This is a genomic window from Larkinella insperata, assembly GCF_026248825.1.
GTDB classification, from domain to species: Bacteria; Bacteroidota; Bacteroidia; order Cytophagales; family Spirosomataceae; genus Larkinella; species Larkinella insperata.
Window position 1 is genome coordinate 3158939 of record NZ_CP110973.1, and the last position, 115343, is coordinate 3274281.

General features: G+C 54.5%; 79 protein-coding genes (2 of these 79 running past the window's edge). 50 read left to right on the forward strand and 29 right to left on the reverse strand.

The features are described 5' to 3' along the window. Positions 1-1397, forward strand: the 3' portion of a protein-coding gene (gene priA, locus OQ371_RS12860) for a replication restart helicase PriA (protein WP_265994174.1). Its footprint begins 1108 nt before the window's first position; 1397 of the gene's 2505 nt are visible here — the last part of the coding sequence; its start codon lies beyond the left edge, outside the window; its stop codon occupies positions 1395-1397. Between the two features lie 185 nt (positions 1398-1582). On the opposite strand, the gene OQ371_RS12865 is transcribed toward priA, so the two are convergent. The 4 genes from OQ371_RS12865 to OQ371_RS12880 form a co-directional block, all read right to left on the reverse strand. Beyond that, positions 1583-2044, reverse strand: coding sequence for a pPIWI_RE_Z domain-containing protein (locus tag OQ371_RS12865; RefSeq protein ID WP_265994175.1), 462 nt, complete (start codon positions 2042-2044; stop codon positions 1583-1585). Between the two features lie 83 nt (positions 2045-2127). Continuing rightward, positions 2128-2415 (reverse strand): hypothetical protein, encoded by a 288-nt coding sequence (locus tag OQ371_RS12870; protein ID WP_265994176.1) that lies wholly within the window; start codon positions 2413-2415, stop codon positions 2128-2130. 2 nt (positions 2416-2417) lie between these two features. Continuing rightward, positions 2418-3770 carry an ADP-ribose polymerase gene (locus OQ371_RS12875; protein ID WP_265994177.1) on the reverse strand — a complete coding sequence of 451 codons (1353 nt, stop codon included), beginning with the start codon at positions 3768-3770 and terminating at the stop codon, positions 2418-2420. A gap of 50 nt (positions 3771-3820) precedes the next feature. Next, complete coding sequence (locus tag OQ371_RS12880; protein ID WP_265994178.1) at positions 3821-4210, reverse strand: pPIWI_RE_Z domain-containing protein; 390 nt, start codon at positions 4208-4210, stop codon at positions 3821-3823. Positions 4211-4347: 137 nt separating this feature from the next. Here OQ371_RS12880 and OQ371_RS12885 point away from each other — a divergent pair, with 137 nt between their 5' ends. Beyond that, positions 4348-5379: a helix-turn-helix transcriptional regulator gene (locus tag OQ371_RS12885; protein WP_265994179.1), complete on the forward strand. Its 1032-nt coding sequence runs from the start codon at positions 4348-4350 to the stop codon at positions 5377-5379. Positions 5380-5406: 27 nt separating this feature from the next. Here the strand turns inward: OQ371_RS12885 and OQ371_RS12890 are convergent, their stop codons facing one another. Beyond that, on the reverse strand, positions 5407-6696 hold the full coding sequence (locus tag OQ371_RS12890; RefSeq protein ID WP_265994180.1) for an aminotransferase class V-fold PLP-dependent enzyme: 1290 nt from the start codon (positions 6694-6696) through the stop codon (positions 5407-5409). Positions 6697-6919: 223 nt separating this feature from the next. Continuing rightward, the gene (locus tag OQ371_RS12895; RefSeq protein WP_265994181.1) at positions 6920-7942 is read right to left on the reverse strand and encodes a GntR family transcriptional regulator; all 1023 of its coding nucleotides are present in this window, start codon (positions 7940-7942) and stop codon (positions 6920-6922) included. 135 nt (positions 7943-8077) lie between these two features. On the opposite strand from OQ371_RS12895, the gene OQ371_RS12900 reads away from it, so the two are divergent. The 5 genes from OQ371_RS12900 (at position 8078) to arsN2 (ending at position 12016) form a co-directional block, all read left to right on the forward strand. Next, positions 8078-9118, forward strand: a complete 1041-nt coding sequence (locus OQ371_RS12900; RefSeq protein WP_265994182.1) for a Gfo/Idh/MocA family protein — start codon at positions 8078-8080, stop codon at positions 9116-9118. 16 nt (positions 9119-9134) lie between these two features. Further along, on the forward strand, positions 9135-10598 hold the full coding sequence (locus OQ371_RS12905; RefSeq protein WP_265994183.1) for a BNR-4 repeat-containing protein: 1464 nt from the start codon (positions 9135-9137) through the stop codon (positions 10596-10598). Between the two features lie 81 nt (positions 10599-10679). Beyond that, a complete protein-coding gene (locus OQ371_RS12910; protein ID WP_265994184.1) occupies positions 10680-11012 on the forward strand; it encodes an ArsR/SmtB family transcription factor in 333 nt (110 codons plus the stop codon). 139 nt (positions 11013-11151) lie between these two features. Next, positions 11152-11544: an arsenate reductase ArsC gene (locus tag OQ371_RS12915; RefSeq protein WP_265994185.1), complete on the forward strand. Its 393-nt coding sequence runs from the start codon at positions 11152-11154 to the stop codon at positions 11542-11544. A 4-nt stretch (positions 11545-11548) separates the two neighbouring features. Continuing rightward, entirely contained in the window at positions 11549-12016 is a 468-nt protein-coding gene (arsN2, locus tag OQ371_RS12920; protein WP_265994186.1) for an arsenic resistance N-acetyltransferase ArsN2, read from the forward strand. On the opposite strand, the gene OQ371_RS12925 is transcribed toward arsN2, so the two are convergent. Both OQ371_RS12925 and OQ371_RS12930 read right to left on the reverse strand, forming a co-directional pair. Then, complete coding sequence (locus OQ371_RS12925; protein ID WP_265994187.1) at positions 12011-13174, reverse strand: acyltransferase family protein; 1164 nt, start codon at positions 13172-13174, stop codon at positions 12011-12013. The two genes, arsN2 and OQ371_RS12925, sit on opposite strands and share 6 nt — an antisense overlap. A 218-nt stretch (positions 13175-13392) precedes the next feature. Continuing rightward, positions 13393-14133, reverse strand: a complete 741-nt coding sequence (locus OQ371_RS12930) for a class I SAM-dependent methyltransferase (RefSeq protein WP_265994188.1) — start codon at positions 14131-14133, stop codon at positions 13393-13395. 330 nt (positions 14134-14463) lie between these two features. On the opposite strand from OQ371_RS12930, the gene nhaA reads away from it, so the two are divergent. Next, positions 14464-15654: a Na+/H+ antiporter NhaA gene (nhaA, locus tag OQ371_RS12935; protein WP_265994189.1), complete on the forward strand. Its 1191-nt coding sequence runs from the start codon at positions 14464-14466 to the stop codon at positions 15652-15654. A gap of 15 nt (positions 15655-15669) precedes the next feature. Here nhaA and OQ371_RS12940 read toward each other — a convergent pair whose 3' ends face one another. Beyond that, positions 15670-17442 (reverse strand): ABC transporter ATP-binding protein, encoded by a 1773-nt coding sequence (locus OQ371_RS12940; RefSeq protein WP_265994190.1) that lies wholly within the window; start codon positions 17440-17442, stop codon positions 15670-15672. 65 nt (positions 17443-17507) lie between these two features. Then, positions 17508-19754: a monovalent cation:proton antiporter family protein gene (locus OQ371_RS12945; RefSeq protein ID WP_265994191.1), complete on the reverse strand. Its 2247-nt coding sequence runs from the start codon at positions 19752-19754 to the stop codon at positions 17508-17510. Between the two features lie 663 nt (positions 19755-20417). On the opposite strand from OQ371_RS12945, the gene OQ371_RS12950 reads away from it, so the two are divergent. Together OQ371_RS12950 and OQ371_RS12955 are read left to right on the forward strand one after the other, a co-directional pair. Continuing rightward, positions 20418-22781, forward strand: a complete 2364-nt coding sequence (locus OQ371_RS12950; RefSeq protein ID WP_265994192.1) for a TonB-dependent receptor — start codon at positions 20418-20420, stop codon at positions 22779-22781. 763 nt (positions 22782-23544) lie between these two features. Then, positions 23545-24480 (forward strand): DUF4249 domain-containing protein, encoded by a 936-nt coding sequence (locus OQ371_RS12955; RefSeq protein WP_265994193.1) that lies wholly within the window; start codon positions 23545-23547, stop codon positions 24478-24480. Positions 24481-24622: 142 nt separating this feature from the next. Here OQ371_RS12955 and OQ371_RS12960 read toward each other — a convergent pair whose 3' ends face one another. The 5 genes from OQ371_RS12960 to OQ371_RS12980 form a co-directional block, all read right to left on the reverse strand. Then, positions 24623-25654, reverse strand: coding sequence for a spore photoproduct lyase family protein (locus OQ371_RS12960; protein WP_265994194.1), 1032 nt, complete (start codon positions 25652-25654; stop codon positions 24623-24625). 150 nt (positions 25655-25804) lie between these two features. Further along, positions 25805-26500, reverse strand: coding sequence for a thioredoxin (trxA, locus tag OQ371_RS12965; protein ID WP_265994195.1), 696 nt, complete (start codon positions 26498-26500; stop codon positions 25805-25807). 93 nt (positions 26501-26593) lie between these two features. Further along, the gene (locus tag OQ371_RS12970) at positions 26594-27049 is read right to left on the reverse strand and encodes a CoA-binding protein (RefSeq protein WP_265994196.1); all 456 of its coding nucleotides are present in this window, start codon (positions 27047-27049) and stop codon (positions 26594-26596) included. Positions 27050-27158: 109 nt separating this feature from the next. Continuing rightward, entirely contained in the window at positions 27159-30692 is a 3534-nt protein-coding gene (locus OQ371_RS12975; protein ID WP_265994197.1) for a PAS domain S-box protein, read from the reverse strand. Between the two features lie 204 nt (positions 30693-30896). Further along, positions 30897-32258 (reverse strand): amidohydrolase family protein, encoded by a 1362-nt coding sequence (locus OQ371_RS12980; RefSeq protein WP_265994198.1) that lies wholly within the window; start codon positions 32256-32258, stop codon positions 30897-30899. A gap of 530 nt (positions 32259-32788) precedes the next feature. On the opposite strand from OQ371_RS12980, the gene OQ371_RS12985 reads away from it, so the two are divergent. Then, complete coding sequence (locus tag OQ371_RS12985; protein ID WP_265994199.1) at positions 32789-34045, forward strand: sialidase family protein; 1257 nt, start codon at positions 32789-32791, stop codon at positions 34043-34045. 79 nt (positions 34046-34124) lie between these two features. Here the strand turns inward: OQ371_RS12985 and OQ371_RS12990 are convergent, their stop codons facing one another. The 4 genes from OQ371_RS12990 to OQ371_RS13005 all read right to left on the reverse strand — a co-directional run bounded on the left by OQ371_RS12990 (position 34125) and on the right by OQ371_RS13005 (position 37799). Beyond that, complete coding sequence (locus OQ371_RS12990) at positions 34125-34976, reverse strand: oxidoreductase (RefSeq protein ID WP_265994200.1); 852 nt, start codon at positions 34974-34976, stop codon at positions 34125-34127. Positions 34977-35043: 67 nt separating this feature from the next. Beyond that, a complete protein-coding gene (locus OQ371_RS12995; protein ID WP_310586635.1) occupies positions 35044-35889 on the reverse strand; it encodes an SDR family NAD(P)-dependent oxidoreductase in 846 nt (281 codons plus the stop codon). A gap of 80 nt (positions 35890-35969) precedes the next feature. Further along, positions 35970-36872, reverse strand: a complete 903-nt coding sequence (locus OQ371_RS13000) for a helix-turn-helix domain-containing protein (RefSeq protein ID WP_265994201.1) — start codon at positions 36870-36872, stop codon at positions 35970-35972. A 450-nt stretch (positions 36873-37322) separates the two neighbouring features. Further along, positions 37323-37799: a hypothetical protein gene (locus OQ371_RS13005; RefSeq protein WP_265994202.1), complete on the reverse strand. Its 477-nt coding sequence runs from the start codon at positions 37797-37799 to the stop codon at positions 37323-37325. A gap of 61 nt (positions 37800-37860) precedes the next feature. Here OQ371_RS13005 and OQ371_RS13010 point away from each other — a divergent pair, with 61 nt between their 5' ends. The 7 genes from OQ371_RS13010 to OQ371_RS13040 all read left to right on the forward strand — a co-directional run bounded on the left by OQ371_RS13010 (position 37861) and on the right by OQ371_RS13040 (position 49502). Further along, positions 37861-41175, forward strand: coding sequence for a SusC/RagA family TonB-linked outer membrane protein (locus OQ371_RS13010; RefSeq protein WP_265994203.1), 3315 nt, complete (start codon positions 37861-37863; stop codon positions 41173-41175). A 12-nt stretch (positions 41176-41187) separates the two neighbouring features. Beyond that, entirely contained in the window at positions 41188-42864 is a 1677-nt protein-coding gene (locus OQ371_RS13015) for a SusD/RagB family nutrient-binding outer membrane lipoprotein (RefSeq protein ID WP_265994204.1), read from the forward strand. Positions 42865-43017: 153 nt separating this feature from the next. Beyond that, complete coding sequence (locus tag OQ371_RS13020; protein ID WP_265994205.1) at positions 43018-45165, forward strand: glycoside hydrolase family 31 protein; 2148 nt, start codon at positions 43018-43020, stop codon at positions 45163-45165. A gap of 205 nt (positions 45166-45370) precedes the next feature. Next, positions 45371-46363, forward strand: a complete 993-nt coding sequence (locus OQ371_RS13025; RefSeq protein ID WP_265994206.1) for a carbohydrate-binding family 9-like protein — start codon at positions 45371-45373, stop codon at positions 46361-46363. A 204-nt stretch (positions 46364-46567) separates the two neighbouring features. Further along, positions 46568-47050, forward strand: coding sequence for a VOC family protein (locus OQ371_RS13030; RefSeq protein WP_265994207.1), 483 nt, complete (start codon positions 46568-46570; stop codon positions 47048-47050). Positions 47051-47082: 32 nt separating this feature from the next. Continuing rightward, complete coding sequence (locus OQ371_RS13035) at positions 47083-47649, forward strand: dihydrofolate reductase family protein (protein ID WP_265994208.1); 567 nt, start codon at positions 47083-47085, stop codon at positions 47647-47649. 50 nt (positions 47650-47699) lie between these two features. After that, positions 47700-49502, forward strand: a complete 1803-nt coding sequence (locus OQ371_RS13040; protein WP_265994209.1) for a PQQ-dependent sugar dehydrogenase — start codon at positions 47700-47702, stop codon at positions 49500-49502. A gap of 108 nt (positions 49503-49610) precedes the next feature. On the opposite strand, the gene OQ371_RS13045 is transcribed toward OQ371_RS13040, so the two are convergent. Beyond that, positions 49611-51308, reverse strand: coding sequence for an ATP-binding protein (locus OQ371_RS13045; RefSeq protein WP_265994210.1), 1698 nt, complete (start codon positions 51306-51308; stop codon positions 49611-49613). Positions 51309-52186: 878 nt separating this feature from the next. On the opposite strand from OQ371_RS13045, the gene OQ371_RS13050 reads away from it, so the two are divergent. The 3 genes from OQ371_RS13050 (at position 52187) to OQ371_RS13060 (ending at position 56823) form a co-directional block, all read left to right on the forward strand. Beyond that, positions 52187-52966, forward strand: coding sequence for a response regulator (locus OQ371_RS13050; RefSeq protein ID WP_265994212.1), 780 nt, complete (start codon positions 52187-52189; stop codon positions 52964-52966). A gap of 38 nt (positions 52967-53004) precedes the next feature. Further along, positions 53005-54873, forward strand: coding sequence for a sensor histidine kinase (locus OQ371_RS13055; RefSeq protein WP_265994213.1), 1869 nt, complete (start codon positions 53005-53007; stop codon positions 54871-54873). Positions 54874-55131: 258 nt separating this feature from the next. After that, entirely contained in the window at positions 55132-56823 is a 1692-nt protein-coding gene (locus OQ371_RS13060; RefSeq protein ID WP_265994214.1) for a family 43 glycosylhydrolase, read from the forward strand. A 55-nt stretch (positions 56824-56878) separates the two neighbouring features. Here OQ371_RS13060 and OQ371_RS13065 read toward each other — a convergent pair whose 3' ends face one another. After that, positions 56879-57142 carry a hypothetical protein gene (locus OQ371_RS13065; RefSeq protein WP_265994215.1) on the reverse strand — a complete coding sequence of 88 codons (264 nt, stop codon included), beginning with the start codon at positions 57140-57142 and terminating at the stop codon, positions 56879-56881. 153 nt (positions 57143-57295) lie between these two features. Here OQ371_RS13065 and OQ371_RS13070 point away from each other — a divergent pair, with 153 nt between their 5' ends. After that, on the forward strand, positions 57296-57979 hold the full coding sequence (locus tag OQ371_RS13070) for a 3-keto-disaccharide hydrolase (RefSeq protein ID WP_265994216.1): 684 nt from the start codon (positions 57296-57298) through the stop codon (positions 57977-57979). A gap of 57 nt (positions 57980-58036) precedes the next feature. Further along, positions 58037-58804 carry an MIP family channel protein gene (locus OQ371_RS13075; RefSeq protein WP_310586637.1) on the forward strand — a complete coding sequence of 256 codons (768 nt, stop codon included), beginning with the start codon at positions 58037-58039 and terminating at the stop codon, positions 58802-58804. A gap of 110 nt (positions 58805-58914) precedes the next feature. Here the strand turns inward: OQ371_RS13075 and OQ371_RS13080 are convergent, their stop codons facing one another. Together OQ371_RS13080 and treS are read right to left on the reverse strand one after the other, a co-directional pair. Beyond that, complete coding sequence (locus OQ371_RS13080) at positions 58915-61137, reverse strand: bifunctional alpha,alpha-trehalose-phosphate synthase (UDP-forming)/trehalose-phosphatase (protein WP_265994217.1); 2223 nt, start codon at positions 61135-61137, stop codon at positions 58915-58917. Between the two features lie 283 nt (positions 61138-61420). Next, complete coding sequence (gene treS / locus OQ371_RS13085) at positions 61421-64729, reverse strand: maltose alpha-D-glucosyltransferase (RefSeq protein WP_265994218.1); 3309 nt, start codon at positions 64727-64729, stop codon at positions 61421-61423. A gap of 264 nt (positions 64730-64993) precedes the next feature. Between treS and treF the strand changes: the two genes are divergently transcribed. After that, complete coding sequence (gene treF / locus OQ371_RS13090; RefSeq protein WP_265994219.1) at positions 64994-66562, forward strand: alpha,alpha-trehalase TreF; 1569 nt, start codon at positions 64994-64996, stop codon at positions 66560-66562. 141 nt (positions 66563-66703) lie between these two features. After that, positions 66704-68140 carry a pyruvate kinase gene (pyk, locus tag OQ371_RS13095; RefSeq protein WP_265994220.1) on the forward strand — a complete coding sequence of 479 codons (1437 nt, stop codon included), beginning with the start codon at positions 66704-66706 and terminating at the stop codon, positions 68138-68140. A gap of 81 nt (positions 68141-68221) precedes the next feature. Here the strand turns inward: pyk and OQ371_RS13100 are convergent, their stop codons facing one another. Next, complete coding sequence (locus tag OQ371_RS13100; protein WP_265994221.1) at positions 68222-69511, reverse strand: DUF5690 family protein; 1290 nt, start codon at positions 69509-69511, stop codon at positions 68222-68224. Positions 69512-69720: 209 nt separating this feature from the next. Here OQ371_RS13100 and OQ371_RS13105 point away from each other — a divergent pair, with 209 nt between their 5' ends. Together OQ371_RS13105 and OQ371_RS13110 are read left to right on the forward strand one after the other, a co-directional pair. Then, complete coding sequence (locus tag OQ371_RS13105; RefSeq protein ID WP_265994222.1) at positions 69721-70278, forward strand: YqgE/AlgH family protein; 558 nt, start codon at positions 69721-69723, stop codon at positions 70276-70278. Positions 70279-70525: 247 nt separating this feature from the next. Beyond that, the gene (locus tag OQ371_RS13110; protein WP_265994223.1) at positions 70526-71104 is read left to right on the forward strand and encodes a porin family protein; all 579 of its coding nucleotides are present in this window, start codon (positions 70526-70528) and stop codon (positions 71102-71104) included. 12 nt (positions 71105-71116) lie between these two features. On the opposite strand, the gene OQ371_RS13115 is transcribed toward OQ371_RS13110, so the two are convergent. Then, the gene (locus tag OQ371_RS13115; protein ID WP_265994224.1) at positions 71117-72028 is read right to left on the reverse strand and encodes a metallophosphoesterase family protein; all 912 of its coding nucleotides are present in this window, start codon (positions 72026-72028) and stop codon (positions 71117-71119) included. A 118-nt stretch (positions 72029-72146) separates the two neighbouring features. Between OQ371_RS13115 and OQ371_RS13120 the strand changes: the two genes are divergently transcribed. Beyond that, a complete protein-coding gene (locus OQ371_RS13120) occupies positions 72147-72677 on the forward strand; it encodes a 3'-5' exonuclease (protein WP_265994225.1) in 531 nt (176 codons plus the stop codon). Between the two features lie 10 nt (positions 72678-72687). On the opposite strand, the gene OQ371_RS13125 is transcribed toward OQ371_RS13120, so the two are convergent. Further along, on the reverse strand, positions 72688-73353 hold the full coding sequence (locus OQ371_RS13125) for a M15 family metallopeptidase (RefSeq protein ID WP_265994226.1): 666 nt from the start codon (positions 73351-73353) through the stop codon (positions 72688-72690). 174 nt (positions 73354-73527) lie between these two features. Between OQ371_RS13125 and OQ371_RS13130 the strand changes: the two genes are divergently transcribed. From OQ371_RS13130 to OQ371_RS13155, 6 genes are all read left to right on the forward strand, one after another. After that, positions 73528-74763 carry a spore maturation protein gene (locus OQ371_RS13130; protein WP_265994227.1) on the forward strand — a complete coding sequence of 412 codons (1236 nt, stop codon included), beginning with the start codon at positions 73528-73530 and terminating at the stop codon, positions 74761-74763. A gap of 76 nt (positions 74764-74839) precedes the next feature. Further along, positions 74840-75010 carry a hypothetical protein gene (locus tag OQ371_RS13135; protein WP_265994228.1) on the forward strand — a complete coding sequence of 57 codons (171 nt, stop codon included), beginning with the start codon at positions 74840-74842 and terminating at the stop codon, positions 75008-75010. A gap of 11 nt (positions 75011-75021) precedes the next feature. After that, positions 75022-76335, forward strand: a complete 1314-nt coding sequence (locus OQ371_RS13140) for an APC family permease (RefSeq protein WP_265994229.1) — start codon at positions 75022-75024, stop codon at positions 76333-76335. A gap of 93 nt (positions 76336-76428) precedes the next feature. After that, positions 76429-77589: a trans-sulfuration enzyme family protein gene (locus tag OQ371_RS13145; RefSeq protein WP_265994230.1), complete on the forward strand. Its 1161-nt coding sequence runs from the start codon at positions 76429-76431 to the stop codon at positions 77587-77589. Between the two features lie 45 nt (positions 77590-77634). Next, on the forward strand, positions 77635-80631 hold the full coding sequence (locus tag OQ371_RS13150; RefSeq protein ID WP_265994231.1) for a serine hydrolase domain-containing protein: 2997 nt from the start codon (positions 77635-77637) through the stop codon (positions 80629-80631). Between the two features lie 63 nt (positions 80632-80694). Continuing rightward, positions 80695-81147, forward strand: a complete 453-nt coding sequence (locus tag OQ371_RS13155; RefSeq protein WP_265994232.1) for a DinB family protein — start codon at positions 80695-80697, stop codon at positions 81145-81147. A gap of 8 nt (positions 81148-81155) precedes the next feature. Here OQ371_RS13155 and OQ371_RS13160 read toward each other — a convergent pair whose 3' ends face one another. Continuing rightward, the gene (locus tag OQ371_RS13160) at positions 81156-82484 is read right to left on the reverse strand and encodes a sensor histidine kinase (protein ID WP_265994233.1); all 1329 of its coding nucleotides are present in this window, start codon (positions 82482-82484) and stop codon (positions 81156-81158) included. A 3-nt stretch (positions 82485-82487) separates the two neighbouring features. Then, positions 82488-83876 carry a sigma-54-dependent transcriptional regulator gene (locus OQ371_RS13165; protein ID WP_265994234.1) on the reverse strand — a complete coding sequence of 463 codons (1389 nt, stop codon included), beginning with the start codon at positions 83874-83876 and terminating at the stop codon, positions 82488-82490. 330 nt (positions 83877-84206) lie between these two features. On the opposite strand from OQ371_RS13165, the gene OQ371_RS13170 reads away from it, so the two are divergent. The 12 genes from OQ371_RS13170 to OQ371_RS13225 all read left to right on the forward strand — a co-directional run bounded on the left by OQ371_RS13170 (position 84207) and on the right by OQ371_RS13225 (position 108878). Further along, positions 84207-85454 carry an efflux RND transporter periplasmic adaptor subunit gene (locus OQ371_RS13170; protein WP_265994235.1) on the forward strand — a complete coding sequence of 416 codons (1248 nt, stop codon included), beginning with the start codon at positions 84207-84209 and terminating at the stop codon, positions 85452-85454. Between the two features lie 93 nt (positions 85455-85547). Beyond that, complete coding sequence (locus OQ371_RS13175) at positions 85548-86225, forward strand: ABC transporter ATP-binding protein (RefSeq protein WP_111626950.1); 678 nt, start codon at positions 85548-85550, stop codon at positions 86223-86225. 108 nt (positions 86226-86333) lie between these two features. Then, on the forward strand, positions 86334-86531 hold the full coding sequence (locus OQ371_RS13180; RefSeq protein ID WP_265994236.1) for a hypothetical protein: 198 nt from the start codon (positions 86334-86336) through the stop codon (positions 86529-86531). Between the two features lie 24 nt (positions 86532-86555). Next, positions 86556-88973, forward strand: a complete 2418-nt coding sequence (locus tag OQ371_RS13185; RefSeq protein ID WP_265994237.1) for an ABC transporter permease — start codon at positions 86556-86558, stop codon at positions 88971-88973. A gap of 120 nt (positions 88974-89093) precedes the next feature. Beyond that, positions 89094-91484 carry an ABC transporter permease gene (locus OQ371_RS13190; protein WP_265994238.1) on the forward strand — a complete coding sequence of 797 codons (2391 nt, stop codon included), beginning with the start codon at positions 89094-89096 and terminating at the stop codon, positions 91482-91484. A 52-nt stretch (positions 91485-91536) separates the two neighbouring features. After that, entirely contained in the window at positions 91537-93909 is a 2373-nt protein-coding gene (locus OQ371_RS13195) for an ABC transporter permease (RefSeq protein ID WP_265994239.1), read from the forward strand. Positions 93910-94009: 100 nt separating this feature from the next. Continuing rightward, a complete protein-coding gene (locus tag OQ371_RS13200; protein WP_265994240.1) occupies positions 94010-96478 on the forward strand; it encodes an ABC transporter permease in 2469 nt (822 codons plus the stop codon). After that, positions 96475-98958 (forward strand): ABC transporter permease, encoded by a 2484-nt coding sequence (locus OQ371_RS13205; protein WP_265994241.1) that lies wholly within the window; start codon positions 96475-96477, stop codon positions 98956-98958. Before OQ371_RS13200 ends, OQ371_RS13205 begins: the two co-directional genes overlap by 4 nt. Before the next feature lie 118 nt (positions 98959-99076). Then, positions 99077-101485 carry an ABC transporter permease gene (locus tag OQ371_RS13210; protein WP_265994242.1) on the forward strand — a complete coding sequence of 803 codons (2409 nt, stop codon included), beginning with the start codon at positions 99077-99079 and terminating at the stop codon, positions 101483-101485. Between the two features lie 90 nt (positions 101486-101575). Next, positions 101576-103948: an ABC transporter permease gene (locus OQ371_RS13215; protein WP_265994243.1), complete on the forward strand. Its 2373-nt coding sequence runs from the start codon at positions 101576-101578 to the stop codon at positions 103946-103948. Between the two features lie 69 nt (positions 103949-104017). Next, positions 104018-106426 carry an ABC transporter permease gene (locus OQ371_RS13220; protein WP_265994244.1) on the forward strand — a complete coding sequence of 803 codons (2409 nt, stop codon included), beginning with the start codon at positions 104018-104020 and terminating at the stop codon, positions 106424-106426. A 76-nt stretch (positions 106427-106502) separates the two neighbouring features. Then, positions 106503-108878: an FtsX-like permease family protein gene (locus OQ371_RS13225; RefSeq protein ID WP_265994245.1), complete on the forward strand. Its 2376-nt coding sequence runs from the start codon at positions 106503-106505 to the stop codon at positions 108876-108878. Between the two features lie 42 nt (positions 108879-108920). On the opposite strand, the gene OQ371_RS13230 is transcribed toward OQ371_RS13225, so the two are convergent. Then, positions 108921-109850, reverse strand: coding sequence for an AraC family transcriptional regulator (locus tag OQ371_RS13230; protein ID WP_265994246.1), 930 nt, complete (start codon positions 109848-109850; stop codon positions 108921-108923). A gap of 168 nt (positions 109851-110018) precedes the next feature. On the opposite strand from OQ371_RS13230, the gene OQ371_RS13235 reads away from it, so the two are divergent. The 4 genes from OQ371_RS13235 to OQ371_RS13250 all read left to right on the forward strand — a co-directional run. Then, complete coding sequence (locus tag OQ371_RS13235) at positions 110019-110423, forward strand: GlcG/HbpS family heme-binding protein (protein ID WP_265994247.1); 405 nt, start codon at positions 110019-110021, stop codon at positions 110421-110423. Between the two features lie 20 nt (positions 110424-110443). Continuing rightward, entirely contained in the window at positions 110444-111634 is a 1191-nt protein-coding gene (fdhA, locus tag OQ371_RS13240) for a formaldehyde dehydrogenase, glutathione-independent (protein WP_265994248.1), read from the forward strand. A gap of 187 nt (positions 111635-111821) precedes the next feature. Further along, positions 111822-114248: an ABC transporter permease gene (locus OQ371_RS13245; protein WP_265994249.1), complete on the forward strand. Its 2427-nt coding sequence runs from the start codon at positions 111822-111824 to the stop codon at positions 114246-114248. 22 nt (positions 114249-114270) lie between these two features. After that, positions 114271-115343, forward strand: partial view of an ABC transporter permease gene (locus tag OQ371_RS13250; protein WP_265994250.1) — the 5' end (the start) only. 1378 nt of this gene lie beyond the right edge of the window; only the first 1073 of its 2451 coding nucleotides appear in the window; its start codon is at positions 114271-114273; its stop codon lies beyond the right edge, outside the window.

A 115343-nucleotide genomic window follows, 5' to 3' on the forward strand; every position in this document is an offset into this window, starting at 1 on the left:
AACTGGGTATTTATCATTCCAAATTTTCGGATAACGAGCGGGTGGAGGTCTGGAAGGGCATTGTCGACGGACAATACCAGTTTGTGGTGGGCGTGCGCTCGGCGGTTTTTCTGCCGTTCGACAACCTGGGGCTGATTATTGTGGATGAGGAACACGAAACGTCCTACAAACAGCACGATCCGGCTCCGCGCTACCACGCCCGTGATGTGGCGATGATGATTGCCCACTGGCAGAAAGCCAAAGTCCTGCTCGGCTCGGCCACACCGTCCATCGAAAGTTACTACCACGCGCAGCAGGGGCGTTATGGTCTGGTAGAACTGCTGGAACGTTACGGCGACGCCATGCTGCCCGATATCGTACTGGTAAACACCCGCGTTGAACGGCAGCAGAAGAAGATGAAAAACGAGTTTTCGTCCGTCTTGCTGGATCATTTGCAACACAATCTGGAGCGGAAGGAGCAGAGCATTCTGTTCCAGAACCGGCGCGGCTATTCGCCGTACCTGCAATGCGAAGATTGCGAATGGACAAGCCGCTGCCCCAACTGCGACGTGAGCCTGACCTACCACATGCGGGCCGCCGAACTGCGGTGCCACTACTGCGGTCACCACGATCCCGTGCCGAAAAGCTGCCCAGCCTGCGGTTCGTTCAAAGTGCGGACGATCGGTTTTGGAACCGAAAAGCTAGAAGACCAGTTGCAGATTGTGTTTCCGGAAGCCCAGATTCAGCGCATGGACCTGGACACCACGCGGGCCAAAAATGCCTATCAGCAGATCATTTCGGAATTTGAGGGCGGCAACGTCGATATTCTGGTCGGCACGCAGATGATCAGCAAGGGGCTCGATTTCGGGAACGTCAGCCTGGTCGGTATTTTCGACGCCGACCGGATGATTCACTACCCGGAATTTCGGGCCGTGGAGCGGGCGTTTCAGATGATTACCCAGGTGAGCGGCCGGGCCGGACGTCGCGCGGATCGGCGGGGTAAAGTCCTGATTCAGACGACGAATCCGCAGCAGGCCGTGTTGCTCAAAGTGATGGAAAACGATTACAGGGGCTTGTTCGAAGAGGAAATCATCGAGCGGCAAAATTTTAATTACCCGCCTTTCTCGCGGCTTATCAAACTGACGGTTCGGCACGCTGAGCAAAACATCAGTCAGCAGGCGGCCCAACGGCTGGTGGATCAACTGACCGAGAAGCTGGGCGAAGCGCGGGTGCTGGGGCCGGAAGTGCCGCTGGTGGAGCGCATCCGCAACCAGTTTCTGTACACGATTCTGATCAAACTCGAACGCAGCATCAGCCCCAAAGCCGCTAAGGCATTTATTCTGGAGAAAATCAACGAGCTACTGAGTGACAAGGGCCTGAAAGCCGTAACGATCGTAGCGGACGTAGATTGTCTCTGAGGCTCCCCCGCTGCAAGCCCTGGTGAAACAGAAAGAGGCAAACGACCACCTGCAACCGGGTCAAAACCGAATAACAGCTCAGTTTGAAAAGGATCAACGGTTTGTTCTGGAAAACAAGCAGCAACAGGATCTTCAAGGCCATGATCGTCGTGGCGAATGCAGATTGTGGGTTGATTTTCATAAGTCTAGGCGAGCGCTTGTCGAAACAGTTCTTCCCGGTTCCGTAAATTACTCCGATTGACTTCTGAGCCGCAACTTCCGGTGCTGTGCGAACCAAAAGCCCGCAGACTCGTCGGCAGTGAATCGTATTTGGCCAGCGCCATCAGCCAGACCGTACGATCCATGTAGGGAGCCAGCAGCGCCCGGGCGCGGTTCAGGTAGCGGTGTTGGCGCGGCTTCCAGACGGGGCGGAATTGATACACCACTCCCTCGCCATTCAGCAGGTCCGGAAGCGCCTGGGGCGGAGCCAGCGGCAACAATTCTGCCAGCAGATACAAGCCCAGCTCAACGTTCAGCAACCGGTTGGCCAGTTGGCCCGGCAGTTCGTGTTGAAACCGGAGTTGTGTCGCCAGCGGTTCCTGCCAGTGCAAGGAGAAAGGACTCAGCTGGCGGGCACGAAGAGAGTCGGACAAAGGCAGTGCATTCATGGTCTATGTTGTTTACCGTCGGTCAGTTCGACGCGTTGATCATAACAAAAATGCACCCTGAAGAACGTAACCTTTTTACGTTGTCAACTTTTTTTTAAATTATTTTTTGTCCGATTCGTCAAGAGGGGCGGCAGGACCGTCAGGGGCGGGAAATAATAAACCCGGTACGTTCCGTTGTCGTTGATGGCCCAGTTTTCCTGTTGGGCCACCGCAAACAGCCAGGTTGAAATTTCGGCCTGATAAGCCCGGTAACCCCGGTTGCGGAGGTGGTTTTTTACGTCCAGCGTCGTGGTGCTTCCTTCGGCCAGAATCAGGGTCGTAGCGGCCAGGCGGACGGCCTGCCGGGTGGTTTTCTTTGCTCCGGTTTTCATGCTTATAGTTTGATTCTGACCATATACCGAACGGTACACTGGGCCTGGTTGTACACAATGAACTCGTTTTTGAGCAGGCTCTCGCCCCGTTGCGCAAATACCGAATCGTACCGGGGATTGATCCGCTTCAGGACTGCCTGGTCCAGCTTCATGTGCTGAGGCTCGTGGCGGGTTACTTTCATCTGCTTGCCAACGTGAACTTCGTAGATGCCCAGGTAGCCTTCTTTCTGTTTCCCGTTCGTCCAGACCGAACCGTGTAGTGATGTATAATTGAGGGATTTGCTGAATTGATCAGCGAAATAAATGCCGTAGCCAAACATTTTTCCGGTGATGACGGCATTCGTCGGGCGCAGCACCAACCCGGTTTTAAGAATTGACAACCAGTTTTCGCTGCGGCTGCCGTGCCAGAGCAACTGCGTTTTGGGAGTGGAACTACTGCCGACGTAGGCTTCAAAAGCCGCCTGGGCGTGGGCCTGGCTGACGCTGAAAGCCGCGTCGAACTTGTCGGCGTCTGAGCCCATCATCCGTTTGATGAGCGTTAGTACCCGCTTGTCGGTAACGGGTTCCACCGTCAGGTTCATCATCTCGAGCAGCGAAGCGGGCGTTTGGTCGGGACTTTCCTGCGACTGACGCAGCTCGACCTGCCCGCGCATGACGTCCAGCGTGTCCTGTTCAGAAGCCAGTTGATCGTGCAGCTTTTGCAGGTCGTCGGCGGTTTGGGGCGTTTGGGCTAGCAAATGCTGGCCAACTTTGCCCATTTTTCGGGGAATCACTTTAAACAGTTCGAGCAGCGTGCGGTTGTAAGCGGTTACATCGGCGTTCGGTGCCACCAGCGTCGTCAGATCGTTGAGCAGTTGCTGGGCCGTTTCGACCTGTTTGCGCGTAACCTGCTGGGCCGTCACAACGTAATTCTGAAAAATCGACTGGTTGGCGAGTTCCATCAACCGGTTCATCAGACCGCGCACCTCCGGATCGGCAATGGTGCTGGCGTCGGTAACGGCGGGCCCCTCAACGTACATGTGCGTCTGATCAACGTAGCCTTTCGTTACTTTTTCCCGGATTTTCCGGTCCCATTGCGCCATTGGGTAGGTGGCCACACTTTTGGAGCCGCCTACCCGTCCGTAATGGACCGTAAACGTACCATCCGGCTGTTCGTGCATTTCGTAGTATTTGTTGTTGTTTTCAGCAGTGACCATAATCAGTTTTACGGTCCGCAGCTTTGGAGTCGGAACATCAGCCGGTTTGGCCGATGAATCGACGGTGGGCGTGGGTGGACTAGTCGGAAAGGGGGCGGTTTTGAGCGCAGTTGCTGGCGCAACAAGTTGGGTAACCTGCTGAATCAGATTCGAAAGCATATCAATCTGGAAAGTTAGAAAAGGAGGGATAGAAACAAACAGGAGGGCAATCAGCTCAGGACTTTCCGCAGAACGGTCAACCGGTTGCGGGAAAAACCGACGGTTTTAGGACCGAACCGGCTGCGGTCGCGGCTGATGTCATACGCCTGAAGATCGGCGGGGGCCGCCATGTATATTTCCAGCAGGTCGTGCCAGCGGCTGTAGGGCGTCAGGTGGGTCAGCAGCGCCAGCCCGCGGTTGCGGAGCTTGTGCTGGCGGGTGGTCCAGCCGGGATTGACGTGGCTGAGCAGATCGGGCAGGGCGCCGGGCGATGCGTTTGGCCGGAGCTGAGAGATTAGGAACAGGCCCAGTTCAACGTCCAGAAGTTGACGGGCCGACAGCCGGGTTACCCGGCGACCGCCCGTAACGGCGGTTTGCGGAGAGGAGAGTAGTGTATTCATCGTGTTGTTGTTGTTTACGGCTCGGTTGAGGAATCGAACAGGACAAAGTTGGCCCGTTCACAACGTAATCTTTTTACGGTCTTCTGTTTTTCTGTAAAAAAAATTTCGCTTCTTTACCGCAACAAATTCGGTGTCCCATGCCCATAACCCGTTCTGCCTTCCAACGATACCGCCTGATCGACGAAGTGATCAGTCGCCATCCCCGCAAGTTTTCCAAACAACGGCTTTTTGAATTGCTCCGGGAACACTGCGGCATCCGGTCCATCTCGTCGCTGGAAAAAGACATTCAGCGGTTGCGCGAAGACCACGACGCCCCCATTGCCTACGATAAACGCAGCAACGGTTATTACTACACCGATCCGCAGTTCCGGTTGCTCCGGCTCATGCTCACGCCCGACGACATGGAAGCGCTTGACTACGCCCGCGAGGTGCTGGCGGCTACGCAGGGCGCTCCGGTGGTGGCCGAACTGACCAACGCCCTACAGAAAGTGCGGCAGAGCCTGGACATTGTGCGGGAAGTGCGGCCGGAAGACGGCAATGCGCTGGGGCCGGGCCGTAAGGTGGTGTACGTCGAAGAAAAAATCCTGGGCGGTAATCGCCAGTACGTGCCGGTGCTGATCCGGGCCGTGAACCAAAACCGGCAGGTTTCTTTCCATTACCACAAACACGATGGTTCGGTGACCGAAACCGTCACAGCCGCCGAACGCACCCGGCGGCTTCACCCGATTCTGCTGCGGGAAGTGGCCGATAGCTGGTATGTCATTGGTTACGACGAAGCCAGCGGCCGGGAGAAAACCTACGCCCTCGACCGCATGAGTGACCTGGAGATTCTGGACGAACCCTGTGCCGTGCCGGATGCGGTGCTGGCTTATGTGTCGGAGTTTTTTGAGCACATTTACGGCATTACGGACACCACCGATCCGGTTGAGAATATTGTTCTGTCCTTTACGCCCCTGTTCGGTCGCTACGTTAAAGCCAAACCCATCCATCAGACGCAGGTGGTCCTGCGCGACGATGAGACCGAATGCGTGGTGAAACTTCGGCTGGCTCCCAACCGCGACCTGATGATGCACCTGCGTAGTTACGGCGAACACCTGAAAGTTGTGCAACCGGAAAGTCTGGTCAAGGCCATGAAAGAATCGCTGCGGGCCATGCTGGAACGGTATTAAGGTTGCCGGTGGGCTGGGCGGGCGGTTTTACCGGATGGCGGACGCGCTCAGCAGCTCTTCCCGGATTCGGCGGGCCACAATCTTTTCTTCGCCGGGTTGCAGCATCCAGGCCGTTACGCGAACGGTATTGCCGCCTTTCAGCGTTTCGGCCACTACCGGGTCAACCGAGTCGGAACCGGCCTGGTAATGGTAGAGGGGCAGCCCCGAGAAACTGGCTTCGATGGACGGATGGCCGTTCCGGAGCCGGTCGCGCAGTTCCCGGCCGGTCAACTTCACCACTGCATCGTCCCAGTTGATGCTCAGCGTGGGGGTAACATTGCCGAGTTCCGGGATGATTACGTGGGTGGTTATTCCGGGTAAATCATTCACTGCGCTCCGGATGTGAGCGATCTTGGTTTCCCATTCTTGCCACTCCCTGTCGTGATCGGTGGCGATGTACTTTTCCAGCGCGATGTACATGCCGAGAATTTCCTCTTTGTTTACCTTGTGGCCGCGTGCAACGGTGTAACCGCGGGGTGGCGCGTTCAGCCGGGCCGCAGCAAGGATGTTTTTGCGGCCCATCAGAATACCGGCGCTTTGCGGACCCCGGATGGCTTTACCGCCCGAAATAAACACCAGATCGAAGCCCATATCGTTGAATTTCCAGAGATTGGAAACGGGCGGTACGTCGGCGGCAATGTCGATAGATGTCGGGATGTTGTGTTTTTTGCCCAGAGCCACCCAGGCTTCGTGTTTGATGGTTCCGTGGTTGGCGGCAATGTTCAGGAAATGCAGCAGGGCGGTTTTTTCGTTCACTGCCTTCTCCGCATCGTCCAGCGTTTCGACCTCGATGATTTTACAGCCCGTATTCAGAAAGGCGTGGTTGTAGCGTTCGTTGTGACTTTTCTGGCAGATCACTTCTGACTTCATGCCGGTGCCTTCCAGGTGAGGCAGCTGCTCCACTTTCCGAACGTCTTCGCCGGTCAGGATGCCCGCCAGCCCCAGGGTCATGGCCGAGAAAGCCCCGCAAGTCACCATGGCGGCTTCCGAATGAACCAGTTGCGCAATCCGTTCGCCGACTTTGTCCTGCACCTCGTCGATCATGCAAAACTGCTTCGAAGTGCTGTTGATGATATCGACCACTTCGTCCCGCATGAGGCAGCCCGACATGTAGGTCAGCGTACCGGCGGCATTAATGAACGTGCGCACGCCCAGTTCTTTGAAAATATCCCGCGTGCGGCCGGACGATTTTGGGGTAGCGGCAGACGAAGCGGCTGTGGGTACGGCCCCGGCCAGCGGGAAAGCCGTCAGACCTTTTAGAATTTCCCTGCGTTTCATAGCAATTCGGTTCGGCTCAGATGAGTTTCTAAAATAGGCAGATAATCGCAAAACAACGGTTTTTCTTCCAGTATTTCCTGAAAATGCCGGTTTTAAGCGAACGTTCCGGCCGGCGCGGATTGATGGGCAAAAGTGGCCTGAAGCCCGGCTTCGAATCAAATCAGCGTAGCAACTGGAACCGAACTGGCCGCAGACTCCGCCGATCGCTGGTTAGCGCGGGTTGCTACAGCGACTGGCGCGAAATCAACCCGCCCGGGTTGGCCACCTGAACCCGGCTACGCTCGGTCAGCAGTTGCCCGGCGGTCTGTCCCATGCGCGCAAAATCGGTGGAAATAACCGTAATGCCCCCGGCCAGAATTTCCTTGACCGGCGTGTCATCGTACGAAATCAACCCCACATCCCGGCCTAGCCGCCAGTTCATTTGGTTGGCGTGTTTGATGAATTGAATCAGGTCCCGGTCGGCAAACAGCAGATAAGCTTCCCCCGGCTGAACTAGGTCATCGGAATAATCATCGACCAGTTTGCACGCCATTCCCGCCGTCTCGCCAAAGCGTTTAAAACCGGTCAGGGTACCCGGCGGTATGTATTGAAACCGGGCTTTGGACTGCACCAGCGTTAGTTTCCGGTACTTTCGCAGATCGGGCAGGGCACTCGTCAGCGCCTGGTAAATATCCTGTTCAAAATCCTGGTAAACAGCCGCGTAGGAACCTTCCAGCCGAGGCAGGGCCTGATCGATCAGCAACAGCTTGTCTTTGGGCAGTAAGTCCACGATGGCCGAAACATCCTCGTCAAAATGCGGCATGATCACGTAAGCGTTGTAATGCCCGACGCCGTTCCGGATCAGGTTTTCAAAAATTTGCGGGTTGTAGTGGTGAAAGAAAATGCTTAGTGCGGTATCGGGCGGCAGGGCGGCTTTCAGGGCGTCGTAGAGCGTTTCCTTATAAGCGTTCAGCGTATCGAAAATCACCAGCACGTTCAGGGGCGCCCGCACATCGGTACTGGCCACATAAAAACCCTTGCCGTGCTGCGAGCGAATAATGCCGCGCTGCCTGAGTTCTTCGTAAGCCTTAGCGACCGTTACCTTGGCGACCTTCTGGCTACCGGCAAGTTCACTGATGGACGGAAGCTGCTTACCGTGAGCCAGGGTACCGTGTTCGATGGCTGCCAGAACGGATTCAATCAACTGCTGATATTTGGGTTGCCCACTGACCGGATGGGCCTGTAAATCGGGCGTAAGCTTATCCATGTTCACCTAAATTTGCCAGACCAACCGTTGTAAATCGATAGAAAACTTTCTACTTTTGCTTCGATTAGTGATACAGTAGAGTACAGTAGAGTAACGGGCAAATGTACATTCTTTTTATTTTTCTTCAACCGTTTCATGCAAAAATTGAAGTTTGCCATCCTGGGCACCGGCTTTTGGGCGAATTACCAGATTCCGGCCTGGTTTGCCCTCGACGGGGTTGAACTGATCGCTCTTTATAACCGCACCGGCACCAAAGCCGAAGCATTTGCCCGCCAGTACAACGTTCCGAACGTCTACGACAACGTTGATTTACTCCTCGACCGTCATGCCGGTGAACTTGATTTTGTGGATATCATTACCGACGTGGATACCCACGCGCTGTTTGTGGAAAAAGCCGCCCGCCGGGGGCTGCATGTGATTTGCCAGAAGCCGATGGGTCCCAGCCTGGAAACGGCCCGGCGGATGGTGGAAACGTGTCAGAGCGCGGGCGTAGAATTTTACATTCACGAAAATTTCCGCTGGCAAACTCCGCTTCGGCACCTGAAAACCGTTCTGGATTCGGGTGTCATCGGGCAGCCGTTCAAAGCGCGGGTGAGTTTCTGCTCGGGATTCCCTGTGTTTGAAAACCAGCCCTTTCTGGCCGAACTGGAGCAGTTTATCCTGACTGACATTGGGTCGCACATCCTGGATGTCAGCCGTTTTTTGTTTGGCGAAGCGGCCTCGCTCTACTGTCAGACCCAGCGGGTCAATCCGACCATTAAAGGGGAGGATGTAGCCAATGTGCTGATGAAAATGCGTAGCGGGCTTACGTGTTACGCGGAAATGTCCTACGCGTCGATTCTGGAGCGGGAGGTATTTCCGCAAACACTCGTCAGCGTAGAAGGTTCCAAGGGCAGCGTGGTCCTGGCGCCGGATTACACGATTCAGGTCACCACCCGGAGGGCCGACGGGCAGCGCGAAACCCGCTACCTGACGGCCACCCCGCCCGATTATCCGTGGGCCGATCCGGCGTACGCGCTGGTGCATTCGTCCATTGTCGACTGCAACCGCAACCTGTTGGAGGCCTTGCAGGGCCAGCAGCCGGCCGAAACCACCGGCACCGATAATTTTGAAACCATTCGGCTGGTGTATGCCGCCTACGACTCGGCCGCCCGCAACGAGGTTATTCACTTGTAGCAACCAAAACCACCGCATGAATCACTTACGCAATGCTTTATGGTTTAGCTGGTTCCTGATCACCGTGGTGGCGCCGGAAAGCCGCAGCCAGAATTCAGCAAAAGCCGACGGCTACCGGGGTATCTGGTATTTCATTGGTCCAACCAAAAACGAATACGCTTATAAATACAGTGGCGGGTTGGGAACGTATCCCGCCAACCACTACCCGTTCTCGGTCTATGCGCCCGCCGTTAACAAAACGTTTTTCTGCTACGGGGGCGTAACTGACTCCACTTCGCGGGAACTGTGCCATATGGTGGGTGTTTTCGATCACCAGACCGGGATGGTTTCCCGGCCGACGCTGCTGCTGAACAAACAAACCAACGACGCCCACGACAACCCGGTCATTCAACTGGATGCGCAGGGGTACGTCTGGGTTTTTTCAACCTCCCACGGCACCGAACGGCCGTCGTTTATCCACCGGAGCCGCCAGCCCTACCGCATCGACGCGTTTGAAAAAATAGAAGCCACGCGGCTGGATGAGAAAGGCCAAAAGATACCGTTTGACAATTTCTCGTACTTACAGGTTTACTACCAGACCGGGCGGGGCTTCCTGGGGCTTATGACTCATTACGACCGGGGCGTTCTGGTGTACGGCAACAACAAGCCCCGGCGAACGACGGCAGTCATCATGAGCCCGGACGGTATTTCCTGGTCGGCCTGGCAAGACATCGGCGCGATTGAAGAAGGCCATTATCAGAGCAGCGGGCAATGGCAAAACAAGGTAGGCAGTGCTTTTAATTACCACCCCAACACCCAGGTGGGCGCCGGGCTGGATTACCGCACCAACCTTTACTACGTGGAAACCCGCGATTTTGGTCAAACCTGGCAAACCGCCGACGGTAAACCCGTTCAGGTGCCGCTGAGGGAAATCGCAAATCCGGCGCTGGTGAAAGACTACAAGAGCCAGGGGCGAAACGTGTACATCAGCGATGTAAATTACGACGAAGCGGGACGGCCCATCATCCTGTACATCACCAGCAAAGGCCCGGACCCCGGCCCGGCCAACGGTCCGTATGAGTGGAACGTTGCGTACTGGTCCGGTACGGCGTGGCAAATCTCCTCCGTTGCCCAATCCGATCATAACTATGACATGGGTTCGCTGTATGTCGAGGGAAACCGCTGGCGGATCATCGGCTCGGTGGAAGCGGGGCCGCAGTCCTACGGTACCGGGGGCGATCTGGTGTTGCTCGAAAGCCGTAACCGGGGCAAAAGCTGGAAAGCCGTGAAAAGGCTGACCCGCAATCCGGCCCGCAACCAGTCGTATCCACGTCGTCCGGTGGCGGCTCAGTCCGGCTTTTATGCTTTCTGGGCCGATGGTAACGCCCGGCAGGCGTCGGCTTCGTACCTGTATTTCTGCAACCAGAACGGGCAGATTTTTCAATTACCGGCGCAGATGCAGAGCGATTTCGAAAAGCCGATTCCGGTGAAAAATCCGTAAGCCACTTGAAAAGCAGTTATTGTTCAAGCATTTTGTTAATCGTATTATTGCGATAAACTGAATCATTGCTACATTTGCTGAATGGGTGTAACTAAAACCGAAGTATTTTCTGGACCGCAAAATCGGATCGCAGAGCTGGCCAAAGCCTTTGCCCATCCCGCCCGGGTGGCCATTCTGCAGCTGCTGATTGCCAAAAAAACCTGCGTTTGCGGTGATCTGGTGGATGAGTTGCCGCTGGCGCAACCCACGGTTTCGCAGCACCTGAAAGAACTCAAGCGCATCGGAATCATTAAAGGCGAGGTTGATCCGCCCCGCGTTTGCTACTGCATCAACGAAACCGTCTGGGAGGAAGCCCGGCAGATTTTTGGTTCGTTGCTGAATGCGCTGGGTACGGAAAAAACGACCTGCTGCTGAACGGACACTTTTTTAAGCGGATTGATCGTAATAATGCAATAATTGAACAAAACTAAACCGCGCACCTCTTAGCTGACAGGTATTTCAAAGTAAGCTAAAGCCCGAAAGGGGCGTGTTGCTAAACGGAAAATTTGCACGAATGAAAACGATACTGGTACTCTGTACGGGAAATTCCGCGCGTTCGCAGATGGCACAGGGGTATTTGCAGCAGTTTGCCCGGGGTCGGGCCGATGTGTACAGCGCCGGAACGAACCCAAAGGGCGTCAATCCGCTGGCCGTTCAGGTTATGGCCGAAGATGGGGTCGATCTTTCAAGCCATACCTCTGATCACGTGGATAAGTACGTCGGTAAGCAATTCGATTACGTCATTACGGTTTGCGATAACGCCCGCGAACAATGCCCGGTCTTTCCGGCGACGGCCCAACGCATTCACGAAAGTTTTCCGGACCCGGATTCGCTGGAATCGTTCCGGCTGGTGCGGGACCAGATCAGGGAATTTAGCCGACAATTCATCAATCAGAAGCTGCTCTAAACAGATGCCGGTGATTATCCAGAATGCCCGCCCGGAAGACCGGGAAGCCGTTGGTACCCTGCTGGAACAGGCACACCTACTGACCGACGACCTGCCCGCGGATTTGACGGATTTTGTACTGGCTAAAACGACGGATGGCTGCGTTGGGGTGGCCGGTCTGGAACGGTTTGGGCCGGTAGCGTTGCTCCGCTCCGTGGCGGTGGCCCCAACCCATCAGGGGCGGCACATAGCCGCGCGGCTGGTCGGGCACTTGCTGGAAACGGCGGCAGAGGCCGGTTTGAGCGACCTGTTTCTGATTACGACCACGGCCGATGGCTTTTTTGCCCGGCACGGTTTTCAGCCGGTGGATCGGCAGACCGTACCGGTGGCTATCCGGCAGACAAGGCAGTTTAGCGAACTCTGCCCGGCTTCGGCGGTCGTTATGAAACGGGCCGTCGACCCCGGCGGATTCTTGCGACATCCCGCTTCATGAAAACGACACCTTCAGCGAGTTGAGGGGCTTTTCGAGTACATACCACGAGACCGTTGCCAGGCCAACGGTCAGGCCCGTAAAATACAGGAGTTGAAAACTGTAATGCGCGTTCAGCAGGGGAACATAGTTGGTCAGGTGGTTCCAGAGCCGTAACGTAAAGTGCGTGGGGGGCGTGTGGTAGTAGTTGTAAATGAAATTGTGGAACAGGTAAATTCCGTAGCTGACCAGGCCAATGTGCTGGCTGACCCGGTTTTCCAGCAGCCATTTCATCCAGCCGTCGAAACCCAGAATGCCCCGGCCGATCAGGAAAAAGCCCAACAAGGAAGCCGCCAACCGTTCCAGGACGTAGTTCATGACGTTAACGTGATTAACCTGCGGTAAAAATTCATACAGGAACACGACCGCCAGAAAAGACAGCAGACTGAGCGGCAACCACCAGCGTCCCCGGAAAAAAACTTCAAACCAGCTCCGGCGGTAGAGATACCCGTAGGCCAGCACCCCTCCGAAGCCGAATGGGTCCAGGCAGGTCAGCGTGAAAATGTACTGAACGGCCCAGGGAAGTTTCATCAGGTAGAAAACAATCCGCAGGGCCACACTGCCAACAATCATAATTCCGACGGAAAGCGGAACGTACCGGCGGGGAACAAAGAAAATCAGCAACGGCAGGAACAGGTATACCTGCTGCTCGACCGCCAGCGACCAGAGGTGATCGGCCGTTCCAATCCAGGTGTTGTTAAAAATAATGTAAAAATTGGTGGCATGTAACAGCAGCCAGGTCAGCGTTTCGCGGATGCCGGGCTCACCGATCAGGGCCAATACCAGCACGGTAACGTAGTAGACGGGCAGGATGCGGAGGGCCCGGCGGATGTAGAAATTTTTAAAGTAGCTGCCCGTCGTTTTTTCCGGCGACTGCTCCAGTTGCTCCTTGCCCGATAACAGAATCCGGATGATCAGAAAACCACTGAGCACGAAGAAAATGGTGACCCCCAGTTCGCCCAGTGAACCAATCGGCAGCGTTGTATGCCCGGCCATCCAGTGGCTGATCAGGACCAGTGTAACGGCAATGCAGCGAATCCCGTCCAGTTGTTTCAGGTGACTAAACGGTTTCTTAGCAGTCGGGTTGGTTGAAGCCGCGTGTCCGGATGGCGTACTGGTCATTTAAATGGTGTTTAGATAACTTTACTGATAACGAGGCTGTTCGGGTTTTATTCTTGGGCGGGTTTGTGTGAAAAACGATTTTTGTTGTGGACAAATCCGCTTGAATCGTAAACCTGAACCGCCTTACCGGCTGCTAAAGTAAGGTGAATTACGGATTGTTCCGCCCCCGCGGGGGCGGAACAATCCAGCGGGTTTGTTTGAAACCGGAGCGGGCTATTCTACCGACCGGCCTTTTTCCTGGAACAGGCAATAATGAACTGGGCGGAGAAAACGTGCTTCAGAACCGGTATTTTCTCCAGCAGGGGCTGAAAAAAGTAGATGACTTTGGCCGGTAGGGTGGGAAAAAAGAACGGGACATACCCGACGTAGCTCCAGCTTTTCACTTCACCGCCTGCGTTCTTTATCCAGCGCTTCAGTTGCCACTCATAGAACGATTGTTCTTCGTGCTCAATATGGTATTTGGATGTCTTCTCGATCAGCTTCAGGACGGGATTGTTGCCGTTGGGCTCCATGATGATCAGGTGATCTGCCAGCCGGAACGCGTTGGTGATGGCTTTTTGCTGGTCAGCCAGGTGATGCAGTACGCCCCGGATGACGGCAACATCGTATTTTTGTTCCGGCACGGGCAGGTTGTCGTCCAGCAAATTGATGGTGTCGAAGGTAACCCGGGGGTAATTCTGGCGGGCCATTTCGATGGCCGAGTGAGCGGGATCAAAACCGTACACGTCCAGATTCGGAAAGTTTTCCTTGATGTTGTTGGTGTACATACCATCCCCACAACCGATATCGACCAGCGTTTTGTAATGCGGTTTAATGAACTTGAAAATTTCGTCGGAAATACGTTTGTTGGCAACGTAGGAAGAGAATTGGGCGTTGGTAGTGTACAGGAATCCGCCATTTTCACGAACGTTTCGATTGAATTCCTGTACGTTCTTTTTCAGCACTGTGCTCATGGACATTGTGTTTAGAAGAGTAAAAAAACAAGTAGCCGCTTCCTGCGCGAGCCGGAAGGGAATGATGAGCCCGGTAATGGATAGCCATTACGGGTTGAGAATCAGGAAATAATAGGAAATCTCCCCGGCGCTCAGAGTGCGCCGAAATGACTGGCTGACAGAGGGGGCGTCAGCGGAGAATCGTCATCAGGGGGGAGTAAGTTGCAGCATCATTTTGGTATAACTGGCTGCAAAGATTAAAAAGGAATTAAAAAAAGCAAGGGGATAAATTAAAATCAGATTAAGAGGACCTAACAAATAGAGTCTATTTTTGCGTATTCTCTCAATGATCTTGCTATGAAAGAAAAGCTATATAAACTTTTTCAGACGTTTTTTCGGTCCGGTTCAGTTGGGGGTATCGTCCTGATCCTGTGCGTTTTGGCTTCTCTGGTGATTGCTAATTCACCTTCCGGGGCACCTTTTGAAAACCTTTTGTCTACCGAGATTGGATATGCAAATTCAGGTCTGCATCTAAAATATTCCGTTTTGATCTGGATCAATGACGGCTTGATGGCGATATTCTTCCTGATGGTGGGGCTGGAAATCAAACGGGAATTGATCGAAGGCGAGTTGTCGTCGCTTAAAAAAGCTGCGCTGCCCATTTTTGCGGCTTTGGGCGGGGTTTTGGTCCCGGCATTGATTTATTTCGCTTTTAATCAGGGCACCAGGGTCGCGGGGGGCTGGGGTATTCCAATGGCAACCGACATTGCGTTTGCGCTGGCCGTTGTGACCTTGCTGGGAAACCGCGTTCCGGCATCCCTCAAAATCTTTCTGGCGGCTTTGGCAATCGTGGACGATTTGGCCGCTATTGTGGTTATCGCCCTTTTTTACTCCACCGATCTGCACTTCGCTTACCTGGCCTACGCGGCTGCGGTTTTTCTCGGTTTGCTGATCATGAACTGGCGGGGCGTCACCAGACCGGTATTTTACCTCGTTCCGGGCTTGTTGATCTGGTATTTTATCCACCACTCCGGAATCCATGCCACCATTGCCGGGGTCTTGACTGCCTTTACGCTCCCGACCACGGAGGACGACACCCCATCGACGCTGGAACGGGTGGAACACGCGCTGATTAAACCTGTTAATTTCATCATCATGCCGTTGTTTGCCCTAGTCAATACCAACATCCGGTTTGAACCGGGCATGGTGGATGGGCTAACAACCACCCTGGGAATGGGTATTGTGTTGGGATTGCTGGTTGGTAAGCCCCTGGGCATCTCGCTGTTTTCCTGGCTTTCGGTCAAAGGGGGCTTGTGCGTTTTACCGGCGGGCGGGCGCTGGCCTCACCTGATTGGATTGGGCATTTTGGGTGGCATTGGCTTTACCATGTCGATTTTTATTGCCCTGCTGTCTTTTCCCGACCAGCCGGCGGTGGCAGCAAAGGCAAAATTTGCCATCCTGACCGGGTCCGTCCTGGCCGGGACCCTGGGCTACGCGTTCCTGAATGCCATCAGCAAAAAACAGGGCGTTACAGACGAAATTGGGTAACGCCCTAAAATCGGCTTAAACCGCAGCCACTTCCTTGCGTTCCCCGATCTGTTGCCGCCACATGGCGTAATAAAGCCCTTTCTGCGCCAGCAATTCGGAATGGTGCCCCTGCTCGGCGACGTGGCCTTTTTCCAGCACAAAAATCCGGTCGGCGTGCAGGACCGTGCTCAGTCGGTGGGCAATCAGGATGGTAATGTGCTGCCGGGAGCCCGAAAGCTGGCGCACAGTTCTGCCAATTTCTTCCTCCGTCAGTGAGTCGAGGGCCGAGGTGGCTTCGTCGAACACCAGCAACGTGGGACGGCGCAGCAGGGCGCGGGCAATGCTCAGGCGTTGTTTTTCACCCCCGGAAACTTTAACGCCCCCCTCGCCAATGACGGTATCAAGTCCTTGCGGGGCCCGGTTCAGGAGGGAGTCGGCTGCGGCCTGGCGGAGGGCCGTGAGGCATTCGGCGTCGGTGGCGTTGGGAGCCACAAACCGCAGGTTTTCGCGGATGGTCCCGGCAAACAGTTGCGTGTCCTGCGTCACAAAACCGATCTGCTCGCGCAGTTCGTCCAGGTCAACCTCCGCGCTGGAAACGCCGTTGTACAGGATACGGCCTGCCAGGGGCGGATACAAACCGACGAGCAACTTGATGAGCGTTGTTTTGCCGGAACCTGACGGCCCCACAAAGGCGATGGTTTCGCCGAGTTTGACATCAAACGAAATACCGTCGAGGGCGGGTTTGTCGGCCGACAGGTGCTTGAAGCGAACGTCTTCGAAAGCCAGCGTCTGAATCTTTTTAACGGGTTGCGGGTGGGCCGGTTTAACGTCGCGGGGCGTGTCAAGAATTTGCTGAAAATTCGCTAGCGAAGCTTCCGTTTCCCGGTAAATGTTGATGATGTTGCCCAATTCCTGTAGGGGACCGAAAATGGCGAAGGAGTAAATGAAGAGGGAGAAAAATTCGCCTACGGTAATCCGTTGCTGCACCACCAGAAACAGCATCATCAGCATGATGGCGTTCCGCAGCAGGTTGACAAATGTTCCCTGCACGAACGACAGCGACCGAACGTAGCGGACCTTTTTTAACTCCAGCCGCAGGATCTTTTCGGTGGTGGCGTTGAGCCGTTCGGTTTCCTGCTGGGCCAGACCGAGGCTTTTCACGAGTTCGATGTTGCGTAGGCTTTCGGTCGTTGAACCCGCCAATGCCGTGGTTTCGGCCACGATGTTTTTCTGTACGACCTTGATTTTTTTACTCAGCAGGGAGCTGACAAAGCCGAGCAACGGAATGGTCAGAAAATAGGCGGGCGCGATGGGCCAGTATACCGTGCTGGCGTACCACATGACGAACACGATACCGATGACGGACGTAAACAGCACATTGACAAACGACTGAATAAGTTTCTCAACGTCCGTCCGCACCTTCTGGAGCTTACCCAGGGTTTCGCCCGAGCGCTGGTCTTCAAACACCTGGTAGGGCAGTTCCAGCGAGTGCCGCAACCCGTCGGAATACAGCCGGGCGCCCAGCCGCTGGGTGATGACGTTAACGTAGTAATCCTGAAAGTTTTTGGCGATCCGGCTGACCATCGCGACGCCCAGCGCCTGCAAAATAAGCATACCGGCACCGTCGCTCAGGAAGCTCACAAAATCCAGTTTCTGAATAGCCGAACCCGGTTTGACAACGTATTGATCGATGATCTTCCGAAAAATATACGGGTCGAGCAGCGAGAAAATCTGATTGATGGCGGCCAGCAATAAAGCCAGCACGAGCAGGGACCAATAATGACGTAAATAACTGTAAAGTAATTTCATAGGCTAGAAAAAAAAGAGGAAACCGTCTGTTGACGGTGCTAGCCAGGAAAGTGCGGTGGGCGTTATTAGACGTTCCGCAAACGGTTTTCGCGCTGAAACTCTTTAATCAGTTTGGTGTTCCCGGCCAGCCAGATAACATCACCGGCGTAGAAAAAGGTCGTTGAGTCGGGATTTAAAATGCGGGTTCCTTTTCGTTCGATGCCGACGATAAGCCCCTGCGTTTTTTCGCGGATGCGGGATTCGCGGATGGTCAGGCCGACAAACGGAAACGATTCATCAACGGCAATTTTTTGCAGAGAAATTTCCTGGGCGGGGGTAACCCGTAGCTGACTCGCGGGTGCGGGTTCAATCAGTTGGTTAAATTGCTCCAGTTGCTGGTCGGTACCGATAACGGCAATTTTGTCGCCCGGGTAAAAGCGTTCGTTGGGGTTCGGCACCAGGACGGTCAGGCTTCCGCGGGCAATGGAAATGACGTTGACGCCGTATTTTTCCCGCAGGGCCAGTTCGGCCAGTGTAAAACCCACGCCCGGCGATTCAGCCGTCACCTCGAAATAAGAGAGGTGGGCATCCCAGGGCAGCAGATTCCGGCCCATCCGGGTTTCCTGATGAATCTGACGGGCGTTGAGGTTGAGCAGAAAACGGTTTTCGATGAGGTCGTAAATCAGCGGGAGACGCTTTCCAAATACCAGCCAGATGCCGGCGGCCACCACCAGAAAGAACAGGAGGATGCTGACCGAGAAAAATTGTTGCAGCAACAGCAGAATCAGCCCCAGTCCGATGAGCGTCCGCGTCACGGCCAGCGTGACGAGGGGGCCGCGGTAGGATCGCCGTTCGGTCCAGAGCCGGGTGTAAACCGGTTGGTTGATGCGTTTCAACACCAGTGCCCACAGGAAAGGCGCCATCAGCACAAACGACAGAAAGCCCGCCAGCGTTTCGGCCCACGAAGCGCCCGTCAGTTTTTCGTGCACCAGCGGGAGCAGCCAGCGGGAAGTCATCAGAATGATACCCAGAATGACGACGGTGTTGACAATAATAATCTGAATGTGTTCGCGCAGTAACTGGTACCAGTCGCTGACGCTGCTGATGCTCTGGGCGCCGGAGCTGTAGTTGCTCAGAAACAGTTTGGTCCGGGCGGGCAGTTTGCGGTCCAGCCACGTATAGAGGGGGCCGGACGCCCGGATCATGTAGGGCGTGGTAAAAGCCGTCAGGGCCGAAACCGCCACGGCGATGGGGTAGAGGAAGTCGCTGGTAACGTGCAGGTTCTTGCCCAGGGTGGCGATGATGAAGGAAAACTCCCCGATCTGGGCCAGGCTCATCCCGGTCTGAAGCGACTGCTTGAGCGGTTGGCCAACCACCAGCGCACCGAGGGTGACGTTTACGGCTTTTCCGGCCAGCACCACCAGCGTAATCAAGGCAATCGGACCGGCGTACTCGATCAGCCCGCCCGGCTCAATCAGCATACCGACGGAAACGAAAAAAACGGCCCCAAACAGGTCTTTGATGGAGGTCAGCAGGTCTTCGATGCGTTCGGCGTAAGGCGTTCCGGCAAGGATAGACCCCATGATGAACGCCCCCAGCGCCGGAGAAAAGCCCACGTTGGTTGCAATCACGACCATCAGCAGGCACAGGGCCAGGGCGATGATCAGCAGGGTTTCGTCGGTGATGAATTTCCGGCTGCTGCGCAGAAAGGACGGAACCAGAAAAATACCGGCTAAAAACCAGATGGTCAGGAAGAACGCCAGTCGCATGATGGCAAACAGCATGTCGGGGCTGAAAAACTGCTTGCTGATGGCGAGGGTGGAAAGCAGCACGAGCAGCAAAACCGCTACGATATCTTCGATGACCAGAATGCCAAACACCATACCGGCAAATTTCTGGGTTCTGACGCCCAGCTCGTCGAAGGCACGGATGATGATGGTGGTCGACGAAATGCAGACGATGCCGCCCAGAAAAATGCTGTCCATCGTCGACCAGCCCAGGCACAAGCCGGTCAGGTAACCGAGTAGAATCATGGCCGAAATCTCGTAGACGCCCGTCATGGCCGCCGTGCCGCCAATTTTGACCAGCTTTTTGATATTAAACTCCAGACCGAGACTGAACAGCAGCACAATCACGCCAATGTCGGCCCAGATGCGGATGGTCTCCGGATCGGAAATAGTCGGGAATAACGAAAACTTAGGGCCCACCAGCACACCTGCTAAAATATACCCCAGCACGAGCGGTTGTTTGAGCCACTTAAAGAGAAGCGTGGTAATGGCTGCAGCCCCCAGAATGATGGCAAGATCGATGATCAGATGTGGTAAATGAGCCATAACGAGGAACAGTTGTATTTTTTATTAGAACCCTGCCGAAGCAGCGGTATGGATAGCCAAGTTCAGGGCATGTCTACAATTATACGACCTTTTTGCCCCGAATCAGATTGATTAAGCGGATAAAGCCCGAAAAATTATCGGCGTTCCAACCGACGTCAAAAGCTCATTTTGTTCTTCCCAGCCTTATTATCAGGGTGTATCCACGGGCCGGTTTGCGGTAAAGAGGGGGTACACCACCCATCTGGACACATTCAGTGTACGGTATTTATCAGACAAACGGACCTCCCGCCAGCAGCGCAAACGGTTCGGTCAACCTATCGGAACGGCGCTTGCTACGTAAGTAGATCCGGGTCAGGATAAGAAGCTCGGTTTCACTGGGCCAAAGGGATACTAAAGTCTCTTCGCAGCACGGTATAAATGCCTGACTCCTAGCGTTATGAGCATTAATACAGGATTAAAGAAGTTTTCGATCTTCTGAGCTGCTGATTCGTTAGTTTTTTGTATAAGTTGCTGTATTTCAGGGCACTATGCCTCGCAGGGAATATTGATAGTCTATTAGAGTAATTATTTTTGGGTTAAAACCGTAAATGGTCGCTAATGGTATCAGAATCAGATCTTTACTTTGTCTAAGTGAAACTACTTATTACCTGTCTACACAACCTTATGAAATCAATTTTTACGCTTGCCATCCTCTTTTTTACACTTAACACGTTATGGGTTGCCGCCCAGACGCCGGTCACATTAGTGGGGTCGGTTCAGGAAATGGGCAGCCGCACCCCGCTTCCGGGCGTTAACGTGTATATACCCGCTTTGCAAACCGGAACCTCCACCAGTGAGTTGGGTTCTTTTAAGATAACGGTTCCCGCCAGGGACAGTCTGACGATCATGTTTTCGTTTGTGGGCTACCAGCCTCTGACGCGCACCATCTTCCCCGCTCACTGCCAAACCCTGGACATCTTCCTGACGCCCGGCCAGCTGCTGGCCGAAGTGGCCATCAAAGCCCACGCTGCCCCCAAAGCCAGCGACCTGGCCCAGATGAGCCGCATCGACGTGCCCCTCGAGCAGCTCAACAAAATACCCGCCCTGATGGGCGAGAAAGACGTGCTGAAACTGCTGCAACTCATGCCCGGGGTGCAGAAAGGCTCCGAAGGCAACGCCGGGGTGTACGTGCGGGGTGGGGGACCGGATCAGAACCTGATTACCCTCGACGAAGCGGTGGTCTACAACCCCAGCCACCTGCTGGGCTTCTTCTCGGTCTTCAACGGCGATGCGCTCCAGAGCGTGGAATTGACCAAGGGCGGTTTTCCGGCCCGTTACGGGGGGCGGCTGTCGTCGGTGATCGAGATGGGTCTGAAGGCGGGCGACCGTCAGGCGTTGCACGGCACGGGCAGTATGGGGGTGATTGCCTCGCGACTGACGCTGGAGGGCCCCCTGCAGCAGGGCAAATCCTCATTTGTGGTGTCGGCTCGTCAGTGTTATCTGGGGGCATTGACGGGTCTGGTTGCCAAAGGCAGGGAGTCGGGTGTTCCGTCGCGTTCGGGTTTTGGGGACTACAACGCCAAGCTATCGTTTGATCTGGGAGCGCGGGATCAGCTGTACGTCAGCGGTTATACCGGTTCCGATCAGTTTAAAAGCCAGCGCGTGAGCGGAAACCGTACGCTAGATGCCAGCCTGAACTGGGGCAACACCACGGGTACGCTGCGGTGGAGCCACCGGTTCTCGAACCGGGCCTCGGCCCACACGGCGTTGATTTTTAGCCAATACCGTATGCAGGTTGCCAACGAAGAAGCGTCTGCTGCCACCCAGAACGGCTCTCTTTTCCGGCTGAAATACCAGTCCAATATCCGCGATTTGGCGTTCAAACACGACCTGGATCTCTACGCCAGCGAGCGTCATCAGCTCCGGTTTGGGGTGCAAATTACGGCCCATCGCTTTAATCCGAGCGCTGTGGTAACATCATCGGCGGAAGCGGCTTTGCCGACCACTACAAATCAAAACATCGATGTTATGGAATCGGGCGTTTACGCGGAGGATTACTGGCAGCCCACCGACCGCTGGCGGATCAACGCCGGCTTGCGGATGAGCCACTTCTTCCACCCCCAAGCCCAATACCTGCGGCCCGAACCCCGCCTGTCGGTGGGCTATAAACTGCCCGGCGACTGGACGATCAAGGGAGCCTACGCCCAAATGAACCAGTATGTACACATGCTGTCGAGCACGGGCGTTGGCCTGCCCACGGACCTGTGGGTGCCCACGACCGATCGGGTCAAACCCCAGCAGTCGGAGCAGGTAGCGCTGGGGCTGGTCAAAGACTTTGATTCCGACATTGCTCTGACGGTGGAAGGGTATCATAAAACCATGAAGAACAACATCAGCTACCGCGAGGGGGCCAGCTTTCTGCTGACGGACGATAAGGCGCGCTGGGAGGATAACGTAACGGCGGGCCGGGGCTGGTCGTACGGCGGGGAGGTGATGCTCCAGAAGAAAAGGGGCCGGTTGTCGGGTTGGATCGGTTACACGCTGTCGTGGACGCAGTGGCAGTTTGCCGATCTGAACGGGGGGCGCAGGTTCTTCCCGCGTTACGACCGTCGGCACGACTTGTCGGTGGTGGGGGTTTACGAATTGAGCAAGCGTGTAAGCCTATCCGGTACCTGGGTGTACGGCACGGGGCAGGCGCTAACCGTTCCGTCGTCGCGCTACGCGGTTGGGGTCAATAACCCGGATCCGTCTAGTGCCGCCACAACCCCGTTTATCGACACCCGCAACGTAAAGGATTATGGGGCCAAGAACAGTTTCCGGGCCGAACCGTATCACCGCATGGACCTTAGCCTGCAGTTCCATACCCGAAAAAAAGCGTGGGAAAGCAGTTGGGAACTAAGTGTTTATAATGCCTACAACCGCCGTAATGCCTTCTACTATTCGCTGGAAAGTAAAGTAGAGGTGGCTAATAAACCATCAAAAACGGTATTATACCGTTATTCGCTCTTCCCTGTCGTACCCTCCGTTAGTTACACATTTAAATTCTGACTTTTTACTCCTTGTAGTAGCTCCAGTAGCTTAATGCCAGAAAAAGACGCGATGACGCGTCTTTTTCTTTTTAGGCAGGTTGCCCCAGGTTGTTTACAAAGGTGTGAATGCCTGAGGTCTTTTTATTACATCCTGGAGGTCATTAAAATAGAATTGAATCCCTGCTGCTCTGCACAAAGTAACCCTCCCGATTAGTTTTGCCGGGCCGATGGCTTGGTTTTCTCCCTGCTTCACCGCCCACCCGCCAGTCCGTTAATTGGTATCAATTCTTCCATCAAAAGATACCAGTTTTCGCTACTTATTTAACTACTTATATACTGATTTTATTTTTGAGTATATAATTAAGTAAAAACACATTGCTGCTTCTCCGTTTGGGATTAAGTGCAGATTAATCCTGTCCAATCTGTTTATATAGAATTTTAAAGCTATATATTGTATAAATTGTTGATGATCAATATTATAATATACGGCTTTATTGCTTTAGTAAGGTCAGTGGCTATTATTTTTGAGTTAAAATAGGTCATGGTATAGCGGTAGTATTTTTCTTAAGTACTTACTTTGTATCAGTAAAATTACTCAATATAATCTCTGCCAACTTATGAAAAGAAATACAACGTCAGCCAGCTTCACGAAGACGACGCTCACCATTAAAAAATCTGTTAATTCACTCCATAAGGATACTGACAGCTTTGCATTTCAAACATTGATTCTCTGTTTTACCAGCACTATCTCCTCTCTGACTTCCTCTTTCAAAAACACCATCATGAAACCGATTTACGCTCTGTTAGTATTAATCAGTTTATTTGCCACTGCTTGCCAGGATATGCGTCAGGAGGTAGAGCCGGAGAGCCTGACTCAGGTTGAAAAGAAACTGGTTCTGATCGGGTTTATCTCACCCCAGGATACCATTATTGCCGTCAAAGTGGGCGTAACCCGCCCCATCGCCGACGCCAATTATACTTCGAATTACGGTACGGTTAAGAACGCCATTGTGACTCTTTCAACCGGCGGCCAGTCGATTCAGCTTACCTACAACGGGAAAAACGATTGCTACCAGGCAGATCCGAAGAAATTCCCGATTCGGGCTGGCGCAGCCTATCAACTGACGGCACAGACGCCGGAGGGCATGAACGCTTCTGGTTCTTGCACGATTCCGCAGGCGACGCGTTTGCAGCAGGTCCGGCTGGATTCATCGGAAGATGCCAACAGCGAGAAGCACTATTTCGTGCGGTATTTCTGGCAGGATGCCGCCAAAACCAGCAACTACTACCAGACGAACGGCCTATTTGTTTACACCAAATCGTGCCCAACGTGCAAAACCGATGCAAATGCCAAAGTAAAATCCGAGAATCAACCGATTCTGTTTGAGTCGATGGGGCAACTCAACACACTGTTATCCGACAAGGCGAAAGATGGTGATAAGCTGGAGTCGTATCACGGCTACCTCGATCAGGGTACGGTATCGCAGGCATCGACTCAAAAGTTGACCTTCTCGACACGCTACGATCGGGCAACGGTTCGGGCTACCTTGCTGAACGTGGATGAAGCCTACTACAAATACCACCAGGCGCTGGAGTTGCAGAAAAAAGCCGAAGGCAATCCTTTCGCCGAGCCGGTTCTACTGCCCAGCACCATCACGGGCGGACTTGGCTGCTTCGCTGGCTACAACCAATCTTCATTGACGCTTACGCTTAAATAACCCGTACCGGAAGGACCAGCAACCGGTTTCTTTCTGAATTATCGTCTGAAGTTGGCGCGATATACCGATGCGGTGTGGAATGACTCAGCGAGTTGTCCCACACCGCATCGGTGCTTTTAAACGGGTGAGCGGTGAATTTCTGCTAGAAGATATACCGAATGCCGCACCAGGGGATCACCTGCTGGTGCAATTGTTGAAAGGCCGCAATCAGCTGGCCCTTCAAGCCGTATCGGTACCGAATGTTGATGCCGCCCCACTGACTCCGCTTGAACTCCTGTTGGTCGGGTGCCCATAGCAATTGCTCGGCCTTTGGGTTAAGCGCCAGGTTGACCTGATGCATTCCTTCGTGGTGGGTCAGAAAAATAACTTCACTTTGCATCTGGGCTTTCACCGCCGGATGCACAACTTCGTTCAGCCGCTCGAAGAGTTCGCGGTAATCGTCGAGCCAGCCTTCGTAAAAAATTACCGGCGAAAAATTGACGTGAACATCATAACCCGCCTGGTAAAAATCATTGATAGCCGCCAGTCGGTCCTCGATCGAATCGGTGCGAACATCCACCAGTTTACTGATCCGGGCGGGCATCAGGCTGAACCGGATCCGCGTTTTTCGCTGCGGATCATACTGGAGCAGGTGTGGGTTGACAAACTTGGTGGCGAAGGTGGCCAGGGCGCGCGGGTGATCCCGAAAAAACGCAACCGCCGTCTCGACTCCGTCGCTCAGGGCCGCGTCCACCGAAATGTCGGAGTTACAGCCGATGTCGTACGTATAATATGTCGCGTGCGTCTGGTTGGGAACCTTCGGCCAGGGCTGCTTGTGAACGTGTTTGTCGACCGCGCCCAGAATCTCTTCGGTATTGGTAAAGAGCGTAATCGGATTGACGGGTTTGTTGCGGTCAACGTAGCAGTAGGCGCAGGCACCAAAGCAGCCATTCGCCAGACTTGGCGAGACGAAATCCGAGCTCCGACCGCTTTCCCGGCATACCAGCGTCTTCAGACGGCCCAACACCAGAACATCCGACTTAATTTTGTACTGATTAACGTCCAGTTCCGGCAACCGGTTGTGCTGACCAATCGACTGCTGAACGGCTTCGGGAAACGTCTGCAACACCTGGCGGCCGCGTTCATTGAGGGCGTCAGGGGTGTAAAAAATGGTGGTAGGATGGAAAGGGCGCATACAATTTACTAACACGGTTTTTAAACACGTAGTTCATTGTTTTTTAATATTAATACGCTGGTAATCAATGGATTAATATGTTTTTTTAGGACCCTCAAAGGTTGACTTGGCGGCTTCGGCTTGCGTTCTCCAAGCCATCCGGATGATTCGTTATTCCGCCGGAGCTACCAGCGATCGGAGGGCGGCTTCGTCCTGAAAACCCACCTTGCGATTGACCAGGGCACCGTTCCGAAACACAAGCACCGTCGGCAGTTCCTCGACGCGGTATTGCTCCAGCATCTTTTTCTCCTGATCGGCGTTAAGTTTCACGATAACGGCTTTACCCGCCCATTCCGTTGCTAGCTTGTCGATGATAGGAGCCATTTTTTTGCAGGGAGCACACCAGGGCGCGTACACATCGACCAGCACCACCGACTGGGCCTTAACCAGACTGTCGAGCCGTTGGGCGTTCCACTGGGCGGGAGCGGAAGAGCGCTGCACACCCACCACGGGCATCATCCGCGCCGACCATTTGAGGTAACCACCCCCCATCTCATAAACAGGCCCGTAGCCCAACTCGCGCAGCTTCTCGGCGGCTGCCCGGCTTCTGCCGCCCGAAAGACAATAGACAAAAACGGGTTTGCTGGGATCTAGTTTTTTGGCGGCCTGGACGAAGTCAGCCTGATTATAATCCAGGTTAACCGCGTTGGCCAGGTGCCCTTCGGCAAACTCTTTGGGCGTGCGGACGTCAATCAGTTGGCCTTGCGGACTCTGGGCGAGCTGGCGCGCAAAGGAATCGGGCGACATGGTCTGGGCCAGGCTCATTTGGGCGGCCAGTAGGGTAGTTAACCAAAGAAAAAATTTCATGCTTTTGTGGGGAAAGATATCAACTGATAAACGCCTTTGTTTTTACACCAGTTCCGGCGGCTATGCAAAACCCCGGTCATCGGACCAGTTGGCTCAACGCTGTATTCGGTACGCTAACGTCCGGTGGTCGATCATCAGGCAACGGCTTTGCACCACCCGAATGCCGGCTTCAGCCAGTTGCCGGGCCACCGCATCGTTGCGGATGCCCGATTGAAACCAGACGGCTTTTGGGCGTTTTGCTAGTATGTCGTCTACATGGGCCGGGAGGTCTTCGGCCCGTCGAAAAACATCAACCAGATCAATATCGAAAGGAACATCCGTTAATGTGCGGTAGACCGGCTGGCCCAAAATATGGGTTGTTTCCGGATAATAAACCGGCACCGGCACCACCGTAAAGCCCGCGGCTGCCAGGTATTCTGGTACATAATAGGAAGGCTGGTGGGCCTGCGCTTCCGTTTTGATTCCCAGAACTGCAATGGTTTTACTTTGAGAAATCAGCGCAGCGATTTGCGCCAGATCCGTGATGATGTTCTCTTGCCAGTTAGTCATAGTTTTAGTTGTCTTTGCGAGCGCCCCCGTTGGGTCGTTTGTCGATTGAGCGGGCATCATCTTCAGAATGGGAAGACGGTGGCCGCGCTCTTCGCCGGTTTGTATGAAGTCATTTCTGTGGGCCCGACGTTAGACGGTGGCTGCCCGTGCCCAGCAGGGTCGTCAGCAACTCCGTTAGCGTCTCCATATCCACCGGCTTTACCAGGTGTCCATCAAAACCCGCTTTTTGGGTCCGTTGTTTGTCTTCCGGTTGTCCATAGCCGGTCAGCGCAATGATGAGCAAATCGTTACCCCAGGGCTGCTGACGAATCAGCCGGCAGGTTTCATAACCATCCAGTTCAGGCATATTTATATCCAGAAGCATGACGGCCGGCCGTAGCTTTTCGGCGGCTTCAAAACCGGCCCGGCCGCTGTTTCGGGTGTGGGTTTGGTAGCCGTTCAACTGCAGCAGCAACTGTAAACTCAAAGCCGCATCCGCATTATCATCCACGACTATTATCGGAAGACGAGCGGCCTCCGCAGGGTTGGTCGTCAGGCGCTCGGGGGGCATATCCGGGGATACGTGCTGCGTTGGCAGATAGACGGTAAACGTACTGCCGTTGCCCAACCCCTCGCTTTCAACTTCAACCCGTCCGCCATGCATTTCCACCAGCCGCTTCACCAGTGTCAACCCCAGGCCCAGGCCACCCTGTGAGCGGGCAAGCGAATTATCGACCTGCACGAACAACTCAAAAATGGCGTTTTGCTGGTCTGCGGCCAGGCCAACACCGTTATCACGAACCTGGAGGATGGCTTCCTGACCGCGGTGTTCCAGCGTTAGCCAGACCTGCCCTTGCTCGTTGGTGTAGCGCGCTCCGTTGCTTAACAGGTTGGTTACGATCTGAGTAAGACGGGCCGAATCGCCATCCAGATAAATCGGGAAAGCTGGCAAATGGAGGTGCAAGCTGCGGCCTCGTTCCTGATACAACGAACTGACAGCCTGGGCGGTATGGCTCACCAGTTCCACCAGATCCACCCGTTCTTTGCGCAGTTCGATCTTATCCTGGCTGATGCGGCTTACATCCAGCAAATCGTCCACCATGCGCACCAAATGGTCGTTTTGTCGAGTCATCATGGCCAGCGTAGACCGGGTCACGTCATGCTCGGCCGCGGTTAATGTCAGAATATGCAGGCCATTGCGGAGGGTAGCCATCGGATTGCGCAGTTCGTGGGCCAGCATGGCCAGAAACTCGTCCTTGCGCCGATCGGCTTCTCGCAGGGCCTGCTGGTTTTGTTTGCTTTCGGTCATGTCCAGCACAAATTCCACGTATTCGCCTTGGCTCAGCCTTCTTCCCGCCAACAGCCCCCACCAGCGGCTGCCATCCGGACGGATGTACTGCTTTTCGTACGGGGTATTTTCTCCTTTGGTCCGGTATTCCTCCTGAGCTCTGAGCGTTATCTCCATAAACTCCGGGGGCGTCAGCCTGTCCCAGCGCACCTGCCCGCCGACAAACGCCGGATGAGGATAGCCACTCATGCGCTGAAAGGCTTCGTTGGCATCGTGAATATGGCCTTCCAAATCGAAGTAAATGACCCCCACGGTACTGATTGACAAGGCCCGCTGTAGGCGCTCCTCCGACCTTTTGATGGCTTCTTCGGCCTGCTTCCGGTCGGTGATGTCAAACATAACCCCACTCATCTGGGTCGGCTGACCGCCTTCTTCGCCCGTCACCCGCCCGTACCCGCTCATCCAGCGGGTTACGGCGTCTTCCCGCACCATGCGAAACTCGGCATCAAACAGGCTTTGCTCGTCGATGGCCTGGGTCAATTCCTGGGTTACCCACAACCGGTCTTCCGGATGAACGCGGCTCAGGAAGGCATCCGACTTCTGCGGCCCGGCTTTCACCGGCAGAGCCAGCAAATGAAAGTGCTGCTCGTTCCAGAACACTTCATCGGTGGGTAGGTGCCACTCCCAGGTCGCCAGTTCGGCGGCTTCGACCGCCAGGCGGGTGCGCTCTTCCAGTCGCCGACGTAGCTCCTGCCCTTGTTTGCGCTTGGTAATGTCGCGGCTGATTTTGGTAAAGCCCGCCAGCTTTCCGTGGGCGTCGTAAATGGCGGTGGCAATTTCGTTGACCCAGAATCGCTCCCCATTTTTGCGTATCCGGATCGACTCCCGTTCGGCCCGGCCGGTTCGGGTTGCCTGCTCAAGCTCTTTTTCAAGTTCGCCGGTAGCCAGTTCCTCGGAAGTATAGCACAGTGAGGCATACCGTCCAATAACCTCCTCGGCGGTGTAGCCCTTCATCCGCTGGGCCCCTTCGGTCCACTCGGTAACGATGCCACGGGAATCAAGGCGGTAAATGGCGTAATCGGGCAGATTCTGTAGGAGTGTGCGGTAACGTTCTTCGCTTTGCCGGATGGCTTCCTGGGCCCGTTGGGCTATTTCATCTTTTAACCGCACCACCTCCAGCTCGGCTTTTTTACGAGCGGTAATGTCCTGGGTATTCATCACGAAACCATCCCCCATTTTCGTCAGGGTTTGGTAGAACCAGGCGTTAAATTGTTCATGATTGTAAAACTGGTCGTGATCAATCGGAACGCCGGTTTCGACGACCTGAACAAACTTGTCAAACAAACCCGTTTGAACCACTCCCGGATTTTGCTGCAACAGGCTTTTTCCAATGACGTCGCCATTTTGCTCAATCGCTTTCCGGTTGTTCATCACCCAGGTAAAGTCAATGATCCTGCCGCTCGCATCTCTTACCGCTTCAAAAGCCTGAATGACGTACAAAGAGCTATCGAGGATGGTTTGCAAGCGTTCTTTGGTAATGGCTAATTCCTGCTCGGCTTTTTTGCGGGCGGTGATGTCAATGGTTGTCGTTGTCACGCCATCGTTCAGTTTCACGGCAGACTGGTAGAACCAGCCATTGAACTGTTCGTGCACGTAATGCCGCTCCGACTGGTCCGGGACGCCAGTTTCCACCACTTGTCGGAAAGCCTCAAAGATGCCTTCTTTGATCACGCCGGGATTGAGGGACAGCAAGCTCCGGTGGATGACGTCGCCGTAAATTTGTTCCGAAGTGTGGTTGTTCAGGACCCAGATGAAGTCAGTGATGCGGCCTTGTTCGTCCCGGACGGCTTCAAACACCTGAATCATCGCGGGTGAACTATCCAGGGTGGCCTGGAGAAGCTGCCGGTTTGCCACCTCGTTTTCTAGTTGGGTTCGGTAGCTTTCTTCCGTTTGACGGGAAGCTTCTTCGGCCAATTTTTTGGAGCTGATGTCAATGGCGATGCCCATCCACTTCTTCACCGAGCTGTCGGGGTTCAGAATCTGGCTCGCCCGAACGTTCGTCCAGCGCCAGCCGCCCCCGGGGCTCTGTAAACGCAGTTCAGCATCCAGCGGCAAGCCCTGAGCACTGGACTGCTGCCATAGCTCTCTCGCCTTGGGCCGGTCGTCGGGGTGAACGGCGGCTACCCAGCCCTGGCTCAGCCATTCCTCCGGACTTTGGCCGGTATACGCCCGCCAGCCGGGTGAGTCCGTAACCGCAATACCGTGGGCATCGGTTTCCCAAAATGCCTGGGCAAACGACTCCAGGAGCGCACGGCAGTCGTCAGCCGTTGGATAACCGGGTGATCCGGGACGCTCTAATTGGTTCGGAGTGCTCATGGTGTCTGACAAAGAGTATACTCCATAAACTACGGAGTTGAATAGGTGTTTGCGCAGGTACGCTGTCAGTTCGCGATGACTGACCGGCAAAAGGGATGCTCTGGATGCTTAAAAGAAAACGAGCCAGATGCCCCGGTACGGATGCGGAACATAGGCTCGTTGATCAGGACGCACAAAGCCGGATTTGACGGCTGCCAAATCAATTTACTGCTTCTCCAGTTTCTTCAGTGCCTGCTGAATATAGGCTTTCGATAACCAGTTGGTACCGATCATAACGCCCTCGATGTTCCGGGTCTGGCTGATGTCGTTCAGGGGGTTGCCGTTCAGCAGGACCAGATCCGACACGTTTCCGGTTTTGATCGTACCCGAATCCGGTTTCTTGAGGTATGAAGCCACATTGACCGTACCGGTTCGCAGGGTTTCGTAGGGCGTCAGGCCCGCCCCAACCAGGTACTGCATTTCGTGGTGAATCGAAAAACCCGGAACGTTCATAACCTGGGGCGCATCCGAACCCAGCAGAATCTGAACCCCGTTTTTCTGACACTCGTACAGAATTTTACGGCGCATCTCGATGTATTTTTCGGCTTTCTCCTTCGAGAAATTCGGGTTGTTGTTGTAGCTGTTTTTGGTATTGGTCCAGTTCCGCACTTCTTCGGCTTTCATGTATTTCATCTCGGGTGCTTTCACAAACTCGTCGGCCGGAAGCGGAGACAGCCAGCGTTCGGCCAGGGCTTCGGTCGGCACCACGCGGATGTTTTTCTCGCGCAAACCGTTGACCAGCTTCGGAATCAATTTCGGGTCTGCCCGGTAGCCGATCCAGGCCCCAAACAGGCCCGTTTCCTGTTCCACCAAGGTATCCGAGCCCGGCGTGATGGCTTCCATAAAACTATCCAGGTGGTCGATCGACGAGTAGCCGGCATCAATGGCCATCCAGGCCCCAACGTTGAACGAAACGTGTCCGATAAACGGAATCCCGACTTCCTTGGCGGTTCTGGCAATGGCCGGAAAAGTTTCTTTGGTTAAGCCGGGATGGAGTTTGAGGTAATCGTACCCGGCGGCTTTCTGCTCGCGAACCATCCGGGCTCCCTGCTCGGCCGACTTAACGGTCTGGCCGCTGAAAGACGGTCCGGACGCGTAAAAATGCGGCCCCAGAATTTCGCCGTTGTTGATTTTGCTGCGGAGTTCCAGGTGTTTGGCGTGGCCCAGCATCCCGCGGATGGTTGTAATACCGTTGGTCAGGTACAGCATCAGCACGTCTTTCATGGGCTCAATGTCGTCAATGGGCGGAACGTGGGCGTGCATTTCGGCCCAGCCGGGCGTCAGGTATTTGCCTTTGGCGTCGATCACCTGCGCGTCCTTGGCGTATTTTACCTTTCCATCGTTGCCGAGGGCGGTGATTTTTCCGTTTTTGACCACTACGGTCTGGTTTTCAAGAACCCGTTCCTGATCCATTGGAATGACATTAACCGACTTGAAAACAATTTCCCGCTGGCGGTTGCTGACCAGATCCTGAGCAAAAGCCGTCTGGATCAGAAAAGGGAGGAGGAGCGTAAGTAGGTTGCGCATGGTTAGGAGGATTTTGGGATGAGCGGAAACCGCAGGCAACGGCTTCGCTACGAAGCTATAGACTTTTCGCAGAGAAGCAAAACGGCTAATTTTGGAGAAATCTACTAAAATTTAATCTCATTTTAACAAGACGGGCGCGAGATTTAAGCCGATTTTAAAGCCGAGCAAATTCATTATCACGATGTTTGTGTCAGTGGTATACACATACTATTTACTACTTATTAGCGTTGACCAAATCTTAAAAAGCCGGTTCTCTTGAGCTGGCTTTTTCTATTTAAAAGCGCTCCGGCCAACCGCTCTGTCAAGACCGTGCAGTCGGAATAGCCCTGACCAATTCTGTTCTCAGCAGATGGTTACCAGACACTATAGTCCTTCCTGCTTCATTTCGTTACGTATACGTCTCCTATTTAAACCAAGTCTAAACAAAACCGCGCAATCGCTTCAAAAAAAGCGACGGCTGCGTTTATTTTGTAATTGCATTCTGACTGCCGCTCGAGGCAGGCTGGCATATTCAATTAAAACCTGATGGTATGAAGTCGTTTTTTAAACCGCTGCTTTGTGCGGGGATGCTCACCCTGGGGCTGCAAAGCTATGCCGCTAACAACCTGAGCGACACCACCCGCGCGTATGCGACCCCGCTGCTCACCAAAACTCCGAAAGGTACCGTGGCCCTGTCGTGGACCGAAAAAGACAGCAAGGACGTCGTTTACTTTTACTGGGCTGAATCGAAAGACAAGGGCAAAACATTCGATAACAAGAAGTTGATTTTCGCATCGAGCGGAATTGGTAACTCACGGCTGATGAAACCCAAGCTGCTGTTTAAAAAAGACGGTTCGGCGGTGGCGGTTTTTGCGCTGCGGGGTGGATCGGTCGCGGCTCCGGCTTCCCACAATAGTCACGCGGCTCACCAGGGAGGGGGCCACGGCGGGCATGGTGAAGCAGCTCCGGCCAAAGGAGGGCGGCCCACTGATCTGCAGATTGTTTACGCAGTATCCAAAGATCAGGGCAGTACCTGGACCAACCCCGTTCCCGTCCACCAGGACCAATCACCGAACGTGGTGCGCGGTTTTTTCGACGCGACGGTCCTGGCCAACGGCGAAATCGGAGTGGCCTACCTGAACGACATTCCGGGCAAAGCGCACCAGCGCGACCTGCGGTTTGTCTCCTCGAAGGGCGACCGGTTTGAAGCCGAGCGAGTGATTGACCCGTTCGTGTGCGACTGTTGCCCGATCAGCCTGCTGGTTGATGCGTCGGGAACGCTGAACATGTACTACCGCGAAAATCAGGAGAACATCCGCGACATCTTCAAGATCAGCTCGAAAGACAACGGCAAAACGTTTTCGCAGGGCGAACCGCTGTACAAAGACAACTGGCAGGTGAACGGTTGCCCGCATTCCGGCCCAACGTCGGGCACCGGTGGCGGTAAAAACCTGATTGCCTGGTTCTCCGGCAGCCAGGATGCACCCGGTGTTCGGGTTGTCGATCAGCAGGGCAAGCGCTTGTTTGTGCTGGATGATCCGACGGCCAAAAGTGCGTTTCTGGTGTCGGCCCCGAAGTCGTCGATTCTGTTGTGGGAACAGAGCCTGGCGTCGGAAAGCGGACGGCTTTCGACCATTGGCTACAAAAACATCTCGGGCAACAGCAACCCGGCTACGCAGTTTGTCAAAGAAAGCCGCCACGCGATGAACGCCAGCGGTCTGGTGATCGATAGCCAGCTGATCGTTGCGTACGAAGCGGTGAACGACAACAAGAAAAGTTCAGTGGCGCTCGCGCAGATTAGCTTGTGATTTGCTAGTAGCCAGCCACTAAGAAGCCGTCGCTCAACTTGAGCGACGGCTTTTGCTTTTCATAAACCGGGTAACTGAATCAGGCGTTCGCAGTTTCGAAACCCGTTGAAACCGTAACGGCTTTCCAGGTTTCCAGATCCCGCTGGACGGCCTTGATTTTTTCGTGCGCCATATCGTAAGCATCCTGGCCCAAAAATAAATGCAGGGGCGGGTTGCTTTCGGAAGCGATCCGGATCAGGGCCGCTACGGCTTTTTCGGGATCGCCGGGCTGGTTGCCGTTGATCTGGCTCTGGTGGGTCTGTTGCGAGTCCCGCACGGCTTGGTAGGCTTCAATCTGATTGCCGGGCACGTTCAGCGAACCCGACGTGAGGAAATCCGTTCGGAAATACCCCGGTTCGACAACGGTAACGTGGACCCCGAAAGACTTAACTTCTTCCGCCAGCGATTCTGAAAAGCCCACAACGGCAAATTTGGTGGCGCAGTAGATACCGAATCCGGGAAACGCGCCGGTAAACCCGCCGATGGATGAAATGTTGAAAATGTGTCCGGACTGCTGCGCCCGCAGATGCGGCATGACGTTGCGGATTACGTTCAGCGAGCCAAAGACGTTGACCTCGAAATTTTCGCGGGATTCGGCGTCGGATAACTCTTCCAGGCTGCCCACCAAACCAAAGCCGGCGTTGTTGACCACCACATCAATGCGGCCAAAGGCGGTAATGGTCTGGGCAATCGCCTGGGCGACGCTTGACTCGGTTTTCAGATCGACGGCCAGCGGAAGAAAATGATCGTGGGTGCCCACGGCCCGGACAAGATCATCCAGACTCCGCGAGGTAGCAGCTACGCGCTGACCACCAGTTAATAATTGTTTCACCAGCGAGAGGCCCAGACCTTTGGACGCTCCGGTGACAAACCATACGTTTTGCGTGTTCATTTTGGTACGATGAAATGGGAGAAATGAGATTGTTGATTCGGCGGTTTAGGCCGTAGTTAATTTGGGCTCACGACTGCGGGAAATCGGTCGACTTGGTAAGCGCTTCGTGGCTGGTAAAGGTCTGATTCAGAACATCAAGCTTGTTCATGGCGCGCCGGTAGGCATCGCTGCCGAGCAGGAGATAAACCGGTGGGTTGGCTTCGTCGGCAAGCCGGATCAAGGCGTCTGCGGCCTTTTCCGGATCACCCGCCTGCTCGCCGTCCATCTGTTTGTATTTGGCGTGCGAAGCCCGGACGCTGGTGTACGCATCGATCGGTTTTTGGGCCAGAACCAGGGAGTCGGATGATAGGAAGCGGGTCCGGAAAGCGCCCGGTGCCACTACCGTGACCTTGATCCCGAACTCCTTTACATCGTCGGCCAGGACTTCCGAAAAACCAACCATGGCAAATTTGGTAGCGGCATAAATGGCCCAGCCGCTGCTGGCCGAAATTCCGGCAATCGACGAAATATTGATAATATGGCCGGATTGCTGAGCGCGCAGATAAGGCAGAGCGTGCCGGATCACGTTCAGGGAGCCAAACACATTGACCTCGAAGCCCTGCCGGGTTTCCTCATCCGTTAATTCTTCAATGCTCCCGCCAATGCCGTACCCGGCATTGTTGACCACCACGTCAATGCGCCGGAACGATCTATGCGTTTTGTCAAGCGCGTTGGCGACGCTGCTTTCGTCGGTAAGATCGACCTGTAAGGGAAGAAAGTGGTCGGAAGCCGGACCGGCGGCTTGCAGGAGCTCATCCTGACGGCGGGAGGTGGCCGCAACGAACTGACCGTTGGCCAGCAACTGTTTTACCAAGCTCAGGCCCAGTCCTTTCGAAGCCCCGGTAATAAACCAAACTTTAGGAGTGTCCATCATTTTTGTTTGTTTTGATGGAACAAAAGTAGGTTACCGGGCCGGGGCAGGCATTGCGGTTTTCAAACCGATACTTGCAAAATTCAAACAGTGCGGTAGGCGGAAGGGGTTAACCGGGTCTGTTTCTTAAAAAAGTTGTTGAAATGGGCCGGTTCTTCAAAACCCAGGGCGTAACTGATTTCAGAAATATTCCAGTCTGTGTGTTTCAACAGGGCCCTGGCTTCGCTGGCCAGTCGCTCGGTAATGTGGTCAGTGGTGGTTTTGCCGGTGGTTTCCCGGATTGAGCGGTTCAGGTGGTTGACGTGCACGGAAAGCTGCTCGGCAAAATCTCGCGCCGAGCGCAATCGAAACCGTTGCGTCGGTGATTCAATGGGAAACTGGCGCTCCAGCAGTTCCGTAAAAATGGCCGTAATCCGTGATTTGGCGTCTGTGTGCTGGTACAACGTTTCGGTCGGCTGCATTTTCATGGCGCAGTGAATCAGCTCCATCACGTAGTTCCGCAGCAGGTCGTATTTATACGGGTAATCCGATTCAATTTCGTCCAGCATTTTCTGGAAAAGCTGAACAATCTGTTCATGCTGAGGACCACCGAGCAGGTAAGCGGGTTTTCCGCCAATGGCAAAGGGGGGAAGGTCGTTTAAGCTGCCCTTCATCTTCTCGGTAAAGAAGCCTTCCTTGAAAATGCAGAAGTAGCCCGTAATAGCGTCAGATAAGGGTTCCCAATTGTAGGGCACCTGCGGGTTGAAAAACAACAGCGCGGGACCATCGACTTCCAGGCTCTTATCGGCGTAATGATACACGTTTCGACCCCGGATCAGCGTGATTTTGTAGTAATCCCGGCGGCTATATTTAATGGGTTCTTTCCCGTGGCCGAGGCAATCTTCCAGCCGGAAAACGTTGAAATGCCCCATGTCCTGTTGCAGGTTGCTGGGCAGCCAGTTGAATTTAATCCGGTAAAAGTCTTCGAGTGTTTCAGTCCTTTCCATGATCAAACTTACAAAATTCAAACTAGTTTACGAAATAGCTCCGAAACGGTCTCCGATTTGCCTGCCCAACGGGGCAGAAAAGGTAATCACTAGGAAGAGGTATCAGCCGTTGGATACTCCTGATGAATCCGTACAGGCCCATTTCACAGGCATCCTGGTTTTACGTTGTTAAAGAAAATACCGGTTTGTTTTTGTGGTAAAATCGTACAGTGAATTGGTATAAATGTATATTGAACTTGGCCTTGTTTATTATAATATTGTGATATTATTGAATGAAATACATGCTGTTGTCCCCTATACTAAGGAATGGCCCTGAGGTGATTGCAATAAAGTGTATTATTTTATTATGAACAAAATGCTCGTCTCCTGAATAACCGGAAGAACAGGGCACCGGTAAGAGGCACCTGAACCAGAGCAGAAAACAGGACAAAATTTTGACGTATACGCATATTAGTCATGCTGACGACGAATGAACAACTGCCGTATCGAGTAACCGAGGAAGATCAAATGGTCTTGAGGGCCATCGACTACCAGGCCGTTGCCCTGCGGTTTTGTGAGTCGTTGATAAAAGATAAAATGGTAGCTGAAAGGCTGGTAAGTGACGTTTTCAGGGAGATTGAGGAGAACGGTCTGGCGCTCCAACCCGAACGGAAATTTAAAGCGTATCTTTTCCAGCACCTGCGAGACCAGTGTCTGAACCATCTGCGAACCGCCGACCGAGCTGAACTGATCCGGCAGGCCTGCGCAGAACCCGCCCATCCAAGAAAAGAGCCGAAAGCCTTTGACTGGCAGTATTTTATAAAAGAAACGTTGCAAACTGCATCCGCAGTACGGCTTTTCTGAGACCGTCGATCCCGAGAGCTCGTTTAGCATTCTGATTTTTCCGCCAGTCGTGCCGGAAAGAAAGGCACTATTCTGGGCAATCAAATTACCCGACCATTTCAGCCGGTCGGCTATTCAAGCAAAACCTTCTATTTCTAAACCCTTTATGAAAACAAAATCTACTGGTAGATTCCTCTTCCGCTGGGCTCTGCTTTTTACCGGATTGGTCGGTGTATGTCGAGGCCCGGCCTGGGCGCAGGGAACGGCCCGGCAAGTGGTTACGGGAAAAGTGACTTCGGTTGTCGATGGTACCCCGCTGCCGGGGGTCAACGTCGTTTTGAAAGGAACGCAGGTCGGAACCACCACCAACGGCACCGGCAACTATACAATTGACGTGAGTGGGGCCGCTCCCGCGCTGGTGTTTTCCTACATCGGTTTTAACACCCAGGAAATTGCCGTAGCCAACCAAAAAGTAATCAATATCAGCCTGACCGAAAGTGTTTCCACGCTGAAAGAAGCCGTTGTGACGGCTTTGGGGATCAAGCGGGAAAAGCGGTCGCTGGGCTACTCGGTCGGGAATGTCGAGAGCAAGGCCCTCACCGAAACGCCCCAGAACAATGTCCTCAATGCCTTGTCGGGCAAAGTGGCCGGGGTGCAGATTTCGCAGATGGGCGGGGGCGTCGGGTCGTCGGTGAGCATGATCATCCGGGGGGCCAACTCCCTCAACGGCGATAACCAGCCGCTTTTTGTCATTGACGGGGTTCCAGTGGCCAACAAGCTAAACAACGGCTTCGGGGGCGCTGACATGGGCAACCCCATTTCCGACATCAACCCGAATGACATTGCTAACGTGTCCGTGCTGAAAGGACCCAGTGCCGCAGCCCTGTATGGTTCGCGGGCGGGCAACGGGGTTGTGCTGATCACGACCAAATCCGGCGCGGGGGGTAAAAAGGGAATTGGCGTGTCCCTGAACACTGCCGTGGTGGCCGACGTTCCGTTGCAGTACGTAGCGGTTCAAAACAAATTCGGGTCGGGCAAGACGGGGGCGCACATCCTGGAAGAGCCCGAAAATGAAAGCTGGGGCGCTGCGCTGGACAAAGGTGAGCAATGGGCGTTGTGGAACAGCAACGGACAAAAAGTGCCGCTGGTTTCGTACCCCAACCGGTTCCGGGATTTTTTCCAGACCGGGATTACCAACACAAACAACGTCTCGATTAACGGCAACTACGACAAAGGAAGCTTCCGGCTGTCGCTCGGGAATATGAAAAATACCGGCATCATTCCGAACACCGATCTGTCCCGCCTGACGCTCGCCCTGAACACCACCTACAACCTGACCGACAAGCTGCGGGCCTCGGTAAATATGAACATCACCGAATCGGGCTCCAACAACCGGCCGATCATCGACCAAAGCCGTAATGATGTGGTGCGGAGTGTATACGAAACCGGCTCCCAGGTAAACATAAACGACCTGCGCGACTACTGGCTTCCGGGCCAGGAGGGCATCGCGCAGCGGAAATACAAGGACAAACAAAACAATCCCTTCTACTTGGTGTACGAAAATCCCACCGGCTTCAAACGCGACAGGGTGGTGAGCAAAATCCAGCTCGATTACGACATCACGAAGGACTTCCTGATCACCGGCCGGTACTCGCGCGACTCGTATGAGGAAATCCTGGAAGCGAAAAAGGCCTACAACAACTTCGAGGCTCCGAATGGGGCCTATCAGGTTTCCAACAACTACAACAAGGAAACCAACCTGGACCTGATTCTGAGCTACAGGAAAAATTTCGGCGACAACTGGAGCCTGAATGCCCTGGGCGGTTTTAACCGACTCGAGCAATACGGACGGAGCCTGGCCACGTCGGCAACGGCCCTGGTGGTGCCCGGCGTTTACAACATTTCCAATGGTGCGCCCGGTGCCGTTGCCTACAACAGCCTGCTGAACCGCAAGAAACTTTACGGGGTGTACGGATCAGCCTCGATTGGCTTCAAAGACATGGTTTACCTCGATCTGACCGCGCGGAACGACTGGACCAGTACGCTGCCGAAAGGCAACAATTCGTATTTCTACCCGTCGGCATCCTTTAGCGTTATCGCTTCGGAAATAGTCAAAATGCCGCGTTGGGTCAGCTTTGCCAAAATCCGGGCGGGGTATGCGCAGGTGGGGAACGACGTAGCGCCCTACGCGTACAGCCGCATCTACCAGACCGCCCTCGACTGGGGTGCGGCCAAAAGCATGTTCATGGGGGGAACGCTCACCAACCCGAACCTCAAGCCGGAAATTGCCACCTCGAGCGAGATCGGTGTGGACCTGAAATTCCTCAACAACCGGCTGGGACTGGATGCAACGTTCTATCAGCGGGGAAACAAAAACCAGGTTCTGTCGATTGTGACGCCCATCGAATCCGGTGCGAACACCAAGCAGATCAACGCCGGACTGGTGGAAAGCAAAGGTTTCGAGCTGGCTTTGTACACGACGCCCATCAAAACGGAGGACTTTTCCTGGGATATGAACTTCACCCTGACCCGGAACCGTACTTACATCACCCAACTGGCGGACGGGATCAAGTACTTCTCGTTTGCGTCCTACTCCGGGGCTGAAGTACGGACGTACGAGGGAGGTCAGGTGGGCGATATTTATGCGGCACCGATCCTGCGGGTGAAAGACACCAATTCGCCGTACTACGGCTATCCAATCGTGACCAGCGGAGGGCTTTACCAAACCGACAACGACGTAAACAACCTGAAAAAGATCGGCAACTTCAACCACAAGTTTCTGATGGGCGTTCAACCGTCGATCACTTACAAGAACTTTACAGTATTCGCCAACGTTGACTGGCGCCTGGGCGGGTCGTTCTATTCCAATACGATGATGTTCCTGGGCAACAATGGACAATTGGAAAAAACCCTGACCGGCGAAACCTACGACCCGAACCGACGCCTGGACGAGCAGATCAAAGAAAATCCGGACAAATACCTGGGTAGCTGGGTGGGCGGCCGCAATGCCGAATACCACGGATTCGCCTGGCCGGAAGGAAGCGTGGAAGCGGGCCGACGGGTGCAGGACGCCAGCCTGAACCCGGGCGTTTTGGCCACCAAAGATGCCAACGGCAACACGGTTTACACCGAAAACCTGGGCGGTCCCGGCAGTAAATGGCTGGATCCCTTCAGCGCCTACCGCTACGCCAACCGTCCGTTTGCCGAAAAAAACATGTACAGTGCTACGTACGTGAAAGTACGGGAAGTTTCGATTACCTACCGTCTGCCCAAAGCCTTTGTCAATCGACTGCATTTGCAGAACGCATCGGTTGGGTTCGTCGCGAACAACCTCTTTATGTGGACGGCGGCCGGTATCAAGGGGCTCGACCCCGAACGGGCTTTCCGGCCCAACGGCGTGGGCTGGTCGCAGGGGGTGGAGTATTACAACGTACTGCCTTTCACGGGTTCGTTCGGGGCTAAATTGAATGTAGACTTTTAATTGGAAGCGCAAATGAAAACGATAAAAACATGGAGAGCCTTCTTGCTGGCGATGGTGTGTCTGGGGCTATCGGCCTGTAAAGAGGACCTCACCGAGATTAACAAGAACCCCAACAGTCCCGAAAATGTGTCTTCCAATTACGTCCTTACTTATTCACTGGTCAACAGCGGGAAACTGGTGTTCGGTCTGGGTAAGAACAGTTCCAAGATTGCTGCCGCCATGCAGTACATGCAGGCGGGAACAAACGAAGGCGCGGCCGAAACGAATCAGTATGCCTGGGGGCAGGAAGGCTGGGGCGGCTACTACGATATCCTGCGAAACGTGCAGATCATTTACGACAACGGCGTGCGGGACGACAACAAACTGTTCCAGGGCATCGGGCTGACCATGAAATCCATGCTCTACGGGTTGCTCACCGACCTCTACGGCGACATTCCCTATAGCGAGGCCCTGAAGGCCAGCACCGGGTCGTTTTTTCCAAAATATGATAGCCAGGCCGATGTGTATAAAGGCATCCTGACCGATCTGAAAAAGGCGGACGAACTGCTTCAGAACCTGACCGCCAAGGATGTGGTAAGCGCCACGTCGGATGTGATGTATAAGGGTGATGCCACCAAATGGCGGAAGTTTGCCAATTCGTTGCGGCTGCGTTACGCCCTGCGTCTGGCCGATAAAAAGGCGGAGATGGCAGCATTGGGGATCAATCTTGAAACCGAGTTCAGGGAAGCGGCCGCGGGTGCCTTCACCAGCAAGTCGGATGATGCCACCATTGCTTTCCTGGGGACCAACTCCGACAACGCCCAGCCCGGCGGCCCGCTGGCATCGGCCACTTTCAACTGGCTGACCAAACCGGCCAAACCACTGGTTGACAAGCTGCTTCAGTTGAAGGACCCGAGGTTACAGCGCTGGGCCAATCCGGTACGGAGAAAATGGGATGCCAACGTGAAAACGGAAACTACGAAGTCATTCACAAACCTGTTCGGGGAGACGTATTCCGTGGTCTACGTCCCCAACGTGGCCTCCAGTGCCGATACCAACCTGTACGTAGGGTTGCCGGTCGGGCTTCCCATTACGCAGGGCATCGTCTACAACAAAGGAAATGATGTATCGGTCTACCCCAACGAGCAAAATCCTTACATTTCGTTCATTCACGACCGGTACCGGAAAAATGCCGACCCCTACGTAGCCATGAATTTCATGAACTATCCGGAGGTTGAGTTTATTCTGGCGGAGGCCGCCCTGCTCGGCGGATTTGGTGCCACCGACGCGGAAGCGCATTACAAAAAAGCGGTTCAGGCGTCGATGGACAAAGAGGGGGCACTGGCAGCCGCTTCGTTTAATTTTGAAACGTATTATGCGCAACCCGGAGTAAGCTACGCCAGCGCTGAAAACAAGCAGGAACGGATTTTAGAGCAGAAATGGATCTCGTCCTGGTTCAGCATCCAATCCTGGTTCGACTGGCGACGGACAGGCTACCCCGTGCTCAAAACCGGTCCGGTGGCGCAATTCGGCGCGGCCCTGCCGATTCGTTACATGTATCCGACGCCCAACCTGGACCCCAAGTACATCGCAAATTACAACGATGCCGTAAGCCGATTGGGCAATACCAACTTTATTCCAACAGGCCAGAGCAAGGATCATCATTATGCCAGAATGTGGCTCATACAGGGCACATCGAAACCGTGGTAAAAAAGGTTAGCCAATAAAGAAAGCCATTGAGTGTTGTTCTCAATGGCTTTTTGCTTTTCAAAAACGTTGTGCCCTGAACTCCAATTGAGTAGAATTGGCCGCAAGCGCTTTTTCAGCATTGGATACCCTGCTGTCGACTATCCTTTCATGTTTATGATCACTGCCCAAAAACGATTCCCGGTCCTTTTTTTCCTGTTGGTCTGGAGCATTGCTGGTTTCGCCCAATCCTCCTGGACCGAAACCGCACCCGGTGTCTGGAAACTTTCCGTTGGCAAACCGGAAGCCTACAACCTGCTGACGGCCGCGGGCGTGCCACCCAATACCGCTGCACTGGCCAGCTTGCCCAAAACCGGTTTCCCGCTGCCCAAAGAAGACATTTCGGTGAAGGTGGTAGACGGAAAGACGTACCTGCGCTTTCCGCTTGAACGCGGAGAGCAGTTATACGGCTTTGGCCTGAACTTTCAGACGGTTCATCAGCGGGGAAAGATCCTGCAACTGCACATGGACCACTACGGCAACCGCGACAACGGCCGGACCCATTCGCCGACGCCTTTTTATGTGTCGTCCAACGGCTACGGGGTTTTCGTCAATTCAGCCCGCTACATCACGGTGTATGCCGGGTCGGCGGCCCGGCTGGACGGTAAAAATGCCCCGAAAGCGCAGGACCGAAACACGGACAAGGACTGGTCGGCCCATCCGTATTCCGACGCCGTTGAAATGCTGGTTCCGGCCGAGGGGGTTGAAATTTACGTTTTGGGCGGCCCGAAGCCAATGGAAGTGGTCCGGCGTTTTAACCTGTTCAATGGGGGAGGGTGTCTGCCTCCGCGCTGGGGACTCGGTTTTACGCAGCGGGTCCACCGGCTTTATACTGCCGACAGCGTAAGGCGGGAAGCGGCCGAGTTTGAAGCCCGGCAATATCCGCTGGATTTCATTGGTCTGGAACCCGGCTGGCAGAGCAAATCGTATCCGTGTACGTTCGAGTGGGACAAAACCCGTTTTCCCGACCCGGCCGGTTTTGTGAAAGACATGCTCAGTAAAAACGTCCGCATTAACCTGTGGACCAATCCGTACGTTTCACCCGACGCGTCGATCTTTCCGCAGATCAAACCGTTCAGCGGTTCGCACACGGTTTGGGTCGGGGCCGTGCCTGATCTGACGATTCCGCAGGCGCGGGATATTTACTGGCGGCAGTTCGACAAGGATCACGTGGGCATCGGCGTCAGCGGGTATAAAATTGATGAGGTTGATGGTAATGATTCGTGGTTGTGGCCCGACGTAGCCACGTTTCCGTCAGGCATCAGCGCCGAGCAGATGCGGCAGACCTACGGGTTGCTGGTGCAGAAGCAGAGCACGGATTTGTACCGCAACCGCAACACCCGCACCTACGGCTTGGTGCGGGCATCGAACGCGGGCGGCTCGTCGTTTCCGTACGTGATTTACAACGACAATTACAGCCACCAGGATTTTATTACGGGGGTGATCAACAGCGGATTTGCGGGCGTTTTGTGGACTCCGGAAGTGCGGGCGTCGAAGACGGGCGAGGAGTGGCTGCGCCGGTTTCAGTCGGTTTGTTTTTCACCGATGGCGATGATTAATGCCTGGGCCGATGGCACCAAACCGTGGTCGTTCCCCGACGTGGCCGAGCAGGTGAAGGCCGTTGCGCAACTCCGGATGCAGATGATGCCGTACTGGTACACCGAATTTGCCAAATACCACTTCGAAGGCACCCCGCCGTTCCGGGCGCTGAATCTGGAAGACGGTTTTATGGAGAAAGTGGAGAAGCAAACCGCCGTAACGGACCTGGGCGAAAACCCGTATCAGGAAGCCCTTACGAAGGAAATTAAGGACCAGTACATGGCGGGCGAGTACCTGCTCGTGGCGCCGATGTTTACCGGGCAGTCGTCGCGCAAGGTGATTTTACCGAAAGGAAAGTGGTACGATTTCTACACGGGCAAGTATGCCGGCAACGGGGAGGTCATTACGGTCACGCCGGGGCTGGACAAAATTCCGGTTTTTGTGAAAGATGGCGGGGTTGTACCGATGATGCCGCCGATGCTGCACGCGCCCAAACCGGGCCAGAAGGTCGATCTGGAAATCCGGCATTACGGCGAAAAACCGGCGCAATACCGCCTGTACGACGACGATGGCGAAACTTATAACTACGAAAAAGGCCAGTTGAGCTGGCGACTGATCCAGGTTGAGCGGCAGAAAAACGGAAGGTGGAAAGGCCGAATGTCGGCGGCTGAGAAGGGCAAGCCGGACACCGTCGGGAAGGTGACGTGGCGGTTTATGACGGAGTGAGGGTAGAAGTGAAAACTATTACTGATAAGCGATGGTATAGATAGTAATAACGTATGCCAAGTTGGGTCTGAATCAATACGGCTCAACAACACGACGCAAACCGGCTCCATCCGGCTTCCCGCAAAAATAAATAGGTTACTACGCTTCGGAGAGGCTATATTTGCCCGTTCACCTCATCCCGCTGTCACCACGTTTCAGAATACGAATGAAAAAATATCGCCCGGTTGGTTTGCCCTCGTTTTTTGTTCTTGCCCTTGGTTTGCTGTTCTTCCAGGGCTCCAGTGTACGAACGGATTTCAGTGAAAAAAACCAACCGGCTGACGCTACCAACCGGCGCAATGCCCGGAATACCGAAACCGGGCGGACAGCTGCGGGCGATTCGGCCCAATGGGCCTTCCCCTGCGACCGAAAGACCATCGAACGCTACACGGCTTACCGGACCGCCAAGCCGCCCGTTATCGACGGAAAACTAGACGAAGAAATCTGGACCAAAATTCCGCGTTCTCCCCGGTTTGTCGATCTGGTTTCGGGCAATAACACCATTCACGACACCCGGGCCGCCGTGTGCTGGGATAACGAGAATCTGTACGTGGCCTTCTGGGTAGAGGAACCCTTCATCAACGCCAAGCTGACCAACCATAACGATCCGATTTACACGGACAACGACGTTGAAGTATTTATCGCCGGAAAGGATACTTACTACGAATTTGAAATCAATTCTTTTGGAACGCGCTACGAAGCGTTTTTTATCTGGAAAGAAGCTTACGAAAAAGGCGGTTACGACCAGAATCCGATCTTTGCGCTATCGAACCCGAATGTAAAGAAGTTTAACGGGGTAGGCTACAAACACCACCCACGGGGGCTGCGCTACGGCTCCTGGGACTTCCGGTTTCCGGGCCTGCAAAGCGCGGTTCATATCGACGGGACCATCAACAACAACAAGGATCGGGACCGCAAATGGACCGTCGAGCTGGCGTTTCCCTGGAAAGGCATGGAGTGGATTGCCAAGGCAGATAACCGTGCGCTGCCTCCCAAAAACAACGACAACTGGCGCATCGATTTTTCCCGCTTCAACACCTACAAGGAAGCCGCCCCCGCCGACGACCACGGCGGCTGGGCGTGGAACTCCCACCGCGTCTGGGACTCGCACGTTCCGGAATGTTTCCCCATCATCACGTTTTCCAACAAGACCCGGTAGGGAAAGCCGTTGCGGACTGTGCAAGGCTGGTTTCCGATCACTGCCTGTTCTCAATGATTTCATTCATCTTGATTTTGGGGAACTCACGGTGTTGAAAAGGGCTTTCAGGAATTTGTCTTATTTAACCCTAACAATGTCGTTTTTGCCCACCCTCGTTCCGGGCGGTCTGCTTTACCTTTGGCACTGAACCAAAAGGTAAACAACATGCAGAAGATCACCACTTTTCTGACGTTCAACGACCAGGCCGAGCAAGCTGCTTTGCTGTACACGTCGATTTTCAAAAACTCGCGGATTAACCACATCAGCCGCTACGGAGCAGGCGCACCCGTACCGGCCGGGACCGTTATGTCCGTCTCCTTTGTGCTCGATGGGCAGGCGTTTTCGGCCTTAAACGGCGGTCCGCATTTTAAGTTTGCCGAAGGGATTTCGCTTTTTGTGCACTGCGAAACCCAGGAGGAGGTCGACGAATATTGGGAAAAGCTGACCGCCGGTGGAGGGCAACCCGGCCCGTGCGGCTGGCTGAAAGACTCGTTTGGGGTGTCGTGGCAGATCATTCCGGCGGCTCTGGGGCAGTTGTTGCAGAGCGGGGATCCCGGGAAAGCCCAGCGCGTCTTGCAGGCCATGATGCAAATGTCCAAAATTGACATTGCCGCGCTGGAACAGGCGGCTGAGCAGGTTACGGTCTGAATAAATTCGGAATACTAAACTTTCGTTATCCAATGAGAAAACTAATCTTATCCCTGCAAATGTCGCTCGATGGTGTTGCATCCGACCCGGAAAAATGGATGACACTGAGCGATGAAATCCTCGAATCCGCCATTGCGTACTACGATACGCTGGACGCGATTCTGGTTGGCGGCAACAGCTACGCCGGGCTGGCGGACTACTGGCAGCAGGCCGAACCAAATTTCGGATCCGAAACGGAGCGCCGGTTTGCCCGGAAAATCAATGACATCAAGAAAATCGTTTTTTCACGCTCCCCGATGGACCTGACCTGGCAGCATTCAGAACAATTGTTCTTCGACGATACCGATTCGCTGGCGCAGCAAATCCAACAGCTCAAAAACAGCGATGGCAAAAATATTTCGGTAGAAAGTGGGCTGAAAAGCTGGCAGTTGTTCCTGAAACTAAATCTTTTTGATGAGTTGGTGCTGGGTGTTCATCCCGTCGTGGCGGGTCAGGGCGAGAAGTTGTTTGCGGATACGGAAGCCCAATTGCCACTTCAATTGATAACCAGCAAGGTGTACCAGAACGGCGTTGTTGAACTGCATTATCAAAAAGGTTGATTTTGGTGAAGATTTGCCCTAATTTTCATGTTTGAAAATGAAACATTAACATGAAAATTCCTTTCCTTACCCCCAACCTAATCAACCTGACGTATCATTTTTTTAAGAATGCCGCCCGGCTATGGCTCGTAACCCTGTTGGTCTTATCAGTACAGGCTTACGGCCAACAAGCTGGCAAACAGGTAGCTAGTGCCAAGGCTGGTTCTGCCAAGGTTGCATACTCAACCGACAAGCAGGTGGTGGCCAAGGGGCAGCAGTTGTTTCAGCAGAACTGCACGGCCTGCCACAACTTTCTGCAAAAAGGAATCGGGCCGAATCTGGCCAGCGTAACCACGGAAGTACCGGCTGAGTGGCTGAAAGCGTTTATTCAGAACGCACCGGAAGTTATTAAGCAGGGCGATGCGCGGGCGCATGCACTTTTCGAGGAGTACAAGCAGACGATGCCGCCATTCACGCATCTGAGCCAGGGCGATGTTGAAGCACTGATGGCCTTTATTCACTCGAAACGCAAACTATCGACTGTGGATGTGGGAAGTGAAAAGCTGGGGGCCGTTCTGAACGATCCCATTCCGGCCAAAATAGCGCAATCCGGTTTGCAGCTCAAACTTGAAGAGGTAACCACGGCGCCAGCCAGTGCGGACAAAGTTCCGTTGGCGCGCATCAACAAAATGCAGGTGTTGCCGGGTAAAAAAGACCGGCTGTTTCTGGAAGATCTGCGCGGAACGCTGTACGAAATGGAGGGTAACTCCCTACGACCGTATATGTCGATGGCGAAAGAACGTTCGGGGTTCATCCATACGCCCGGTCTGGCCACCGGTTTTGGCAGTTACGCGTTTCACCCTGACTTCTACGCCAACGGTCTGTTGTATACGACCCACACCGAAAAGGCCAATGCCGCCCCCGCCGACTTCAGTTACGCCGATTCCATCAAGGTTACGCTGCAGTGGGTGTTAACGGAGTGGAAGGTAGCCGACCCCAACGCTGCGGAGTTTTCGGGAACGGGCCGGGAATTGTTCCGGATCAACATGGTCAGTCCGATTCACGGCGTCCAGGAAATTACGTTTAACCCGCTGGCCAAACCCGGCACCCCCGACTACGGGATGTTGTACATCGGCATTGGTGACGGTGGCTGTACGGAAAACGGGTATTACTTCATCTGCAAGGAAAGAAGCCGCCCCTGGGGTAAGGTTCTGCGCATTGATCCGAAAGGCAAAAACAGTAAAAATGGGAAGTACGGCATCCCGGCGGATAACCCGTACGCCAAGGATAAGTCGGCTTTGGGCGAAATTTTCTGTCAGGGTTTCCGGAACCCCAACCGCATTAGCTGGACACCGGACGGTAAAATGCTGATCTCCGACATTGGGCAGGCCCATTCCGAGGAGCTGAATCTGGGCAAGGCCGGGGCCGATTACGGCTGGCCGGAGCGCGAAGGAACCTTCCTAATCAATTACCGGGGCCGTATGGACCGGGTGTACGCCCTGCCCGCCAACGATGCAACCTTCAAGTATACGTATCCGGTGGCTCAGTATGACCACGACGAGGGCAATGCGTTCTCGGCGGGATTTGTCTACACGGGAACGGCCATTCCGGCGCTGACGGGCAAGTATATCTTCGGCGACGTTGTTAACGGACGGGTTTATTACGTGGAAAACAGCCAACTAACGGCGGGTAAACAAACCCCGATTCGGGAGCTGGCAATTCAGGTGGCGGGTAAACCGGCAACCTTCCAGCAGTTGAGCAACAGCAAAAAAACGGATTTGCGGTTTGGCGTTGGCCTGAATAATGACTTCTTCCTGTATACGAAAGCCGACGGGCGCATCTACAAAGTCACGGCTTGCGTCCCGGTTCAATAGACGGTTTTGAAAGGATCGCCTAAAAGAAAGGCTCCCCGAACTATCGGGGAGCCTTTCTTTTGTGTACGATTAGCTGCAGAAATGTGGCCAGAATGATTCTGGCCGTCGTTACAATTCCGTGCCGACCACCGCTGTTTTTACGAGTACACTGACTGGTAAATAAACTGTAAATGTTGCTCCTTCGCCGGGAGTGCTCTGGGCCGCGATGGTACCGCCGTGCATCTCGGCCACTTTCTTGCAGATGGTCAGGCCGATACCCGTTCCGGCGTACTGATCCCGGCTGTGGAGCCGTTGGAACAGCTGAAAAATCCGGTCGTGGTAGCGCTCGTCGAAACCAATGCCGTTGTCTTCAACGCTGATGGCCAGGTAAGCCGGCTCCCGCTTCCGCATGGGAACCGGAATATCGAAAATGGTTACTTTCTCGGTGCGAACCCGGATTTGGGGCGGCCGTTCCGGCGACCGGAATTTCAGGGCGTTGGAAAGCAGATTCTGAAACATCTGCCGGAGTTGCAGCGGATTCCCCTTGATGGTCGGCAGAGACTGGCATTTGATCTGGGCGTTGCGTTCCCGGATGTTAAGTTCCAGGTCAACCATAACTTCGTTGACCAGATCGTTGAGATCGACCGGCCGGAAGGTTTGCTGGTGGGTGTTAAGCCGGGAGTAGGAGAGCAGGTCCTTGATCAGGACGTGCATCCGCTCGGCCGCCGAGTGCATACGATGAATCATGTCTTTCGCCGAAGAATTTAGTTCAGACGAAGCCTGCTCAAGGAGCAGCGTGCCAAACGACTGGATTTTTCGTAACGGTTCCTGCAGATCGTGGGAGGCTACGTAAGCAAACTCGGCCAGTTCCTGGTTGCTCCGGTTTAACTCACCAATGTTCATTTGCAGTTCCAGTTGATACTGCTCGAGCTGCTGTTTGGTTTCGGTCAGTTCCTGGTTGTCTTTCAGGGTCCGGTCCATCATCTTCTGGGCGTGAATGTTCACCAGAAAGCCGTTCCAGGAAATCACCTGTTTTTCATCGTTAAGAATGGCCGTTGCGTTGATCAGGTGCCAGATGTATTCACCCGTGGCCGCGTTTCGGATCCGGATTTCGTTCTGAAAATTGGTTTGTGCCGGAAGGTGTTCCCGCCAGTGCCAGTTTTTGTACGCATCGTCGGCATGAACGACGCTCCGCCAGCCACGGTCATTCAGCACGTCGAGGGTCGTGCCGGTGTAATCCAGCAACCATTTATTGGTATATAGGAATTGGCCTTCATTCGTGGCCGTAAAAATCATCAGCGGCAGCGAATTCGTTAGCGTTTGGTACTGGTTTTCGCTCTCCCGGAGCTGTTCGGCCAGTTGCTGCACTTGCCGGTTGTGCTGCCGGATCTGCTCAATGGGAGAAAGAACGGGTTCATCGCGTAAGTGCCCTTCCCATTCCTGAAGGGTAACGTCGCTGAGCCGGTCCTGAGCTGGGAGTCGGAATTGGAGGGTAATTTCCGAGCCGCATTCGCTTTCGGCCAGGGCGAGGTGGGTCACTAATTGTCGGGCATACTGAATGCCGGTCTGGCTGGATCCGTTGAGCCGGTAGTTTTTCACCTGAATCCTGGCCAGCAAGTGCCGTTCTTTTTCCTCCGAAAGGCCCAGCGTCAGCGTCATCGCGTGACGGTGAGCCATGACATCCTGGGCTATTTCAGAAACCGCCGTTGCAAATGAGGTTTGATCAGCCAGGGGCAGACCCGCTAACTCCGCCAGTTTCATCGTCCTTTTATACGCCTGAATCAAATCCAGTTCTTTGTCTAAAACGACTTTCGCTACTTCCTTCATTGTAGTATCAAACAATTCGTGCTACTCGATGATCTGATGATCACCCTTCCTGACCATTTCTAACGTTTGCAACTTCAATCTTCCTTTTGTCCTATCGCTATGGTGTTTACCGGACAAAGTAGACGAGTCTGAAAAGCCGTTGTATACGCTATCCTTCTCGTGTTATTGCGTTGGGTCTTTATCTAAAACAGGCCCCATTGTAAAGGGCCCAATCGTGATAAAGAGCCTTTTTTATACCAATCTAGCCTTGTTTACATAGGAACAAGCTCCTGGATAAAGAGAGAAAAATCGTAAGAGCCAGCGTTTTTTTGATATAAACTTTTATCAAGCGAATTGTTCTTCTAATTTTTTAGCGAATATACTTAAAAATAATCAGACAGCCGTTTGGTCAATTTTTAAAAATAAAATCAATTTAAAAAAGTGATAAATCAGCGTCCGTCAAGGGGGTAACTACCTGTTACAGGCTTTGCCGAAACAGATAATGAAATGTTACCCAACGGGAAGCCGTAGCTTCGATGAAGGAACGGGTTTTACAGTCATCTTTCCGAGTTTGGCGCCATTTTTCAAGAGGTTGGCCTACATTTCCAGGCAGGTGTGGAGCCTGACAGTTAGTTTCGTTACGCGCAACGAAAAGCCATCCTTATAGCATGTGATGCATTCCCTAGCTGTACTCCGTCGTGAACTTGCATCCGCGCGAGCTGTTCTGTCTGCTCTTTCCATCACCACCCGGAGATCCGGGAAGATAGAATCCTGATCCATGCGGAGCCTGGCTTATTTTGTTGGCGATCTGGTTATAAATTACTGACACCCATGTGTCTAAATCGATTGGGCGTTATCTTACAGGGTTTTTTGCGCAACACGAATCAATAAGAACGGCTATGGCGGAAAATACAATTCAAATTCTGGTGATTGAAGACGAAGCGGTCCTGGCGTTGTACGTGAGTGATCTGCTGGAGGCTCAGGGCTACGAAGTCGTGGGAATTGCTGATAATGGCCCGGAAGCCCTGACGCTTTACCAACAACACCGGGTCGACCTGATTCTGTGCGACATCAACCTGAAAGGCGATTGGGATGGCATCGAAACGGTCGAGAAAATGCTAACCTTCAAACCCGCGCCCCTCATTTACGTTACGGCTCTGACGGATAAAGAAACCATCGAACGCGCCAAACAAACGTTTCCGGCGGCTTACCTGGCCAAACCCATTCGTCCGGATAACCTGCGCATTGCCGTCGATCTGGCCATTCATACTTTTGTGACGAAAAAACGGACCGCCCTGACACCCGGCGAAACCAGACCGGCCGCAACCGAGAAAGATAGCTCCAGCCGGGAAACCATCCTGCGCATCGAAGAACAGGTGTTCATCAAGCATAACTACCAGTTTGTCCGCATTGCGCTGGAAGATATTCTGCTGCTCGAAGCCGATAATGCCTATACGACCATCATCACCTCATCCCATAAGTATGCCCTGCGGCTGGCGCTCGGTACGACGCTCAACCGGCTGGACTTTCGTCCGCTGGTGCGGGTTCACCGCTCTTACGTGGTGAATGTTAAAAAAATATCCGGTTTTAACGAGCGGGAGATTCATATCCATTCACTCACCATTCCGTTGAGCCAACAGTATAAGGACGATTTTATGCGCCAGTTTCAATACCGCTGACACCATCTCTCAATCACATCCATACATCATCTTCCGCCATGAAATTCCCGCTGAGGCTGCTTTTCGTCCTGTTTCTGCCGATTGGGTACGGGATGGGGCAAACCACCCCGCCAACTACGTATACGGCTTTGCAGGCTCAGGTAGCCGACCTACCCGATACGGTTCGCTTTGAGCGGCTCTCCGATTTTTGCCGACATATGCAGGAAAAGGCTCAATTCGATGAATCGGCCCGGGCCATTCCCGACCTGATGCGGATTGCCCAGCGAAACCGCAACCAGTCGCTGCTGGGCCGAACCTACATGGTGATGGGGTACCAGGAACGGGGGCTTAATAAAGTAACACCAGCAATTGATAACTTTCAGCGAGCCCAGGTGATTTTTGGGACCGCTGGCCAATACCAGCGGCAAATCCGGGCTTTGCAGCGCATCGACAATATTTACGTCCATTTGCGGGAGTTGACAATGGCCGAAAAGTATTGCCTTCGGGCCCTGCAGATTGCCCGGCAGCACAAACTGGAAGGGGAAGTAGCCAATCTCTATACCGACCTTGCTACGATTGCAGACATTCGAAAGAACTACACCAAGGCACTGGATTACAACGAGAAAGCCATTCAAATCTACCGTGCCCGGAAAGAAGATTATTCGGCTACGTTGTTTAACCGGGGCATCATCCTTAAAAACGCCGGTCGGTATCAGGAGTCGATCGACACTTACGCGCAGTGTCTGGCCATTGCTCAACGGACGAACGACCACCTGCTCGCGGGCATGGTTTACGTTAATCTTCCCAACACCCTGCTGCTGCTAAACCGGGCTGACGAAGCCGAGCGCTACATCCGGCGGGCCCTCAAATGGGCCCGGCAGCAACCCCAAAGCCAGTTTTATTACCAGTACATCTACGAAACGCTGACGGACATTTACCAGAAGCGGGGCCAGTATCAGCAGGCGCTGGCGTACCATAAACAGTGGGTTATGTACCGGGATAGCCTCTTTAATGCCGAGAAAAGCCGTCAGCTGATCGAGATCGAAACCCGCTATCAGACCCGGGAAAAACAGCAGCAGATTCTGCAGTTGGATGCCGACAACCTGCGGAAGAAACAGCAGGTTGGCTGGCTGGTGGCCGGTATAGCCCTGCTGGTTCTGCTCTTGGGTATGATGGCGTGGCAGTACCGCACCATCCGGCGGATGAACCAGGCGCTGGGAGAAACCAATCAAACGCTTTCGCAGGCCAACCAGCGCATCAGCCAGCAGGCGGTTCAGCTTAAGGAACTAATGAAAGAATTACACCACCGGGTGAAAAATAACCTGGCGATTGTATCGAGTCTGCTCTATTTGCAGTCTAACCGGCTGGAGGACGAAAACGCCATCCGGGCCGTGCGGGACGGTCAGCAGCGGGTTGAGGCCATGTCGCTGATTCACCAGCAATTGTACCAGACTGATAATGTAACTCTGGTGAGTATGCCCGAATACATTGGTGATCTGGTACACGGGCTGATGCAGTCGTTCAGCCACAAAGATGCGCTGGCGCTGCAACTGGATATCGATCCCATCGAAGTCGATGTCGAAATGGCCGTTCCGCTGGGATTGATTATCAATGAACTGGTCACCAATGTGTTTAAACACGCTTTTCGGGATGTCGCCCAGCCGCAACTGAGCCTCCGTTTATGGACGGATGAACACTTGTTTCTGGAAGTGAAAGACAATGGACCGGGCGTCGACATCGATCAGTGGCAAAAGCCGGGGCGCTCCTTCGGCAAACGGCTGATCCAGTCGCTGACCAAGCAGGTTGGCGCCCGGCTGGAAATTCACAATGAGGGAGGAACCTGTTTTCGACTGATCATTCCGCCCGTTCCAACCGTTGGCGGCTGGAAAAGCCGTTCGGTTACCGTGAGTGATTCGGTATTGGTTTAGCGGGTCAACACGGTCTGAAAAGCGGCTGAACCCTAAAAGCCGTTGAAATTGCCGCGTGAGTTGAAACGGGTTAAGGCTGGTTCCGGCCAGGCGATTTCCTTTATTACGCTACCGTGCATTAAATTTGCAGGTTTCAAAGAATAAATTGAAGGGACGAATCCAGTTATGAACATCTTTGATAGCAGGTTTTGGTTTGGGAGCATTCTCCTTTTAATTGCTTTTCACGGTGTTGCCCAGCAGCAGACGTACTGCAACCCGATGGACATCAGCTATCGGTATAATTTTGAACAATTGAACGAACGGATTTCCTACCGTTCCGGTGCCGACCCGGTTATTATTAACCATAAAGTGGGCAACAAGCCGGGCGAATATTTCCTGTTTGTAACCATTTCGGGCGGCTGGTGGAAGTCGAAGGATTTGGTAAACTGGCAGTATGTGGTTCCGGATAAGTGGCCGATGGAAGATATGTGCGCCCCGGCGGCTGTGTCGGTGCGGGATACGCTGTTTCTGTTTCAGTCGACGTTTGAACAACGGCCCATTTTCTATTCCACCGAGCCGGAGAAAGGCAAGCTGAAGTTTTACAACCGCTGGCTGCCCCGATTGCCCAAAGATATCGGCCCCTGGGACCCGGCGCTCTTTCACGACCCTGACACGGATAAATGGTACATGTACTGGGGTTCCTCCAACGTTTATCCCATCTTCGGGGCGGAACTCGACCACAGCCGCCGGTTGACGTACAAAAATCCGGAACCGTCCAAGGCCTACCAGCCCATGTTGTGGCTAGACCCCTGGCAGCACGGCTGGGAGCGTTTCGGACCCAACCATTCCGACCCCATCAAACCATTCACGGAAGGGGCCTGGATGACCAAGCACAACGGCAAATATTACCTTCAGTACGGTGCGCCCGGTACTGAGTACAACGTTTACGCCAACGGCACCTACGTGGGGAAAGACCCGCTCGGCCCCTTTGAGTATGCGCCCTACAACCCGATTGCCTACAAGCCGGGCGGCTATGCCACCGGTACGGGGCACGGCAACACATTTCAGGATAATTTTGGGAATTACTGGAACACCGGTACCACCTGGCTGGGTATCGTCTGGGGCATGGAGCGCCGGATTGTTATGCACCCCGCCGGTTTCGACAAAGACGATCAGTTGTACGCCAATACGCGCTTCGGGGATTTTCCGCACCGCCTGCCCACCCGCCAGTGGCAGAACAGCAACGAACTGTTTACGGGCTGGATGTTACTCAATTACAAAAAGCCGGTGACGGCTTCTTCTACCCTCGATACGCTACGGGCTGAACTAACCGTCGACGAAAACCCGCGCACCTTCTGGGTACCTACGAAAAACCAGTCCGGCGAAACCCTGACGACGGATCTGGGCGCAGAGCACGACGTTCGGGCGGTGCAGGTCAATTACGTCGATTATAAAAATACCATTTTTGACAGTGACTCTACGGTTTATACGCAGTTTCGTCTCTACGCGTCCAAGGATGGTAAAAAGTGGGACAAAATTGCCGATCTGACACAGGAACCCCGGCGGGACCGGGCCTGCGCCTACGTCGAATTATCCGCCCCCGTGCGGGCACGGTACATACGGTACGAGCACGTCTACACGGCCGGGCCGTACGTGGCCATCAACGGTTTTCGGGTGTTTGGAAATGGTTTGGGAAAGGCACCGGCGACCCCTGCTAAGTTAACCGTCGTGCGGCAGAAAGACCAGCGGAATGCCGACATTACCTGGCAGAAAGTGCCGGGCGCGGTGGGATATAACATTCTGTGGGGAATCGGGAAAGACAAACTCTACCAGACCTACCAGATCTGGAACGACCAGCCCAATCAACTGGAGCTTCGGGCGCTTAACGTTGGCGTGCCGTACTATTTCGCCATCGAAGCGTTCAATGAAAACGGGGTTTCGACGGTGAGCCAGGTGATCGGACCGCAGTAAAACAACGGGCCGCTCCCTGCAGGGAGCGGCCCGTTGTTCGGTTGGTTCATCAAGGTTAACTGGCCGATTCGTCGGTCACTGGGTCTATATCCAGATTGTTTGCTTTCGCAAATTCATCGCGGGTGCCCTCAAAATGGCTGAAAATATCATTGACGGTATCGACGTTGTCCGCAATTTTGGCGTGCATGTCGTCGAGTTGTTTTTCCAGGTACGAATCGTTCAGGCCGTTCATGTTGTCCACCTCGATCTGGCTGATCTTGGTAATCAACGCCGTCTGGCTGTTCTGAAGGTCTTCCAGTTCGCGAACGACTTTATTCATCAAATCAAATTTTTGGGCCTTATCCATATTTTTCAAACGTTGATTGGTTCCTAACTAAACAACATTTGCTCCAGATGGTTTAGTAAAACTTTTCTTTTTCGGAAAAGACCGGCAACTTCGCACCGCTAATCTATTTTGAAAAATACGTACTTCATGAACAAGATTCTCCTATTGATCGGCTGGCTGCTGACCAGCCTGACGTTTGCCCAAACTACGCAGAAACACCCCAAGACCTCCGGAAAAGACTGGAAACCGCTTTTTGCCGCCGACCTGTCCGATGCCGGTTTTCCGAAGGGAATCTGGAGCGTCGAAAGCGGTGTGCTGACCGCAACGGAAGACATTCCCATCTGGACGAAAAAGACCTACAAAAACTTCATTCTGGACCTGGAATTTAAAAATGCGACCGGTACCAACAGCGGGGTTTTCGTTTATTGCAGCGATACGGCCAATTTTATTCCAAACTCCGTTGAGATACAGATTGCCGATGATTACAGTGAGCAGTGGTCCAAAGCACCGGCTTCGTGGCAGTGCGGAGCGTTTTTTGGGCATAAACCCGCCGTTCGGCCCAGGGTCGTTAAACCGGCGGGGGAGTGGAACCGCTACACCATCACCTGCCAGGGCAAACACATCACGGTTTTGCTGAACGGGCAGTTGGTCAATGAAATCGACATGAGTCAGTGGACCTCCGGTAAAACCAACCCCGATGGTTCGGCCATTCCAAACTGGCTCAACAAACCCTGGGCTACGCTGCCCAACGAAGGAAACGTCGGTTTTCAGGGCAAGCACGCCGGAGCACCGATTTACTTCAGAAATATAAAGATTAAGGAATTGAACTAACCTTGACGGTATAAGTGGCTGCTTCCGGCGGGGACATACCGGCTTTCCTGTGACGCAATTCGGTTTTTAAGGTCAAAAGATTGGAAAAACAAAGCCTTTCTTTTAACTAAAAAACGAATTATGAAAAAGTCGCTGGCTGAGTTGATCGGCACCTTTGCGCTGGTTTTCTTTGGATGCGGAGCCGCCGGTATCTCGGGAATTTCGGCAACCGGCCCCGCCGGTATCGGTCTGCTGGGCATTTCGCTTGCCTTTGGTCTGACGGTTGTCGTTATGGCGTACGCCATCGGGCCAATCTCGGGCTGTCACATCAACCCCGCCATTACGGTTTCAATGCTGGTCGCAGGAAAAATCAAAACCAGCGAAGCCATTGGTTACATCATCGCGCAATTTGCGGGTGCAACGCTGGCTGCGGGCGTTTTGTACCTGATCGAAAGCGGAGCCCCGGGTTTCATGATGAAAGAATGGGCGTTGGGGGCCAACGGCTGGGGGCCGGGCTATCTGGCTGCCTACAACGCGACGTCTGCTTTCGTTGCGGAAACGGTGCTGACCTTTCTATTTCTGCTGGTCATTTTCAAGACAACTGCCAAATGGGGGAACAGCACCATGGCGGGGCTGGCCATCGGGTTTACGCTCGTCCTGATTCATCTGGTTGCGATTCCCATCACGGGTACGTCGGTAAACCCCGCGCGCAGCTTCGGACCGGCTGTATTTGCGGGCGGTCTGGCCGTGCAGCAACTGTGGCTGTTCATCGTGGCGCCGATTCTCGGCGGGGTGCTGGCGGCTCTGGTCTGGAAAGGGGTCTTTGAAGATGCCGTCGTGGCTTAGCGCCGATTGCCGGTGCCGTGATAAGATTTGTCGTTCTCACCTGCCTAACCTGCCCGGGTTGCAACGGTTCGCCGTTTCGGTCCCGGGCAGGTCTGCGTTCAGCGGGGCGATTACCAGGAACTGTTTGCCGACTCCGCCGAAAAGTCTTTCAATAGTCCGAGCACTTCTTCAACGCCCTCAAGCCGGTAGGCCGCGCTGGTAGGGCCGGGTCCGACCTTGACGGTGTACTGATTTTCCAGGGTCAGGGCCGAGAACATGTCTTCATCGGTGCGGTCGTCGCCGATGGCCAGCACAAAGTCGTAGGGGCGGGCCAGTGATAACTGCTTGGCAACCTTTCCTTTGTCGGTCTCGGTGCTTTTGATTTCGACTACACAATTGCCGTCGATCACCCGCAACTGATAAGGCAGTAAATTCTCCAGGGTGTTGATGAGCTCGCGGGAGCGGACAAAACCCGTTTCTGATTCGGAACTGCGGTAATGCCAGGCCAGCGAATGGCTTTTTTCCTCAATAAACGAACCCGGGCAGCGGGTAACAAAATCGACCAGAATAGGGTTGACGATCTGTTTCCAGGAACCATCGTCCAGAATATCACGGCGCCAGAGTCCCTGCTGCTTGATGTATGAACCGTGTTCGGCTACCATGTCGATGGGCAGAAAACCGAGCCATTCGTCGAGCGTCTGCTGGTCGCGCCCACTGATGATGACCACGTAATTTTCCCGGCGGCTGGCCAGCCGACCCAGAATATTGATGACCTCGGCGGGGGGAGATGCTTCCTCCGGCTTGGTTTTGTAGTTGACGAGGGTGCCGTCGTAATCGAGCAGCAAAAGCCGTGAGCGGGCCTGGGCGTAGCGTTCCTGAAGTGAAAAATCCACCTCGGAATTCAGCAGTAAGGGAGCCAATGGCGTGGGTTCTCTATTCTGTGTATTTTGCATAGTTAACAACGATTCAACAAAGCTGCTGGCCCATTTTTTTACGTCATACTCCTTCAGGCGTCGCTGCATGATGGCAATCCGGCGGGCCTGTTCTTCCGGCTCCATCTCGAGCGCCTGTTTCATTTTGTCGGCCACTTCGTTTTCGTCCATCGGATTGATGTGCAGGGCCGTACTGAGTTCGTTGGCGGCTCCGGTCATTTCGCTCAGGATCAGCACACCCTGGTGGTCTTTGCGGGCCGCCACAAATTCTTTCGCTACCAGGTTCATGCCGTCCCGGATGGGCGTAATCAGGGCCACGTCGCAGGCCGTGTAGAGCGCAAGCAGTTGCGGAAACGGCACCGAACCGTACCGGTAAACAATCGGCCGCCAGATCAGCGTCCCGTATTTCCCGTTGATTCGCCCGACGGCCTGCTCGATCATAACTTTCCGTTCGCCGTATTTCTGGATTTCGTCGCGTGATGGCACCACCACCAGAATAAAGGTCAGCCGTCCAATCCATTCCGGGTATTTCCGGAAAAAAGCCTCCAGTGCGTCCAGACGCTGCATGACTCCTTTGGTATAATCCAGCCGGTCGACCGAAAATATAATTTTGTTGTTCTGATAAGCAGTCTTCAACGCTTCCCGTTCCACAATAACATCCTCGTTGTCGTACGAATCATGGTACAGCGAGTAATTGATGCCGACCGGAAAAGAGTCCGATTGAATCAGCCGGTCCTGGTAATTGATCTTCCAGATTTTGTGCTGAACGCCCAGGTTGATCTGGATCGATTGCAGAAAGTGAATGTTGTAATCGTTGGTGTGAAAACCGATCAGGTCGGCCCCCAGCAAGCCGGTTAAAAGGTACTCTTTTACTTTATAGGGCAGAATCCGAAGGATTTCATAGGAGGGAAACGGGATGTGCAGGAAATAGCCGATGGTGGCGTCGGGCTGTTTTTCCCGAATCAGCTTGGGTAACCCCATAAAATGATAATCGTGCACCCAGACGATATCCTGCGGTTGCAATAGTTGCGCGACGGTTTCGCTGACGGCTTCGTTGGCTTTCTGGTAGGCAATAAAATCTCGTTCCTGGTAATCGACGTACGTTGAAAAATAGTGGAACAGCGGCCAGAGCACGGAATTGGAAAAACCATTGTAGAAATCCTGCTGAATCTTGCGTTCCAGGAAAACCGGAACATACTCAAAATCGTCGTTTACCAGGTGCTGGTGTTTCTCCCAGGTCCGGCGGGAAAAATCGGCGCAACCAATCCAGATCGGTTTTTCCCGGGCTTCACTGAAGTCCAGCGATTTCATCGCCGTTACCAGCCCTCCGGCGGATGCTTTCACCGTTGTGCTGCCACCAGCGGTTTCAATGGAGAATGGTAAACGATACGATACGATAATCAGTCTGTTGTTGTTCTTCATAGCGGGAGCGGATAGGTTCTCGGTTTACGGCTTTTGGGCAGATAAGCAGCCCGGCGGATTGGCGTTCCTGAACTGTAAACTGAGTACCGTAAACTAGTTTACGAATGACGTTGGGCACTTAATGATAAGGCTATTTACGGCAGAATGGTTCGAAAAAAAAAGATTAGAGAAATTCTAATCCGGTCGGTAGCCGTGAAAGGAGTAGCAAAACGTATCCGTAAAAATCTGGTACACAGCTACGTCAGAACGGGGCTGACGTAGCTGTGTACCAGCAATGGCAAGTTTACTCAATAATCGACTTCAGCAGCCGAACCGGAACCAGCGCCTGCGCCGGGCGGTTCTTAAGCTCATAATTCAGGTCCGAAATGGCTCTTTCCAGCAGATACGTTTCCAGCATCACCTGAAAATCTTCCTTGTTCTTCGGAAAGAAATCGGTTCCTTCTACCGTCTCAAGATAAGCCTTCAGGAAGATTTCGCCCATCTGGTAGGCCCACAAGTCGGCAAACGACAGCATATTTTTAACCTCTTCTTTCGGGACCTGACTTGTGGCAAAAAAGCCCTCGTAGGCGACGTAGTAGAACGACCGGATCATGGCGGCCACATCCCGCAACGGCGACCGTTTGATTCGTCGGGTGCTGACACTCTGCTGCGGGTTGCCGCCAAAATCCTGAATGGCCAGGTCTTTGCCTGTCAGCAGCACCTGCGCCAGGTGATAATTGCCGTGAATCCGAATTTTCAGCGCATCGAATTTGTGAGAGTAAATCCGTTTGAAAGCGGTCAGCATCTCCTGTTTTTTACCCAGAATCGGGGCAATTTCCTGCTGAAGATCCGGCAATAAACCGTTCAGATTATGATCGAGAACCTGATACGTTTCGCGAACGAGCGACTGCATTCCGGAGAACAGCGAACGCTGGTAGTGCAGCGAGAAGGCTTCGGGAGCGAAATCCTTCAGGGTGGTGTTCGCCAGCGCCAGGTGCAACTGGCCGGTACGGATGCCCAGCAGACGGGCCTGTTCCGAAGCCGTTCCGCCGAGCAGTTCGCGGCAGTTGGGCGACAGGTCCTCGAAGCTCATCGGGTCCGTCCAGCTTCCCTGCCGGCAGATGCTCGACAGCGTGTCTTTGCTGCGGGCCAGAATCCGCTCGATGTAGTTGTGAATCCGTTCGAGCATGAAGCTGTGGCCGTCCCCGTGGTTTTCGATCATTTCTTCAATCATACCCAGGGCCACAGTTCCTTTTTCCGACTGCCACTCAATGGTTCCGACAAACGTCGGAGCATATTCAAAGTTGGCCTCTTCGGTCAGATACCGGCTTATTTCAACGTCGGAATTGCTGTTCCAGTCCACTTTCCGGTACATCTTCAGGAAAAAGCGGTTGTCGTAGGTAATCGCCGTGTAATCCCGGTCGGCGGTGTGCACTTTCGATTTGGGCTCGTCGGTTTTCGGATCGTAGTTGCGAAGAGGACCGTTCGCCGAGAAAACAAGTTTGCCTTTCTGAGCCGGAATCGATTGGCTGGCAACCAGATTGGCAAACAGCAATTGATGGAGTCGGGTCGTAAACAAAGCATCGCACAGCAAGCCTTCTTCTTCGCCGAGTTTCATCTGCGCGAGCACGGCCTGCGGATTGCTGGCTGTAATCTGACTCGCCCGTTCGCCCTGCACGAACGTGACCGGAATCTGGTACAGTTCGGGCATTCCCTGTTCGTACGTCACTTCAATCAGCAGCAGCGTACCCTTTTTGTCGGCCAGCCCGACAACGGCCTGGTCGGTAATGGCAATGCCCTCGATGGTGCGGCCTTTGCCGATAAACCAGTGAGCTTTCTCCAGATAAACCGGGAGAATTTCGTTTTCCAGTTTGACCCGGGCCCGGTTTTGCGTCAGATCCTCCCATTTTGCCAGCGTCAGCTCGGGCGTATTTCCCAAATCGGCTTCTGGGTGTACTTTCTGGAGCGTAAACCACTGATAGTCATACGGTGCCAGCGTAAACGGATAAGTGTGTTCGTCTTTAATAACCGGGAAACGGTTTTTGCTGAACACCTCCACGGGCCGGTACCCTTTGTAATCAATCAGGTCAATTTCCGCCGGTTGCGAGTGTTTCGACAGGTTGACCACGATCAGCAGCGTTTCGTCTTCGTAGGTGCGGGTGTAGGCCAGCACTTTAGGGTTCTCGACGTTCAGAAACTTCAGGTCGCCCCGGCCGAACGCCTTGTGCCGCTTCCGCATATTAATCATGCGCTTCGTAAACCACAGCAGCGAAGATGTATTCTGCCACTGCGTTTCCACGTTGACGGCTTCGTAGTGATAAGCCGGATCGAGAATGACCGGCAAGTACAATTTTTGCGGGTTGGTCACCGAAAAACCGGCGTTCCGGTCGGGCGTCCACTGCATGGGGGTCCGCACCCCGTCGCGGTCGCCGAGGTAGACGTTATCGCCCATGCCAATTTCGTCGCCGTAGTAGAGGACCGGGGTACCCGCCAGCGAAAACAGCAGGCTGTTCAGGAGTTCGATTTTGCGCCGGTCGTTGTCCATCAGCGGAGCCAGCCGGTGCCGAATACCCAGGTTAATCCGGGCTTTCGGGTTTTTGGCGTACATCTTGTACATATAATCCCGCTCGTCGTCGGTCACCATTTCAAGCGTCAGCTCATCGTGGTTGCGCAGGAAAATAGCCCACTGGCAGGTTTCCGGAATCTCGGGCGTCTGGTCGAAAATGTCGGTGATCGGATACCGGTCTTCCATCTGTACCGCCATGAACATGCGCGGCATCACCGGAAAATGGTAGTTCATGTGGCACTCGTCACCGTCGCCGAAATACGAAGCTGAATCTTCGGGCCACATGTTGGCTTCGGCCAGGAAAACGGTTCCCGGAAAATTATCATCGACGTGTTTACGGAGTTTTTTCAGGAAATCGTGCGTTTCGGGCAGGTTTTCGCCGTTGGTCCCTTCGCGCTCGTAGAGATAGGGCACGGCATCGAGCCGGAAGCCGTCGACGCCCATCGAGCACCAGTAATCCAGAATCTTCATGACCTCTTCCTGCACCAGCGGGCTGTCGTAGTTCAAGTCGGGCTGGTGGTGGAAAAACCGGTGCCAGTAGTATTGCTGCGCCACCGGGTCCCAGGTCCAGTTGGAGGCTTCAAAGTCCTGGAAGATAATCCGGACGTCCTTGTACTGGGTCGGGTCGTCAGTCCAGACATAATAATCCCGTTCCGGCGAACCTTTCGGCGCCCGGCGGGCCCGCTGAAACCAGGGGTGTTGGTCGGAGGTGTGGTTGATAACCAGCTCCGTAATAACTTTCAGGTTACGGTTGTGGGCTTCCTGGAGAAACTGCTGGAACTGCTCAATGTTGCCGTACGACGGGTTGATGCTGTAGTAGTCGGCAATGTCGTAACCGTCGTCGCGCAGCGGAGAAGGGTAGAAGGGAAGCACCCAGATGGCCGTTACGCCCAAATCCTGTAGGTAATCCAGCTTTTCGAGCAGACCCTGAAAATCGCCGATCCCGTCGCCGTTGCTATCGCGGAAGGCTTTAATGTGTAATTCGTAAATGATGGCATCCTTGTACCAATGGAGTTTGTCGTCTAAAGCTGTTTTCTGTGTTGCCATGTTTTATTCGTCAAAAATCCCGGTTAATCTGACTGGAGTTGCCCGCCAGGAAGCGGTGCTTATTCAATCAAACTTTTACGGCAACCAGATGTTTTACAGAACCGCGAATTGCAGCGGAACAGTCCCGCCAACGGCAACGCATTGGCGAAAAAGCCTTTCCCAACCCCGTCAGGGATTGCCATTGGAGAATTCCGAACGTCGAGCGGGGTTGGATCGCAACCCCGGCGGGATGGAAGGGTGTAAACCACCGGGCTACTTCCGGAGTTGATAAAGGGTATGAAAGAGCCCAAAACCGTTACCCCACCCGCTTACCAGATGCCCCCTGCTCCGGACGAATTGTTCGGCGATCTTTTTCTGGATGTTCAGTTGAGCCGGATTTTCCCAGATTCGAAAACGTTTGTCGACTGTGTGCCGCGCATGGCCCCCGAAGCGATTCTGACGCTGTATCAATCGGAGAAAAACAAGCCGGACTTTTCCCTGCTGGATTTTGTGCATCAGCATTTTACCGTGCCCGTATCCACAACATCCGGTTTTACCAGCGATCCAACGCAATCAACCAGCGACCACATCGAACGGCTTTGGGAGGTTCTCACGCGCGCCCCGGACGCCGTCGTGGAGGGAAGTTCGCGGCTGCCGCTGCCGCGCCCGTACATTGTGCCGGGCGGACGGTTTCGCGAGATTTTTTACTGGGACACCTATTTTACCATGCTGGGTTTGAAGCTGGCCGGACGAACCGACCTGATCCGAAACATGGTGGATAACTTCGCTTATCTAATTGACACCTACGGTTTTATTCCGAACGGAAACCGGACGTATTTCCTCACCCGCTCCCAACCGCCGGTGTTTGCGCTGATGCTTCAACTGCTGGCCGAAACGGATGGTCCCGACGTCTGGACGCGCTACCTGCCCCATCTTCAGCAGGAATATACCTTCTGGATGCAGCAGGCTGAAAGCGGCACAAGCCGGGCCATAACCCTGCCAGACGGGGCAATACTGAACCGGTATTATGACCCAACGTCCCGGCCCCGGGCGGAAGCATACTACAAGGAGTGGGAACTGACGGAAACGGCCCGGACTGCCGGTGTTGAACCCCGTGCGCTCTACGGGCATCTGCGGGCGGCCTGCGAGTCGGGCTGGGATTTCAGCAGCCGCTGGTTTGGCAAGGATGAAACCATCGTGAACACCAACGCGGGCGACCTGCTGCCGGTGGATCTGAACTGCATCCTGTATTTCCTCGAGCAGACGCTGCGGGATGGGTACCGGCAGCAGGGCCAGACGCAGCAAGCCGGGCAATTTGACAAACTTGCCGAAAACCGTAAAAAAGCCATTCACCAGATTTTCTGGGATGAACACCAGCAGTTTTTCGTCGATTACAACCTGGTAAGCCAGCAGCGCACCGAGGCCCTGACGCTGGCGGCTGCTTTTCCGCTTTTCTTTCGACTGGCCTCGCCCGAGCAGGCCCGGGCCGTTCACGACCGGCTGCGGGCGGATTTTCTGCAAACGGGCGGCTGGGTAACTACGCTGGTCCGCTCCGGGCAGCAGTGGGACTCACCCAACGGCTGGGCTCCGTTGCAGTGGATCGTTTACAAAGGGTTGATGAACTACGGCTTTACGGAAACCGCTACCGCCGGGTGCGACCGCTGGCTGGCTCTGAACGACCGGGTTTTTCGGGAAACCGGCAAGATGATGGAAAAATATAATGTGGTGGACGATGTGCTGACGGCGGGCGGGGGAGCCTACCCCAACCAGGACGGTTTTGGCTGGACCAACGGCGTCTACCTGCAACTGATGCACGAAAAGGCCGTATTGGAAGCCGGGAAACGTTCGCAGTAGATGGAAAGAACCGGCTGGCTTGAAGCCGGTAGAGACGGTTTTTTGCCTCACATTACACAACCTTTACAGAAAATTCGCTGATATGTCAGAAAGGGTTGCTTATTTTGCATCTGTTTGGTCTACTGACTACCGTCAAATTCTATGTCATTGAAAAAAACCAAGATTGTTGCCACGGTCGGTCCGGCGTCCGAGAGCAAAGAAAAACTGTTGGCTTTAGCCCGCGCCGGTGTTAACGTTTTCCGGCTGAATTTCTCTCACGGCACTCACGAAGAACACCTGGTTCGCATCCAGCGTATCCGGGAAATTAACGAAGAATACGGCCTGAATCTTGCCATTCTGCAGGATTTACAGGGTCCTAAAATCCGCATCGGCAAAGTCGAAAGCGATGAAGGGGTGCAGATTCTGCCCGGTAACAAGCTGATTTTTACCAACGAAGATATCATTGGAACCGCTGAGCGCGTCAGCACGCCCTACAAGGGAATGTACCGCGACGTTCGGAACGGGGAGCGCATCCTGCTGGATGATGGCAAACTGGAAGTGAAGGTCGTCGGCACGGACGGTACCGATGTAATCACCGAGGTCGTATACGGTGGTCCGCTGAAATCCAAGAAAGGCGTTAACCTGCCCAACACGAAGGTTTCCATGCCGTCGGTGACCGAGAAGGATTTCGAAGACCTGGACTTCGGCCTGGAACATAACGTCGACTGGATTGCCTTGTCGTTCGTGCGCCAAGCCTCTGAAATTCTGGAGATTAAGGAGTATATCCGGGCCCGGGGAAAAACGTGCCGCGTTATTGCCAAGCTCGAAAAACCCGAAGCCATCCTGAACATCGACGAAATTGTGGCCGCCACCGACGGAGTGATGGTCGCCCGCGGTGACCTGGGGGTTGAACTGCCCGCCGAGGATGTGCCGATGATCCAGAAAATGATCGTTGAGAAATCCAACAAAGCCGCCAAGCCGGTGATCGTGGCCACGCAGATGCTCGAAAGCATGATCGATGCGCCCCGCCCGACCCGCGCCGAAGTTAATGACATTGCCAACTCCGTGCTCGACGGTGCCGATGCCGTGATGCTCAGCGCTGAAACGGCTTCGGGAAAGTACCCGATTCTGGCCGTTGAAAACATGGCCCATACCATCCAGAAAGTAGAAGAACTGAGCGATAAAATTTACTACCGTTATCACGCCTACGTTAATGAAAACCCCGGTAAAAACGTTCTGAACGACAATGTCGTGATGAGCGCGTGCCGGTTGGCGCGCGATACGAAAGCCAAAGCCATTATCGGCATTACCACTTCCGGGTATACGGCGTTCCGTCTGTCGCACCACCGCCCGAAAGCGGGTCTGTACGTTTTTACGTCCAATAAAGCAATGATGAGTACGCTGGCCCTCTGCTGGGGGGTGAACGTGCTGCCGTACGAGCCTAATCCGTCCAATACCGTAGATCAGACGGTAACGGAAATCAAGGACCTGCTGGTGAAACAGGGCGTTCTGGAGCCGGGCGACATTTTCATCAACACGCTCAGTATGCCGTTGATGGAACGTCTGCACACGAACACCGTGAAGCTGAGCATTGTATAAGTACGTTGTTTCGCTGAGCTAAGCGGAGTCAAAAAGAGTTGAGCGGAGTTAATCGGCTCAACTCTTTTCTTTTAAAAACGGCTACAGTCTGATTTCCTCGGCTACCCGCTGCGAAACGGTTTCCCGGTATTTCCGCTGAAAATAGCTGAAGGAGACAATCACCAGCAACCCGTAGACCACGGCAACCACGTACGCCGAGTACACGAAAAAGTCGAGAAAACTGATGTTGGGCTGGCCGAAGTTTTTGTAGAGCGTTACGGCCACGCTGCCCATGTACCCGTAATAATCGGCCAGCGTCACGATAAACCCGACCGTGCTGACGTACCGGAACGACGCCACGAGCCGCTCGAAATACAAGCCGTTGCAGGGAACATATGCACCATAGAGCCCCAGGCCCACCAGCGTAAACCAGGCACCCGGCGCCAACATGCCCCGCTGGAAAAGCCAGGTGCTAACCCCGATCAGGACGGCCGCCAGCAGCATGACGATGTTGATCAGCCGAAACGCCAGAAAGTTATCTTTCACCAGTTGCAACGCCCCCATCACCACCAAAATCCCGACCGCGACGGTCGTTTCCGTCTGGGTGAAAACCGCCGGGTTGGAAATCCCGACCGCCGAGAGAATTTCGGGTGCGAAGTTATCGCGGAAGTCGCGGAAGGCCGAAAGCAGCACGTAGGAGACAATGAGCGTGGTGAGGCCCATCGAAAACGTTTGCAGGAATTGCCGCCGTTCCGTATGGTTCATCGGGGAGCGCTCGGTGCGTAGCGCCCGGTCTTCGGCCGAAGGCGGGGGGAGCAGCGTCAGCATCCAGACCGATCCGAGCAGCGGCACAACGAATAGCAGTCCCGTAACGAACGGAAGCCAGAATTCCGAGATTTCCCAGGCGCTCCGCATGGTCAGCGCCACGGTTTTAACGAACCCCGACGCAAAAATAAACGAAGCCGTCAGGCCCGCCACCAGCGCGTCGGTTTGCCGCCGACCTTCCAGAAAGCCCAGCATGATTCCGTACACCATGCCCAGCGGCAGGCCATTCAGGAACAGAAAGACGATGTTGTAGGGGGGAGGGACCAGGGCAAAGCCGAGCAGGGCTAGTTCGGAAAGCCCGATGAACAGCAGGACGTACAGTGCCCGTTGACTCGGTTTCATCTCTGAAACAACCTTGACGCCAATTCGTTTGGAGACGGCATAGCCGAGTACCTGAGCCGTGATGAGCCAGATTTTGTAGTTGATTCCGGCGTAACTCATGCCCTCGAAAATCACGGCTGTAATGCCTTTGCGGAATGCGTACATGCAGGCATAGGTGCAAAATGCCGCCACCGCGCCGAACAGAACGAAGAGGATGGGGTTTCGTAAGATAGATTTGTTGGGCATTCGTATCGGTTTAGGCACAAATTACACAGATTTGCGAAATACCCTGCGCAAGGGCCCCTAAAAATCAAATTTCCAAACACTACCCGGCACTGGCTAATTTCTGGTATTAAGATTGTGTTACGGAAATACGCCCGGTATGTACGGAAGTTGCCCCATCGTTCGTCTATATTATTTACATTCACGTTTCTAACAACCTGAATCCAATGGATATGAGTACGCACACTATCACCAATGGCTGTTTGTTGATCGCGGAGCCGTTTCTGGGCGATCCTAATTTTGAACGGAGTGTCGTACTCGTGTGCGATTACAACGAAGAAGGGACGTTCGGGCTGGTGCTGAACCAGATCGCCCAGGTAAAACTGAACGACGTGCTGACCGAAGAAATGTACCACGATTATCCCCTGTACGTCGGGGGGCCGGTTGAGCAGAATACGCTGCACTATATTCACCGGCTGGGTCCGGCGCTGGAAGAATCCATCCCGCTGCCAAACGGCCTTTATTGGAGCGGCAACTTCGAGCAGCTGCGGCAACTCATCAACGCCGGGGCCGTAAAGGAAAACGACATACGGTTTTTTGTGGGCTATTCCGGCTGGTCGGGCGGGCAACTGGAAAACGAAATGGCGCAAAACGCTTGGATCGTGACGCAGGCCGACGCCGACTTTATTCTTGATACTCCTTCCGATCAGTTCTGGCGGGGAATCCTGCGGCAGATGGGCGGCCAATACCGTGTGCTGTCGCATTACCCGGTCGATCCGCGGTTGAATTGATTTTTGTTCAGCCAGGAGAAGCGAGATGGTAAACGGGAGAAATGAGCCAGGCGAGGGAAGAGTCTGAATACCCGCGAATCACAAACTTTTGTCTCTTGTCTATTCGCTCTCGTCCAATCTCTTAATTTTTGTGAAAATACCCCGAAACTTCGGCCGACAGCCGTAAGATAACCTAAATTCTCCCGTTATTTGTCTGTCGGTTTGCGAGCGTGCTGGCAAACCGGTCGGTTGTTTTACCCAAAACGGTATGTTGAAAGTCAGATTATTACTACTGGTCGCGTTTTCGTTCGCTTCGTTTTCCTCGTTTGCTCAGCTTCAGGGCGTGTTTGGTCTAAAAGCCGGGGCTAGTTCATCCATAACCGCGCAGGAGGGCGTCACCCCCTATATTTCCCGGTACAGAACTGCGTTTCACCTGGGCGGAATTTACCGTTTGCGGTATCACCGTTTCGTGGCCCAACCCGAATTGTTGCTGTCGATAAAAGGGGGTTCTTTCAAACGGACCGCTCCAACTGAGCAGGTCATCCGGAATAATTACAACTACATCAGTCTGCCCGTAATGCTGGGTTGGGTTCCCACGGAAGGGCTTGTGCTTCAGGCGGGTCCGGAATTCAGCTACGCGCTTAACACAACCAACGGGCCGGGTAAAAAACAGGATACCGGCATTGCCATCGGTGCGCATTACGACTTCCTGGACATGGCCGAGAAATTCAGCCTGCACCTGCGCTACATTTACGGATTAAACAACGTTTCTTCCAACCCGATTGTCGAATACCGCAACCGGACGTTCCAGGTTTCAATTGTTTATAATTTCTACAAAAAGAAGTAAGCGAAAAGCGGTTTAACAATTCACGTACGTCCGTTCCACCCAGCCGTCGTTAAACAGGTCGATCAGGGCGTAACCGGCGTGGGTGTGGTGGTAGGTTGAATTGTCCCACCAGTCGCCACTGAGTGCCCCGTTGTTGAGGTACGTAACGCCGTTGTAATCAACCCGGTCGAGCAGGTGCGTATGGCCGCTCAGGCAAACCTTCACATTCGGGCGTTTGTGAAACAGCCGGATCAGGTCCGACGAGTCGGTGTGCAGCAGGCCGCTCGAAATTTCCCGCCGACCGTTTGTCTGCACCTTCCGGTTGTATAGCACCGAAGCCGACAAAATCGGAATGTGCGAAAGGATAAGCACCGGTTTCTTTAAATCGGTTTTCCGCAGATCGTTTTCCAGCCAGTCGCGTTGTGGCTCGTCCAGCCGGGCCGTGTACCAGCCTCCTTCGGGTGTTGGCTGCGTGCTGTCGAGCACCACAAAATGCCAGCCGCTGTGGTCGAAGCTGTAGTAACGGTTTGAAAGTTCGAGCTGATCCACAACCCATGCCTTGCCGTACAGCGGGTCTTTTTTAGAACCATTGTAGCCCCAAACATCGTGGTTACCAATGCAATGGTGAATGGGCAAGCCGTTTTCCTGCTCCATAATCCGGTTCCAGACTTTCCACTGCCGCCGAACGGTAGTTTTATTCCGCGAAAGTGCGTCCATGATGGCGTCGCCACCGTTCAGAATAAACGCCGGACGGTCTTTCATCGACTGAAGCTGGTGCAGGCAGGTCGCCAGGGCGGCTTCGGCTTTCGGGCGCGGCATCATGTGGACGTCCGTCAGGTGCGCCACGCGCAGGACGCGTTTGCGCTGGTAGCTTTCCGTCAGCGGGGTGGTCGGCAGACCGGCGGTGAGCAGGCCGAGTGATGATAAGGCTTCACGACGATTCATGGTTGTTTTTGATTTAGGCACCGGACAAACGGTTTTCCTGTAAGAACCATAACCTTATTGATGCGGAATCCTCACCGAAAATCTTACCGAACAGGAAAAAAATGTATCTTGCAAAACGATGTTTTCAATTGTTGACGTAGAAACGACGGGGGGAGTCGGCGGACCAACCCGTCTGACAGAGGTAGCCGTTTTTCGGTACGACGGTGTCGAGGTGGTCGATAGCTTTCACTCGCTGTTGAATCCCCGCTGTCCGATTCCGCCATTTATTGCCCGCATGACCGGCATTACGGACGAAATGGTGCAGGACGCGCCCGATTTTGCCGATATTGCCCATGAAATCGACCGGGTGACGGAGGGAGCGGTTTTTGTGGCCCACAACGCTCCGTTTGACTACGGTTTTCTCAAGAAAGAATTTGCCTGGGTGGGGCTGCCCTTTGAGCGGCACCGGCTCTGCACCGTGCAACTCAGCCGCCGGATTTTCCCCGGTCTGCCTTCCTACAGCCTGGGCAAACTGTGTCGTTCGCTGGAAATACCGCTCAACAACCGCCACCGCGCCCACGGCGATGCGGCCGCTACGGTGCAGCTTTTTGAACGGTTGCTGATGAATGATATTCACGGCTTGATCAAGGCCCGGAAGGTAGCTGTTTAAGTTTCATCAGTTATTCCACAATCTTGTACTGCTTTTTGGCCTCGGCCCGCGAAAGCGCATTAAAATGCCACCATTCGGCCGATAACGGGGCGAAACCGGCTTGCTTCATCACCGAACGCAGCAACCGCCGGTTGTCGACCTGTTTTTGCGTTAGCTTTCCATGCTTTAGTAACTGATCTTCTTTTATCGGATACGCCAGTTCGCCGAAGTAGTCGAACTGGGTGCCCATGTCGAGCGGTTTTCCGGCTTTGGTGGCCAGGGTCAGGTCAACGGCGCAACCGAAGTTATGCACCGACCCGTTGCGGGGGTTAGACACGTATTTGCCGCGCTCGTTGACGGGCAGGTGTTTCAGCGTGTGCCACAAATCCCACTGGGCCGAGCGCGGGCGGGTGGCGTCGTACACCAGGAGCCGCAGGTCCGGGTGCTTTTGCCGGAGCAGTTTGCTGGCGGTGGCCAGTTTCCGGGCGGCCATTGGTTGCAGATAGGCCCGTGTCAGGTCGCCGTACACGTCCTTGCCGATGAAATTATCGGTCGTCGAGTACTTCAGGTCCACCCGAATCGTCGGGTCAACCTGCTGAATATCCACCAGTCCCTGCCGAATCATGGCCTGTTCCAGCTTCCCCTGCGCGAAGAGAAGTTGCGGAATTAGTAAAAGTGATAAAATGGTATATCTCATTGTATAAATCTCTGCTAAACGCTAAAATTCTCCGCTCCGCTTCGCGACATAACTCGTTTGTTATCTCGCGGAGTTAAGCGGAGATGGAGTAGAGTTGAGCGGAGAGTGGTCTGATTCGTTGCTAAATAACGAAAAACCCGCTATTTTGCTACGCATAACGCGTTTCCCCGTAACATGGCCCTTAACTACATCTGGGTAGCTTTCTTCCTGATTGCCTTTCTGATTGCGCTTTTTAAGCTGATTTTTCTGGGCGATACCGAAATTTTCAAGACCATTGTTGAAGGCTTGTTTGATTCCTCCAAAGTGGCCGTCATGGATATTGCCCTGCCGCTGGCGGGGGTGATGACCTTCTTTCTGGGTCTGCTCAACATTGGCGAAAAAGCCGGAGCCATCAACTTCCTGGCGCGCATCATCGGGCCGTTTTTCAACAAGCTGTTTCCGGAAGTACCGAAAGATCACCCGGCCAACGGGCAGATGATCATGAATTTTTCGGCCAACATGCTCGGGCTGGACAACGCGGCCACGCCCTTTGGCCTGAAAGCCATGCAGAGTTTGCAGGAATTGAATCCCCAGAAGGACACGGCTTCCAATGCCCAGATTATGTTCCTGGTGCTGCACACCTCGGGGCTGACCATCATACCGCTCGGCATCATGGCGCAACGGGCCATCCTGGGGGCAAAAGATCCGTCGGACATTTTCATTCCGTGCCTGATCGGAACCTACGTCGCCACGGTTTTCAGCATGTTCATTGTGGCCCTGAAACAACGCATCAATCTCTTCAACGGCTTGGTAATGGGCTGGCTGGGGGGCATCACGGCTTTTCTGGTCTTGGCGTTGTGGTACCTGTCGTCGCTGCCGAAAGAAGAAATCGAACAGGTGTCGAAAGTGGTGGGCAATGTCACGCTGTTTGTCATCATCGTGGCGTTTCTGCTCGGCGCGATGCGGAAGAAGGTCGATATTTTTGATACGTTTATTGAGGGAGCGAAAGGCGGTTTTGAAACATCCGTCCGGATCATTCCGTACCTGGTCGGGATGCTGGTTGCCATCAGCGCGCTGCGCAATTCCGGCGCGATGGCGTATGTGGTTGACGGGATGAAGTACGTTATTGGTTTAATGGGCGTCAATACCGACTTTACCGATGCCCTGCCGGTCGCCCTGATGCGGCCCCTGAGCGGCAGCGCGTCGCGGGCGTTGATGATCGACGCCATGAAAGAATTTGGGCCCGATTCGTTCGTAGGTCGTTTATCCTGCATCTTTCAGGGGGCTGCCGACACCACGTTTTACATCGTTGCCCTGTATTTCGGTTCCGTCGGAATCAAGAAAACCCGTTACGCGATCATTGCCGGTTTGATCGCCGATGCCGCCGGCGTTTTGGCCGGAATCGCGCTGGGCTACTTCTTTTTTCACTGAGTAAACCCTGAATTAAAATTCCGGGTTATCAACAGGCAATCCTTTAGGCTTGCCACAAGCATATATTTGATTTATCATGAACATTGACCAGATACGTGAACAACTGCACCGGCTCATCGACGAAGTAGACGATGTCTACGTCCTGAATGGCCTGTACCGCAATCTGTCGGCCGAGAAACGCCACCGCGAAGCCTACGAAAAGGAGCAGCGCGAGAAGGCGCAGGCCGCTAAAAACCGGAAAAAATAAAACGTACGCCGATGATCCAGCCCAAACTGACCACGTTCGATGTTGCAATGATTGTCGTTAGCCTGGTCATTGGCGTGGGCATTTTCCGGACTCCCGCCATCGTGGCCCAATCGGCGGGGTCAGCAACGGTATTCTTTGCCGCCTGGGTGGCCGGTGGGTTCGTGAGTTTATGCGGAGCCCTGACCTACGCCGAAATTGGAGCCCGGTATCACTTTCCCGGCGGTTTTTACAAGCTCATCTCCACGGCTTTCCACCCGGTTTTTGCGTTTATGCTCAACTGGGTTATCGTGCTGACCTACGGCGCGGGCCTGGCCGGAGTCGCCCTGATCGGGGCCGAATACATCAATCCGCTGCTGCCCGTAGCGCTTCAAACCAGCGCCGGTATACAGGGAACCGTGATTGCGACGGTTCTTTTCTTTTTTGCCATCAATTACCTCGGCATCAAGTCCAGCGCCCGGCTGCAAAACGTGCTCAGCAGCCTGAAAATCGTCCTGATGGCCCTGCTCTGTCTGGGTGTTGTCTTACCGCCCGAACTCGAACCGTCAGCGTCCGCGCTCGACGTACCGCCGACGACGCTGAATACCTTTTCCGCTTTTGCCGTTAGCCTGATTGCGGTTTTTTACACCTACGGCGGTTATCAGCAGACCCTCAATTTCGGCGCAGACATCAAAGATCCGGTGCGCAACACCCCGCGCGGCATCCTGATCGGGATGGCCATCGTCATTGGCCTGTACCTTTGCATCAACTACGCCTATTACCATCAGCTGGGTTTTGCCGGATTGGCCGGTTCCAAACTTATTGCCGCCGATCTGGCGCGGTCTTTGTTTGGCAATTGGGGTTTTACTTTTGTTTCCCTCGCCATTTTTATTTCGGTACTGGGCTACATCAACGCAACCTTGCTGTCGCTGCCGCGGGTGTTGTACGCGATGGCCGACGACGGGGTGCTGCCGCCCATTTTCAAGAAGGTCAACGAGCGGACGCAGGTGCAGGAGTTTACGCTTATTTTCATTACGGTCGTGGTGCTGGCGTCGTTGCTGGTGCTCGGTACGTTCGAGAAAATCGTCAATTACGTCATGTCGATTGACAGCCTGGCGCTGGCCAGTGCGGCCGCGTCGATTTTTGTATTTCGGCACCGGGTCCGGGGCAACGATCCCCATAGGGGTTACAAAATCCGGTGGTATCCGTGGATTCCGCTGGTTTTCATCCTGTTTCTGCTGGCGGTTTCGGTCAACGTAATTGTCAGTGACCCGGTTCCGGCGGCCATCGGCTGGGGGCTGTTTTTCAGTGGAGCGCCCCTGTACTGGCTGCTCAAGAAGGTTTTTTAGGTCCAGAATCGCATTTATCCGTTTCGGATCCCGCTTATTGTCAAATGTCAAACCGCGACGGCGTGCCGTCCGAATCAGTTCCGTCAGTTACCAGTGGATATTTCGTACATTCTCAACGAACTCGGCGAGGAGCACAATCAGTATTTCAATGCCGTTGCCCCGCCCATTATTCAGACCAGCAATTTCATGTTTCCGGACGTCGAAACAATGCGCCGGATGTTTCCCCACGAATTCGAATTGCCCATCTACACGCGGGGCAACAACCCGACGGTTGAAATCCTGCGGAAGAAACTGGCGGCTCTTGAGGGGGCCGAAGACGCCCTCGTGCTGGCGAGCGGTAGTGCGGCCATTGCCACGGCGGTGATTGCCAACGTCAACCAGGGTGACCACATCGTTTCGGTAGCCAAACCGTATAGCTGGACCACCAAGCTGATGCAGAATTTTCTGCCCCGGTTCGGCGTCACGACGACGTTTGTGGACGGCACGGAGGTCAGCCAGTTTGAGAACGCCATCCAGCCCAACACCAAAGTTATTTTTCTCGAATCGCCCAACACGTTTACGTTTGAGTTGCAGGACCTGGCGGCTGTGGCCAAAATAGCAAAGGAGCGCGGAATTGTGACGATGATCGACAACAGTTACTCGACGGCTCTGTACCAGAAACCCGTTGAACTGGGCATCGACCTGGTGCTGTATTCGGCCTCCAAGTACATCGGCGGGCACAGCGATGTGGTGGCGGGTGTGATCTGCGGCACGAAGGAAATGATGCGCAAAATTTTTTATTCCGAATACATGACGCTGGGCGGCATCATCTCGCCCATGAATGCCTGGCTTCTGATCCGCGGGCTGCGCACCCTGCCGCTCCGGCTTGAGCGTTCGGCCCGGACTGCCGCCGAAGTCGTGGCCTACCTCGAAAACCATCCGAAGGTTCGGCGCGTATATTTCCCGTATTCGAAAACGAATCCGCAGCTCGAACTCGCCAAACGGCAAATGTCCGGCTGTGGCGGTTTGCTGACCATTTCGCTCGAAACCGACCGGATCGAGGTGGTCGATAAATTCGCCAATTCGTTGAAACGGTTTTTGCTGGGCGTTTCCTGGGGTGGACACGAATCGCTGGCGTTTCCGGCCAGTTCCGGCTATGCCGACGGTACCGCCCAGCCCGGCGATACGGGGTTCAATCTGATCCGGCTTTACATTGGTTTGGAAGAACCGAATGTACTAATTGCGGATTTGGAACAGGCTTTTGAGCACATTTAGCCCTCCGATTTTGTTATTTTTGCGTAACCATTGAATTTGTTGCCCATGCGTTTTTCTGTCCGTTTGCGTTTTCTGGCCTGCGCCTTCAGTCTTTTGTTTTCCCTCAACACGGCTCATTCCCAAAGCGTTCCGTCGTTTCTGAAGGCGAATCCGCGCTGGGTCGATTCGGTTTTTAACGCCATGACGCCCGATCAGCGGATTGCCCAGTTGATCATGGTCGCGGGGTTTTCAAACCGGAGCAAAGGCTACGAAGATTCGTTGATGACGCTGGTGCAGACCTACCAGATCGGCGGAATTGTGTTTTTTCAGGGCGGTCCGATTCGGCAGGCCCGGCTGATCAACCGGCTGCAAACCGTGGCGAAAGTACCCATGCTGGTTGCCATTGACGGCGAGTGGGGGCTGGGCATGCGGCTGGACAGCACCGTGCGGTTTCCGTACCAGATGACGCTGGGCGCCATTCAGGGGCGCGATGACCTGATCTATAAAATGGGGGCCGCCGTGGCCCGCCAGTGCCGCCGGATGGGTATTCACATCAATTTTGCTCCGGTGGCCGATGTCAACAACAACCCGAATAACCCCGTTATCAACTTCCGCTCGTTCGGCGAAGACAAGGAAGCCGTTGCCAACAAGGCGCTGGCGTACATGAAAGGGATGCAGGACAACGGGTTACTTACCTCCCTGAAACACTTTCCCGGTCACGGCGATACGGGTACGGATTCGCACTACGACCTGCCACTGATTACCAAAAACCGGCCGCAACTGGAGGAACTGGAACTGTATCCGTTCCGGAAGCTGATCGACGCCGGCGCTGCGGGCGTCATGATTGCCCACCTGAATATTCCGGCGCTGGATGCAACGCCCAACCTGCCGAGTACGCTTTCGCGCAAAGTCGTTACGGACTTACTCAAAAATGAACTGGGCTTCGGCGGACTGGTGTATTCCGACGCGATGAACATGAAGGGCGTCACCAAGTATTACCCCTCGGGTATTGCCGACCGCATGGGGCTGGAAGCCGGGATGGACATTCTGGAATACACGCTCGACATTCCACGGGCCATTGCCGAGGTGAAGCAGGCCGTGGCCGATGGACGGCTTTCGCAGGCCGACATCGACGCCCGTTGCCGCAAAGTGCTGGCGGCCAAAGCCTGGGCGGGGCTGGATCGGTACAAACCCGTTAACCTGATGAACCTGGTCCGGGAGCTGAACGAGCCCGAATCCAACCTGATCAACCGGTTGCTGAGCGAAGAAGCGCTGACGATTTTGAAAAATGACAAGGAGGAATCGGGCGAACCGCTGATTCCGCTGCTGAACCTGAGTACCAAAAAAATTGCATCGGTTTCGCTGGATGCTTCGCAGGAAACCTATTTCCAGAAAATGCTCGCTAATTACACGGCCGTCAAGCAGTTCAACATCACAGCGACCACGGCTGATACCACCCTGGAACGCATCCGCAAAGAACTAAAGGACTATGACGTGCTGCTCGTGGGCGTGCACCTGAGCAACATCCGGCCGGCGGTGCAATACGGTGTTACGCCTAAAACCGTCGCGGTCCTGCGGGAATTGTGCGAAACCGGGAAAGCCGTCGTTTCGGTGTTTGGCAACCCGTACGCCCTGGCAAAACTGGAGGGGCTGGAACAGGCGCGCGGCCTCATCATGGCGTACCAGTTGACTCAATTCACGGAGGAACTGGCCGCCCAACTGATCTTTGGCGCCATTCCGGCGAAGGGGAAACTGCCGGTGACGGTCAACGAGCGGTACAAACTCAACGACGGTATTCCCACCTCATCGATTGGCCGGTTGAAATACACGATCCCAGAAGAAGTGGGCGTGGACTCATATTTCCTGACGGCGAAAATTGATTCGCTGATGCAGGTGGCCATTACCCAGAAGGCGACGCCGGGCGGTGTGGTGCAGATGGCCAAAGATGGCAAGGTGATTTTCCAGAAAGCGTACGGAACCCACACCTACGAAGGGCTCACACCGACGAAAGAAGACGACCTGTTTGACCTGGCATCCGTTACCAAAGTCAGCACGTCGACGCTGGCCCTGATGCGGCTGGTCGACGAAGGCAAGTTTAACCTGGACGCAACGATGGCCGCCTACCTGCCGGATTTTAAAGAATCGAATAAAGCCAACCTGATCTGGCGCGACGTACTGACGCACCAGGCCGGTTTAAAGGCGTCGATTGCATTCTGGATGGACGCGCGCAACCCCGACGGAACCTGGAAGGATAAAACGTTCAACGACGAAAAACGCGGCCCGTACAAAGTGGAGATTACGGACAAGCTTTTTATGCACCGCAGATACCGGAGAACCATCTTCGAGACGATTCGGGACTCGCCGGTGAGCGCCAAGAAAGATTACGTTTACAGCGACCTGTCGTTTATTCTCTATCCGCAAATCGTGGAAGAGATGACCGATCAGAAGTTTGAAGATTACCTGAAACAGAACATCTACGAACCGCTGGGCGCTACTACACTGACCTTCAATCCGATGCGGTTTTACCCGCTGCCGCGCATCATGCCAACGGAGTACGACTCGGTTTTCCGCAAGTCGCTGGTCTGGGGCCGGGTGCACGACGAAGGGGCGGCCATGCTCGGCGGGGTGTCGGGGCACGCCGGTCTGTTTGGGTCCTCCAACGACCTGATGAAACTGGTGCAGATGTACCTGCAAAAAGGTTATTACGGTGGTAAACAGTTTATTAGCCCGCAGACGGTAACGGAGTTCACGCGGTACCAGTTTCCGGAAAAAGGCAATCGGCGCGGTATCGGCTTCGATAAACCAAGCTTTAAATATTCGGGGAACGCGCCCAAATTTGCCAGTCCGCAGAGCTTCGGACACTCGGGGTTCACCGGAACTTTTATCTGGGTTGACCCGCAGTACAACACCTCGTACGTCTTTATGTCGAACCGGGTTTATCCGAGCCGCACGCACACCAAGCTCATTACGCTGGGCATCCGGACAAACGTTGCCGACGCTTTGTACGAAGCCATCCGACGGGGGCCGAACTCCAACCTGGCCAGCATTCTGGCAACGCCCTAAACCGTTTTTCGGCGGGCGAAGGAAATCATTGAGTACGGAGTATGGGCAGTTAATTTGAGTGCCATGAAAAATCATCTCATTCGTTTGCTCGACTATGAGCAATGGGCCAACCGGGCCGTCATTGATGCGCTGGAACAGGTTGAAAGTCCGCCCGAGCGTGCCGTCAAAGTGATGGGCCATGTTCTGTCGGCGCAGCAGGTCTGGCTGTCGCGGCTGACGGGCGAGGTTAGTTATGTGGCTGTTTGGGAAGACATTCCGATTGCCTGGATGGGCGAAACCTCCGACCGGAATGTTCGTGGATTAAAAACCTTTCTGGAAGCCGAACCCGAGGAAAGTCTGAACCGCATCATTACGTATAAAACCTCGTCGGGCCTGCCTTTCAGCAGTTCGGTGCTTGATATTCTGACCCAGTTGAGCCATCACGCGGCTTACCACCGGGGCCAGATCATTCAGTTACTCCGGCCGCAGTTGACCGAGGTACCCATGACGGATTTTATTTTCTGGGCGCGGGCCTGAAAACGATCTCAGAAAATCATGGAGAACGTGCTGCCCTGCCCCGGGGTTGAGGTTACCTTCAGCTGGCCGTTGTGAAGCTGCATGATCTGCCGCGAAAGGCTCAGGCCAATGCCCGAACCCGTTTTTTTGGTGGTGTAAAACGGAATGAAAATCTTTTCGATGGCTTCCGGTTCGATGCCCGGTCCGTTGTCGCTGACGTAAATGGTCAGCCGGTTGTCTTCCGATTTTACTTCAATCTTAAGCTTCGGTTTGCGGTGGCCTTCCAGAATTTCCATCGCATTTTTGATGAGGTTGATCAACACCATTTCGATTTGGCCCGCGTCGGCAAAAATCATCAGGTACGAGGGCACGGGGGGCGCCTGCAAAATGATGTGCCGCTGTTGTAATTCCGTCTGGACCAGCGCAATGACGTTTCTCAGTAGATTTTCGACGGAAATCTCGGCCAGGCGGGGTTGCGGAATTGCCGTGAAATTCCGGTAGGCATCCACAAACCGCATGATCCCGCGTCCGCGGTGTTCGATGGTGGTCAGGGCTTCGCGCAGGTCGTTGACGGCCTCTTCGTCGGCGCCCGCCAGTTCAGTGTTTACAATCTGCTGCATCGTGCCCACCAGCGACACGATCGGCGTCACGGAGTTCATGATTTCGTGCCGCAGTACTTTGGTCAGGTTCTGCCAGGCTTCCAGCTCCTTTTGCTGCAACTCCGTCCGGATGTTCTGGATCGACGCTACCGTTACCGGCCGGCCGCGCAGACTAACCGTGGCGCACCGCACCGAAAGTTCCTGCTCAAAACTGCTTTGGTAAATGGCGGGCGTGCTGCTGGGCGTGGCCGTTAGAATATCGTATAACCCCGCGTGAACGGCTTGCAAGTCCGAGAGACTACGAAGCCGGTAGATCCCTAGCAACCGCAAAGCCGCCTGGTTGCTCATCTCCACGTTGCCCGCGGCATCGAACGAAATCAGCCCGACGCTCACCTGCTGAACGATGGTGTTGAGGTAGTGCAGGTTGGCTTCCTTTTCGGCCCGGGCCTGCCGGAACGCTTCGAGCACTTCGTTGAACTGCTGATTCAGTTCTTTAAAACTCGGTCCGAGTTCGTTATCGGCTTTGAAGGCAACGGCAAAATCCGAATACCGTACCGATTCCATGAAGCGCGTCAGTTTACGATTCAGGCTGGTGATGTACCGGTGCAGATTGGCCGTTTCGGCCGTCAGCAGAATGATACCAACGCCAACCAGCAACGACCGGCTGGCCGGAACCTTCCACCAGGCGTAGGCAATCAGCAGGCAGGTCAGCAGAATAACGGCAATTCGAATAAAAAGCCCCGTGGCGAATCGTTTCATACTTCAAAGCCCGTATTTCTCCAGTCGCCGGTACAACGCCTGTCGCGACAGGCCCAACTCCCGGGCGATGTCCGTGATGTTGCCGTGGTACTTTTGCATGGCCTGCTGAATCATTTTTTTCTCCATATCCTCAATCTGAAGATTTTCCTGGAACGGCAAGTCCTTGTCCGTCGGAATGGCGGCCGGTGTGTTGGTGCCGAAGTAAAAATCTTCCGGTTCGAGCACGTTCCCCTGCGCCAGGATGATTGCCCGCTCGATGGCGTGCTGCAACTCCCGGACGTTGCCCGGCCAGCGGTATTGCTGCAACTGCCGGGACAAGGCCGGACTGATGGACGCAACTTTACGGTTGTACTGCTTCCGGTATTGCTTCAGAAAGTGTTCGGCCAGCGGAATAATGTCTTCAGGCCGTTCGCGCAGCGGGGGAATGTGTACTTCAATGGTGTTGATGCGGTACAGCAAATCCTGCCGGAACGAGCGGTCGCTGACGTGCTGGTAAATTGGCGAGTTGGTCGCGCAGATCAGGCGAACGTCGATGTTTTTCGGTTTATTCGACCCCACGCGCGTGACGACCCGCTGCTGCAAAACCGTCAGCAGTTTGGCTTGCTGCGGAAGCGAAATGTTGCCGATTTCGTCCAGGAAAATGGTTCCCCCGTTGGCTTCTTCAAACCGCCCGGCGCGGTCTTCGCGGGCGTCGGTGAAGGCGCCTTTGACGTGGCCGAACAGTTCGCTTTCGAACAGACTATCGCTCAGCGCACCCAGATCGACGCTCACAAACGGTTTGTCGCGCCGGAGCGACCGTTGGTGCAGAGCCCGGGCCACCACATCCTTTCCGGTGCCGTTTTCACCCAGAATCAGAACGTTGGCGTCGGTTTCGGCTACGCGCTCGATGGTGGCGAAAACCTGCCGCATGGCGGGGCTGACGGCAATGTACGAGGAACTTTGGGCGCTGGCCTTGCCGGAAGCCGCCGAACCGGGAGCCGACCCGTTTTGTCCTGCGGTTTTGGCTCCCTGCCCGGCGCTGCCTTCCAGGGCGCTGTGTAGGGTGGCCAGTAATTTGTCGTTTTCCCACGGTTTGAGAACGAAATCCCGGGCACCGGACTTGATGGCCCGTACCGCCATTTCCACATCCCCGTAAGCCGTAATCAGGACGACGGCCGTGGTCGGTTTGATATCCAGAATACGGTCGAGCCACAGGAAGCCTTCGCGGCCGCTGCTGTTGTCGCGCTGAAAGTTCATATCGAGCAGAACCAGGTCGTAGCTGCCGTTGGTAATCAGAAAAGGAATCTTCTCGGGATTTTTCTCAATATCAACTTGTGGATAATGGCGTTTGAGCAGCAATTTGGCCGCGCTCAGCACATCGACATCGTCGTCAATAATCAGGATTTTCGACATAGAATTTTCAGAAACGGTGGTCAAAACCGCGTCATTTTAGTAGGTAGGATAGCGATTTATTGCCTAAATATAGCCACTCTAAAGCTGCCCTGCAAAGCGGCTTACACCAGCGGTTTTCGGCCGAAATATACGCTATTTTTGTCCGTGTCCGCTTTCGGACAAAACTTGTCCGCATGTGGACAGGAAATGAGCCGCAACTTTGTTGTAAGTGATTGATCATCAGAAGGGTTTTATTACTGGCACGTCAATTGGCAATAGATTGGACAGTTGAGTAATACTGGAAATCTTATTCAACTTTCAATCATCTACCAATCAACAATTTTAAAAGTAATGGATCGCGTATTACCAAAACGATTTTGGACAAACCAGCGAATAGCGCTTGTCGCCGGTGGAGTAGCTTTAGTGGGGCTGCTGGTTTACAATTTTATATGGGCCGATCATCGTTCGAAACTGAACGTCGAGAAAGATAAAATTACAATCTCAACCGTTTCGACGGGTACGTTTGATGACTTCATTGTTGTAACCGGGGTGGTTCAGCCGCTGAAAACCATTCGACTTGACGCCATCGCCGGGGGCTATGTCACCGAGAAATTGGTGGAAGGTGGTGCGATGGTGAAAGAGGGCGAGACCCTGCTGCGGTTGGAAAACCAGAATCTGCGATTGAACTTCCTGCAATCGGAAACGGAAGCCAACCGACTGGTTAACGATCTGCAAAACACCCGGCAGCGGTTGCGCGTCGAACGGTATACACTGCAAAAATCGCTGTCTGACCTGGATTTTCAGCTTGATAAAGCGAAAGATGCCTTTGAGCGGCAGGCCAAACTTTATAAAGATAAAGCCATCCCCGAACAGGAATACCTGACTGCCAAGCGGGATTACGACCGGCTGGTGGAGCAACGGAAAATTGAGGTGGAATCACAGAAATACCAGCAGGAAAACGCCATCATTCAGATTAAACAATTGGAAGAAACGCTGGCGCGGACGCAGAAAAACGTGGCCCTCTGGCAGCAAACGCTGAACAACCTGGTCGTCAAAGCGCCGGTTTCGGGCCAGTTGTCATCAATGGACGTGGAAGTGGGTTCCAACATCAACCAGGGGCAAAACATCGGTCAGATTGATGACCTGAACGGTTTCAAAATGCGCGTCGGTATCGACGAACACTACAACAGCCGCATTTTTGCCGGGTTGAAAGGAACGTTTGAATACAACGGCGGCAACCACGAACTGCAGATCACGCGGGTCTATCCGGAAGTGCGCAACGGACGGTTTGAAGTCGACATGATTTTCACGAAAGGCGCCCCGTCGGGGATCAAACGCGGGCAGTCAACCCCGATTCAGCTGGAACTGGGTAAAGCTTCCAAAGCGACGCTGTTGCCAGTCGGCGGTTTCTTCTCCGACACGGGCGGTAACTGGGTATACGTGATTGATAAAGCGGGCAACCGGGCCGTGAAGCGGAACATCACGCTGGGCCGCAAAAACCCCGAATACTTCGAAGTGCTGACCGGCCTGGAACCGGGCGATCAGGTCATTACTTCATCGTACGAAAACTTTGGGGATAACGAAGTGCTCGAATTCTAAATCTCCGCTTGGCTCCGTGAAATAGCGTTAAAGGTTGTTTCGCGGAGTTCAGCAACGGTAAGCAGCGAATAAATCAGAAACTAGTCATAAAACATGATACGGACCGTAAACCTACAAAAAGTTTTCGCGACAGAGGAAGTCGAAACCACCGCCCTGCACGGCATTTCCATGGATGTAAAGGATGGCGAGTTCGTGGCCATGATGGGGCCATCCGGCTGCGGAAAATCCACGCTGCTGAACATCCTGGGCCTGCTCGACAACCCGTCGGAGGGCGAGTATTTCTTTTACGGCACGGAAGTGTCAAAAATGTCGGAACGCCAGCGGGCGCAGCTGCGAAAAGGATCCATTGGCTTTGTATTCCAGAGCTTCAACCTGATCGACGAACTGACGGTTTACGAGAACGTCGAACTGCCGTTGCTGTACCTGAAAACCCCCGCCGACGAGCGCAAAAAAGCCGTTGAGGAAGTGCTGGAGCGAATGAACATCATGCACCGGCGCAATCACTTTCCCCAGCAGCTTTCGGGTGGTCAGCAGCAACGGACGGCTATTGCCCGGGCGGTGGTTGCCAAACCCAAGATGATCCTGGCCGATGAACCGACCGGTAACCTCGACTCGACCAACGGCGAAGAGGTGATGAAACTGCTGAACCAACTGAACACCGAAGGCACTACGATCATCATGGTGACGCACTCACCATACGATGCGGGCTTTGCCCACCGGATCGTCAACCTGTTTGACGGCAAGATTGTGACGGAGAATTTCCACGTCTGACCTCCGATTCCGCGGATTAAAGGATTAGCGAAGCTATCGACTGCAACCATTTACTTGTTCCTGCTTGATCCTTTAATTCGTGGAATCTCAGTTCTGGCCATTACCACTATGAAAAAGTTAATTCTGTTCTTATTACTGGTCTGTTTCGGGCGTTTGTCGGCTTCGGCGATGGGCCATCCGCGTAACCTGTTTTCGGCGCACCAGAAAGTTAAACAGTACGTGCCGAAGGGGAAAGAAGGGCATCGATCCGCTTGCCGCCTTTCAAAACGTACCTTCATTGAATACGTCCGGGCACTGGCTGGTTAGTCGTATTTTCTGATTTTTAGCTCCATGCTTCTTAACTACATCAAAATTGCGCTGCGTAACCTGTGGAAACACAAAACGTTTGCGCTGGTCAACGTCATTGGCATGTCGGTAGCTTTTGCGAGCTGCCTTTTGTTGTTTCTGACGGCCTGGAACCAACTGTCGTTTGATGATTTTCAGGTTAACCGCGACCGGTTGTTCATGGTCTACGAGCAGTCGGGACCGATCAACAAGTCGGCGACAATGCCGGCCCCGCTGACGCCCGCGCTGCGGAAAGAGCTGCCGGAGATTCAGCACGTTACCCGCATTGTCAACGGGGGCGGACTGGTGCAGTACCGGGGGCAGGAATTCGACAAAAGCGTTCAGTTTGTCGATCCCGATTTTTTCGCCATGTTTTCGTTTCCGTTGCAGAAAGGTAACCCAGCCACGGTCTTGAACAGCCTGAGCAATGTGGTGATCAGTGAAAAAACAGCCGAAGCCATTTTTGGAAAAGCCGATCCCGTCGGAAAAACGCTGCTGCTGCGCCAGGAAGAAGCCTGGAAACCGTTCGTGGTATCGGGCGTGGTGGCCGACGCCCCGGAAAACTCCAGCATCAAGTTTGACATTCTGGCCCGGTTTGAAGCCTATCCGGAATACCAGGCAAACAAAGATCGGTGGGACAATCAGTACCACAATGTTTATGTTCAGGTCGATCCGAACGTAACCGAAGCTGCGCTGGAGCAGCGACTGCGGCCGTTTGTTTTGAAATACTACGACAACGCTATCCGGAACCTGAAACGTGACGGGGGGCAGCCCGACGAAAACGGGGATTTGACCAGTTTGCGGCTGTTGCCGTTCCGGGATTTGCATTTCGATACGGAAGTAGGAGGGGGCAACAGTTCACCCGTTAAACGGTCGTACCCGATTCTGCTGCTGATAGTAGCCGGTTTTATCGTCCTGATTGCCTGCATCAATTTCATTAATCTGTCGACGGCCCGCTCCATGACGCGTTCCCGCGAGGTTGGAATGCGGAAAGTGCTGGGGGCGCTGAAACAGCAACTGGTATTCCAGTTCTGGGGGGAAGCCTTTATCCTGTGTCTGATTGCGCTGGTGCTGGGCGGACTGCTTGCCGCATCGCTGCTCGGTCAGTTTAACGCAATTTTCCGCAGCAATACCTCTTTCGGCGGGATGGTAACGCCCGGCCTGCTGCTTTCGATGATGGCGATTTTTGTGTTCATCACCTTCGTGGCGGGGGGCTATCCGGCCCTGTTCGTCGCGCGGCTGAGCACAATTCAGATTCTGAAGGGCAAAGTGTCGCTGGGCAAAACCGGTGCGGTCCGAAATACCCTGCTCATCGTCCAGTTTGCCATCGCTACCTTCCTGATCGGCTGCACCCTGATCGCGTGGCAGCAGGTAACGTTTTTGCGAAACATGCCCCTGGGTTACAACGAAGATCAGGTGATCAGCATTCCGGTGGGGGACCGGATCAACGGGCGGCAGGCGCTGAATCTGTTTCGCGATAAACTCGTTCAACAACCGAAAGTCCTGAGCATTACGGGCGCCTACAAGAACTTTGGCCGGGGGCTGGATGGTTCGACCTATACGTCCATCGTTGGCTTCGATCATAAAAACCGTACGGTTCGCTCGCACTGGCAACCCGTCGATTATGATTACCTGAAAACGCTCGACATCCAGCTGATCGCCGGTCGGGACTTTTCCCGACAGTATGCAACGGACACGACGGCCAGCGTCATCATCAACGAAACGATGGCGAAACAACTGGGCGAGAAAAATCCGGTTGGAACCCTGCTAAATGTCGAAGAAAATGCCCCTCCGATGCAGGTCATCGGGGTGGTCAAAGATTACCACCACGAATCGTTGAAAAAATCGATTCAACCGAATACCCTCCTGATCAGTCACGACTGGCCCATTGGTTACATCCTCGTCAAGATTGCCCCGGACAACGTTCCGGCAACGATGGCTATTCTGAAAAAAGCCTGGGAAGAGGTAGCGCCCAAGTCGGAGTTTCAGGGAAGTTTTCTGGATGAAAATACCAACCGGCAATACCAGTCGGAGGAGCGGATGTCGAAGATGTTTATCAGCGCGGCCGTTATTGCCATTCTACTTTCCTGCATGGGCTTGTTTGCGATTGCCGTGATGGTAATGGCGCAGCGGACCAAAGAAATCGGTGTCCGGAAAGTGCTGGGTGCCAGCGTAGGCAGCATTGTGGCGCTGCTCTCGAAAGACTTCCTGAAGCTGGTGCTGGTTGCCATTGTCATGGCTACGCCGGTAGCCTGGTGGATGATGGAGCAGTGGCTCGAAGAATACGCCTTTAAAATCACGATCGAATGGTGGGTGTTTGCGCTGGCGGGTTTGCTGGCGATCCTGATCGCGTTCGCAACGGTGAGCTTCCAAAGCATCAAAGCCGCCCTGACGAATCCGGTAAAGAGTCTGAAAACCGAATAAACTTCCGAAACTCATCAGGAATGAAGGGTCGCGGAAGATTCCCTGCGTTTACGTTTTAATCGGCAGATCCGACCGCGGCCGGGCGGTTCAAGAGAGCTAATCTTTTCAAAACAACAACATATGCTAACGAACTACTTGAAAATTGCCTGGAGAAACCTGCTCCGTAACTGGGGCTTCTCGGCGATTAACGTGTTAGGACTGACGGTCGGCGTAACGGCCTGCCTGCTCATCAGTTTGTACGTGCGACACGAGTTGAGTTACGACCAGTTCCACGCGAAAGCCAATCGGATTTACCGGCTCGTTACCGACATCAAAACGCCAACCGAAACCATCAACACCGAGTCGACGTCCTTTGCGATGGCAAATGCCGTCAAGACCGGACTCCCCGAAGTGGAGCAGGCCGTTCGGTTGCTGAACCGGGGAATGCTGGTGCAGCGGGGCGAACATAAATTCCAGGAAGACGGCCTGGTGTTTGCCGACTCGGCTTTCTTCCAGGTATTCTCCTTTCCGTTGCTCAAAGGCAATCCGCAGACGGCGCTGGTGGCGCCCTTCAGCATTGTTCTTACCGAAAAGGCGGCTTTGAAGTATTTTGGCAACGAAGACCCCATCGGAAAAGCCCTGATGCTCGACGGGCGAAACAGCGCCACCGTTACCGGGGTCGTCGCCGATGTGCCCGATAATTCCCAGATCAAATTTGATCTTCTCGCTTCCATGTCGACAATGACGAAGGCCTTTGCGCCGGGCTTGGACGACCAGTGGGGCAACTTCGGCCCAATCACTTATCTGTTACTGAGAGACCGCACCACTTCTGCGGCAGTGACAGCCCGAATGCCGGATCTGGTGCAACGCCAGGCCGGGTCGTTCATGGAGAAGAACAAGATGTACTATAGCTTGTTTCTGGAACCGCTGACCGATGTGTACCTGCGCTCCACCCGGCAAACGCAGGAAAGCGGCAGTATCACCAACATTTACGTTTTCTCGATTGTCGCCGGATTTATTCTCCTGATTGCCTGTATAAACTTTATGAATCTGGTCATCGCCCGGTCGTCGGAGCGGGCCAAGGAGGTGGGCGTCCGGAAAGTGGTCGGGGCCGTACGGAGCCAGTTGACGGGGCAGTTTCTGAGCGAATCGGTTCTGCTGAGCCTGATTGCTTTTGTTCTGGCCGGTATTCTGTGCGAATTGTTGCTACCGGCTTTCAACATGCTTTCGGGCAAAATCATCAGCCACAGCCTGTTCACCGACGGGACCTACTGGCTCACGCTGCTGGGCTTGGCGGCTTTGGTGGGCGGTTTTGCCGGGATTTATCCGGCGCTGGTCTTATCCAGCTTCAAACCCATTGCCGTTCTCAAGGGCCGTTTTGTCAGCAGTTCGCAGGGTATTTTACTCCGCCGGACGCTGGTTGTCGTGCAGTTCATGATTTCGGTGGCGTTGACGATCGGAACGCTGGTGGCCTACCGCCAGTTGAATTTTATGCGCAACCAGCAATTGGGCTTCCAGAAAGACCAGACGCTGGTGGTGAGCCTGCCCGATCGGGATTTTATGACCAAAAACCAACGGTCGCTTCGCAACCAGCTGGCGGCCCTGCCCGGTGTGCAGGCCGTGGCCGTTTCGTCGCATCTGCCCGGTGGCGGGAGCCTGGGCGCGTACACCGAAATCGAAAACAAGACGGGGGAGATGCAGGCAGCCAACATGGGGCTGTATTCCGTCGATTTTGACTTTCTGCCGCAATACGGGGTGAAACTGGTGGCCGGGCGGATTTTCTCGCCGGAGTTTTCAACCGATTCGACGCAGGCGCTGGTCATTAACGAAGCCGCAGCCCGGGCGTTGGGGTACGCGTCCCCCGCGCAGATTGTTGGCAAACGGTTTGCGCAGTGGGGCCGGACCGGGCGGATCATTGGTGTGGTCAAGGATTTTCATACCAGTTCGCTGCGGGAGAAAATCGGGCCGCTCACCCTGCGGATCGAACCCGGCGACTTTTCGCTTTTTTCGCTGAAAGTCAAGGGCGCCGACGCAACGGCAACGATTCAGAAACTGGAGCGTTTTTGGAAAACCGCCGTGCCGCAGCGCCCCTTCGAATACTACTTTCTCGATCAGGCTTTCGATAAGCAATACCGGGCCGAAGAACGGTTCGGGAGGCTGTTTCTCTACTTTTCAGGACTGGCTATTTTCATCGCCTGCCTGGGCCTGTTCGGCCTGACTTCCTACACGACGGCCCAGCGGACGAAGGAAATCGGCGTGCGCAAAGTGTTGGGCGCGTCGGTGCCTAACATTGTGCTGCTGCTTTCCAAAGACTTTTTGAAACTGGTGCTGATTGCCGTAATTCTGGCGGCCCCGGTGGCGTGGTGGGCGATGGACACCTGGTTGCAGGACTTTGCTTACCGGATCAACGTCGAGTGGTGGATTCTGGTGCTGGCGGGCGTACTGGCCGTGACCATTGCCTTCCTGACGGTTTCTTTCCAGTCAATAAAAGCCGCTCTGACCAACCCGGTAAAGAGTTTACGAACGGAATAATAACCCGCCCGGATCGTTCTGCGGAGCCGCCCGGGCATTGGCAACCCTAATCATGCTACGGAACTACTTCAAAACCGCCTGGCGCGGACTGCTCAACAGCAAAGGCTATTCGGCCATCAACATCGGCGGGCTGGCGCTGGCATTGGGCATCGGTATTTTGCTGCTCTGGTGGGTGAAAGATGAACTGAGCTTTGACCGTTTTCACACCCACAGCGGCCGGATTTACCGCGTCAACGGTGGCTTTGGCTCGGGCGAATCGCAGCAGTATTCGGGACAGATTGTTGCGCCGGTAGCGGCCTACGCCCGGAAAAACATGCCGAATGTTGAGGAAGCCGTGCGGGTGGTGGATAGCTACGATATGTCGCCGTTCAAAGTGCAGGACAAAACCTTGGTGGAAGAACGGGCGATGTACGTTGATCCGGCTTTCTTCACCTTCTTTGATTTTGAACTTGTAAAGGGAAACCGGGCGCGGCCGTTCCCGGATCTGCAGTCGGTTATCCTGACGGAGTCGGCGGCTCTGCGGTATTTCGGCCCGACCGAAGCCGTTGGGAAAGTGCTGTATTCCATTCCCAAAAAACAGAATTACGTCGTCAGCGGTATTATCCGCGACTTTCCAGATAACTCCAGTATCCGGGGCAACGTGCTGTTTCCGCTGGAAATTGTCGCCAAGACCTACCAGCCGAATGACTACTGGAAGTCGATGGACTCGGACTGGGGCAACTGGTACGCCAGAACGTTTGTCCGCGTTGATCCGAAAGCCGATCTGGACAAAATCGCCAAAACACTGACCGACGTTCATCACGCCAGCAATCAGTATGACCAGGCGACGGTATACCGCCTGCAACCTCTGAAAGACATTCACCTCTACCGGGCCGACGGGACGCCGGGGGTCATGCAGGAAGTGAAAATGATGGGCATCGTTGCCCTGGTACTGCTGGCCATTGGTTGCATCAATTACGTCAATCTGGCTACGGCGCGGGCCACGCAGCGCGCCAAGGAAGTGAGCGTTCGCAAAGTAGTGGGGGCGGGCCGGACGCACCTGATTGGGCAGTTTCTGGCCGAGTCGCTGCTGATTTTTGTGGTGGCGCTGGTGCTGGCGATTGTGCTGATCAAGGGCCTGGAATCAACGTATCAGGAACTGAGCGGCAAAACGCAGCCTTTTTCGTTGACTGATCCGCAGGTCTGGCTGGTACTGATCGGGGCGCTGGCGTTTACGCTGGCGATTGCGGGCATTTACCCGGCGCTGGTTTTATCGTCGTTTGAACCGCTGAAAGTGTTGCGCGGAAGGATGGCGACGGGCGGCAAAGGAGGCACGTTCCGGCAGACGCTGGTTATCGTGCAGTTTGCTTTCTCAACGGCATTGATCGTGGGTACGCTCATTATCGGCAACCAGTTGCGGTTTTTGCGCGAACGCAACTTAGGGTACAACCGTGATAACACGTTTGCGTTCTGGATGACCGACGAAATGTCGAAACACTATAGCTCCGTGAAAACCGAGTTGCTGCGTCAGCCGAGTGTGCGGGGAGTAACGGCGTCCAACAACAACCTGCTGAGTATCGGCAACAGCACCGGCGATACCGACTGGGAAGGGAAGCCTAAAAACAGCATATTCATTGTCAGCCGGATGCAGGTGGAAAAAGACTTTATCTCGTCTTTCGGGCTGAAGATGGCGTACGGTGAAACGTTTACCGGCACGCCCGCCGATTCGATGCATTACATCCTGAACGAAACCGCCGTGAAAAAGACCGGGATCAAGAACCCGATTGGCAAGAGTTTTACCTTGGGGCAGACCAAAGGCATGATCATTGGCGTGATCAAGGATTTTCATTTTGCCTCCCTGCGTCAGAAAGTAGAACCGGCGGTGTTCTACTACCGGCCCAGCAACAGGCTGAACCGGATTTACATCAAAACCACCGGCCTCGATGCTCCCAAAGCCGTGTCCGCGGCCGAAAAGCTCTGGAAACAGTATAGCCCGGATTATCCGTTTGAGTACCAGTTCATGGATGTGCAGTACAACGAAATGTATAAATCGGAGCAGCGGACGGGGCAACTGTTCAATTTCTTTGCGGGCATCACGATCCTGGTTTCCTGCCTCGGCCTGTTCGGGCTGGCGACGTTCACGGCCCAGCAGCGGACGAAGGAAATCGGCATCCGCAAGGTGCTGGGCGCGTCGGTGTCGGGTATTGTGGCCCTGCTCTCGAAAGACTTCCTCAAGCTGGTGTTGATTGGAATCGTCATTGCTTCGCCCATCGCGTGGTGGATGATGAATCAGTGGTTAGCCGATTTTGCCTACAAAATTGACCTGGATTGGTGGGTGTTTGCGCTGGCGGGTCTGCTGGCGATTCTGATTGCCTTTGCCACGGTCAGTTTCCAGAGCATCCGGGCCGCCCTGATGAACCCGGTGAAGTCGCTTCGTTCGGAATGAAGAATTGGAAGTGAATAATGCGTCAGCTAACCGCCGGGCGTCGGCGGTCAATGCCAACCCCGTCTTAACTCTTAATTCTTCACCCATAACCCGTTGAAGTATGCTGACGAACTATCTGAAAATCGCCGTCCGTAATCTGCTGAGGAGTAAGTCGTTCTCGGCCATCAACATCCTGGGGCTGTCGGTGGGCATGACGTGCTGCATGCTCCTGCTGCTGTATATCCGCAGCGAAGTGTCGTACGACAAGCACCACCAGCATGCCCATGAACTGTACCTGATGGGGCAGGAGTCCCGCATTGGACAGAGTAAAAGTGAGGTATGGCCTTCCGTATCGGCTCCCTACGCCTTTGCGCTGAAGTCCGAATTTCCGGAAATTGAACAGGTGAGTCGGCTGTGGGCCAATATGATCGACGGCAAGGCGCTGTTGCAGGTGCGCGAAGGGGGCAAAGCCCTCAAATCGTTCTACGAAACCAGTGGCTACCAGGTTGACTCCACTTTTTTTGACCTGTTTTCCTACCAATTTACGGAGGGGAGCACCCGCACGGCACTGGCTGACCGAAATTCAATCGTGCTATCGGAAGATGTGGCCCGGAAGCTATTCGGCACTACACCGGCCCTGAACAGACTGGTTCGGATCAGCGGCACAATGGGCGGAGGGGAGGATTTCAGGGTGACGGGGGTTTTTCGCGACGAAAGCGCCCGCTCGCACATCGACGCCCGGTTCTTTTTGCCCCTTTATTCCGGTTGGGTCGGTAACTTTCTACGGAACGAGAAGCTGGATTTTGCCAGCAACAACATGTTCATGACCTACCTGCGGCTGCGTCCGGGTGCCGACGCCCGGCAGTTGGAAAAGAAACTGCCCGCGTTCATGGATAAATACGCTCGTAATGACCTGAAAGTGTTGGGCGTCAGCAAAAAGATGTTCCTGGTTCCGGTACCCAGCCTGCATCTTTATGATGATTTTACAACCGCTGTAACGCCGACCAACACCACCACCTACCTGTATATTCTGGCGTCGATTGCCGTCTTTACCCTGCTGATTGCCTGCATCAATTTTATGAACCTTTCGACGGCCCGCTCCGCCAAACGGGCCGCCGAAGTCGGTATTCGGAAGGTGATGGGGGCCGAGCGGGGCGCTCTGGTGGGGCAGTTTCTGGGGGAATCAATGGTGCTGGCGTTGCTGGCGCTGGTGATTGCCGTCCTCACGGTCTTATTGCTGCTGCCCTTATTCAATCAGTTGACGGACAAGGCGATGCAATTGTCTGAACTTCTCGAACTGCGTATCGTTGCCGCTTTTGTTGGGCTGGCTATCCTAACGGGTCTGTTGGCCGGTAGTTACCCGGCGCTCTACCTGTCGTTGTTCAATCCGGCGCAGGTTTTGAAGGCGGGTGCCAGCAGCGGCAAGGTCACCAACATGCTGTCGGCTACGGTTCTGCGTCGGGGACTGGTGGTGTTTCAGTTCGTCATCTCGGTTGGGCTGGTGTTGGCGACGTTTGTCATTCAGGAACAGATGCGTTTCATGCGCAACAAGTCGCTGGGCTTTACCCAGGATCAGCAAATTGCCATTCCCTTCCGCAGCAGCGAAGCCCGCAATAGTTACACGGCCTACCGCAACGAAATTCTAGGCAACAATCAGGTGGTGTCAGCGGCCGGAACGCAGTACTACCCGGGCATTGTCAACGCCAGCGACTTCATGTTGTATAAACCCGGGCAGAGCGTCGCCAACGCCCAGGACATCAAAAGCAACTGGGTGGATTACGATTACCTGCAAACAATGGGCTTTCGACTCGTGGCCGGACGATTGTTCTCGCGCCAGTTTCCGGGGGACACCAATAACCGCATGGTCGTCAACGAAGCCGCCCTGCGGAGTCTACAGATTCCCCTCAACCAGGCCGTCGGCCAAAAGCTGAACTTCGACTGGCAGGGGCAAACGTACCACTACGAAATTGTGGGCGTACTGAAGGATTTTCATTTCGAGAATTTGCACCAGACCATCCAGCCTTACGGTTTTATGCTGAGCAGTAGGCCCGACTACAACTACATCATCGTGCACGTCAACACGGCCAACATGGAGAAGGTACTGGGTTTTCTCGAACAGAAATGGAAGGCACTACGCCCCGAAGAACCCTTTGAGCACACGTTCCTGAACGAAGATTTTCAGAAGAATTACCAGGCCGAAGTTCGCACATCACGCATTGTCAGCTACTTCACGGCTATTTCCATCCTGATTTCGTGTCTGGGTCTGTTTGGACTGGCGGCTTTTGCGGCCCAGCAGCGGACGAAGGAAATTGGCGTGCGCAAGGTGCTGGGCGCGTCGGTGGCTAACATCGTGCTGCTGCTTTCCAGGGATTTTCTGAAGCTGGTACTGATTGCCATCCTGATTGCCTCACCGTTGTCGTGGTGGGCCATGAATCAATGGCTGCAGGATTTTGCGTACAAAATTGCCATTCCCTGGTGGGTGTTTGTGTTGGCCGGTGGGCTGGCGCTTTTGATCGCATTCATTACCGTCAGTTTCCAGAGCATCAAAGCCGCCCTGATGAACCCGGTGAAAAGTTTAAAAACGGAATGAAAAAGGCCGGGAGAGAAACGTCTTCGCCCTCCCGGCCTTCCTTCTTTCACCTGTTTCTTTCTACGTATATGCTTCGCAACTACCTGAAAATCGCCTGGCGCAACCTGATTAAACACCCGACAACAACGGGCATTAATATCGTTGGGTTGACCACGGGGCTGGCCACCTGTCTGCTGATTGGGCTGTTTATCCGCAACGAATTGAGTTACGATACCTACCACGCCAAGAGCGACCGGATTTACCGGGTCAATATCATTCGAACGACCGGTGCCGAAGTAGACCGGTCGGGCATTACACCGTATCCGCTGGCCCCAGCCATGCGAACCGACTTTGCGGACTGGCCGAAAATCGCCCGGATTCACGCCGATCAGGATTTGACCGTTCTGGTTTCGCCGGAAAAGGTATTTTCGGCCGACAACGTGGTTTTTGCCGAACCGGAACTGCTCGATCTCTTTGATTTTACGTTCCTTACCGGAGATGGCCGGGCCATTTTGAGTCAGCCCAACCAGGTCATTCTGAGCGAAACGACGGCCCGGACCTATTTCGGCACGGTTTCGCCCATTGGCAAGACCCTGCGCATCGGAAACGACCTGACGGCGGTGGTCAAGGGCGTGATGCAGGACATTCCGGCGCAGTCGAACCTGCCCGCCAGCATGCTGGTGTCGTTTTCGTCCATGAAAACCTTTTTCTCGTTCGGCATCGACGAGTGGGGTCTGCGTTCCGGCGGCAGTGTCTTTGTAGCCTTGCCCGCAGGGCGTTCGCCTGAAGACTACGCGGACCGGTTGCGGCAGGTTGAAAAGAAATACTTTTCCGGCCGGGATGGCGATACCAGCGAGCTGGTGCTGCAACCGTTGCGGGATATCCACTTCAACCCGACTTTTGAAGGAACGATTCTTACCCCGGCCATTTCGCCGACGTACCTCTACGTGTTCGGCGCGGTCGGTTTATTTGTGCTGCTGATTGCCTGCGTCAACTTCATTAATATGTCGACCGCCCGCGCCATGACGCGTGCCCGGGAAGTGGGCGTTCGGAAGGTGATTGGTGCGACGCAGGGGCAACTGGTGGCGCAGTTTCTGAGCGAAGCCTTCTGGGTAACGACTTTTTCGGCGGTGCTGGCATTGTTGATTACTTACAACGTCCTGCCGCTGGTTAACGACTTTATGCAGAAGCAGATTGCTTTTGTGTGGAGCGAGTCGGTGCTTCTGCTGGCGGTTCTGGCATTGCTGACCGGGCTGCTGGCGGGTTTATATCCGGCCTTTTTTCTGTCCCGGTTTCAGCCCGTCCGGGTCCTGAAAACCGCGGCTGAACCGGGGCGGGGCGGAGTCGCCTGGTTGCGGCAGGGGCTGGTGGTTTTTCAGTTTACGATTTCGCTGGTGCTGGCGGTAGGCGTTTTAATTGTGTACCAGCAAATGAGCTTCTTCCGGCAGAAAGATCTGGGATTCAGTCAAAAAGCCATTCTGTCCGTGGGCTTGCCCAAACAGAATGATCTGAACGCCCTGCGCCGGTCGTTGCAGCAGGTTCCGGGCGTTGAACAGGTCTCACTGGCACTGGGTGCCCCAACCTCCCGCAACAATTTCGGAACGGATATACGCCTTGATCCCGCCAATCCGGCTAAAAAAGTATCCATTGCCCTCAAACTGGCCGATGCCGATTACCTGAATACGTATGGATTGAAGCTGGTGGCCGGACGCTTCTTTGAACACCGGGATACGCTGGGAATGGCAAACAGCATTCCGGAGGAGAAACGGCGGTATGCCTTCGTGGTCAATGAAAATCTGGTAAAAACAATGGGGTTAGCGAAACCGGAGCAAGCCGTTGGTCGCAAAATCCGATTGGGTTTAAACGACATTACGGCCGAAATTATCGGGGTGGTTCGGGATTTTCACACCAGTTCGTTGCGCGAGCCGATCGTACCGATGGTGATGATGAACTTCCCGTCGTTCTATTATTCGGCGGGTCTGAAATTGAACACGCAGGATTACGCCCGGACGCTATCGGCGGTCGAAACCACCTGGAAGAAGTTTTACCCCGACGCTCTGTTCGAAGCCAAATTTCTGGACCAGAGTCTGCAGGAACTCTACGAGAACGAGCAACGGCAATTTACGCTCTTGCGGGTGTTTGCGGGGCTGGCGCTGGTGATTTGCTGCCTGGGCCTCTGGGGATTGGCCAGCTTCATCATCGAACGCCGGACGAAGGAAATTGGCGTGCGCAAGGTGCTGGGCGCGTCGGTCAGTAGTATTGTCGCGTTGTTGTCCAGGGATTTTCTCAAACTGGTGCTGGTCGCCCTGGTGATTGCCACACCGATTGGCTGGTACGCGATGGAAAGCTGGCTGAAGGAGTTCAGTTACCGCATTGAGGTAGAGTGGTGGGTGTTTGCGCTGGTGGGTACGGGCGCGGTTCTCATTGCCTTTCTGACGGTGAGCTTCCAGAGCATTAAAGCCGCCCTGATGAACCCGGTCAGGAGTTTAAAGTCCGAATAACTTTGTCATGAACCGGACTTACGCGGATGAAAAGGAGGAAGGAAGGGCTTTTCTCTCGTAAATTCCTCCGGCCGACGGCTTTAACCGGCGTACCTCCAGTTCATGACCCCGATGTGATATGCTGCAAAATTACTGGAAAATAACCGTTCGGACGTTGTTGAAAAACAAGGTCTATGCCCTAACCAACGTGCTGGGACTCAGTGTCGGTATGGCGGCCTGTGGCTTGATTGCGCTCTACATTTTTAATGAATGGCGGGTGGATCGGTTTCACGAAAAAGGTAACCGGATTTACCGGGTGGTGACCAATACCGTCTCCGCGGGCACAGCCGAACGCGCGTCCAATACCGTCGGTCGGCCGCTGGCCCGGGCCATTCGGCAGGAAGTGCCGGAGGTGGAAGCGGTCGTGCCGGTGCATTGGGCCAACTTTCCGATTAAGCACAACAACCGGTATTTCTTCGAGAAGGAATTATACGTCGGGCCGGATTTCCTGACCACCTTCACCTTCCCGATGCTGGAAGGCGACGCCAAAACCGCCCTGAGCGAACCGTATACGCTCGTGTTGACCGAAAGCACGGCCCGGAAGTATTTTGGTAGCGGACCGGTTGTGGGAAAGACGCTGATGTTGAACGATACCTTGCCGTTCCGGGTAACGGGCGTGATGGCCGAGCCGCAGCCGTCGCACCTTGATTTTCAGGTACTGCTTTCCTTGCCGACCTATTACGCCCAGGGCAATACCGTAGAGGGCGAATGGTTTACCTGGGATGAGTTCTGTTACGTGCTGCTGTCCGAAAATGCCGATCCTGCGCTGGCGGAGCGGAAAATTGCGGCTCTACCCATGAAGCACAACGGGCCTGAATACCGGGAAAACGGTATTCAGGTGACGCAGTCGCTGGAGCCCGTTTCCCGGATTTACCTGCATTCCACCGGTATTCCGGACCCAGGCGGGGCCAACCGAACCGCGGGCAGCGCCCAACAACTTCAATTGCTGGCGGCCATCGGGCTATTTCTGCTGGTGCTGGCCGGAATCAATTTCGTGAATCTGACCACGGCCCACCAGGGCGAGCGGGCGAAGGAAGTGGGCGTTCGGAAGGCCATCGGAGCCGGGTATACGGCTTTGGTGGGGCAGTTTTTGAGCGAGTCAATTCTGCTGGCCTTTCTGGCCGGTTTGCTGGCCGTCGTGATGATGCTCACGGCTTTGCCCTTTCTGAATGAACTAACCGGAAAACCCATTCCCGCAGCCCTTTTAACCCAACCGGCGACCCTGCTGATTGGCCTCGGCTTTTTGCTGCTGACGGGCCTGCTGGCGGGCTGGTATCCGGCTTTGCTGCTGGCCCGGTTCCGGCCGGTGGACACGATGAAAGGGCGGTTGGTGACAACCCGGGGGGCGGGGCTTCGGCGGGGGCTGGTGGTTTTTCAGTTTGGCATTTCGCTGATTCTTATCATCAGTACCATGGTGGTAATCCGGCAGTTGCGGTTTATGCAGGGCCAGAGCCTGGGCTTCGATAAAGAACGCGTGCTGACGGTCGAACTGCGCAAGTTGCCGCGGCTGGATTTTATTCAGAATTACGAAAGCCTGAAGCAGCAGGTGGCGGCTTTGCCCAACATCAAGTCCATCACGGGTGTGTCGGCTCTGCCGGGACGGGACGGCTGGTCCGGCCAGATTGTGTATCCGGAAGGCCGTCCGCACGGGCAAACGCTGTCGATGGAGGTCATTCCGGTGGATCATGATTACGTGAAAACCCTGGGGCTGACCGTCCGCAGCGGGCGCGATTATTCCCGGCAGTTTTCGACCGACGCCGGGCAGGCGGTATTGCTCAACGAAGCCGCCTGTCAGGCGATTGGCTGGAAAGCCGACGAAGCCGTCGGCAAGCGCATCCAGACGGCGGGCCTGTCCGACGGGCGCGTGATTGGCGTTCTGGCCGACTTCCATCAACACGGTTTGCGGGAAAAAATCAAGCCGGTGCTGACCTTCATTACGCCCGCTTACACGTACCGGTATCTGTCGCTCCGGCTGGGGGCGGGCGACGTACGCGCTTCCGTGGCGGAGGTTGAACGGTTTTGGCGCAAGCGTTTTCCGGGTTACGAATTTGATTACTACTTTCTGGATGAGGACTTTAACCGGCAATACAAAACCGAGCAGCAACTTTCCACGCTCGTTGGCATCTTTGCCGGCCTGGCCATTTTTATTGCCTGCCTGGGCTTATTCGCCCTGACGACATTTACCGCCGAAAAGCGGACGAAAGAAATCGGCATCCGCAAGGTGCTGGGTGCATCCGTCGCCAGCATTGTAACTTTGCTCTCGAAAGATTTCCTGAAACTGGTTTTTGTTTCAATCCTGATAGCCTCGCCGGTTGCCTGGTACGTGATGAGCCATTGGTTGCAGGAGTTTGCCTACAAAATTGAAGTCGGCTGGTGGATTTTTGTGCTCGCGGGGGCGGGCGCCCTTTTCGTTGCCTTCCTGACGGTCAGTTTTCAAAGCATCAAAGCCGCGCTGGCCAATCCCGTAAAGAGTTTAAAAACGGAGTAAAACCGTTCGAACACGGGGAAGCAGATTCAAAATACCGCGTAGTCGTTTTCATCAAACCTTCATCCGTCTCCGTTCAAGAGCGCTGTTGATATGCTACAGAACTACCTCAAAATTGCCTTCCGCAACCTCCGGCGCAACAAGCTGTTTTCGCTCGTCAACATCGTTGGGCTATCGCTCAGCATGGCCGTCGGAATCGGTATGCTGATCAATCTGAAAGAGGGCTTCGAAACCGATCATTTTCACCCGTTCCTGGACCGTACCTTCCGGGTGCTGACCGACGCCAGCACGCCCGAGGGGCGGACGCGCTGGGCCACAACCCCGCAGCCCGTTGCGGCTCCGATCCGGCAGATGAGTATGGTCGAAGAGGTGGTGCAGGTGCGGCAGGGCGGGAGCGTCCGTGTGCTGACGGATCGGGGTGAAATAGCGGTTAATACGGCTTTCACCGAACCTTCCTTTTTTCGGGTTTTCGGTTTTTCGCTGGCAACGGGCAATGCCAGTACGGCTTTACAATCCCCGCAGACGGTTTTACTGAGTCAGCGCGTGGCATCCCGGCTTTTCGGGGAACAGAACGCGGTGGGGCAGACGGTGTTGTTTGATGGCTTGGGCCGTTTTGCGGTGGCCGGCATCATTCAGGAGCCACCCCTGCGCACGCACCTGCCCGTTGAAGCGGTTTTCTCGCTGCAAGCCGCCCGGAGCCTGGAGAAAGCGGGCCGGATCCCGGTGCTGTCGGATCAGTGGGCGGATTACAAAACCACGGCTACGTACGCCCTGCTCAAATCCGCCGATGATGCGGCAACGTTCAGCCAGTTGGTGGGTCGGATGGGGCAAAAACCCAACGCTGCGGACCACCAGACGGCGCTGGCTTTTTCGGCGCAGCCCATTGAAGACATTACGCCCTGGAACCCGGCCATTCAGAATGACCGGCACGCGGGCATGAACTGGACCGGTATTCGTCAGAGTTTGTTTTTGATTGCCGCCCTGACCCTGCTGGCGGCTTTTAATTATACGAGCCTTTCGCTGGCGCGTTCACTCACCCGGGCCAAAGAAGTTGGCATTCGAAAAGCCAGCGGGGCGCTGGGAAGACAGATTTTGGGCCAGTTCCTGACCGAATCGACGATCATCGCGTTGTTTTCGCTGCTGGTTGGATTAATCCTCTGGCACACGGTGGTCAACTCCGGCTGGTTGCCCGAATCCGAAGGGCAGGCGTCCTGGCCGGACATTCAGCTACTGAGCTGGCTGTTGCTGTATGCACTGCTGACGGGTGTGGTCGCCGGGGGTGTTCCGGCGGGCTTGCTGTCCCGGTTGCAGCCCGTCCAGGTGCTGCGGAATCTGCAAACGGTTCGGCTGTTCCAGAGTGTTGGTTTTTACCGGGTTCTGATCGTCATTCAGTTTGCCGTTACAACCATGCTGATGGTTTTTCTGGTGGTTCTGCGCGATGCCGGTATTCATACCAGCGACCAGCTCCGGAGCGTATTGCCCACAAATGTCGTGCTTTTGTCGCTGCGGGGAGTACCGGCAGAAACGGTTAAACCGCAGTTGGAGCAACTCAGTCAGGTTCGGCGCGTTACGGCCACGAGCCAGGTGGCCATTTACCCGGCCACCATTCCCTGTACGTTGCAGGTAGCCGGAACGTCGCCAAAGGCCGTGTTTTCCAAAGCCATTGATGAAAACTACGTTTCTGTTTTTGGGCTGACGATGCAGGCGGGTCGCAACCTGCCGCCGAATCTGTCGCCCACGCAGGAGCAATACGTGCTGGTGAACGAGCAACTGGCGCGTCAACTGCCCGGCAACAAACCCGAAACCGCCGTTGGGCAGCGCATTCGGATCGACTCCGTCGATGTGCAGATTGCGGGCGTGCTGGCCGAGCCCGACGCTCAGTTGTCGCCCATTCCGCCCACGGTTTATCGGTACAAACCCGCTCAGGCTTCGTTGCTGGCTCTGGAAACCGAACCCGGTAGCGAGTCCGCGGTTCTGGAAGCCAGCCGCCGGATCTGGCAGGACCGCGTACCCGACCGCCTGCCCGAAGTCTACCAGTATGATGAAAAAATCAACGAGGATTTTCAGAAAGGACTCGGGACGATAAATCTGTTTTTCGGCTTCTTCTGCGGACTGGTTATGCTGGTGGCCTGTCTGGGCATTCTGGGCATCTCGGCTTACGCGGTGGAAGTACGAATCCGCGAGATCGGTATTCGTCGGACGCTGGGTGCGAGTTCCGGGGAGGTGATCTGGACGCTCTCAAAAACGTTTGTTAAACTGCTGTTGTGGGCGGGCGTTTTTGGGCTACCGGCGGGCTGGTTCTGCGGAAAACTGCTGCGCGACCGGATGGCTTCCGGGGTTGACCTGGGGCCGGTCAATTTGCTGGTCGGGTTTGGCCTGGTGGTGCTGGTGGGCGGGTTGACCGTCCTCTCGCAAACTGCAAGGGCTACCCGGATAAAACCAGCGGATGTGTTGCGGGGCGAATAAACCGGTTGACCCACATCCTTTAGATGCATTCAGAATCAGCCAGCGAATATATCCATAATACCTACTGTGATGCTACGGAATTATTTTAAAATCGCCTTTCGAAACCTGCGGAGAAACAAGGTTTTTTCCGGAATCAACGTGTTTGGCCTGGCCGTCGGGCTGGCGTCCTGCCTGCTGCTGTTTATCTATATTTCGCACGAACTGAGCTACGATAACTTCCACTCCAATGCTGATCGGATCGTGCGCGTGGTGATGGAGTACAGCATGGAAGGCCAGGTGAGCCGGGTGCCGCAAACCGGTACCAAAGTAGCACCGGAGTTTGGGCGCCAGTTTCCGGAAGTCGAATCCGGCGTTCGCATGGAGAGCCGTCCGGCGGTGGTTAGTTACGAAGACCGGCGGTTTAGCGAAAAACGGGTTGTGTATGCCGACTCCGCCCTGTTTTCCATCTTTTCGTTCCCGTTGAAGCAGGGCAATCCGAAAACCGTCCTGGCCGGGCCTAATCTGGTGGTTTTGTCGGAGTCAACGGCGAAAAAGTATTTTGGCAGTCAGAATCCGGTCGGAAAAACCGTGCGGATCAACGCCGGAGGTGGCGATAAAGAGTACGCGGTGACCGGGGTGGTGGACGATTGCCCGAGCCATTCGCAGATCCAGTACGATCTGCTGGCGTCGTTTACATCCCTGTCGGCTTCCAAAGAAGAGCAGTGGTGGTCGGCCAATTACGCGACGTATCTATTGTTGCGCAAACCGGAGTCCATTGCAACGCTACAGGCCAAAATTCCGGGCTTTATGAAAACGCAGTTTGGGCCGAACGGAATGACGGGTGGTAACTATTTAACTTACAGTCTGGAGCCGCTTCGTCAGGTTCACCTGCATTCGGACGTGGAAGGGAGTTTCGAGCCCAACGGCGATCTGCTTTACATCTACATTTTTGGCTCGGTAGCCGTGTTGATTCTGGTCATTGCCTGCGTTAATTACATCAATCTGGCCACATCGCGGGCCGTGGAGCGGGCGCAGGAGGTGGGCGTTCGGAAAGTGATGGGGGCGCAGCGGACCCAGTTGTTCGGGCAGTTTATGGGGGAATCGCTCCTGGTAACGTTTATGGCCCTGCTGGTCGGCCTGTTGCTGGTTTATCTGAGTCTGCCGTTTTTCAACGATCTGTCCGGCCGTTCCTTCTCGTTCGAGGTACTGATGCGGCCGGCGAGTGGAGCGGGCCTGGTGGGCGTTGGCGGACTGGTTAGTCTCGTCGCGGGTGGTTACCCGGCGCTGGTCCTGGCCCGGTTTGAGCCGGTCCGCGTTCTGAAAGGCCATTTGAAAACCGCCGGGGCCGGGCAATTCCGCCGGGTGCTGATCGTATTCCAGTTTGCAATCACGGCTTTTCTGATTGTCTGCACCCTGCTGGTCCGCAACCAGTTGTCGTACATTCATGATAAAAAGCTCGGGTACAGCAAGGAACACGTCCTGGTGCTGCCCGCCGACCAGCAGGTGAACGAAAAGATCCGGGCGCTAAAATCCGAATTTAAGCAAAACGCCGATGTTAAGCAGGTGGCGCGGGCGTACGAATCGCCGGTTTTCATTAATGGGGGTTACAGCATGCACCGGGTGGGAATGCCGGATGACCAGTATAAATCCGTGACGGCCCTGCCGGTTGATGAGGATTTCGTTAAAACCATGAATCTGCGGATTGTGGCCGGTCGTGATCTGACGGCGAATGATTTTCAACGGGCCACCGTGCCCGGCGTGGACAGCCTGACGTACTATCATTTCATCCTGAACGAATCGGCGGTGAAGGAACTCGGCTGGAAGTCACCCCAGGAAGCCATCGGTCAGAAAATGGACATGGGGTACGGACGACGGGGCGAAGTGGGCGCGGTGGTCGAAGATTTTCATTTTGCCTCCATGAAGCAGAAAATCAGTTCGCTGGTGCTGTTTCCGGAAGACGGCGGCCACGTTGTGCTGGTCAAGCTGTCGGGAAGCCGGTTGCCCGGTACGCTTCAGTTTCTGGAGGAGAAATGGAAAACAATCGTTTCCGGTCGGCCTTTCGAATACGAGTTTCTGGACGAAGAATTTGACAAACTCTATTCCGCTGAAGCCCGTACGGGCAAAATCTTTACGGTTTTTGCGAGCCTTTCGGTTTTGCTGGCTTGCCTGGGCCTGTTTGGGTTGTCGGCCTACACCACCGCGCAACGCACCAAAGAAATTGGCATCCGCAAAGTGCTGGGCGCATCGGTGCCGAGCATTGTGCTGCTGCTTTCCAAAGATTTTCTAAAACTTGTCGTCGCTGCCATTGTGCTGGCATCACCGCTGGCGTGGTGGGCCATGAACCGCTGGTTGCAGGATTTTGCCTACCGCGTAGACGTAACCGGGTGGGTGTTCGTGATCGCTGCCCTGATTGCCGTTGGCATTGCCTTCCTGACGGTCAGTTTCCAGAGCATCAAAGCCGCCCTGATGAATCCCGTGAAATCATTGAAAACCGACTAGTTTATTCCGGCGGGTGGCCCGTTTTTACCCGCGGAATTCCGGTTCAGCCAACTTTGTTCAGACCGTTCGACAGCGTATGTTTTTCAACTACCTCAAAATTGCCTTTCGCCAACTGCGGGCGAATCGGTTGTTCAGCTTCCTGAACATTCTTGGACTGACCGTCGGGCTGGCCGTCAGCACGTTCATTGCCCTGTACGTCTGGCACGAGTTTCACTACGACCGGCACCATCCGTTTGCCGACCGGACGTACCGCATCCTGTCCGTCTCGAACTATGGCGGCCAGGATGTGTCGTTTCCGGGAATGCATGAATCCGTCGGTACGGCCATTAAACGCCAGATTCCGGAGGTAGAGGAAGTCGTGCGGATGACCGACGGCCTGGGTGATGTGGTCCTGCAAGCCGACGCCAATCACCGGTTTAAAGAGGAAAATATTGGTTTCGCCGATGCGCCCCTGCTGGCGGTGATGGGAGTTCGGCTGCTTCAGGGAGACGCCAGAACCGCCCTCCGCGAACCGGGGCGCATTGTGCTGACGCGCCAACTGGCCGAGAAATATTTCGGTCGCCAGAATCCGCTGGGTAAAACGCTGCTATTCGACAAACATCATCCGCTGATGGTCTCGGGCGTTGTTGATGAATTGCCCACCCAGAGCGTCATCGGTTTCAATGCGCTGGTTTCGTTATCGTCAATGCCGACGCTGGGGCCGCGCTACAGGCACAGCTACCAATATGCCGGTTTTCTGACGACGTACCTTGTGCTGCGTCCGGGTGCGAACGTAAATCAGGTGGTGAAAAATCTGCAACAGGTTAAAAGCGGCTTGAAGTTTACAGACCAGTCGGCGAAGTACGTTCTCGAAGGACTGCCATCGCTGCACCTGGACAGCCGGATTGCGCAGCAGGGCGCCCGGCAGTCGCTCTACATCCTATTGACCGTTGCCCTGCTGATTCTGGTGCTGGCCGTCATCAACTACGTCAGTCTAACCACCGCCCGCGCCACCAAACGCGCCCGCGAAGTAGGCGTTCGGAAAGCCGTGGGCGGACAGCGCAACGAGTTGATCGGGCAGTTTTTTACCGAATCCTTCCTGACCACCACGTTGGCTTTTGTTCTGTCGTTGCTGGTTTTGCAGGGCTTGTTTCCGTGGGCCAACCGGGCGTTGAATCTGTACATGGACAACCGGGTCTTGTGGCAGGGGCCTTACTGGGCCCTAATCGGCTTTTTATGGCTTGGATGTTCGCTGCTGGCGGGCAGTTATCCCGCGTTGCTGTTGTCGCGGTTTCGGCCTCAAGAGGTGCTGAAAGGAACCCTGAGTTCGGGCCGGAACGGCAGCAAGGTTCGGCGGGTGTTTACTACCGTCCAGTTTTCGGCTTCCATCGGGCTACTCATTTGCAGCATCGTGCTCTACGCTCAAATGCGGTTTCTACGCACCAAAAACCTGGGCATCAACCGGGCACAGGTCGTGGCTGTGCACATCGACGGTGAGATGGCCCGGCAATTTCCCGCCCTGCGCGACGAAGTGCGGCAGTGGGCCCGGCCCGAAAATGTAGCGGTTTCCAACACGGCGCTGTTTACGGACGACGTAACGACGTACTTTCTCAGCACCGCCCAAACTAAAAAACAATTGATGGTGAACACGTTGCTGGTTGATCGGTCCTTTTTGGGCATGATGGGCATTCGCTGGAAATATCCGCCCGTCGATTGGGAGACGGGATCGGTTACCAACGAGCTGACCGTTTACAACGAAACCGTCATGAAAGAAGCCGGTATTCAGGGAAATCCGTTGCGGCAGGCAACCCCGTTCAAGGAGTTTCGGACGGATGGCGTGGTGGCTGATTTTCACATTCATAGCCTGCGCGGGGCGGTGTCGCCCATGATGCTGACCATCACCAGTGACACCAACCGCACCCTGGTGGACAACGGCGGTTATCTGCTGGTTCGATTCAATCCGCAGACCGACGTTTCGCAGTCGCTCGGTGCGCTTCGGGCCATCTACGACCGGCACCAGCCCGTAGCGCCTTTTGATTACTATTTTCTGGACGACGCCTATAACGCGCTTTACGAAAAAGAGCAGCGACTGATGCGGCTGTTCAACGGTTTTACGGGCCTGACGCTGCTGGTGGCCTGTCTGGGTCTGCTGGGACTCATTACATTTTCGGTGGAAGCCCGCACCAAAGAAATCGGAATTCGCAAGGTGCTGGGCGCATCCGTCGCCAGCATCGTTACGCTGCTCTCCACCGACTTCCTGAAGCTAGTCCTGATTTCCATGCTGCTGGCGTCCCCCGTTGCCTGGTACGCAATGGATAAATGGTTGCAGGATTTTGAATACAAAGTCACCATCGCATGGTGGATGTTTGCTTTGGCGGGTGGCTTTGCCGTCGTTCTGGCGGCCCTGACGGTTTCGTTGCAATCCATCAAGGCGGCTTTGATGAACCCGGCGAAATCGTTGAAAACGGAGTAGGAGGGCGGTGGGCGGTTTCAACGGGAATCGCTGCCCGCCAGTTCACCCGACCGATTGCCGGTAGGAAGTCGGGGTGGTGCCTTCGAGCATCTTGAATAACCTCGAAAAATAGTGCAGGTTGTTGAAACCGGCCTGGTAGCAGACCTCCGTTACGGTGATGGCCGGGTTGGTTAGCAGGCGCTTCGCCAGGTTGATGCGTTCGCGGATGATGTATTCCATGGGCGATAAACCAAAATCTTCTTTGAATAACCGGAAAAAGCCCGATTTGCTCATGCAGGCTTTCTGGCAGAGGACGTCAATCCCGATTTTCTCGGTCAGGTGCTCCCGGATGTAGTCAATAACGGCCGCAAAGCGGTTGGTGGCAGGTAGACTGTTTTCCACCGGTGCCATATTCTGGGTCTGGATAACCCGGATGAGGAGCGATTTGAGCGTGAGATCGGCCAGTGCATCCTTCGCCGGATCATCCTCCATGCTGATGCTGATGAGCCGGTTCATGACGTTGGCCAGCTCCCGATTGTTGTAAAAATGGTATTGGCTGAAGTTTAACTTCCACTCCCCGAGGGCGTCCTGCCTCGGGTAATAGTCGTTGAGAAAATGCAGCGTCTGGTTGACCACCTGCCAGTCCAGGGCAATGGTGGCGCATTGCACCGGGTGCCTGTCATCGGCTTCTGGAAAGTCTACCTTCATCGAGATGCCTTCGGGAAGAATAACCGTTTCACCCGGCAGAAAATCAAAGCCTGCTCTCTCGGACAAGTACATCACTTTCCGGCCCCGCATCATGCTGGTAATCACCAGACCGTCGTACGATAGCACGACGCCGGAACAGGGGTGGTACGTCTCGAAAATATTAAGTTCGTACTGGTTCAGGTTGAAAACACGCCGATGCTCCACCAACGAATGCAGCTCTTTGGAATCGGACAGGTTGATGGGGGCCAGTTTGCAGCCGCAGAGGTTTGCCTGTTTTGTCGTCATATTTTAAAGAAACGGTTTTTGGGAGAGAGGCCATTCGTTTTTCAGTAGGATTGGATAATAATATTATTTATTGGTATTATCGTGTAAATTCACCGCCGGGTGCTTTTACTAGCTTTGCTTACAGGAAGTTATGCTACGAGTGGCGTAAACAGTTTAACCCCGAAAGTCATGAGCATCACGTTAGAGCAAGCAGAGCAGGCTGTAAAAGCGGCCAAAGCCAAGGCAACCGAGATCGGAACCCTGATGAACATCGCCGTAGTGGACGCGGGTGCCAACCTGAAGGCGTTTGTGCACATGGACGGTGCGTGGCTGGGGTCGATTGATATTTCGCAGCGGAAAGCCCGAACGGCCCGGTATTTTGACATGCCGACCGGCGAAATCGGCAAACTTTCGCAACCCGGCGGTTCCCTGTACAACATCGAACATTCAAACGGCGGCCTGATTACATTCCCGGGAGGCATTCCGATTAAAGATCAATCCGGAGAAATCATCGGAGCCATTGGTGTGTCGGGCAGTACCGTTGAAAATGATCACACCGTTGCGCAGGCCGGTGTTGATGCAATTAGTGAATAAACCCCTAAACCTTTCCAACTATGTGTCAAAACCACGGTGTTGCGTACATCAAACCCGGTGTCGTTGAAGTACAATCCATTGAGTATCCGAAGCTGGCGCTCGGCGACCGCAAATGTGAACACGGCGTTATTCTGCAAATCGTCTCCACCAACATCTGCGGCAGCGACCAGCACATGGTGCGCGGACGAACCACGGCTCCGGCCGGGCTGGTGCTGGGCCACGAGATTACCGGCCTGGTGATCGAAGCCGGGCGGGATGTGGAGTTCATCAAAGTCGGCGATCTGGTGTCGGTGCCGTTCAACATTGCCTGCGGCCGATGCCGCAACTGCAAAGTCGGCCAAACCGGTATTTGTCTGAATGTCAATCCATCACGTCCTGGTGCGGCTTACGGCTACGTCGACATGGGCGGCTGGGTTGGCGGACAGGCCGAATACGTCATGGTGCCCTACGCTGATTTCAACCTGCTGAAATTTCCGGACAAAGATCAGGCAATGGCTAAAATCCGGGATCTGACGCTGCTGTCGGATATTTTCCCGACGGGTTACCACGGCGCGGTTTCGGCGGGCGTTGGGCCGGGTTCGATTGTGTACGTGGCCGGGGCGGGGCCGGTCGGGCTGGCCTGCGCGGCTTCCTGCCACCTGCTGGGGGCGGCCGTGGTCATCGTCGGCGATATGATTCCCGAGCGGCTCGAACAGGCCAGAAGCTTCGGGTGCGAAACCGTCGATCTACGGAAAGACACCCCGCTGGCCGATCAGATTGCCGCCATTGTGGGCGTACCGGAAGTCGATTCGGCGGTCGATTGCGTGGGGTTTGAAGCGCGCGGCCACGGTTCAGAAGCCGGTACGGAACATCCGGCTACGGTTTTGAATGCCGTCATGAGCGTAACCCGGGCGGGCGGGGCCATCGGCATTCCGGGGCTGTACGTTACGGGCGACCCCGGCGCGAAAGACGATGCCGCCAAAGAAGGCAGCCTGAGCATCCGGATTGGGCTGGGCTGGGCCAAATCCCACTCGTTTTACACGGGCCAGTGTCCGGTGATGAAGTACCACCGGCAGTTGATGAACGCCATCCTGTACGACAAAATCCAGATTGCCAAAGCCGTTAATGTGGAGGTCATTACGCTTGACCGGGCTCCGCAGGGGTACCAGGATTTCGATAAAGGAGCCGCCAAAAAGTTTGTGATCGATCCGCACGGCATGATTCCCAACTGAGCGGCTTAGCAAGTCCGTAAAACGGTTTTCTAAGACTTGTCCGTAAATGTACGCCCGGCGTCCGTTTACGGACATTTTATTTTATTTTCTTGCGATATAAAATTGAATTTCAGGGGGTTGTGATAAGTGGTATGTGGTTTGGTCGGACTTAGCATGATACGTGGCTCCTGCCCACGGCTTTTATCCTATGATACGCAACTACATTAAAATCGCCTGGCGGAATTTGCTGAAAAACAAGGTGTTTTCGTTCATCAACAGCGTCGGCTTGTCGGTCGGATTAACCTGCTGCCTTCTCATTGCCGCTTTTGTTGACGATGAACTCCGTTACGACCGGTATCCGGTCAAGGCAGAACAGATTTACCGGGTGGGCGTTCGCCTGACCGGCAACGGAGCCGTTACGGAGTTTCCCAACGCGGATGTGGCGGTTGGGCGCGGTATTCAGCAGGCATTTCCCGAAGTCGAAGCATCCACGCGCCTGTTCCGGTGGAACCAGATTTTCGTCCGCTACCGGGAGAAAAACATCAAGGAAAAAGCAATTGCCATCGTCGATTCGAATTTTCTGGACATTTTCTCCATTCCGTTTCTGGCGGGCGATCCCAAAACGGCCTTGCGCGACCCCGGCTCCGTGGTGGTTACCCAAGCCTTTGCCGAACGGTTTTTCGGTTCAGAACCGGCGCTGGGCAAAATTCTGAAGTTTGGGCAGGACCAGCAGGCGCGGAAGATCACGGGCGTCATCGAAGCCGTTCCGAGAAACAGTCATTTTCACTTCGACCTCTTTTTGAGCGTGGCCGGGGAAACCTTCGCCCAGCGGCAGGATTGGAGCAACGTCGGTTCTTACACCTATCTGGTGCTCAAAAAGGGCGCTGATCCGCAGAAACTGGAAGCGAAATTGCCGCAACTGGTGGCCGAGCACGTCGTTCCGGAAGTGCAGCGCGACATGGGCGTCAGTCGGGCCGAAGCGCAGAAGTCGGTCGAGACGTTCCGGTTTTTCCTGCAACCGCTCACCGACATTCATTTGCGTTCGGCCACCAAATACGAACTTGAGCCCAACGGCAACATCAACTACGTCTACATTTTCAGCATTCTGGCGGTTTTTATCCTGCTGTTAGCCATTGTCAACTTCACAAATCTGTCGACGGCCGGGGCGGCCAAACGCTCGAAGGAAATCGGGATTCGCAAGGTGATGGGCTCGGTGAAGGCGCAGTTGGTGGGACAATTTCTGATTGAATCCATTATCATGACGTTTCTGGCGCTGTTTCTGGCGCTCGGACTGATCTCGATGCTTCTGCCGCTCTTTAATGAATTGGCGGGCAAGCAGATTGAACTGGCGACGTTCTTTAAGGCGGAAAAGCTGATCGAGATGCTGGTTTTGGGCGCGTTCGTTGGGTTGCTGGCGGGCAGTTACCCGGCTTTTTTCCTAGCATTCTCAAAAATTACGACGGTTTTAAAAGGCGGTTCGGTGCTCCAGACGGGCAGCCGGAACGGTTTGCGCAGCGGTCTGGTCGTTTTCCAGTTCGCCATTTCCGCCATCCTCATTATTGCCACGATTGTTTCGTATCAGCAGCTCAAATTCATGCAGACCAAAACGCAGGGGTTTGACAAAGAGCAGGTTCTGGTGATTCACGACACGTATACCCTTGGAACCAACGAAACCGTGTTTAAGGATCAGCTGCGGCAGGATAGCCGGGTTGTTCAGGCCAGTCTTTCGCGCAGCGTTCCCCTGAGCAGTGATCTGCTGGAGGGGACGCAGATTTACGGAAAAGACGCCGTTAAGAAGGAAAATACGAAGGAAATTTCCACCACTATTTTCCGCATTGACGATCAGTACTTACCCACGCTGGGCATCAAACTTCGGCAGGGGCGTAACTTTTCCAAAGCCTTTGCCACCGACTCTTCCGCGGTTATTATCAACGAAGCCGTCGTTCGGGAGCTAGGCTGGGGAAAAACCAACCCGATCGGCAAAACGCTGGTTCGGTCGGGGCGGAAGGAGTTTACGGTGATTGGCGTGGTGAAGGATTTTCATTACGCGTCGGCACGGCAGAAAATTGCTCCGCTCATGATGCTGCTGGGCTACAATTCCGGGGCAATACAGGTGAAAGTGAAAGTGGACGATGCCGCCGGGGTTATTGCCTCAATGCGCCAAAAATGGGCAGCTTTTAACCCCCCGGCCCCCTTCACGTACACGTTTCTGGACGAGCGGTTTGAGGCTCTTTACGCATCCGAGCAGAAAACGGGCAGCCTCTTTACGGTCTTTGCGGGAATTTCCATCGTGATTGCCTGCCTGGGGCTGTTCGGCCTGGCTACCTTCACGGCTGAGCAGCGCACGAAAGAAATTGGCGTCCGGAAAGTGATGGGGGCCAGTTCGGCCAGCATTGTCCTCCTGCTGTCGAAAGATTTCCTGAAACTGGTTCTCGTTGCGGTCCTGATTGCCTTTCCGGTTGCGGGTTGGACCATGCACCGCTGGTTGCAGGATTTCGCCTACCGCATCGACCTCTCCTGGTGGATCTTTGCACTGGCGGCTCTGCTGGCCGTTGGCATTGCGCTGCTGACGGTCAGTTTTCAATCCATCAAGGCGGCTTTAATGAATCCGGTGAAGAGTTTACGAAGCGAATAATTCCAAACCTATCCTATGAGCCATGTTTAAAAATTACCTGAAAATTGCGTACCGAAACCTGCTTCGGCAGAAGAGTTTTTCGGCCATCAACATCGTTGGCCTCACCGTCGGGCTAACGTGCTGCTTCCTGATTCTGCTGTTCGTCCGGCACGAACTGAGTTACGACACCTTTCAGCAGAAATTCGACCGGATTTACCGGGTCACTTACCTGCCCAAGTTTGCGGGCCTGACCGAGCCGCTGGCCCTGACCCCACCGCCCGTCGCCCCCTTGTTGTCGGCCAATTTCTCGGAAATTGAGAAATCAGCGCGGGTTTTTCAGAGCAGTGCGACCATTGAAATGAAAAACAATCCGCAGTCGCAGCCGATCAAATACGATGAGGAACGGTTTTTCTTCGGCGATTCTACCCTGCTCAATATCTTCTCCTTCCATTTTCTGGAGGGCGATCCGCGCACGGCTTTGAACGACAAGTTTACGGTGATCATTACCGACGAAATTGCGCGGAAGTATTTCGGCAAAACCAGCCCGATCGGCAAAACGCTGTTGTACGAAGGGCGCCATCCGCTGCGGGTGACGGGGGTAGTGGAGGAGTTTCCGGATAATTCGCACATTCACATCGATCTGCTGTCGAATTACGAAACCATGTACGCGACCGAAAGCGAGGCCGTGCGGCAAAACCTGCCGCAAAACTGGGTGATCTCGCACGGCTACACTTACGTGTTGCTGCGGCCCGGTCAGTCGCCGGAGACGGTTAACGCCCGGTTTCCCAACTTCCTGACCACCTACGCACCTGCGCAGTTTGCCAAAGACATTGAATACAAACTGGAGCCGCTAAAGGATTTTCACCTTCGCTCACCAGCCCAGGCCACACCGGAAGCCCCCGGACGAATGCTCTATATTTACGTTTTCCTCGGCGTTGCGTTCATCACGCTGCTGATTGCCTGCATCAACTTCGTGAACCTGTCGACGGCCCGCTCCCTGAAACGGGCCAAGGAGGTGGGCATCCGGAAGGTGCTGGGCAGCGAAAAACAGCAGTTGATCACCCAGTTCCTGGGCGAATCGCTGTTGCTGAGTGCCGTGGCGCTGATGTTTTCATT

Excerpts from the sequence above, each read along its gene's own strand:
- OQ371_RS12865 (WP_265994175.1), bottom strand. The coding sequence starts at position 2,044 with ATGAATGCACTGCCTTTGTCCGACTCTCTTCGTGCCCGCCAGCTGAGT.
- OQ371_RS12870 (WP_265994176.1), bottom strand. The coding sequence starts at position 2,415 with ATGAAAACCGGAGCAAAGAAAACCACCCGGCAGGCCGTCCGCCTGGCC.
- OQ371_RS12875 (WP_265994177.1), bottom strand. The coding sequence starts at position 3,770 with ATGCTTTCGAATCTGATTCAGCAGGTTACCCAACTTGTTGCGCCAGCA.
- OQ371_RS12880 (WP_265994178.1), bottom strand. The coding sequence starts at position 4,210 with ATGAATACACTACTCTCCTCTCCGCAAACCGCCGTTACGGGCGGTCGC.
- OQ371_RS12885 (WP_265994179.1), top strand. The coding sequence starts at position 4,348 with ATGCCCATAACCCGTTCTGCCTTCCAACGATACCGCCTGATCGACGAA.
- OQ371_RS12890 (WP_265994180.1), bottom strand. The coding sequence starts at position 6,696 with ATGAAACGCAGGGAAATTCTAAAAGGTCTGACGGCTTTCCCGCTGGCC.
- OQ371_RS12895 (WP_265994181.1), bottom strand. The coding sequence starts at position 7,942 with ATGGATAAGCTTACGCCCGATTTACAGGCCCATCCGGTCAGTGGGCAA.
- OQ371_RS12900 (WP_265994182.1), top strand. The coding sequence starts at position 8,078 with ATGCAAAAATTGAAGTTTGCCATCCTGGGCACCGGCTTTTGGGCGAAT.
- OQ371_RS12905 (WP_265994183.1), top strand. The coding sequence starts at position 9,135 with ATGAATCACTTACGCAATGCTTTATGGTTTAGCTGGTTCCTGATCACC.
- OQ371_RS12910 (WP_265994184.1), top strand. The coding sequence starts at position 10,680 with ATGGGTGTAACTAAAACCGAAGTATTTTCTGGACCGCAAAATCGGATC.
- OQ371_RS12915 (WP_265994185.1), top strand. The coding sequence starts at position 11,152 with ATGAAAACGATACTGGTACTCTGTACGGGAAATTCCGCGCGTTCGCAG.
- arsN2 (WP_265994186.1), top strand. The coding sequence starts at position 11,549 with ATGCCGGTGATTATCCAGAATGCCCGCCCGGAAGACCGGGAAGCCGTT.
- OQ371_RS12925 (WP_265994187.1), bottom strand. The coding sequence starts at position 13,174 with ATGACCAGTACGCCATCCGGACACGCGGCTTCAACCAACCCGACTGCT.
- OQ371_RS12930 (WP_265994188.1), bottom strand. The coding sequence starts at position 14,133 with ATGTCCATGAGCACAGTGCTGAAAAAGAACGTACAGGAATTCAATCGA.
- nhaA (WP_265994189.1), top strand. The coding sequence starts at position 14,464 with ATGAAAGAAAAGCTATATAAACTTTTTCAGACGTTTTTTCGGTCCGGT.
- OQ371_RS12940 (WP_265994190.1), bottom strand. The coding sequence starts at position 17,442 with ATGAAATTACTTTACAGTTATTTACGTCATTATTGGTCCCTGCTCGTG.
- OQ371_RS12945 (WP_265994191.1), bottom strand. The coding sequence starts at position 19,754 with ATGGCTCATTTACCACATCTGATCATCGATCTTGCCATCATTCTGGGG.
- OQ371_RS12950 (WP_265994192.1), top strand. The coding sequence starts at position 20,418 with ATGAAATCAATTTTTACGCTTGCCATCCTCTTTTTTACACTTAACACG.
- OQ371_RS12955 (WP_265994193.1), top strand. The coding sequence starts at position 23,545 with ATGAAACCGATTTACGCTCTGTTAGTATTAATCAGTTTATTTGCCACT.
- OQ371_RS12960 (WP_265994194.1), bottom strand. The coding sequence starts at position 25,654 with ATGCGCCCTTTCCATCCTACCACCATTTTTTACACCCCTGACGCCCTC.
- trxA (WP_265994195.1), bottom strand. The coding sequence starts at position 26,500 with ATGAAATTTTTTCTTTGGTTAACTACCCTACTGGCCGCCCAAATGAGC.
- OQ371_RS12970 (WP_265994196.1), bottom strand. The coding sequence starts at position 27,049 with ATGACTAACTGGCAAGAGAACATCATCACGGATCTGGCGCAAATCGCT.
- OQ371_RS12975 (WP_265994197.1), bottom strand. The coding sequence starts at position 30,692 with ATGAGCACTCCGAACCAATTAGAGCGTCCCGGATCACCCGGTTATCCA.
- OQ371_RS12980 (WP_265994198.1), bottom strand. The coding sequence starts at position 32,258 with ATGCGCAACCTACTTACGCTCCTCCTCCCTTTTCTGATCCAGACGGCT.
- OQ371_RS12985 (WP_265994199.1), top strand. The coding sequence starts at position 32,789 with ATGAAGTCGTTTTTTAAACCGCTGCTTTGTGCGGGGATGCTCACCCTG.
- OQ371_RS12990 (WP_265994200.1), bottom strand. The coding sequence starts at position 34,976 with ATGAACACGCAAAACGTATGGTTTGTCACCGGAGCGTCCAAAGGTCTG.
- OQ371_RS12995 (WP_310586635.1), bottom strand. The coding sequence starts at position 35,889 with ATGATGGACACTCCTAAAGTTTGGTTTATTACCGGGGCTTCGAAAGGA.
- OQ371_RS13000 (WP_265994201.1), bottom strand. The coding sequence starts at position 36,872 with ATGGAAAGGACTGAAACACTCGAAGACTTTTACCGGATTAAATTCAAC.
- OQ371_RS13010 (WP_265994203.1), top strand. The coding sequence starts at position 37,861 with ATGAAAACAAAATCTACTGGTAGATTCCTCTTCCGCTGGGCTCTGCTT.
- OQ371_RS13015 (WP_265994204.1), top strand. The coding sequence starts at position 41,188 with ATGAAAACGATAAAAACATGGAGAGCCTTCTTGCTGGCGATGGTGTGT.
- OQ371_RS13020 (WP_265994205.1), top strand. The coding sequence starts at position 43,018 with ATGATCACTGCCCAAAAACGATTCCCGGTCCTTTTTTTCCTGTTGGTC.
- OQ371_RS13025 (WP_265994206.1), top strand. The coding sequence starts at position 45,371 with ATGAAAAAATATCGCCCGGTTGGTTTGCCCTCGTTTTTTGTTCTTGCC.
- OQ371_RS13030 (WP_265994207.1), top strand. The coding sequence starts at position 46,568 with ATGCAGAAGATCACCACTTTTCTGACGTTCAACGACCAGGCCGAGCAA.
- OQ371_RS13035 (WP_265994208.1), top strand. The coding sequence starts at position 47,083 with ATGAGAAAACTAATCTTATCCCTGCAAATGTCGCTCGATGGTGTTGCA.
- OQ371_RS13040 (WP_265994209.1), top strand. The coding sequence starts at position 47,700 with ATGAAAATTCCTTTCCTTACCCCCAACCTAATCAACCTGACGTATCAT.
- OQ371_RS13045 (WP_265994210.1), bottom strand. The coding sequence starts at position 51,308 with ATGAAGGAAGTAGCGAAAGTCGTTTTAGACAAAGAACTGGATTTGATT.
- OQ371_RS13050 (WP_265994212.1), top strand. The coding sequence starts at position 52,187 with ATGGCGGAAAATACAATTCAAATTCTGGTGATTGAAGACGAAGCGGTC.
- OQ371_RS13055 (WP_265994213.1), top strand. The coding sequence starts at position 53,005 with ATGAAATTCCCGCTGAGGCTGCTTTTCGTCCTGTTTCTGCCGATTGGG.
- OQ371_RS13060 (WP_265994214.1), top strand. The coding sequence starts at position 55,132 with ATGGACATCAGCTATCGGTATAATTTTGAACAATTGAACGAACGGATT.
- OQ371_RS13065 (WP_265994215.1), bottom strand. The coding sequence starts at position 57,142 with ATGAATAAAGTCGTTCGCGAACTGGAAGACCTTCAGAACAGCCAGACG.
- OQ371_RS13070 (WP_265994216.1), top strand. The coding sequence starts at position 57,296 with ATGAACAAGATTCTCCTATTGATCGGCTGGCTGCTGACCAGCCTGACG.
- OQ371_RS13080 (WP_265994217.1), bottom strand. The coding sequence starts at position 61,137 with ATGAAGAACAACAACAGACTGATTATCGTATCGTATCGTTTACCATTC.
- treS (WP_265994218.1), bottom strand. The coding sequence starts at position 64,729 with ATGGCAACACAGAAAACAGCTTTAGACGACAAACTCCATTGGTACAAG.
- pyk (WP_265994220.1), top strand. The coding sequence starts at position 66,704 with ATGTCATTGAAAAAAACCAAGATTGTTGCCACGGTCGGTCCGGCGTCC.
- OQ371_RS13100 (WP_265994221.1), bottom strand. The coding sequence starts at position 69,511 with ATGCCCAACAAATCTATCTTACGAAACCCCATCCTCTTCGTTCTGTTC.
- OQ371_RS13105 (WP_265994222.1), top strand. The coding sequence starts at position 69,721 with ATGAGTACGCACACTATCACCAATGGCTGTTTGTTGATCGCGGAGCCG.
- OQ371_RS13110 (WP_265994223.1), top strand. The coding sequence starts at position 70,526 with ATGTTGAAAGTCAGATTATTACTACTGGTCGCGTTTTCGTTCGCTTCG.
- OQ371_RS13115 (WP_265994224.1), bottom strand. The coding sequence starts at position 72,028 with ATGAATCGTCGTGAAGCCTTATCATCACTCGGCCTGCTCACCGCCGGT.
- OQ371_RS13120 (WP_265994225.1), top strand. The coding sequence starts at position 72,147 with ATGTTTTCAATTGTTGACGTAGAAACGACGGGGGGAGTCGGCGGACCA.
- OQ371_RS13125 (WP_265994226.1), bottom strand. The coding sequence starts at position 73,353 with ATGAGATATACCATTTTATCACTTTTACTAATTCCGCAACTTCTCTTC.
- OQ371_RS13130 (WP_265994227.1), top strand. The coding sequence starts at position 73,528 with ATGGCCCTTAACTACATCTGGGTAGCTTTCTTCCTGATTGCCTTTCTG.
- OQ371_RS13135 (WP_265994228.1), top strand. The coding sequence starts at position 74,840 with ATGAACATTGACCAGATACGTGAACAACTGCACCGGCTCATCGACGAA.
- OQ371_RS13140 (WP_265994229.1), top strand. The coding sequence starts at position 75,022 with ATGATCCAGCCCAAACTGACCACGTTCGATGTTGCAATGATTGTCGTT.
- OQ371_RS13150 (WP_265994231.1), top strand. The coding sequence starts at position 77,635 with ATGCGTTTTTCTGTCCGTTTGCGTTTTCTGGCCTGCGCCTTCAGTCTT.
- OQ371_RS13155 (WP_265994232.1), top strand. The coding sequence starts at position 80,695 with ATGAAAAATCATCTCATTCGTTTGCTCGACTATGAGCAATGGGCCAAC.
- OQ371_RS13160 (WP_265994233.1), bottom strand. The coding sequence starts at position 82,484 with ATGAAACGATTCGCCACGGGGCTTTTTATTCGAATTGCCGTTATTCTG.
- OQ371_RS13165 (WP_265994234.1), bottom strand. The coding sequence starts at position 83,876 with ATGTCGAAAATCCTGATTATTGACGACGATGTCGATGTGCTGAGCGCG.
- OQ371_RS13170 (WP_265994235.1), top strand. The coding sequence starts at position 84,207 with ATGGATCGCGTATTACCAAAACGATTTTGGACAAACCAGCGAATAGCG.
- OQ371_RS13175 (WP_111626950.1), top strand. The coding sequence starts at position 85,548 with ATGATACGGACCGTAAACCTACAAAAAGTTTTCGCGACAGAGGAAGTC.
- OQ371_RS13180 (WP_265994236.1), top strand. The coding sequence starts at position 86,334 with ATGAAAAAGTTAATTCTGTTCTTATTACTGGTCTGTTTCGGGCGTTTG.
- OQ371_RS13185 (WP_265994237.1), top strand. The coding sequence starts at position 86,556 with ATGCTTCTTAACTACATCAAAATTGCGCTGCGTAACCTGTGGAAACAC.
- OQ371_RS13190 (WP_265994238.1), top strand. The coding sequence starts at position 89,094 with ATGCTAACGAACTACTTGAAAATTGCCTGGAGAAACCTGCTCCGTAAC.
- OQ371_RS13195 (WP_265994239.1), top strand. The coding sequence starts at position 91,537 with ATGCTACGGAACTACTTCAAAACCGCCTGGCGCGGACTGCTCAACAGC.
- OQ371_RS13200 (WP_265994240.1), top strand. The coding sequence starts at position 94,010 with ATGCTGACGAACTATCTGAAAATCGCCGTCCGTAATCTGCTGAGGAGT.
- OQ371_RS13205 (WP_265994241.1), top strand. The coding sequence starts at position 96,475 with ATGAAAAAGGCCGGGAGAGAAACGTCTTCGCCCTCCCGGCCTTCCTTC.
- OQ371_RS13210 (WP_265994242.1), top strand. The coding sequence starts at position 99,077 with ATGCTGCAAAATTACTGGAAAATAACCGTTCGGACGTTGTTGAAAAAC.
- OQ371_RS13215 (WP_265994243.1), top strand. The coding sequence starts at position 101,576 with ATGCTACAGAACTACCTCAAAATTGCCTTCCGCAACCTCCGGCGCAAC.
- OQ371_RS13220 (WP_265994244.1), top strand. The coding sequence starts at position 104,018 with ATGCTACGGAATTATTTTAAAATCGCCTTTCGAAACCTGCGGAGAAAC.
- OQ371_RS13225 (WP_265994245.1), top strand. The coding sequence starts at position 106,503 with ATGTTTTTCAACTACCTCAAAATTGCCTTTCGCCAACTGCGGGCGAAT.
- OQ371_RS13230 (WP_265994246.1), bottom strand. The coding sequence starts at position 109,850 with ATGACGACAAAACAGGCAAACCTCTGCGGCTGCAAACTGGCCCCCATC.
- OQ371_RS13235 (WP_265994247.1), top strand. The coding sequence starts at position 110,019 with ATGAGCATCACGTTAGAGCAAGCAGAGCAGGCTGTAAAAGCGGCCAAA.
- fdhA (WP_265994248.1), top strand. The coding sequence starts at position 110,444 with ATGTGTCAAAACCACGGTGTTGCGTACATCAAACCCGGTGTCGTTGAA.
- OQ371_RS13245 (WP_265994249.1), top strand. The coding sequence starts at position 111,822 with ATGATACGCAACTACATTAAAATCGCCTGGCGGAATTTGCTGAAAAAC.